This window comes from Azohydromonas lata, from assembly GCF_034427735.1.
GTDB lineage: Bacteria > Pseudomonadota > Gammaproteobacteria > Burkholderiales > Burkholderiaceae_C > Azohydromonas > Azohydromonas lata.
Map to the genome: position 1 here is coordinate 1 of NZ_JAXOJX010000007.1, position 115,343 is coordinate 115,343.

Genomic DNA, 115,343 nt, shown 5'->3' on the forward strand with positions numbered 1-115,343 from the left:
GAGCTGGACCACGCGCACGCCCATGTCGGCGAAGGCTTCGATGTGGCCCAGGTGGTCTTCAAACGCGTGGGCGTTCTGGAAGCCCAGGATGATGCCGGTCTTGCCGTCACGCTTGGCCTGTTCGATGTCGGCCGTGGTGCGCACAAGGCTCAGCAGGTCCGCGTTGTCCCGGATCATGGCCTTCATCTGCGCGATGTTGTGCACCGTGCCCTTGAAATCGTCCCAGACGGAGACCGTGCAGTTGGCGGCAGTGAGGCCACCCTTTTTCATGTCCTCGAAGACGGAGCGGTCCCATTTGGAAATGATCAGTCCGTCGATGACGATGGACCTGGCGTGAAGCTCGTTCATGGAATCCCTGCCGTTCAGTGGTTGCCGTAGATGGGGAAGCGTGAGGTGAAGGCCTGGACCTGCTCGCGCGACGGGCCCTGCTGCCTTCCAAGCTCCTGCTCCAGCGCCTTGGCAATGCGTGGGTAGGTGTCTTGCAGCGGCGCGGCGAAAAACGGTTTTTGCTTCATGTGCTTGCGCGTTGTGATGCGGTCAGGAAGGGCTGTTGGGTCGCTGAACGACTTCGGCGGGATTTTTCGGCTACGCCACTTGCGCGGCTTGTGCGGCATGGACACGCACTTGCACAAATCCGACATCCCAGAATGTCCTTAGTTCGACATGTGTCTTTGCGCCATACCTGTTTGCATCCGCCATGGCAGACACGCGCCGGCCGGCTGTCCGCAGGACTCAATCACGCAAATGCGACAGGGAAATGCAAAAAACTTGCAGTGAATTGACTGGTTTTTGGCTCAACCAGCGAGCAAATGCAGCGACCTCAGTGCACAACCGCGATGACTGGCAAGACCACCTACGAATGTCGGTCCAGGGCGCCCGATGTCGATTCCTGGCAAGTCCGTGTCCGCCGAGCACAAGGCTTCGATTTCCCCGTGTCGAAAAATGGACATCACCAGGACGCCAGAAGACGCGGCAGCGCTTCGGACAACGCAAACCACCCCACTGGCCATCTCAAGGAATACCGATGACGACCAAGGCTCAACCCGTCACCTTGCATACCGGCAAAGCTTGGGCGAACGCCCAGCTGCAGCAACTGCTGGAGCGCCGCCTGCCTGGCCACAGCCTGGAAGCGCCCTTCTACCTGAGCGAAGAGGTGTTCCAGGCGGACATGGAGTACATCTTCGCCCGGCACTGGATCTTCGTGGCCGTGGCGCCGCAAGTGGCCGAGCCGGGCGACTACATCACGGTGGACGTGGGCCAGGATTCCGTGCTCATCGTTCGCGACGATGACATGAACCTCAAGGCTTTCCACAACGTGTGCCGCCACCGCGGCTCGCGGCTGTGCGAGGAGCACCAGGGCAGCCTGGGCAACATCGTTTGCCCTTATCACCAATGGACCTACGATCTGGACGGCAACCTCATTCACGCCGACCACATGGGCGAGACTTTCCTGCGCGACCAGCACAGCCTGCACAAGGTGCACCTGCGCAACCTGGAAGGCCTGCTCTTCATCTGCCTGGCCGATGAGCCGCCGCAGGACTTCGAGGACGTTGCTGCCCGCATGCGCCCCTACCTGGCGCCGCACAAGCTCAACGACTGCAAGGTGGCCGCGCAGGTGGAGCTCATCGAGGAGGGCAACTGGAAGCTCACGCTGGAGAACAACCGCGAGTGCTACCACTGCGTGGGCAACCATCCCGAGCTGACCATTTCCCTGTACGAGCACGGCTTCGGCGCCCAGCCCGGCCCTCAGAACGCTGAAGGCATCGCGCAGTTCGAGCAGACCGTCAAGGACAGCCACTGCCGCTGGGAAGCCATGGGCCTGCCCAGTGCGCGCATCGAGGAACTGGACACGCTCATCACGGGTTTTCGCACGCAGCGGCTGCCGCTGGACCGCGCCGGCGAGTCGCAGACCATGAGCACCGAAGTGGCCTGCAAGAAGCTGTTGGGCGACTTCACGGACAAGTCGCTGGGCGGATTGTCGTTCTGGACGCAGCCCAACTCCTGGCACCACTTCATGAGCGACCACGTGGTGAGCTTCTCCGTGATCCCGCTGAGTGCAGGCCGCACGCTGGTGCGCACCACCTGGTGCGTGCACAAGGACGCGGTGGAAGGCGTGGACTATGACGTGCCCACCCTCACCGCCGTATGGAACGCCACCAACGACCAGGACCGCCGCCTGGTGGAAGCCTCGCATGCCGGCGTGTCCAGCCGCGCCTACCGGCCCGGGCCCTACTCGCCCTTCACCGAGAGCCTGGTGGAAGCCTTTTCCAACTGGTACGTGAGCCGCATGCGTGCAGGCGTGGGCGGCGCGCGCTGAAGCCGCTGCCAGCCCAGCCGCCCCGCACTGCCGTGAACCCGTAACGGACGACGCCATGACCCTGACTTATCTTGACCTGGCCGATGCGCCCGCCCCCGCCTGGGGCGGCGATGACGAATGGCTCGAATGCGTGCGGGTTCGCGATGAGACCCACGACGTGCGCAGCTTCGTGCTGCGCCCGGTGGAGGCGCGCAGCTTCCGCTACCGTCCGGGACAGTTCATCACGCTGCGCCTGGACATCGACGGCGAGCCGGTTTCGCGCTCCTACACGCTTTGCTCCACGCCCACACGGCCAGACACGCTGACCATCACGGTCAAGCGCGTTCCTGGCGGGCAGGTGTCCAACTGGCTGCACGACCACGTGAAGCCGGGCACGCGGTTGTCGGCCACGGGACCGGCGGGCAGCTTCTGTTTTCCGCCCGGCCCTGTGAAGGCGCCTGCGCGCGGGCAGCTCTACCTGTCGGGCGGCAGCGGCATCACGCCGCTCATGTCCATGTCGCGCGCATGGGCCGATCTGGGGCTGGACGCCGACGTGCATTTCATACACGCCGCGCGCACGCCGCAGGACATCGCGTTTGCCGACGAGCTCAAGCTGCTGGCGCGCTCGCTGCCGCGCTGGCACGCCACCATGGTGTGCGAGCAGCGCGGCAGCCACCCGGACTACAGCGGCTTGCTGGGACGGTTGAGCCTGCCACTGCTGCGCTCACAGGTGCCGGACCTGCTGGAGCGCGAGGTCTGGTGCTGCGGGCCAGCGCCCTTCATGGCGGCGGTGCGCGCCATGCTGGCCGAGGCCGGGTTCGACATGGCCCGCTACCACGAGGAAAGTTTCAACTTCGAGAGCCTGCCGGTTGAGATTGCAACGGAGGTGGAAGCCGCCTCGGAGCAAATCGCCGCCGCCGATCCGGCGCAGCGCTTTGCCATCACGCTCAAGAGCCGAGGCGAGCGCTTCGAGTGCGGTGCCGACGAAACGGTGCTCAAGGCAGCACAACGCGCGGGCGTACGCTGGCCATTCAGCTGCTCCAACGGTGTTTGTGGCACCTGCCGCACGCGCAAGCTTGCCGGCGAAGTGGAGATGAAACAAGGCGGCGGCCTGCGTCCGCGCGAGGTGGCGCAGGGCTGGTTCCTGCCCTGTTGCAGCAAGCCGCTCAGCGACATCGAGGTCGAGCGCTGACAGCGCCCCCCCGCGGGCAAGAGGCAGCGGACCCGGCCCGCGGCGCGCTGTCGCCATGACTGTCGGCTCGGCCTGCACCCGTCCCCTCGTCACGCCGCCGCGAGCATGGCTTCGATCTGCTGCGGCGGCAAAGCCGGACTGAACAGGAAGCCTTGCACCTCATGACGGCCGTACCGATTTGCACCGAAGGTCAGCCCTTCCCCGGAAATAATGATCCGCAGAAGAAGCTGCCTACTTCAGCGCGCTGCGGTCAAGCCATTTGAGTAGCGTTGCGTACAGTGCTTGCGGCTGTACGGGCTTGGAAGCGAAGTCATCCATGCCTGCGGCCAGGCAGGCCACTCGGTCCTCGTCGAAAACGTTTGCCGTCATCGCCAGGATGGGCACTGTTTGGAGCTGCGGCATCGCTCGCAGTGCCCGTGTGGCCTGCAATCCATCCATAACAGGCATTTGCATGTCCATGAGCACCAGGTCATAGCCGCCCTGACTGGCCATTTCCACCGCAGCTTGCCCGTTCTCTGCAACGTCCGCCCGTAGCCACACCGCGCGCAGCATGGCCAACGCCACCTCGCGATTGATGGCGTTGTCCTCGGCGACCAGAACGCGTTTGCCGGCATGGCGCTCTTTCAGCTTGGCGTCGGCTGCTTCAGGTATAGCCTCGGACGGCGAAGTTTCGAGGCTCTGTTCCAGCCAGGCCGTGAACCAAAAAACGCTCCCGTTACCTGGGCGGGGACGCACGCCGGCGCTGCCGCCCATGAGTTCAGCCAGGCGCCGGGTGATGGCCAATCCCAGCCCGGTCCCACCGTGTTCTCGCGTCGTGGAGGAGTCCGCCTGCTCGAAAGCCTCGAAGAGACGTGCCACTTGCTGTGGCTCGACGCCCTTGCCCGTGTCCTCGACTTCAAAACGCACCAGCAGCTTTTCTCCATGCCGCTGCTCCACCAAGGCCCGCAGCGAGATGTGGCCGCTGGTCGTGAACTTGATCGCGTTGCCCGCGTAGTTGAGCAGCGCCTGGCGCACGCGCGTGTCGTCGCCGCGCAGCCAAGCCGGCACGTTGGCGGTGTCTAGCGAAATGCCCAGCCCCTTGGCCGCCGCAGGGGCGTCAACGATCGAACGCACTTCCTGCAGCAACGCGGCCAGGGAAAAGTCACGCCGCTCCAGCTGTACCTTGCCGGCCTCGATCTTGGAGATGTCCAGGATGTCGCTGATGACGGACAGCAAGTGCCGCGCGGCGCCCTCGATCTTGGCCAGCTGCTGGGCCTGGCGAGCCGCCAGGGCGTCCTGCGCCAGCAGGTGTGCCAGGCCGAGGATGGCGTTCATGGGCGTGCGCAGCTCGTGGCTCATGTTGGCCAGGAAGGCGCTTTTGGCTCGGCTGGCAGCCTCGGCGGCATCGCGTGCGGCAGCCAGCTCGGCGGTGCGCTCAGCCACCCGCTGCTCCAGGGTGGCATTGAGCGCCGCCAGCGCCTGCTCGGCCGCCTTGCGCGCCGTGATGTCGAGCGATGCACCGATGATGCCGATGACGCGCCCCTGTCCATCGGTGAACGGCGCCTTCGTGCACAACCATACGGTGGAAGTGCCGTCCGGGCAGGTCACCGTTTCCTCGGATTGCTCCACGACACCGCTGTCCATGACGCGGCGGTCGGCCACCATCGTGGCCTCGGCCTGGCACTTGTCATCGCGGAATTCGAGCTCGGTCTTGTTGAGCAGGCTTTGCAGCGGGCATCCGACCAGCTCGGCCATGCCCCGGTTGGCCACCAGCACGCGCCCGTCGCGGTCCTTGGCGTACACCACACCGGGCACGGCGTTCGCAAACGCACGCAGCAGCTCCATGGCGCGGTCCCGTTCAACCTCCAGCGTACGGCGGGGCTCCACGTCAAGCAGCACGCCAGGAAAGCGCAACGGCCGGCCATCCTCGGCCAAGTCCACGCGGCCATTGGCCTCAACCCAGCGGTAGACGCCATCAAGGCCACGCACGCGGTATTCACGCCTGTAGGGGCCGCCCTGCGCGATCGCCTCGTCGATGGCCGAGCGCACGCCAGGCAAGTCCTCGGGATGGATGCTTGCCAGCACCTGCTCCGGCTTCAATCCGGTTCGCCCCAACGCGGCGTCCAGGCCAAAGCTCTGCGCCAAGGCGCTCGTCAACCATCAAGGAGTCGGCCTGCAGGTCCCACAGCCAGGTGCCGACGATGGCCCCGGCCGACAGCGCCAGCTGTACCCGCTCGGCGGCGATGCGCAGCTCTTCATTGCTGCGGGCCAGCGCCGCATCGGCTTCGTGGGCCTGCGTCGTGTCGAAATTGAGCCCAATCATCCGGGCCGCGCGCCCGTCCGGCCCCGGCATGACCTGCGCACGGCCGGCCACCCAGCGCACCCGCCCCGTGGGCTGCGGAACACGGAATTCGAACCGGAACGTGCCCTGGCCAGCATCGACCACGGCGCGGATCGCGGCCTCCAGCGGCGGCCGGTCCTCGGGGTGCACGCGCGCCAAAGCACGTTCACCCGTCATCTCCCCTTCGCGCCTGTCGACGCCAAAGAGCTCGTACTGCCGCTCATCCCACGCCAGGTGGTCCCCATTGAAATCCCAGATGAAGATGCCCATGCCCCCGGCGTCGAGGGCCAGGCGCAGCTGCTCCTTGCTGTCGCGCAGTGCCGCCTCGGCCCGTTCGCGCTCGACGGCGGCCCAGGTGCGTTCGGCCGTTTCCTGCAGCAACTCCAGTTCCAGCGGCGTCCACTGCCGCGGCGTGACCTGGTTCATCGCCAGCAGCGCGATGAAGCGGCCTTCTTTGACGAGCGGCTGCACCGCGTACGCTGCAATCGACATCGCCTCGAACGTCGCCTGGGCCGACGCCTCGATGCCGGCATCCCGGGCCACGTCACTCACCACGACCGCACGCCCCTGCAGCAACGCGTAGGCGTCGCGGCCAAAGCTATCCAGCGGATACAGGCCATCGGCAAACGCATGGCCGGAACGGCAGTACGCGTCTTCAATCAGCCAAAGATCCGTACCGTCGCGAACAACGTGCTCGGCGTAGAGCACCCGATCGGTACCCAGGGCCTCGCCGAGAATGCACGTGGCCACGGCCTTGATGCGCTGCGCGCCGGCCAGTGGCCGCAGCGCGTCGCTGAGCCTGAGCAAATAGGCGTGCCGAGCCTCGGTCTGCTGGTACACCTGCCGCGCCAGGACCTGGTCGGTCGTCTCGGCAGCCATGCAGAAGAACCCGGCCACCTGCCCCACGTCGTCACGCAGCGGTGTCCAGGAAAAGGTGAACCAGCTCATGGGGCGCCCGTCGCGCTCCCGCAGCGCCACGGGACGGTCGATGAAGGAGTGGGACTGGCCCGTCATCGTCGCCTCGGCAATGGGGCGGTACTCGTCCCAAATTTCTGGCCACACCGCGGCGTAGGGCCGCCCCAACGCACTAGGATGCTTGCTGCCCAGGAAGGGGATGTAGCCGTCGTTGTACAGGGACGTGTAATGAGGTCCCCACGCGATGTAGACAGGCTGTCGGCAGGCAAGCATGAGCTCCACGGCCATGCGCAGCCGTGTGGGCCAGCTGTCCACGGCGCCCAGCGGGGTGGACGCCCAGTCATGCCGGGACACGCGCTGCGCCATTTCGCCTCGGGCGAACGGCCAGGCAGCCTCCTTGTCGTGGGGTGATGCCATGTCCATGCTGTTACGCGGTCCAGCCGCAAGCGCTTGGTCAGCCATTGTGAACGAGCGTCAAGTCCAGGCTATTTCAGCCGCAACACATCTGGCTGCAGCTCACAGGCCAGTCGCATCAGTTCACCGCCGCCGGATCACCTGAGCAGGCATGGGCGTGCCCCAACGCGGCACAGGCATCGCTGCCGCAAGCACCGCGGCATGGATTGCAGGTGCGATGGAAGGCCCTCTCTAAGCACCGTGCCTTAACCAGCGGGCCTTGATTGCAGCCTTTTTGGCTTGGGCCTGTTGAATGGCTCGGCAGTACGCGACTAACTGCCCCGCTTGGGCATGACGAGGCCGCTGCGTATCGACACAATGCACGCCCAATGAGCTGGAAACTTCTCAGCCGGTACAAAACAAGGCTTTTCAGGATATTGATCCTATGGCTTGGCCATTTACGTTCGCGGACACTGCAAATCCATGAATGGATTTAGTCTGACGGGGATTGAAGCAGCTCGGTAATCGTCAATGGCAGTTGCCGCCACGCGTTTTCCTTGTTCAGCACGGCCTTTATTCCCAAGGCGTTCGCCTCCGCCTGCAATTGTTCCGTCACATACCCCGATTGCAATACCACGACCAAGTCAGGCTGCAGAGCCAGAATTTCACGCGCCACAGCAATGCCAGACATGCTTGGCATGTCAAAGTCGGTAACCACAACTTGATATTTGGCAGGATATCGAACGAACAGATCGATGGCTTCTTGAGGCGATTGGCAGGTGGTCACCTGAAAACCACCGGCCTTCAAGATGCCTTCCAACATCAGGAGAATGACTTCGTCGTCGTCGATGCAAAGCACGTTCTGGCCATGACCCCGGCCTGTCTCGATTTTGTTTTCACCAGCGTCCTTTTCCTCGTCCTGGCTGATTGACTGATCAAACTCATGCAGGGGCAAGAGAACATGGACTGCGCACCCGGCATCGGCTTTTGACTGGATTTTCAACAATCCACCATGCTCCGAGGCAATGCGCTGCACCAAAGACAGTCCCAGGCCTGTGCCCATGCCTCGCGGCTTGGTGGTGAAGAAAGGCTCTAAAACCTTGTCCTGATACTCGATCGGAATACCAGGGCCGTTGTCGGCCACCCAAAGATGCGCTGCGGGCCCATTGCGCTTCCATTCCGGCGTCAACCGCTTTGCAGCATCGACGCCCAGGACATCAACGCCGACCTCGATCCGCCCTGCGCCCACGGGAACCGCATGCGATGAGTTGGTACACAGGTTAAGCAGGATTTGCTGAATCTGGGTGGCATCACAAACCACCTCCACGGGTTCATCCGGCAGCTTGGTTATTAAATCCGTACGGGATGGAAGCGTGGGCCGCAACATTCTCAAAGATTCTCTGACAATATCCAGCAAGCTTGTTCGCTTCAAATGCTGCGGCACGCCCCTGCTGAAGGCCAGTATCTGCTGCACGATCAATCTTGCCCGCTCACCGCTTTCTTCGACGAGCCGCAAGGAAGCATGTGCCGCGCTGCTGGCAGGAATTTCTTGGCGGGCCAACTGCAGGTGCCCCAGCATGGCCGCAAGCACGTTGTTGAAATCGTGCGCAACGCCGCCGGCCAGGGTTCCAATGGACTCCATCCGTCTTGCTTGCTCGGTGCGGTCTTCCATGCGCCGGCGTTTATCCAACTCTCTCAACCACAGCAGCGTCAAAGTGACGGCAGCGGTGATCGTCAAAAGCCACATCGTGATGGAAAAGGCAGCAACGCGGTACCAGGGCTGGAGCAAGACGCTCATTTCCATCCCGGTGACGACCACAAACTCCGGGAAATTTTCCAGCGCGCGGTATGCAACAAGTCGCTCCTGATGATCCAGAGGACTGGTGGCCACATAGGTTCCGGTAGCGCTGCTTCCCAAGCGGCTCATGAATCCAAGAGAATCGCTGTAGTTTTCCCCCAGCACGTCACCAGGAAAAGGGCTTCGCATCATGAGGATTCCATCTCGCTTGAAAAGCGATATGGAGCCCCCGTCGCCCACCGAGACGGTCTGCCACAGCTGATCGAAATATGGTGGCTCGATCGCCGCGGCAAGCACACCATTCAATCGGCCTTGGCGGTCCCGCCAAGGCCGGGATGCACTCACCAACCATGTACCGACGGAGCGGCTCTTGACCGGCAGACCCACATAAAACTCAAGGTCCGAGCGGAGGTGGACGTTGAAGTAGTCTCGATCCACAAGGCTGACCCCGATGTTTCCCTCATCGGAGTCAAAACGGATAGCGCCTTGGGCGTCCATGAACCAGATGGCCCGCACAAAGGGCAGTTCCTGCAATCGCTGACGCAAGCGCGTGCGGGCCGTTGATTCGTCAAGACGATTGGCCGCTTCAAGTTCCTGCAACTGCGACTGGGCCAGTTCAAGCGCCTGCGACACAGACTGCAAGGAACGCGATGTTTGCTCGGCCACGAGCTGAGACAGGGACAGCACGTAGCGCTCGCTGCTTGCCACCGTTTCGCGTCGAATGAAGGCAAGAGCAACGCTCAACAGCAGCGCTGAACCCAGCGTGAACACAGCAAGGCTTCCAAAGGCACGCCTTCTGAAAAGCAGCAGCAGGTTTCCCGTGCTTTCTGAGGGCCTACCCTGCGGATGAATCTGTGCCATGGAACATCAGCGAAAACCCGACCATGGTAGCGCTGGGCCGGTGGCGGCATCCGTGCCCCGGGCCGTGCGCAGCAAGTCCGGAAAATGTTTCATTGCACCGGAGCCGGGCTATTACGGTCGCAGGCGCAGCACCCGGCCGATGTCTTCCATGGAAGCCGGCTTGGTCAGATGGGCGTCGAAGCCGGCACTGCTGGAAAGCTGCCGGTCCTGCGCCGTGCCCCAGCCGGTGAGTGCCACCAGCGTGACATCGTGGTGCACCGGGTCCCGGCGCAGCCGCGCGGCCACATCAAGTCCGTTCATGTCGGGCAGCCCGATATCGCAGAAGACGACATCGGGCTGCATCGCGTGCGCGGCCTGCAAGCCTGTACCACCGCTGTACCTGGAGCATGCGTCGTGACCCATGGCCTGCAGGCACATGCACAGCGTGTCCGCGGCGTCGGTGTTGTCGTCAATGACGAGCACGCGCAGCGCCCCGGCAGGCTTTGGCGCATCCGCATCCCGCGCGCCCGGCGCCCAGGGCGCAGGCACGGGGAGCAGCGGCAGCGCCATCACGAAGGTGCTGCCTGCATCCAGGCCGGGACTGTGGGCGGTCACCGTGCCCTCGTGCATCTCGACGAGCCGGCGCACCAGCCACAAGCCCAGGCCCAGGCCGCCCTGCGCACGCGAGGCACCGTCCTGGAGCTGCAGGTACATGTCGAACACCCGGGAAAGCATCTCCGGCGCGATGCCCACGCCGGTGTCGCTCACGCTCAGCTCGGCCTTGCCATCGCGCGAGCGCAGTTCCACCGTGATGCGCCCGGCATCGGGCGTGTACTTGGCGGCGTTGCCGATGAGGTTGCCCAGCACCTGCACGAGCCGGGCACGGTCGGCTTCGACCCAGATCGGCTGGGCTGCCAGCTTGATCTCGACCTCATGGCGCGCGGCCCGGATCATCGGCGCACAACCTTCCAAGGCGGCATCCACGACCTCGCGAAGATCCAGGGCCTTGCGCACCAGTTCGATCTTGCCGCGCGAGATGCGCGCCACGTCCAGCAGGTCGTCGATGAGGCGCACCATCAGCCCCATCTGCCGCTCCATCATGCCCAGCACGCCCGGTACTCGGCTGTCCGGCGACGGTATGGCGCCAAGCACCGTCAGGCCCGTGCGCAGCGGCGCCAGCGGGTTGCGCAGCTCGTGCGCCAGCGTGGCCAGAAAGTCGTCCTTGCGCTGGTCGCTTTCGCGCAACGCGGCTTCCACGCGCTCCTGCAGGAGCAGGTGATCGCGGATCTGGTACTGGCGCTCCCGCGCACGCAGCGCGGAGCGGACGGCGCTGAGCATGGAGCGGGCTGACACGGGGCGGTCCAGCAGCGTCACGTTACCCAGCCGCTCCAGCACCTTCGCCACTATGGAGGGAAGCTGTCGATCGCGCGCCAGAACGACGACCGGCACGTCCGACCAGGGCGGCTGCAGCGCCAGCGCGGCCACGAAGGCTTCAATGGCCGAATCGCACAGTGCGGCTTCGGTGAGCATGACCACGCCCACGTCTTGCGCCATCTGCTCGCACAGCAGGGCCGGTGTGGCGCACACCATGCCATTGAGACCATCCTGCGCCAGCAAGGCCAGCGTGACCTCGCCGTCGCGGCGCGTGGGCGGCAGCACCAGAACGCGTTGTCCAGGCAACTTCATGAGGACGGCTCGGCAGGCATCGCGTTCCAGTCACGCCACGACATCGGCCGGGCCGCCAGTACGCAGGCCGTCTTCCACGGGCACCCCGGCCAGGACACCACGCAGCCGCGCCAGCGGTGCGCCCAAGTGCACGCCAGCGCCGTCAAACCATATCTGCCGGATCGTCTCCTCGTGGCTGCCGCTGCGCTTCTTGAGCACGGAAATGGCTTTCTTCACGCGGCCTTCATGCTCGAACATGCGCATCACGATGACGGTGTCGGCCAGGTAGCTGGCATCCACAGGCGCGTGCATGTTCGGCCCAAGCAGGCCGCTCTGCGCCGCCACCAGGAAGGTGGCCACGCCATGGTTGTTGAGATAACTCAGCAGCTCGTGCAGCTGCGCCGTGAGAAAGCGCCCGTCGGGCATGGCATTGAGGTAGCCGTTGAGGCTGTCAATCACGATGACACGGGCTTCAAAGGCTTCCACCGCCTCGCGCACGAGCGCGGCGAACTCGCCCGGCGCGATCTCTGCGGGATCGATCTGGCGCACGTGGACCTGGCCAGCCCCCCTGCCCTCCACCAGCGGCATGCCCAGCCCCGCGCAGCGGGACAAAAGAATGGCGCGCGACTCGTCAAAGGTGAAAACTGCCGCGTGTGCACCGCGTGTGCTTGCAGCTTGCGCGTACTGCAGCGACACGGTGGACTTGCCGCTGCCCGGCGGCCCGATCAGCAGCGTCGTCGTACCCCGATCAATGCCTCCGCCCAGCAACGCGTCGAGCGCCTCCACGCCGCTGGGCACGGTGTCGCGGTTGAAGACGCTGCCATGGTCGGCTGCTGCCAACCGCGCGAACACCTGCAGACCGCCACGGCGGATGGCCATGTCGTGGTGCCCGCTGCGAAAGTCGCTGCCGCGAAACTTCACCACGCGCAGTTGCCGCTGCGCCTGCCCATAAGGCGGTGTGCGCTGGTCCAGTGCGATCACGCCGTGGGCAATGCTCTGAAGCTGCAGGTCCGGCCCTTCCGACGTGCGGTCGTCCAGCAGCAGCACCGTGCAGCGGCGTGCGGCGAAGAACTGCTTGAGCGCCAGGATCTGGCGCCGGTAGCGCAGCGAGCTCTGCGCCAGCAGCCGCAGCTCCGACAGGGAGTCGAACACCATGCGGCTGGGGTTAACGCGTTGCACGGCCCGCAGCACTTGGCGCGTCGTTTCAGTGAGCTCCACCTCCGACGGGTGGTACATCGTGACTTCGTCATCGCCATCGAGTTCGCCCCCACGGCCGACGAGTTCCTCGATCTCGACACCGTCGAGGTCAATTCCGTGGGAGGCGGCGCCTGCCACCAGCTCTTCCCGGGTTTCGGACAGCGTGATGTAGACGCAGCGCTCACCCCGGCGCACGCCTTCACGCAAAAATTGCAGCGCCAGCGTCGTCTTGCCCGCGCCCGGGTTGCCATCAATGAGATAGAGCCGGTGTTCGATCAGGCCGCCATGCAGCACGTCGTCTAGGCCGGGTACGCCGGTAGAAGCGCGTTGGGTATTTTCTTGGTCATTCATGGCAGCCGTTCCACGAGGCAATTTGCATGCGCGGGCAGATGCTACGCCTGCCGGACCACCGGTTCTGGAGCCTCCAGGGCGTGCTGTAGCGTCAAGGACCATGGGCAGCAAAAGACAAAGCTGAAAGTCGGCTTCAATGCGAATTGACCCTTTCAGGCGGTCATCGGGCACTCCAGATAATTGCCCATAATCTTTTCTACAAAAAATCATTGCAAATTGACTTTGCAACTGCGGCGGGTTGGTAATGTGAAACTCGACCGGCACTTAGGGCGGCAAACGATCCTGCCAAGGCGGCCCGTCTGCGGTTCACCGGCCCATGGACTGCCTTCCAGCGCCCACCTGCCCTTCGCGACGTCGGCTTTGAGCCGCATGAGGGTCGCGAATAGCAGGAAATGCATGGCAGCGCGAAAACGTTGCGGGCTCAAGCCAGCTTGGCCAAGCGCAGCTCAATCCTTGAAATTTTGGCGTCTCGGTTGGACTGGTGGCCGTGCAGCCCCGATCCGCCCAAGCTGATTTCATCGCCTTGCCCGAAGCTTCTTACGCGGCCTGACACAGCTCCTTGACCTGCGAGCGCTCGTGCTTGCGAGCAGGCGTGATTTCTTAAAGGGTGCAGACAGACAACCGGCGCACCGATTGCTGCGACCTACAGGTCTTGGTCGTAGGAAGCCAGTATGTGCGCTGCCAAGAAGGAATCCCGGGCAGGAGCTGCGGATATTGGGGAGCCGCCGCCGCTTACTGAACGAAGGACTCGTGCTGGCGCTGCATGAGATCGTGACCGAGCACCCTGGCGCGACGCTTGAAGCGGTGGCGCGGGTGCTTGAAGGGCGCTGCGGCGTGAAGGTTTGCAGCATGGCCGTGCATCGAGCCCTGTACGGGGCCAGCATCGTCAGGATCAAAACGACTCGGAGCGCCGTCTCTTGCGGGTCCTCCAGAAGCTCGCCCAAGCGCTTCGGATACACGCAGCTGCACCCTCGTGAGCACACCGGGCAGGACTACAGCTGCTGCCACACCGACGCGGAGTGGGCGCTCGTGGCTGATTTGTTCGAGCACCCCGCCGGTGGCCGTGCCCTGCAGGCCACTTATGGGCTTGATGTGCAGGCGGTTCGACGCCCGGGCAATGGCATTGCATATGTCTTCCACAACGCACGCAGCGCCCAGCCCGGCGACGTCGTTCCAAAAGCTTCGGACCTTGCCCATGCGCTGGGTTGTCGAGCGCATACATGCTTGGACCGAGCAAAGCCGCCGCCTGGACCGGACAAATCCGACTGGGCAGTCTTCCAGTTCAAACACTCGGAACGACATCGCTTGTGCAGCCTATGGGCAAACGTGGGGGACGGTCCCCCACGGCGAATCACAAGCCCTCAGGAATTGCGCGAATCCTCAGAAGCACACCAGAACTCGTTCAGCCGGGGGACCGTCCCCCACCAGTCGGCACATGGCAGAGGCTCAAGGGGCGGGGTGTCCACACTTCGATTCTTGGCGCCATCGTCTGACGCTTCTCAATGGGGTTGACCTTGCCGACCAAGCCATCCATGCCGGATGACCCCGGCCGTGTCTCTCACCGCAACAGCTTTCGCAGCCCGGCGGCCAGCTCGGCCCACTTGGCTGGTGGAACCAACGCGGCATCAAGTTCCAGAACCATGCGAGTTCCTTCGCTGCGTACAGCAAGCGTGCGCCCCTTGCCGAGATCAAAACTCTGCGTCAGCCCGTCCCCTGAATCCGCGCGGTCTGCCTGCCGCGTGTCTGCAATCAAAGCGGGGGACCGTCCCCCACCCTTGCCTATCAAGGCTTCAAAAATGCGCTTGGAAGGCAGATCCTTCAACAGCGGGTCGGCAGCGACACGCAGCACTGCCTCACGGTCCCGGTCCAACGCTTCAGTCAACAAGGCTGCCCAGCGGAACTGAATGTCATTGGGAGAAGCAAAGGCGCCAACGATTTCCTGCGGCAATGTCGCAATCCGCATGGCCTTGGAAATGTCGCTGTGATCGCGACCGACGTGGGCGGCAAGCTGCCGCAAGGAGGGAAACAGACCCTCATCCAGCGCACGGCGGTACATCACGCCTTGCTCATAAGCGGAGAGGTTCCGGCGTACACGGTTTTCCCGCTCCATGAACCCGAACAGCTCGCGTTCGCTGACATCCTTGACGACGGCCTGAACCGGCAGCTCCAGCTCAAGACAGGCCCGGTGGCGCCGGTGTCCGAAAACCACCTCGTACTTCGCGGTGCCCTTGGAGCCATCGGAAAGCGGCCGGACCATGATGGGCTGGACGTTGCCCCTGGCGTCCTTGATCTCGGACTTGAGCTCTTCAAACGCCTTGCCGGCGTATGACGACTCGTGGCGGTTGGCCCACCGGCTGGGCACGATGCTGTCCGCAGCAAGCAGGATCGATCCGCGCTCGGCGCTTGCGCGCTGCAACTCCGCTTCGAGCTCCGTGATGCGTTCCTGCAGCGCATTGCCCGTGAATATCTGCAGGGCGTTGTAGCCGGGACCGGTCCTGGGCTTGGCAGCCGCGGGCGATATCGCAGGTGCAACCAGCACCGGCACAGACGCCGCTGCGGCGGCAGGCTCGGCCTCCTGCGGCGACACGGGCTCCGCGACGGCGGCGGCCGGTGCGGGCACGCGACGGGGCACGTTGCTCCAATCGACGTCATGGCCTTTCTTTTTCGTTGCCATCACACGCCTCCGGCTTGACCAACTTGCTTGTTCCAGAACATCTGAGCCTGGTCCTCGATCAGCTCCACCAGTCGGTCATAGGCGTCCGTGGCACGCTTGAAGGTGCGGGCCGAACCGCTTTCCACTTGGTCATAAACCGTGCCGAACTCGGCACTCGACGCATTGGCCGCGGCCGTCTTCGGGATCTCGACGCTCACGAGCTTGTCGCCGTAAGCCGACGCCATCCATTTCTTGACCAGCAAGCTGGTCTGATCCGCCGACTCCACCTTGGTCGGCAGCACGTCCACGAAAGCAAACGTCTTGGTGCCGCCGCGCTGCGTGATGAGCTGGTTGGTCAGATCCCCGAAAAGATCCCAGAACTGCGCCGACGACGCGAAGTCCAGCGGGTTGGGCGGCAAGGGCATGATGATGCCGTTGGCCGCCATCAATGCGTTGATGGTCGTGTATGACAGGGCAGGGGGCGTGTCGATGATGATGAAATCGTACTTCTCACGCACGGCGTCCAGGCCGTAGTCCAGCACGCTCCAGAATTCAAAGCCGGGCTCCTGGGTCTGCCGGGCAGGCAGTGCGAACTCGGCACCGAAAAGAACCGGCGCAGCAGCCACCAAGTCGATGCCGTCCCAATAGGTGCTGCGCACGGCGTAAGTGATGTCGAGCTGCTTGCCGGAAAACAACGGCATCACGGTGTCGTCGAGCTCCACCTCTGAATCCGGCAGGATGCCCATGAGCGTCGTGAGACTGCCTTGCGGATCGCAATCAATCAGCAGCACGCTGTGACCCAGCATGCTCAGCCCTTGCGCCAGCGTTGCGGCCGTCGTCGTTTTACTGACGCCGCCCTTGAAGTTGCCGATGGCGATGGTCAAGGCCGTCGCGCCGGCGGGACGCAGCTCGTTGCGCCGCGTCTCCCGAGCCCAGACACGTGCCTCCGCCAAAGAGAACTCGCGGCGGGCGCCGCTGGGCGTGAGCTTGCCGCTGGGCAGTTCGCCGCGCCGCAACCGGTAATCCACCTGCGGCTTTTCCAGCCCGGTCAATTCCATGAGCTTGGCCGTCGAGAACACCGGCGGCTTCTTGCGTTGCGTGGGCGCCAGCATGGTCTCACGCGCATACGCCACGACGTCCTTGACGCGCTCAGCTTGTTCCAGAATGGACGGCAAGGTGATTTCTTCCGCAGCAACACGCTGGGTGGTTTCCAAATTTCTTCTCCTTCAGCGCCGTTGCAGCGCATGCTGCGGAATTCTAGACTCAGATGCAGAAATCGCAGCATCGCTGAATTTCTGCGTCTAGATGGTGCAAAACGACGGACATCCGGGTCTTGAAACCCATGACTCATCACGGCATTGCTTCAAGAAATCTTTAATTTCTTTAATACTTTTACGGCTGTGCATAAGTGGTTTTTATTGAATAAAATCAATGACTTATGTTTGACGCCTGTCCTGCTTTTTCAGGCAGGGCGTCCGTCCTTTTCTCGTCACACGTCCGGTCGATTCAGTCAGCCTGTCCGTCTATTTCCATCCATCAAGGCGGCAGCGTGCAAAGCCTGTGGATAACTCTCTTTAGAGAAATTGGTGCCTGGGCTGAAGCTGCTGTGTCCGGCTTTTTCAGTTTGGAAAGGTCTTCCACGGCAGTTCACTGTCCGCCGTTTTCAGTGCAAAGGCCCGTTGGGCACCGTATGGATGTCCGGGGTTTTCAGTCCAAGCTATGCAGCGGGGGCCGTGATGAAGCGCGTTCGTTGTCCAACGAAGCGTGGACATATACTGATGCGCCATGCCCAGCCGCAACCCGCCAACGCCGTCACGAGAAGCGGGCGCCACTTTCAACAAGCCGGTGTCGGCGCTGGCCATCGTGCCGGTGAACCGGTCGCTCACCGTCACCGCGCGCAAGGTCTACAACGTGATGGGCCGCTTGGCGCAGTCTGCAGGCGACACGCGGGAGGAGGGCTACGCGGCGCCGCTGCATGCCATCCTCCAACAGTCCGGCACGGACAGTTCCGCGACGGCGTCTGCCAAGCGCTATCTCAAGGAGATGATGACCACCATCATCGAGTGGCGCCAGCTCTCGCCCGGCGACGTCATGCCCGGCGAGGCGGAGCGCGAGCAGGTGTTCACGCTGCTGTCCCAGGCGGATTTTTACAAGGTGGGCCGCGAGAACTGGGTGCGCTGGTGGTACCCGCCGGCGATCAAGCGCCAGATGCTCGACCCCGACCGTTGGGCGCAGATCAACCTTGAAACCGTCGCGCGGCTGGGCACTTACTGCACCGTGGCCCTGTACGAGATCTGCGCCCGCTACCAGGCTGTCGGCCGGACCATGCGCCAGGACTGGACCTGGTGGTTGCCCGTGCTGCGCGGTACCGACCAGTCCAAGCTGCGCGAGTGGCGCAAATTCAAGAACGAATTCGTGGCGCCTGCCGTACGCGGCATCAACGAGCTGTCCGAGATCGAGGTCGAGCTCATCGAGCACCGCAAGAACGGCAAGTTCACGGGCGAGGTGCAGTTTCTTGTACGGCGCAAGGACCAGCTCGCCACCGCGTTGCAGTCCACGCAGCCGGTGGACGCGACGGTGCAGGGCAGGGCGCTTGCGCTGGAAATTCGTGAGCATGACTTCGATGCCCTGGCCGAGCGCTATGGCGGCGAGGCCGTGGCGCGTGCCCTGGACACCCTGGCGCAGCACCTCGCGTCGGCCAGGACGCCCATCGTCAACCGGCTGGCGCACCTGAAGTGGATTCTGGGCGGCGTGGCCGAAAAACAGCCGCTTTCATCGGCGCGCGCCCCCATGCCGGCTTTGACGGTGCTGGCTGCCGCCCACGGTGCCGCGCCGGTGGCGCCGCCCGCGGCGACGCTTGAGCAGGAAAAGCTGGCCGAGGCGGAGCAGTCCTTTGCCGCGCTCGCGCGCGAGGAGCAGTTCAGGTGGCTGCAGCGCCTGCGCGAGGATTTGGTGGCCCGTGGCGTGCAGCTCACGCCGCTGCTGCGCTCGCGGCTGGACGCCGGGCAGTGGCAGGCACCCGCGGTGCGCTCCTGGCTGCTGCGCTTCTATGCCGTCGCGCGGGAAACGCCCTAACACGACGGCTGGTACTGCAAGGAACACCGGCCCAACCGTGGCAACGCCGCGGTGAAGGACGCCGCAGGGCGACCGCTTGCGAACAAGGCGTCCCCGCGCTGGAGCGGGCAGGGCGCCGACGCGTTGCTGGATGTCCGCTGCGCGGCGCCCAACGAAACTGACATGCTGAACTGCATGCGTTGGTATCCGCACGAGCGGCCGTAGCGCAATACGCGTTGGAAGGGCCGGGTCAGTCAGCCGTCCAGCGCCCAATGGCGATCCAGCAGCGAGGGCACGTGCGCAGCGGCTACCGGGCGGCTGAAGTAGTAGCCCTGCAGCAGGTCGCAAGCCAGCGCTGCAAGGGTACGGGCCTGATCCAGGGTTTCCACACCTTCGGCCGTCACGCGCAAGCCAAGGCTGTGTGCCATGGCCAGCACCGCGCGCACGATGGCCTCGTTCTCGCCGCCGTCCATCAGTCCGTTGACGAAGCAGCGGTCGATCTTGAGGTTGTGGATAGGCATGCGGGTGAGATAGGCCAGCGAGGAATAGCCCGTACCAAAGTCGTCCAGCGCGATGCCCACACCGTGCTGCTGCAACTCCTGCAGCGTCTGTCGTGCCGCCTCGGTGCTCTCCATGACGGCCCCTTCCGTGATTTCCACCTCCAGCAGCTGCGGCGCCAAGCCTGTCTGGTCGAGCACGGCCAGGATCATCCGCGCCAGTCCGGGCTGGCGGAACTGACGCGGCGACAGGTTGACCGTCACCCGCACGGGCCGGCCGTCGCGGCTCCAAATGGCCGCCTGCACGCAGGCCGTGCGCAGCACCCACTGACCGATGTGGTCGATCAGATCACTTTCCTCGGCCAGCGGGATGAACTCCGTCGGCGGCACAAGGCCACGCGTCGGATGGTGCCAGCGCAGCAGTGCTTCGACCGAGCAGATCCGTCCAGTGGCAGCTTCGACCTGCGGCTGGTAGACGAGGTGGAACTCCTGGCGTGGCAGCGCGGCGCGCAGGCTGACCTCGAGCTCCATGTGCCGCAACAGCTGGTCGGTAAGGCCGGCGCTGTAGACGCTGACGCCGTTGCGGCCCGCACGCTTGGCTTGGTACATGGCCGTGTCGGCATGCTTGAGCAGCGTGGCCGCATCGTGGCCATCGCTGGGATAACAGGCTATACCGATGCTGGTGGTCAGGTTGAGCTCGCGGCCATCCAGCACCAAGGGCGCCCGCAGGGAATGGACAATGCGCTGCGCGATGGCGATGGCTTCCTGGGCATGGCTGATGTCACAAGCCACCGCGGTGAACTCGTCCCCGCCCAGGCGTGCCAGCGTGATGTCCGGCATGGGCTCGGTCTTGGCGGGCTGCAGGCGCGACACAAGGTCGCGAGCGCGCACGCTGTCTCGCAGCCGCTGTGCGGTCGCCACCAGTACCTGGTCGCCGACGTCATGGCCCAGGGTGTCGTTGATGTTCTTGAACCCGTCCAAGTCCATGAACAGCACGGCAAGCTGGCGTCCGTGTGCCCTGGCGCGACGGACCGCGTGTTCCAAGCACTCCAGAAATGAGCTCCGGTTCGGCAACCCCGTGAGGACGTCGAAGTAGGCGAGCCGGGCGATACGGGACTCGGCCACTTTGCGCTCCGTGATGTCGCGCGACAGGACGATGAACCGCGGGCGCTCGCCAGCGGGAACGGTCTTGCGTGCCACGGACAGCTCGAACCACGTGTTCCCGACCGGCAACTCCAGTTCGAACTGTGTGCCGCTCGAAGCGTCCTTTTCGTGGGCCGTGTGCAAGGCCGCCATGCAGGCCGTGGCTGCTGCCGGCGGGAGCACCTCGCTCACCGTGCGGCCCAGCAGCGTCTCGGCGGGCTGGGCCAGCAGTTCCGGGCGCGGCACCCGGTAGTCGAGATAGCGGCCGTCCAGGTCGAGTTCGAACAGCAGGTCGGGAATGGCGTTGAGCAGTGCGGCGTGGCGTGCCTGGGCGGCATGGACGTCCAGCATGGCCTGGTGGCTGCGGAACAGGTAGCGCACGCGATGGCCGATCAGTGCCCAGTTGACCGGCTTGACGATGAAGTCGGTGGCGCCGCATTCGTACGCCGCCTCCACCGAGGCCACGTCGTCCATGCCGGTGACCATGACGATGGGCAACAGCTCTCCTGCGCGGGCCCGCAGCTCAGCACATACCGCGTAGCCGTCGAGGTCCGGCATGTCGACGTCGAGCATGACCATGTCGCAGGGGCTGGTGCCAAAGAGCAGCAGGGCCTCGCGGCCGCCGGTGGCCAGCCTCACCTCGTAGCCTGCTTTGCGCAGCGCTGCCTGCATCACCAGGCGCGCGCCGGCATCGTCATCGGCGACCAGGATGGACTTTCTGGAATTGCTCATGTCGCGCCTTCCTCCGCAACGATGGCATGGAGCGCGGACAGCGCCCGCTGCTGTTCGGTGTGGGCCGATTCCAGCAGCGGGCGCAAGCTCTCGATTCGCTCCTCACGAGCGTGCTGCTCGATCTCGCGGTAGCAGGCCGCCAGCGCATCGGCACCCAAGTTCGCCGCGGCGGATTTCATGGCGTGCGCGAGTTGCCGCAGTGCCTTGGCGTTGCCTACTTGGAGCGCCGCGCCCAGGCGCTGCCGGCTGTCTTGCGTGCCGGCCTCGAATGAGGCCAGCAGTTGCGACAGCAACCCCATGCTGCCGTGCTCGTCCATGTCACGCAGCATGGCGATGGTCTTGGAGTTGATGCTCGACAACGGGCGGGGCGGCGCCGGTGCTGGCTGCGCCGGCCACAGGCCCGCCGGGTTCATAGGGCCCGCTGCGATGGATGGACCGGGCGGCAACCAAGCCGCCAGAGCCGCATGCAGCTGTGCAAGGGTGTAGGGCTTGGCCAGAAAGCCGTTCATGCCGGCGTCCAGGCAGGCCTGTTCGTCGCCGCGCAGCGCATTGGCCGTCACGGCGATGATGGGCAGTGCCGAACTGCGGTCTGCGCGCAACTGCCGGATGGCCGCTGTGGCCTGATACCCGTCCATGACCGGCATCTGGCAGTCCATCAGCACCAGATTGAAGTCCGTGCCGCGTACCAGTTTCACGGCCTCGGCGCCGTCTTGGGCCAGCGTCCAGTGCAGGCCGAGCCGCTCCAGCATGACCTTGGCGACGCCTTGGTTGACCGGGTTGTCCTCCACCAGCAGCACCTTCCCTTGCAGCGTGCCGGGTTGAGCCGGCGGAGTTTCGGCGGCGGTCGGCATCTCGTCGTGCAGGCCTGTCAGGACACCGACGAGGGCTCGATGCAGGTCGGCGCGGCGTATCGGCTTGTTCAGGCTGCGGCACAGTCCGGCGCGCGTGCGCTCGTCGGTGTTGGCATAGGTCGAGCTCAGCATCACCAGCCGGGTGCCTGCCAGTGCCGGTTCAGCCTGGATCGTCCGCGCCAGCTCCCACCCGTCCATGCCGGGCATGTGCCTGTCCAGGATGGCGAGGTCGAAGGGCCGGCCCGTGCGCGCGGCTTCCCGCATCAAGGCCAGGGCCTGTGCGCCGTCCTCGACGCAGCGTACCGCCATGTGCCAGCCCTGCAGCTGGTGCAACAGGATGTCGCGGTTGGTCTGGTTGTCGTCCACCACCAGCGTGCGGGTGCCTTCTAGCAGGGTGGCGTCCAGCGGCAGCGCCGTGACGTTGGCGGCCACCGGCAGCTGCAACTCGACGCTGAAGGTCGATCCCACGCCGGGCACGCTCTGTACCCCGATGCGGCCGCCCATGAGGTGCACCAGCCGCTGGCAGATGGCCAGGCCCAGTCCGGTGCCGCCGTACTGACGCGTCGTCGATCCATCGGCCTGGGAGAAGTGCTCGAAGATCCGCGTGCGCGCCTCGGGTGCGATGCCGATGCCGGTGTCGTGGATGCTGATGCGCAGCGGCGCACGGCCCTCGTGCTGTTCCAGCGCGAATACGCGCACCAGCACTTCACCGGACTCGGTGAACTTGATGGCGTTGCCCACCAGGTTGGCCACCACCTGGCGCAGGCGGAACGGGTCGCCGCGCACGCTGGGCTGGGCGTCGTGCGGCAAAACCTGCATCGCCAGCTCCAGCCCCTTGGCTTGCGCCTGCTGCGCGAACATCGCGATCGCCTCCTCCACAACCTCCACCACGCTGAAGGCCGCATCCTCCAGCTCCAGATGGCCGGCCTCGATCTTGGAGAAGTCCAGGATGTCGTTGAGCACGCCCAGCAGGTGCTGTCCGGACGCTTGCACCGACTCGGCCCATTGGCGCTGCTGCACGTCGAGCGCCGTGTCCAGCAGCAGTTGGTTCATGCCCAGCACGCCGTTCATCGGGGTACGGATCTCGTGGCTCATGGTGGCAAGGAATTCGCTCTTGGCGAGGTTGGCCGCTTCGGCTGCATCCCTGGCCTGCACCAGCTCCGCCGTGCGCCGGTTCACTTCCTCTTCCAGGTGATCGCGGTGCGCCTCGAGGCTGGCGTCGCGCTGCTGGATCTGATCCAGCATGGCGTTGAAACCGTGCGCCAACGAGGCGAGCTCGACGATGTCGCTGCTGTGCGCGCGCAGCGTGTAGTCGGCGTGGACCGACACGTGCTGCGTCAGGGCATCGAGCTCGGCAATGGGGTCGAGCACGGAGGCGTTGAGTCGCGTGAGCAGCAGCCGGCTGATGGCCAGGGCAAGGGCCGTGGCACCCAGGGTCGCCGCCAGCTGCCACAGGAGTTGCTGGTACAGCGGCACCAGCGTCAGCGTCAGCTCCACGCTGCCGCGGTGCTGGCCTTCGAACTGCACCGGCTGCGCGACCCGCAGCCGCGTCAGGCCGAACTCGTGATCCTCGGCTTGGCCCGTCAGCGGCAACGCCGGTGACGCCTGTTCTTCTGCCTCATAGCGCGCGAACGCGGCTGGCCCGACCGAGTACACGGCCGCATCGAGCACCTGGGGCATGTTGCGCAGTGGCTGCAACAGCTCCGCAGCCGCCTTCCGGTCCTGAAACATCAGCGCTGCAGCCGCGCTCTCGGCCAGCATCTTGGCTTGCAGGCGGCTGGTGTCCATCACGGAGAGCAGGCCCAGCACGGCGCTGCTGAGGGTGATGGCCAGGGCCACGATGGCCGTGGCCGCGCCCAGCGTGATGCGGTTGACGCGGCGCAGCCGCTGCGCCAGCGTGCTGCCGCGCACGGCGGTGTCCAGCGAGCTCACTGTTGTACCCCCGTGGCCAAGCGCAGCAGCCGGGAGCTGAGCTCCAGTCGCGCCTCGCGCGCGGCCCGCAGGTTGGCCTCGAAGGTGACGCGCTCCTGCGTGAGGTTCATGTTGAGCGCGACGCCGTGCTGCAGGGCCCGCGGCGTGTCGGCCACCGTCAGCACCGGCAACCCGCGCAACACGTCGAGCACGTGCCGCACCGGCTCGCTGCCGGCGTTGGCGATGAAAACGATCTGACAGCCCTTGAGCGCCTCGGCCTGCGTCTTGCGGTGCACGACCAGGGTACGCGCTGCGGCCTTCTTGCCGTTCAGGCTGTCGGCCTCGGCGCCAAAAGGGTCTGCGCCGTAAATGCACACGTTGAGCGTGGCGCCGGCCTCCGCCGGCCACTCGGTGTAGGCGGCGAAGTTGTAGAGGAAGGCGGCCTTGAGCCGGTACTCGGGCAGCCCCTCGCCATGGGCCGCGAGCGCCAGAGTCACGGCAGCCAGTGCCAGCAGGAGCTGCGGCCACAGGCCAGGCCAACGGACAACGGCCTTCATGGCCGGCCCCTCGGCACGCTTTGCGGCTTTGGCAGGTCTGCAGTGGATTGGCCGGGACTGCATCCGCGTTGCCCGACCTTCAGTTCCAGCAGTTGTTCCAGGGGCAGGCGCAGCAGGGCATCGAGCGTGCACGCGTCGGCCATGCCGGAGGCGGCCAGGCCCGCGGCCAGCAAAGCGCAGTACAGGGCTTGGCGCTGTTCTCGGGCCCTTCGAAGTTTTCTTGCGTTCGGCATGGAAGTCCCCGGCTTCGTCAGAACCTGTAGCGCGCTTCAACACGCAGGCTGCGCCCGTCCTGCGCCAGCGAGTCTTGCCAGTTGATGTCGGCCGCCGGGTGCTCATAGCGCTTGTCGAACAAGTTGCGCATGGCCAGGCCAAGCTCCAGGCCCGGGAACAGGCGTGCCGTGCTCAGGTGCAGATTCGATACCGCGTAGCCGCCGGTCTCATGGCCGGCGAGCGTGCGCCGGGAGCCGTCGAACTGCAGTTCCCAACCCAGGCGCAGGCCGGCCAGGGGCAGGGGCGCCGAAAAGTTGAGCTTGCCCAACAGCGGTGGGGAATTCACGATCCGGGCGCCGCCGGCGTCTCGTACCTCCTGCATCGAGACACTGCCGCGCAGCCGGCCTCCCCAGGACCAGACCTGGTCGGCCGAGAGCTCCAGTCCCTTGGCCTGGAGCCGCTTGCCCGACTGGTATTGCGCCAACCCGCTGGCCGGATCGAGCCCCAGGATGACGAGATCGGCCATCCGCCATTGGTATGCCGAACCGCGCAGCAGCAGATCGTTGCTGACGCGGTGATCGGCCATGATCTCCAGCGTGTCGATGCTTTCGCCTCGGAGGGCAGGATTGCCCACTTGTGCCACGCCATCGCTGTAGTCGCGCTCGAAGGCATTGGGTGCCCTGTGCGCCCGGCCGTACAGCGCCTTGAGCGTGGTCACCGCAGAGGCCTGCCAGATCAGCCCCAGCCGCGGGCTGGCCTGGGTACCGGTGGCATTGTTGCGATCCACGCGCAGGCCCAGTGTGGCGCGCAGCGCATCAGCCAGGCGCCATTCGTCCTGCAAGTAGACACCGGCTCGCCAGCCCGGACTGTGGATCGTGACATCGTCGGCGGGCTTGGCAGGGGCGGTGATGGCCTGATCGATCCGCCAGTTGTCCTGGATCTCCACGCCCAGCATCAACCGGTGCGTCTCCCAGCCGCTGTAGATCAGTTGCCACTCGGCCCCGCGCCAGTCGTTGATGGACGGGGTGTAGAGCGTCGTGTCGTAGTTGAAGTGGCCCACGTAGTTTTGCTGCCCGGCGAAAAGCCGGCCATGCAACTGCAGCGCGTCCTCGGGCCGACCGCCCTGGTACTGCAGCTGGGCCAGCGTGTAGCGGTTGCGCTGGAACTGCCCAGGCACCAGCGGGACGCCCAGGTAGACGGCCGTGGGGTCATCCTTGTGGTCATTGCCGCTGACCACGTCGACGGACCAGGCGCCACGGGACAGGCGCAAGAAAAGCTCGCGGTCACGCTCGCCGTCCATGCCATGGGCGACGCCCGATACCCCTGATGCGCCGAAATCGAGGAAATGGTCCTGGCCGCGTGCGTTCAAGGCCGACACGGACGCCAGCAGGTCCAGCCCATCGTCCAGACGCTTGCCGAAGCTCACGCGCCTTTCGCGCGCTCCCTGCGGGTGCTGTGCGCGCAAGGCGAGCTCCGCGGCGTCCATGTCCATGCCGGTACGCGTGACGACGTTGACGACACCGAACATCGCGTTCTGGCCGTAGACGGCGCCGCCCGGGCCGGAGATGAACTCGATGCGTTCGACCAAGTCCATGTCGAGCGGAAACTGCCGGCCAATCGGCCCGGCGTCAAAGGTTGAATCGTTGACGCGGTTGCCGTTGATGGTGACGAGCACGCGGGTGTTGAAGTCCCCGGGCAGGCCGAAACCCCGCGTGCCCAGGTACTTGTACTGGCGGTCATAGGTCGTGTGCACGCCCGGCAGCGTGGCCAGCGCCTCGTCCAGGGTGCGCCAGCCGAAGCTGCGGATGTCCTCGCGCGTGATCACGCTCACCGCCGCGGCCACATCGGATTGGCGCTGCTCGTACTTGGAAGCGCCGACCACCTTCAAAGCCAGCAGTTCCTCCAGGCCAACTGCCGTCAAGTCGGTACTCGCTGCAGCCCGCGAACCGGCGCAGGACAGGGCCAGCGTGGCCAGCGCCACCGCCAAGACGCGCGTGTGCATCCCGTGGCGACACGACAGGCCGCTCATGACGCGCTGCAGACGCTGCACGCCGAAGGCCTGGCGTTCGTCACAGGACGTCGGCCCACTGCGGGGGGACGTGGTGTCGCATGGGGAGCCTTGTTGCCCGCACGGCTCCCATGACGAAATTTCTTGGACATTCTTTGACCTTCTGGAGCCCGTGCAGCCGGGGATGGCACGCCGCCGCGACGACCGGTTGCGGTATGCCTTGTTCGGGACACGAGCCGCTCAGGCTGCTATCGACAGCCCACGGCGCGGCTTGATGCGGCGCAGCAAGCCAGCGGCCACAAGTTCACAGAGGAGTCACATTCCTGTCCGGCAGGCGTAGGCGGGCAGGGTTCGGTGGCACGACCACAAATCCCCGAGTTCCACAATTTGAGACGCAAGGCTGCTCCGGTATGCACCTGCCCGGATGCACGTCAGCGAGTGCCAGCCGCAGGACAATCGTATTTATGTCAATTTAGATGCGTGCGCATCTGAATTTCGGCTGGCTACTTGTCCAATCCGAGCTTGCGCAGCCGGTACGCGAGCTGCGGCCGGGTCAAGCCCAGCCGGCGCGCAGCTTCGGCCACGTTGTAGCGGGTCTCGCGCAGCACCTGCGCGTACTGCTGGGCGGGCGTGCCGGGTGCCGCAGCCGAAAGCGCCTTCGAATCCGCCGGCGGGGTGTCCTTCGCTCCTTGCACCAGCCGCCCGCCGGCGCCGAGCGCAAGCGTGACGCCGGGCATCTCGCCGCTGCGAAAGAGATGGTGCACGTCGATGGGCTCGTCGGGGTCCACCAGGATGACGGCACGCTCCACCAGGTTCTGCAGCTCACGCACGTTGCCCGGGAAGTCGTACTGCACCAGCGCGCGCACGGCCTGCGGTGTGAAGCCGGGCACGCGCCGCCCATGCTGAGCGCCGTAGCGGCGCAGGAAGGCCTCCATCAACAACGGGATGTCGTCGCGCCGCTCCTTGAGCGGCGGCAGCGTGATCGGGAACACGTTGAGCCGGAACAGCAGGTCCTGCCGGAAGCGACCGGCCGCCACTTCCTGGCGCAGGTCCATGTTGCTGGCGGCCACCACCCGCACGTCCACCGTGATCTCGCGTGTGCCGCCCACGCGCTCGATCACGCGCTCCTGCAGCGCGCGCAGGAGCTTGCCCTGCGCGGCCAGGCTCAGCGAGGCGATCTCGTCGAGAAACAGCGTGCCGCGCTGCGCGCGCTCGAAGCGTCCGGGGCGCGAGGCGGTGGCGCCGGTGTAGGCACCGCGCTCGACACCGAAGATCTCAGCCTCGACCAGCGAGTCCGGTATGGCTGCGCAGTTCAGCGCGATGAAGGGCTGGTCGTGGCGCGGGCTGATGCGGTGCAGCGTGCGCGCAAAGAGCTCCTTGCCCACGCCCGAGGCGCCGGTAAAGAGCACGGTGGCCTGCGTGGGCGCGACGCGCTCGATGAGATGGCGCGCGGCGCTGATGGCCGCCGAGATGCCGATGGGCTCGCCCTCGCGCTCGGCCCGGGTCACTGCCTCGGGCAGAACCGGGCGCGTGGCCACCTGCAGCCGCCGGCGCACGTCCTGCGCCGAGGCCACGGGCTCGAAGTAGCGCAGGTCCTCCTCGGCGTCGTCCCATTGGTCGGCCGGGCGGCCAACGATGCGGCAGGCCTCGTGGCCCAGGGAGCGGCACTCGACCTCCCGGTAGAGCACGCGCTTGCCCATGAAGGCGCTGGCGTAGCCGCTGGCATAGCCGACGAGCATCCAGCATGCGCTCTCGCTGCCGATGCCGAACGCGGCAATGTGTTCGTCGTCCTCCACCGAGTCGAACCACAAGTGCTCGGAGTAGAACTCGCCGCGCGCGATGTCGAACTCGAAGCGCAGCGATTGTGGCCGCACCATGCCTTCGAGCGCGTGCATGCGCGGGCCGGCCTCGAAGGCATTGGCCGGGTTGCTGTCCGGCCAGTTGCGCCGCACCAGCCCGGCGTCGCGAGCGCCGGCGTTGTAGCCCACCCGCGTGAAAAGGGACCGCGCCTGGGCCGGGCCGACGCTGGCAACGAGTTCACGCCGCAGCATCCCGTAGGTCGCGCTGCGCAGCAGCAGCGCGCGCTGGTCCTCGATCCAGATGCGCCCGTCGCCGGGCGAGAAGCGCAGCGTCTCCGAAAGCTCTGTCAGCGTCGGGCTGGCACTCGAATCCAGGTCGGCGATGGTGCGTGCCGAACCGGGTCGGAGCTGGCTCAGACGCAGCCGGGAAGGTTTTGGGTTCATCCCGCCATGCTAAGAATGTGATGATCAAAAATTGATCAAGCAAACCCTTATTGATCAAAATCAATCTCTCAAAACGAATCTAAGCCGTTGATTCATATCGTGTGAGCTTTCCAGGCCTGCTTGGCATTGCGCTTGCGAAACAAGTGTCGAGGCCGGCGATGACGACCGGCCCGCAACGACACGAAGGAGACAAGCCTGGGGCACCGGATCCTGTGGTCGCCTTCGTGCAGCACCTGGAGACTCCCGATGCACCGACCTCCCTTCCGCAGAGCGCGCCTGCTGCTGCCAGGGCTGCTGCTGTGCGGCAGCGCCTTCGCCCAGCCGCCCTCGCCCCCTGCCACGCCTGAAGCCCAGGCGCGCGCCCAGCGCTTCTACGCACAGGTCTGCGCCCGCTGCCACGAGACCGGCATTGGCCCCGTGATCACCGGCCGGGGGCTGCCCGCGGCCTTCTACGTGGCCCTGGCCCGCAGCGGCCGCAACGCCATGCCGGCCTTCCGCTTCTCCGACATCGACGACCCGACGCTGCAGGCACTGGGCGAGTACCTCGCTGCCACGCCGGCTGCCCCGGGAGCGCGCCCATGAGTGCCGACCGCCGATCGCTGCTGAAGGTCCTGGCCGCGGCTGCTCCGCTGGGCTGGACGCTGCAGGCCCGCGCCGCCGATGCGCCCACGGACGTGGTCAATGCGCCGATCACGGACCTGCCGGACCGGCTACTGCCCCTGGTGGGCGGCGGCGCGCTGGACGCTGCCTTTCTCGACGGCGTGGCGCAGGCCGCCCAGGCCTCGGGTGGCCAGCGCGAACGTACCGCGCGGCTCCCCGCGCTCGACGCCGTGACGCTGGCGCACCTGGCCTCGCGTCTGGACGGGAATACGCCGCGGCTGGTCGTCGCACTGCTGGACGACGCCGGCGCGGCCCTCGCGCTGGAGTTGCTGCGCGCGCGGGGTGCCCGGCTGCTGGCCTTCGAGCCCCAGCGCCTGGCCCCCACCCTGGCCGGCGCCGCGCACGCCCGTGCGCTGGGCCTGGCCCTGGCGTCGGGAGCGCCATTGCCGACCTCGCCCGCCACGGCGGCCGGCGCACCGTGCATCGCGCTGGCCTGCTTGATCTGAACCGAACACCGCCCACGAGGAGACAACCCCATGGCTGACAAGTACGTGGCCCTGCCCAAGGGCCGCACCGAGCGCGACCTCGACACCGCCATCGCCAAGTTCACCCGCATCCTGGGCGCCGACAACGTGCTCACCAAGGCCGAGCACCTGGCGCCCTACATGAAGGTCATGATGGCCGTGGACGAGAAGCAGCACGCGCCCTCGGCCGTGCTGCTGGCCTCCAGCGTCGAGGAGGTGCAAGGTGTCGTGCGCGTTTGCAACGAGCACCGCATCCCGGTGTGGACCATCTCCACCGGCCGCAACTTCGGCTACGGCTCGGCCGCTCCGGGCGAGCGCGGCCAGGTGGTGCTGGACCTGCGGCGCATGAACCGGATCCTGCACGTCGACCCGGACCTGTGCACCGCGCTGGTCGAGCCCGGTGTGACCTACCAGCAGCTCTACGACTACATCCAGGAGAAGAAGCTGCCGCTGATGCTCTCGTTCCCGGCGCCCTCGGCCATCGCCGGCCCGGTGGGCAACACCATGGACCGCGGCGTGGGCTACACCCCCTACGGCGAGCACTTCCTCATGCAGTGCGGCATGGAAGTGGTGCTGGCCGATGGCCAGGTGCTGCGCACCGGCATGGGCAGCATCCCCGGCGACAAGGCGTGGCAGGTCTTCAAGTGGGGCTACGGTCCGACGCTGGACGGCATGTTCACGCAGAGCAACTACGGCATCTGCACGAAGATGGGCTTCTGGCTGATGCCCAAGCCGCCGGTGTTCAAGCCCTTCGCCATCAAGTTCGACGACGAGGCGGACATCGGCGACATCGTGGAGTTGCTGCGCCCGTTGCGCATCGCGCAGGTCATCCCCAACGCCGTCGTGATCGCCGGCACGCTGTGGGAGGCCGGCGGCGCCAACGTGCGCCGCGCCGACTACACCCAGGCCTCCGGCGCCACGCCGCAGGCCGTGATTGACCGCATCAAGAAGGACAAGGGCCTGGGCGCCTGGAACGTGTACGCCGCGCTCTACGGCACGCAGGAGCAGGTGGACGTCAACTGGAAAATCATCACCCAGGTGGTCCAGGGCTCCGGCAAGGGCCAGCTCATCACCGAGGAGGAGGCCGGCGGGACGCAGCCCTTCAAGTACCGCGCGGAGCTGATGTCGGGCGTGCCCAACCTGCAGGAGTTCGGCCTCTACAACTGGCGCGGCGGCGGCGGCTCGATGTGGTTCGCCCCGGTGAGCCAAGCCCGCGGCAGCGAGTGCGGCAAGCAGGTGGAGCTGGCCACGCGCATCCTCAACAAGCACGGCCTGGACTACGTGGGCGAATTCATCGTCGGCTGGCGCGACATGCACCACGTCATCGACGTGCTCTACGACCGCTCCAACCCCGAGGAAACGAAGCGCGCCAACGCCTGCTTCCACGAGCTGCTCGACGAGTTCGAGAAACAGGGCTACGGCGTCTACCGCGTCAACACCGCCTTCCAGGAGCGCGTGGCCAGCACCTACGGCCCGGTCAAGCGTGACGTGGAGCGGCGCCTCAAGCGCGCGCTGGACCCCAACGGCATCCTGGCCCCGGGCAAGTCGGGCATCCGCATCTGAAGCACAACGACGAGGAGACATCCCATGAAAACAATCGCCATGCTCATCGGCGGCGAACGCGTGGGCGCCACGGGCGGCGCCACCTTCGAGCGCCGCAATCCGCTGGACGGCCAGGTCGCCACCCGCGCCCCGGCTGCCACGCCGGCCGACGCCGTGCGTGCGGTCGAGGCCGCGCAGCAGGCCTTCCCGGCCTGGGCCGAGATGGGCCCGGGCGAGCGCCGCGCGCTGCTGCTCAAGGCCGCTGCGGCGCTGGAGGCCAAGGCCGACGCCTTTGCGCAGGCCGTGGCCGCTGAAACCGGCGGCTCGGCCCTGTGGTCCGGCTTCAACGTGCACGTCGCGGCCGGCATGCTGCAGGAGGCCGCCTCGCTGACCACGCAGATCACCGGCGAGATCATCCCGTCCAACGTCCCCGGCAGCCTGGCCATGGCGGTGCGCCAGCCCGCGGGCGTGGTGCTGGGCCTGGCGCCGTGGAACGCGCCGGTGATCCTGGGCGTGCGCGCGGTGGCCACGCCGCTGGCCTGCGGCAACACCGTGGTGCTCAAGGGCTCGGAGCTGTCGCCGGCCACGCACGGCCTGATCATCGAGGCGCTGCAGGAGGCGGGGTTGCCGCCGGGCGTGGTGAACTTCGTCACCAACGCCCCGGCCGATGCCGGTGCCGTGGTCGAAGCCATGGTGGCGCACCCGGCCGTGCGGCGCGTGAACTTCACGGGTTCCACCCGCGTGGGCAAGATTATCGCGGCACTGTGCGCCAAGCATTTGAAGCCCGCGGTGCTGGAGCTTGGCGGCAAGGCGCCCTTCCTGGTGCTGGAAGATGCCGACCTGGACGCCGCGGTCAATGGCGCGGCCTTCGGCGCCTTCGCCAACTCGGGCCAGATCTGCATGTCCACCGAGCGCATCATCGTGGACGAATCCATTGCCGACGCCTTCGTCGAAAAGCTGGCCGCCAAGGCCAGGAGCCTGCCGCTGGGCGACCCGCGCCAGGGGCCGGTGGTGCTGGGCTCCGTGGTGGACATGGGCACGGTCCAGCGCTGCAACGCGCTCATCGACGACGCGCTGGCCAAGGGCGCGAAGCTGCTGTGCGGCGGCAAGGCCGACAGCACGCTCATGCCCGCGACGCTGCTGGACCACGTGACGCCCGCGATGGCGATCTACCACGAGGAAAGCTTCGGCCCGGTCAAGGGCATCGTGCGCGTGCGGGGCACCGAGGCGGCCATCGCCTGCGCCAACGACAACCCCTTCGGCCTGTCGGCCGCGGTGTTCAGCCGTGACGTCGCCCAAGCCTGGAACGTGGCCAAGCGCATCCAGTCCGGCATCTGCCACATCAACGCGCCCACCGTGCACGACGAGGCGCAGATGCCCTTCGGCGGCGTCAAGGAGTCGGGCTACGGCCACTTCGGTGGTCGCGCCGGCATCGATTCGTTCACGGACCTGCGCTGGATCACGCTGCAGACCACCGACCGCCACTACCCGTTCTGAGCACACCATGAAGACTTATCGCAAGGTGGCGCTGGCCGCGGCGGTGCTGTGGAGCATGCTGACGCCCTCGCTGGCCGCCGACCAGCGCCCCAACGTGCTGTTGATCGTGGCCGACGACCTCGGCTATTCCGACATCGGCGCCTTTGGCGGCGAGATCGCCACGCCGCACCTGGACGGCCTCGCACGCGCGGGCTTGCGGATGACGCAGTTCTACGCCTCGCCGTTCTGCTCGCCCACGCGCGCCATGCTGCTGTCGGGCGCAGACAACCACCGCGTCGGCTTCGGCAGCATGGCCGAGCTGATGACGCCGCAACAGCGCAGCCGCGCCGGCTACGAGGGCTACCTCTCGGAGCGCACGGTGACGTTCCCGCAACTGCTGCGGGATGCCGGCTACCACACCTACATGGCCGGCAAGTGGCACCTGGGCGTGCGCGAGGAGCATGCGCCTTCGAACCGGGGCTTCGAGCAGTCCTACGCCATGCTCAATGGCGGCGCGGGCCACTTCGACCAGACGGGCATCATCACCGATGATCCCGACAAGGCGCCCGTCGCCTACTACCGCGACAACGGCAAGGACACGAAGGTGCCCGCCGAGGGCTTCTTCTCCAGCGAGTTCTTCGCCTCCAGGCTGATTTCGTACATCGATGCCGACAAGGCCGACGGAAAACCCTTCTTCGGCTACCTGGCCTTCACGGCGCCGCACTGGCCGCTGCAGGCGCCCGATGAGTACATCCGCAAGTACGACAGTGCCTACGACGTGGGCTACGACGTGATCCGCGAGCGCCGGCTCACGCGCATGAAGGCGCTGGGCCTGGTGCCCAAGGACATGCAGCCCTACGTCGGCAACCCGGTGTGGCCGCGCTGGAAGGAGCTGACGCCGCAGCAGCAGCGCATCGAGTCCAAGCGCATGGCGGTGTACGCGGCCATGGTGGAGTCCATGGACGCGCAGATCGGCCGCGTGCTGGAGTACCTGCGGCGCACGGGCAAGCTCGACAACACCGTGGTGATCTTCCTGTCCGACAACGGCGCCGACGGCAACACGGTGCTGGACGAGGGCGCCACGCGCGAATGGGCCCACCGGCACGCCGACAACAGCGTGGCCAATACCGGGCGGCGCGGCTCCTTCGCGGAATACGGACCCGGTTGGGCGCAGGTCGGGTCCACACCCTTCAACATGTACAAGGCCTTCATGTACGAGGGCGGCATCGCGGTGCCGGCCATCTTCACCTTGCCCGCCGCAGTCACGCGTGGGCAGGTCGCGCGCGTGCCGGCCCATGTGACCGATATCGCACCCACCGTGCTGGATCTCGCGGGCGTGCGCGCGCCGGGCACGAGCTACCAGGGCCGCGAGGTGGTCCCACTGGAGGGCCGCTCGATGCTGGGCCTGCTGACGGGACGGCAGCCGCTGGTGCACGAGGAATTTCTGCGCGGCTGGGAATTCAACGGCCGGCGCGCGCTGCGCAAGGGCGACTGGAAGATCGTGCTGGCCAACAAGCCTTGGGGAACCGGGCAGTGGCAGCTCTTCAACCTCGCCCGGGACCGCTCCGAGTTGCACGACCTCGCAAGAAGGCACCCCGCCAAGCTTCGGGAGCTTGTCGCCGAGTACGAGCAGTACGCGCACGGCAGTGGCGTGGTCGAGTTTGAAGGCCTGGCCGAGCGTCCGGGCTACAGCAACGGCCGCAAGTACTACGAGGACCTGAATGAAGGCCGCTGAAACCGCGCTGCGCCTGGTGCTGGCCGCGGCGCTGGCGCTTGGCGCCGGCACCGCCTGCGCCGCCGGACGTGCCGCAGCCGGTTCGGACGGCCCGCTGTGCCGCGGCTACTCCGGCGTGCCGCAGGGCTTCGCAGCTACCGGCGACGCAGAGCCCAACCGCGCCGGCCTGGTGGCCGTCAAGGGCGGCAGCTTCACGATGGGCTCGCGCGACGGCTATCCCGAGGAGCGCGAGCCGCACCGGGTGCAGGTGCAGGACTTCCTCATCGACCGCCACGAGGTCACCAACGCCCAGTTCGCGGCCTTCGTGAAGGCCACCGGCTACGTCACCCGCGCGCAGCGGCCTCTCGATGCCTGGGCTTATCCCGGCGTGCCGCGCGAGCGGCTGGTGCCCTCGTCGGTGGTCTTCGTGCCGCCACAGCGGCCAACGCCGGCCTACGGCTGGTGGCAACTCGTGCCGGGTGCCGACTGGCGCCACCCGCGCGGGCCGGGCAGCGGCATCGAGGGACTGGAGAACCATCCCGTGGTCCACGTGGCCTACGAGGACGCGCAGGCCTATGCGCACTGGCTTGGGCGCGAGCTGCCGTCTGAAGCGCAGTGGGAATACGCCGCGCGCGGCGGGAGGGACGGCGCGGCCTATCCGTGGGGCAACACGCCCGCCGTGCAGGGGCGGGCAATGGCCAACAGTTGGCAGGGACGCTTCCCTTTCGAGGATGACGGCGCCGACGGACATGCCGGCACCGCGCCGGTCGGCTGCTTCGAAGCCAATGGCTTCGGCCTGGTGGACGTGGTGGGCAACGTCTGGGAGTGGACGCGGGATCGCTGGCGTGAGCGCCATGCCCAAGACGGCGCCGACAACCCCATGGAGGTCAGGCTTGCACAGGCCGAGGCGCCGCGGGGAACGCAGCCCCGCGTGATCAAGGGCGGCTCCTTCCTGTGTGCGCCGGACTTCTGCGTGCGCTACCGCCCAGCGTCGCGCCAGCCGCAGGACCCGCTGCTGGCCACTCAGCACCTGGGGTTCCGCACGGTCATCAACCTGCGGTAGGCAGCAGCCGGCCTGTTGCCCAGGCCTCCGCCCTGCATCGGCGCCGGCACTGCGCAGGCGCGGCCCCCCGCGTCACCGGTTGCAGTGCGGTCGCACCGGCTTCAAGGCGCCACGTGCTGCGCGCCCTTGAGCCGCAGCATCGCCCTGGCTTCGGCAGGCGTGGCGATCTCGTGCCCCAACTCTTCCAGCAGGCGGCGGATCTTGCGCACCTGCTCGGCGTTGCTGGTGGCCAGTTGCCCGCGGCCGAGGTAGAGGCTGTCCTCCAGCCCCACGCGCACGTTGGCGCCCATGACGGCCGCATGGGTCAGCAGCGGCATCTGGTGCCGTCCCGCGGCCAGCACGGACCAGTGGTAGTCCGCGCCGAAAAGCCGGTTGGCCGTCTGGCGCATGAAGCCCACGTTTTCCGGGTCGGGCCCGATGCCGCCCAGGACGCCGAAGATGGTCTGGATGAAGAACGGCGGCTTGACCAGACCCGCGTCCACGAAGTGCGCCAGGCTGTAGAGATGGCCGACGTCGTAGCACTCGAACTCGAAGCGCGTGCCGCAGCCTTCGCCCAGCTCCTGCAGGATGCGGCGGATGTCGCGAAAGGTGTTGCGGAAGATCGTGTCCTCGGTGCCCTCCACGTAAGCCCGCTCCCAGCCGTGCTTCCAGTCCTTGACCTTCGCGGCCATGGGATGGATGGAGAAGTTCATCGAGCCCATGTTGAGCGAAGCCATCTCGGGCTTGAAGCGCAGCGGCGCGGCCAGCCGCTGCTCCAGCGTCATGCTGGTGGAGCCGCCGGTGGTGATGTTGATCACCGCATCGCAGGCGCCGTGGATGGTGGGCAGGAACTGCGCGAACACCTCGGGGTCGGCGCTGGGCCGGCCGTCGGCCGGATCGCGCGCGTGCAGGTGCAGGATCGCCGCGCCCGCTTCCGCGGCCTTGATGGCCTGCGCCGCGATGTCCCGCGGCGTGAGCGGCAGGTAGGGCGACATGGTGGGCGTGTGGACCGCGCCGGTGACGGCGCAAGTGATGATGACCTTGTGTGCCATGGCCGGCTCCCTCACTCAATGGAAACTTTCACCCGCTTCACCACCTCGGCGTAGCGGGCGCGATCGCCTTGCATCAGATCCACCACCTGCTGCACCGGCCCGGGGCTGGGCACGAAGCCGAAGCCCGCCAGCCGCTCCTTCACGTCAGGCTGTTCCAGCGCCTCGTTCACGGCCTGGTTGATCTGCTTTGCCACGGCGGCGGGCGTGCCCTGCGGCGCCATCAGCGCCACCCAGGTCTGCGCATATACGTCCCTGGGGCCGCCCGCCTCCTCCAGCGTGGGCACGTCCGGCAGCACCGGCGAGCGCGCGCGGTCGCCCACGGCGAGGAAGCGCAGCTTGCCCGCGCGCACCAGCGGCCCGGCGGTGGCGATGCTGCCGTAGGCCCAGTCGATCTCGTGGCTGGCCACGGCCGCGTAGAGCTGCGACGTTTCCTTGAAGGGCACGTGCAGCATGTCGGCGCCCAGCGCATGCTGCAGTTGCGCCGAGGCCAGGTGCAGGGGGCCGCCCACCGCGCTGGAGCCGTAGCGCACCGCCCCGGGCTTGGCCGTGATCGCGGCCAGCAGGTCCTTGAGCGTGCGGTACGGACCGTCGGCCGCCACCGCGACGAAGAAGCTGGTCTTGTAGAGCACCGCCACGGGCACCAGGTCCTTCTGCGGGTCGTAGGCCAGCTTCTTGAAGATCAGCGGGTTGATGGAGAGGTTGCCCACGTCCACCACGACCAGGTCCGCGCCGGTGGGCGGGGCGGCCTTCACCGCGTTGATGCCCACCACCCCGGCGCCGCCGGGCCGGGAGTCCACCACCACCGGCTGGCTCCACTGGGCCTGCAGCTTCTCGGCCACCAGGCGCGCCACGGTGTCCGGCCCGCTGCCGGTGGGAAAAGTGCTCGTGATGCGCACCGGCCCCTTGGTTGGCCCCTGCGCCATGACGCCCCCGGCCAGCGATGCCAGGGCCAGCGCCAGCAGGCGCCGCCTCGTCTCGTTCATGTCTTGTCTCCTTGCTTGTCGTGAGCGCCGGGATGCGTGCCGCACCCGGCGCGAGCGATCCGGTGCCGGCCGCGCTCAGCCCTCGTCCACGATCGGGTTGCGCAGCAGGCCCACGCGCTCGATCTCGACCTCGCAGACGTCGCCCGGCTGCATCCACAGCTGCGGCTTGCGCGCCATGCCGACGCCCGAAGGCGTGCCGGTGATGAGGAGGTCGCCGGGCTCCAGCGCCATCGCCTGCGAGCACACCGACACCAGCGTCGCGACGTCGAAGATCATGTCCCGCGTGTTGGCCTCCTGCACGGTCTGGCCGTTGAGCCTGCACTGCAACCGCAGGCCCTTGGCCCCGGGCGGCAGCTCGTCGGCGGTGACGAGCTCCGGCCCAAAGGCGCCGCTGTCGTCGAAGTTCTTGCCCAGCAGCCACTGGTTGGTGCGCAACTGGTAGTCGCGGATGGAGCCGTCGTTGAACAGCGAGTAGCCGGCCACGTGCGCCAGCGCCTGCTCCCTGGGGATGTAGCGCCCGGCCTTGCCGATCACGGCCACCAGCTCGGCCTCGTAGTCGAACTGCGTGGACACGTGCGGGCGCACCAGCGGTTGCCCGTGCGCGACCCACGAGGAGCGGTAGCGCTGGAACACGACCGGGTGCTTGGGTGGATCGAAGCTGCTTTCGGCCGCATGGTCCACGTAGTTCAGGCCGATCGCCAGCGCCTTGCCGGGGTTGAGCACCGGCGGGAGGTAGCGCAGCCCGGCCAGCGGCCGGCGCACGATGCCGCGCTCCACGGCGGCGCGCACGGCCTGCATGCCCGCTTCGCCCTGGCGCAGCAGCTCGTCCAGCGAGGCGGGGCCGCCGTCGGCGCCCAGGTCGATGAGCGCGTCGGCGCCCACGCGCACGCCCAGTGCGGGCTGGTCCTGGTCGTTGAGGAAAGCGATGAATCGCATGAGGGGTCTCCTTCAGCGCCCGGTCACGGGCTGTTCATGGTTGACGATGAAATCGTCCGGCAGCGCCGGGCCCCAGACGTAGAACGAGTCTTCGGCCGGGTGGTCCGCCGCCGGCCAATCCAGGTCGTGGGGCACGTACTCGATGCCGAAGGAGTACTCGGCCCAGCTGCCCCAGGGGTCGCGCACGTAGTGAAAATAGTTGGAGCCCAGGACGTGGCGGCCCACGCCCCAGCCCCGCTCGTAGCCCGCGGCGCGCATCTGCTCGGCGCCGCACCCCACCGCGTCGAAGCTGCCCACGTCCCAACTGGAGTGGTGCAGGCCCGGCGCCTGCGACTTGGCGAAGGCCACGAGGTGGTGGTCGCTGCCGTGCGCGCCATGCAGGAAGGCCACGAGGTCGGCCGACCCGTCCGACAGCCGCAGCCCAAGCACCTCGGTGCAGAAGCGCACCATGCGCGGCACGTCGGGGCTGAAGAACAGCACGTGCGAGAGCCGGCGCGGGCGTACCGGCGCCACGCGGCTGCGCGCGGGCGCCACGTCGGCACAGGGCTCGGCCCGGGACTTCTGGTCGGGCGACACCTTGGGCGCCACCACCAGCTGCAGCGGCGTGCCGTCCGGGTTACGCAGCCACAGGCCCGTGCCGTCGGACAGCGGGTGCGGTTCGCAGCCCAGTCCCCGCTCCTCGATGCGCTGGCGCAGCGTGTCCATGTCCTGTGCGTAGATGCCCAAACGCAGGTATTCCAGGCGCTTGGGCGCTCCGCTGGCATGCACCGAGGCCCAGCAGTGCGGATGGCCGAAGGTGTGCAGGTCCAGGCGCTCGCCCACGCGCCGCACGTCCAGCCCGAAAGCGGCGTAGAAGCGCTGTGCCGGCTCCAGAGCGGGCACCGAGAACACGAAGCGATCGACGGAATGCACGCCCACCCTGCCGGCACGGCGCGCAAGCCCTGTATCCATGGATTGATCCTCCGTGCTCATCGCGCCTGCCCGGTGATGTGCTGCAGCAGCGCGGCGCCTGCGCTGGGCCAGGCGTCGCCGCGCCAGGCCACGTGCTGGTCGGGACGCAGCAGCGTCAGCCGCGTCGGGTAGAGGTTCGCCACGCCCGGTTCGCTGGGCTGCAGCACCGTCAAGGGCACGCCGCAGCGCTGGGCCTGCGCGCGGGCGGCGGCGATGGTGGGCTCGTCGGCATCACGGGCCAGCAGCGTGAAGCCGGGGCCGAAGTGGTCGTACAGCGAGCTGCCGTCGTGCAGCCAGGCATGGGGCGCCAGGCAGCCCGGGCGCGACGAAGGCACGTAGTTGATGAAGTCGCGCGCCGGCGCGGCGCTGCCGTCCGGCACGATCACCGGCGAGTCGTCGTAGCGGTAGCCCAGCACCACGCCCAGCGTGGCGAACTCGCGCAGCTTGGTGGCCTGGATGCGCGCGCCGACATCGCGCCGCAGCCGCTCGCCCCGCTCGCCGGCGTCCTCCAGGCCCTCGGCCACCAGTTGGTTGCCCAGCGTGGCGTGGTTGAGCACGGCCTCGTCCAGCACCCACTCGTGCACCGGGCGGCGCTCGGCCTCGTAGCTGTCCAGCAGGGCCGGGCCGCCCCAGCCCTGCAGCACCGCGGCCAGCTTCCAGCCCAGGTCCACGCCGTCGGCCACGCCCATGTTCATGCCGTAGCCGCCGAAGGGCGGATGCAGGTGGCACGCGTCGCCGGCCAGGAAGACGCGGCGCTCGCGGTAGCGCTCGCCCAGCAGGCGGCTGGCGACCCACTCGTCGCCGCTGAGCACCTGGTAGGGCAGGTCGATTCCGGTGGCGCGGCCAATCAGCGAGCGCGCGTCCAGGTCGGCCAGCCGCATGCCCTCGGCCACCTGCGTCGGCATGAAGAACCAGGTGTCGCCGCGGTCCATGGGGCCGATGACGCTGGGCACGTCGCGATTGACCTGCCAGTACATGATGGCCGGGCCATGCCGGTGCGCCTCGGCCAACCCGGGCGCCCGGAAGATGATGTTGTAGTTGCGCGAGAGGCCGTGCTGCCCCTGCATGCGAACGCCCAGCAGCTCGCGCACCGTGCTGCGCGCGCCGTCCGCGCCCACGAGGTAGTCGGCCTGCACGTCGAGGTCGCGGCCCTGCGCCAGGTCGCGCAGTCGCGCCCGCACACCTTTGTCGTCCTGCTCGAAGCCGCGCAGCTCGCAGTTGAAGCGCAGCTCGACGCCGGGCAGCGACTGCGCGTACTCGCGCATCACCTCTTCCACCGTGTACTGCGGCACCCACTGCGCATGCTCGGCGTACAGCGGGTTGCGGCCCGGGGCGCAGTAGAAGGCGTTGTCGAAGCGCGCGAGCGCCGGGCCGGCCAGGCGGGTGACGAACAGGACGTTGGACGGGTAGTCCGTACCCAGCGGCGAGGCCGCGCGCAGCCGGTCGGCCAGCCCCCAGCGGCGCAGGTGCTCCCGCGTGCGCACATTGGTGGTCTTGGCGCGCGGGGCCACGCCCACGCGCTCGTTGCGCTCGACCAGCAGGCACGGCACCCCGCGCCGGCCCAATTCGATGGCCAGCGCCAGGCCCACCGGCCCGGCCCCGACGATCAGTACCCTCGGCGGCGCCTTGCTTGAGGGCCTCTGTGAACTTGTCTCCGCCATCGTTCGACTCCTTGTGCCGCTTGATGCCTGTCAAGCGGATGGAGCGAACTCTAGAAACGGCCCACCGATCGCAAAAGATGGCAATAATTCTTCAGCGATACCTGAATCAGATCACTTACCCCACATGAAACTGCATGCACTGCGTGACTTCCTGGCCGTGGCCGAGCGAGGCGGGCTGCGGGCGGCGGCCCGCCACTTGGGCCTGCCCCAGCCCGCCATCACGCGCAGCATCCAGGAGCTGGAAAAGGAGCTGGGCGTCCCGCTGTTCGAGCGTGGCGCAAAGGGCGTGCGCCTCACCCCCATGGGGGAAGTCTTCCTGCGCCGAGCCAACGCGGTGCGCAGCGAGTTGCAGAAGGCCAAGGAGGAGATTGACCAGTTGCGGGGCCAGGCGCACGGCACGGTGACGCTGTGCCTGTCCAGCGTGCCGCACCTGGCGCTGCTGCCCAGCGCATTGCAGGCCTTCCGCAGCCGTTTTCCGGGGGTAGAGCTGCACGTGATCGACGCCGTGTTTCCCAACGTCGATTCGGCGCTGGTGGAGGGCCGCATCGACTTCTACGTGGGTCCCATGCCGGCCAGGCTGCCGCCGGAGCTGCAAGGCGAGAAGCTCTTCGACAACACGCGCATCATCATGGGCCGCAAGGGCCACCCGCTGGCGCGTTCACGCAGCCTGCGCGACCTCGTCGACGCGGAGTGGATCACCACGTCCATCACGTACAAGGCCGAAGAGGAGCTCGGCCCGCTGTTCGCCGAGCACGGCCTGCCGCCGCCCCGGCTGGTGATGCAGGCGCAGTCCTCACTGACCTTCCTAGTCACGATGGTCTATTCCGACCTGCTGATGATGGTGCCGGTGCAATGGGTGCAGTTTCCGCTGTGGCGTGACGTGCTGCAGCAGATCCACGTCGAGGAGCCGCTGCCTGCGCCGCCCATCGGTATCGTGCAGCGCGCAGGCCTTCCGCTGACGCCGGCTGCCGAGTACTTCTGCGACATGGTGCGGCGCGCCAGCGCGCAGATCCAGCAGACCGCTTGATGGGCGCAAGGCATCTTGTCTGCCACGCAACCAGTTGCCGGCCAGGCCTGCGGGACACAGGCCTTTTCACTTTTCACGTCGCGCCGTGAGATTTCCTTGTCGGCATGCGCTTGCTTGCCGCGGGCTGCTGCGCAGCACGGGCCTGGCGCAGCTTGCGCATGACCGCCGGCGCGCCGTGTAGGAACATGTCAACTTTCTGCTCGATACCAGCCTTGAGGTCCTCCGGCACTGGCAGACCGTACACCCACTTGCGCACACCCAGGTAGAAAATGGCCGCGTGCAGGCTCCAGATCAATTCGACTTCAGCCTCCAGCTCCATCTCACTGCTGGGTTCGTCGATGTCAAACGCTGCCCGCACCTCGGCCAGGACTGGAAGGAAGATCTTGTTGCGCAACTTGTCCAGGTACTTGGTGTTGATGCCTTCGCGCGTGAGGCCCGAGAAAATGAAGATGCGAATCCACTCCTCGCGCAGGATGACTGACGCGTAGTCCAGGTAGAAGGCGTACAGGCGCTCGGTCAGGCGCACGCTTCGGTCGGCAATGAGTTTTTCCCAATCGCGCCGCCACTTGAAAACCTCGCTGTAGACCCGGTCAATCAACGCTTCCTTGCTCTCGAAGTAGCGATACAGCAAGGGTTGGGTCACGCCAAGTTCCTTGGCCAGCTCCCGCGTGCTGCCGGCGAAGCCGTAGCGCGTGAAATGCTCAATGGCCTTGGCGACGATCTGCTGCTCACGTTCTTCAGGCTGCAGGCGCTGCCTAGGTCGCGCGGGCTTGTCGGTCTTTGCATCCATGTCGGCCCCTCTTGGAATCCTGCCGTTGCTGCCTGCACAAGAATGCCTGTGCCGGGTGCTAAAGGTCAGTCGATAAATTGTAGGCTTGAAGCGTGGCAGTCAACGGGGCGGGCTGCACGGCGAGGCCCATGGTGCCGGCACACCGTGACGCCCCCGGAAGCTTTGCATGCGTCCGGGGGCGCCGTTCGCCTGGATCAGGCTGGCTGTGAGGCCGCTGCCGCTTTCACGCCCAGCTCACTGACCACGAGCTGGCCGGCGTAGGCTCGCTGCTCATTGCTGGCGCGCTGCGACTTGTCCGTCACCGAGAACAGGTAGATGCCCGCGAATGCGATCAGCATCGAGAACAGCGCCGGGTATTCATAAGGGTAGATGGGCGCCGCGTGTCCAAGCACCTTGACCCAAACCGTCGGGCTCAGGATCGTCAGCGCCACGGCGCTCACCAGCCCCAGGCTGCCACCGATCACGGCGCCGCGGGTCGTCAGACCGCGCCAGTAGATGGACAGCAGGAGCACGGGGAAATTGGAGCTTGCGGCAATCGAGAACGTCAGGCTCACGATGAAGGCGATGGTCTGGTGCTCGAACAGGATGCCCAGGATGATGGCCAGCACACCTAGCCCAACCGTCGCGGCTCTGGACACCAAAAGCTCCTCGTGCTCGGTGGCCGTACCGCGGCGCAGCACGTTGACATAAAGGTCGTGCGAGACGGCCGATGAACCGGCCAGCGTGAGCCCGGCCACGACCGCGAGGATGGTGGAGAACGCCACCGCGCAGATGAAGCCCAGGAAGAGATTGCCTCCTACCGCATGGGCCAGGTGCACCGCGACCATGTTGACGCCTCCAATGATGGCGCCCTGCCCGCTTTGGTAGCGCGGATCGCTGGCGACCAGCGCGATGGTGCCGAAGCCGATGATGATGATCAGCGCATAACTGAAACCCACGATGCCGGTGGCGTACAGGATGCTCTTTCGCGCGGCCTGGACGTTGCCCACGGTGAAGAAGCGCATGAGGATGTGCGGCAGGCCGGCGGTACCGAAGATCAGCGCCATGCCCAGCGAAACCGCCGAGACCGGGTCGGAGACAAGCCCACCCGGGCGCATGATGGCGTCGTGCAATTGGTGCGTTGCCACCGCTTGGGTGAACAGCGCATTGAGGCTGAAGCCGAAGCGCTGCATCACCATGTACGCCATGAATACCGCACCGGTGAGCAGCAGCCCGGCCTTGATGATCTGTATCCAGGTCGTCGCCAGCATGCCGCCGAAGAAGACGTAGATCATCATCAGCAGGCCCACCAGAACCACGGCCGTCGTGTAGTTCAGGCCGAACAGCAGCTCCACCAGCTTGCCGGCGCCCACCATCTGCGAAACCAGATAGAGCAGCACGATCACGATGGAGCTCGATGCCGAGAAGGTGCGGATAGGCTTGCGCTGCAGCCGGTAGGAGACCACGTCGGCCAGCGTATAGCGGCCCAGGTTGCGCAGCGGCTCGGCAATAAGGAACAGGATGATCGGCCAACTGGCGAGGAAGCCGATTGAGTAGATCAGGCCATCGTAGCCACTGGTGAACACCAGCGCCGAGATGCCCAGCAGCGATGCCGCCGACATGTAATCACCGGCGATGGCCCAGCCGTTCTGCAGGGCCGTGATCTTGCCGCCGGCCGCGTAGTGGTCCTCCACGCTGTTGTTGCGCCGCGCCGCCCAGCGGGTGATGAACAGCGTGGCCAGGACGAACACGGCAAACATGCCGATGGCCGTGAGGTTGAGGCCTTGTCCGACCGCCGAGCCGGCCGCCAGCACGGGCAGCGGCAGCGCAAGCGAACCCAGGAGCGCGAGAACAGCGGGCTTCATTGACCGTCTCCCTGGCGCAGGTCGTGAATCATGGCGTCGTAGACCGCGTTGGCCCGGTGCACGTAGATCGCGACGAGGCCGAAGGTGAAGGCGAACATGCCAAAGCCGATCGGGATGCCCACCGTCATGGGTTGCGATTCCACGAGTCGCACGCCCAGCAGGTCCGGCCGGTAGGCGAGCGTGAGGATGTAGCCGAAGTAGACGCCCAGCATCAGGACGGTCAGTCCCCAGACGAAGCGCCGGCGGCTGCTCAACAGCAGATGAAAGCGCGGGTCCTTGCCGAGCGCCTCGCAAGTGGGGTCGGCGGAGGCCTTGGGCCATGAGGCCACCAGCGCAGCAGTGTGTTCCATGAGGTCTCTCCTGGTAGCGGTCCACGGCGGCAGCTTGCCGCCGCCATGGCGTGCGGATTCAGCTGAAGATGCGAGCGACGGCGGTTTCCCGCATCACGGCTTCCGGCGTGCGATAGCGCTCGGCCATCTGCCGCTCGCTTTCGTTTCGCAGTTGCGCCTGCATGTAAGCGCCGAGATGGCGGGCGTGCCGCACGATGGCCGCGCCCGTGGGCGTGCGGTCGTCGCTGTAGCGCTGCAGGGCCGCCGGCACATCGGTGCAGGCCTCAAGAGCCCTGGTGAGCGCCAGCGCGTCGCTGGCGGCCTTGGTCACGCCCATGCCGCAATGGGGCCGTGCCACGAAGGCGGCATCGCCCAGCAGCGCGACGCGGCCGAATGCCAGCCTGGAGCTTTCCAGATCGAAGATGGGCTGAAAGAAGAGGCTCTCGGTCTTTTGCACCACTTCCGCGAACTGCGGTGCGAGCACCTGCCCTGCCGCGCTGCGCGCGCCTTCAAGGATTTCGGGCCGGATATGTGGCGGCGGTATGCCGTCCAGCCAGACCTTGCCCGACGCGTCGGTCACCATGTCGCGCAGCGTGGTGGCCTGTGCTGCAGGCCGGTACCAGACGAAGTTGAAGCGACGCTTGCCGGGCTCGAAAGCGTTGCCCTTGCCTGCGACCGGGTAGGCAATCATCTGCTCTTGCGGTGGCAGACCAAAGGCAAAGTACGGAAACAGCTCCTTGAGCGTGCGCTCGCTCAACGCCGATTCCTCGACCAGCCCGCGCCAAGCGATGTAGCCCGCGTACGCGGGCCGCGCTTGCGGCAGCAGCATCTGCCGCACCGTGGAGCGGATACCGTCGGCGGCCACCAGCAAATCGGCCCGCGCGTGGTGGCCGTTCTTGAAGCACGCCGTGACGCCGTCGCCGTCCTGCTTCAGCGATTCGAGCTGCGAGCCGTTGTGGTAGCGCTCAGGCGGAAATGCCTCCTTGAGCACGTGGTACAGGCGGCCCCATGCGGTGAGTATCTGGGGCATGGCACGGCGCCCGGCGACACTGCCGTCGCTGTCCAGCGTCACGCGTTCCTTCACCGCCACGCCTATGGTTTCGTCCACGGTGACGCCGGCCATTGCCAGCGCATCCATCAGCTCCTGGTGCGTGACGATGCCTGCGCCGCGTCCTTCGAGCTCCTCGGCCACGCGCTCGTAGACCTCCACGTCCCAGCCCGCGCGGTGCAGCAGGTTGGCGGCAAACAGCCCTCCAAGCGAACCGCCGATGATGACTGCCTTGCGTCGTGTTTCCATGCTTGTCTCCTGTGGTGCCTTGTGGGCTCAGTGCTGAGCTTCCTGCAGGGCCCGCGCTTCGTCGGCGGGAAAGTTCAGTTCGATCGTGATGCCGGAGGGGTCCTCCACAAACACCTGGTGCAAGCCCAGGCCGGGGACGGTTCGCTCCCGGTACGGCAGCGCAGCGCCATTGAGCCGCATGCGCATCGTGCGCAGGTCGGTGGCAAGAAAAGCCAAGTGGTCCACCGCGGCGCTGCCATGCAGTGAGGCGCTGGCCTTGTCGCCCAAGTACTGCGCCAGTCCCTGTGGATCGCTTTCGTCGATGCCGATGATGTGAACCACGCCAAACTCGGCTTCATCTCCGCCGAGGTAAAGCCACAGGCCCGGGAAGTTGAAAGGGGGCCGGTACCCCGCCTTGAAGCCGAGGATCTCGGTGTAGAAGCGGCGTGACGCTTCGATGGAGGCGGTGCGGACCGAGAAGTGGGCCAGCTTGCTGACGGGCATGGATGTCTCCTGACGCGCAATAAGTTATCGATGGATAAATAGTAGGCCGTCAAATCTCAAGCGGCAAGCCGGCATGCCGCGTGAAGGGATATGCCGGCAGGGCCTTGGCCCCTGCCCATGCCCATGCCCCTGCCCGTTACCGGGGAGCGGGTCGTGACGCGCAGGAAGAAGAAGGCATCGCCATCGGCATCACGGCCACGTCAAGCGAAGTGGATGGCAGCCAGCACGAAGCCGGCCATCCAAAGCGTCTCCACCAGCAGCAGCACGAATGGGCGCCAGCCGGCCCTGGCAAGCTCGCCAAACGACGTCTTCATGCCCAGCGCGGCAATGGCCATGACCAGGCAGCCGCGCGAGAGCTGGCCCAAGGCATCCTGCGCTTGCGGCGGCACCGCTCCAAGCGAGTTGATCACCACCATGGCCATGAACAGGTAGAGGAACCAGGGCACCAGGGAAGCCTTGCGCGTGCCGGCGGCATGGGCGTCCGCGCCAGCTTGGGCGGACTTGCGGAACGAAGCCGACACCACGATCACGACCAGCGACAGCATGGCCACGCGAAACAGCTTGACTATGGTTGCGTAGTCGCCTGTCTCCTGGCCCAGCATGTAGCCTGCGCCCACCACCTGGGCCACGTCGTGAATGGTGCCGCCAATGAAAAGCCCCGCCAGCTGCGGGTCGAGATGCAGCGCACGGGCCACCAGCGGGTACAGGATCATCGCAAGCGTGGACAGTGCCGTGACGCAGACCACCACGAGCAGCGTGAAGCGCTCGTGTTCCTTGTCGCGCGGCAGCACGGCCGAGATCGCCAGCGCAGCCGAGGCGCCGCAGATGGCCGTGGCGCCGCCCGCGAGCACGCCCTGGCTTGAGCTCATGCCCATCCTGCGTGCAAGCCAGACGCCCAGCGCCATGGTGGTGACGACCGCGGCAACGACGGTCAGTGCCGTGGTCCAGCCCAGTCCGGCGATCTGTGCAGCCGTGATGCGTGCGCCCAGGAGGCCGACACCCAGGCGAAGCAGCGTGCGCGAGCACAGCTCTATGCCGGGCCGGGTGCGGCTTTCGTGGCTGAGATAGTTGAAGCACACGCCCATCAGCAGCGCGTACAGCAACTGCGGGCCACCGTGCAGCGTGGACACGAAGGTGGCCGCCAGCGCGATGACGGCGCTCAGCAAGGTGCCGGGCAGATGTGCCTGCAACCAGCCGGCAGGGCGGGAGGTGCTCGTGGCCTTGCCCGGCGCGGACAGGGTCGCCACGGACAAGGGTTCACCGGAAGCGGGGGGTGTCGGTGACGTCATGTTGGGCGCGACAGCAGGTTGACGTAGTCGTGATGGGCCGTATTGACCGCCGAGACGCGATACTCCACGGGCTTGTCGCCAAACGTCAGCGCGGTGCGGTGAACCTGCAGCAGCGGCGTGCCCTCCGACACGCCGAGCACACGCGAGTTGCCGCGTTCGGCCAGGACGGCCCGCAGCCGCTCGGCCGCCCGCACCACGGTGATGCCGAACGCCGATTGGTAGAGCTGGTAGATCGTCCCGTCGCGCTCTGCAAAGCGCTTCTCGGTGAGCCCCTTGAAGTTCACGGCCGGCAGCACGATGCGGTCGTGCACCACCGGGCGGCGTTGCAGCAGCAGCCGGTTCTCGATCTCGATCACCGGCTCGCCCGTCCTGATGCCCAGGGCCACGGCAGCATCCTCCTCGGCGCGGCCACGCCTGAAGCCGGCCAGCTCCACCACGGGCACTTCCTTGAGGCCGTCACAGCGCTCAACGTGGAAGAACTGGAACAGGAAACGAGCCTGGTCGTGGGTTGCAACAAAGGTTCCCCGGCCCTGGCGACGCACAAGGATGTGTTCGGCCACCAGTTCGTCCACGGCCTTGCGCAACGTGCCTATGGACACGCCGAACGAGGCGGCCAGTTCGGTCTCGCTGGCCAGTGCCTGGCCGGGCGGGCACTGGCCGGCCTCAATGGCCTGCAGCAGCCCGCGCTTGACGGCGCGGTACAGCGGCATGCCCAGGCCGCCTGGGTCCACGGGTTCGAACATCGGCTGGGCCCGCCCGCGAGCGGAATGAGTGATGAGCTGGTCCATGGGATGGACTGTTGGCGGCTTCTTCATTTCATGCAAGTCATCTATATGACCTGTTTGACCGTCGGAAAACGCAAAGCCTAGAGTGACCTCCATCCCAACACCCGACGAAGGGGACAAACCGATGATTCATTTCGTGTTGCACGACGCCAAGGACACCGTTGCGGTCGTCGTGGTTGAAGGCGTCAAGGCGGGCACCGAGCTGTCCGGCTGGATCATGGATGAGAACAAGTCCACTTCCGTGATGGCGAGGCAGGACATTCCCATCGGCCACAAGGTGGCGCTCGTGGACATGCAGCCCGGCGACACCGTCTGGAAGTACGGCATCGACATGGGCAAGGTCGTGGCGCCCATCAAGGCGGGCGAACACGCCCACGTGCAAAACATCAAGACTAAGCGCTGGTAAACCCAAGAGGAGAACTGAAAATGGCAGTCATCGACCGCAACACGACTTTCCTGGGCTACCGGCGCGAAAACGGCCGCGTGGGTGTGCGCAACCACGTCATCATCCTGCCGCTGGACGACTTGTCCAATGCGGCGGCCGAGGCCGTGGCGCACAACATCAAGGGCACGATGGCCATTCCGCACCCCTACGGGCGGCTGCAGTTCGGGGCCGACCTGGAGCTGCATTTCCGCACGCTCATCGGCGCCGGCTGCAACCCCAACGTGGCCGCGGTGGTTGTCATAGGCATCGAAGATGGCTGGACCAAGAAGGTGGTGGACGGCATCGCCGCCACCGGCAAGCCGGTGGTGGGCTTCGGCATCGAGGGCCACGGCGACCACGACACCATCCTGAAGGCCAGCAAGGCAGCGCGCGAGTTCGCGCAGTGGGCCAGCGAGAAGCAGCGCGAGGCTTGCGCCATCGGCGAGCTGTGGGTGTCCACCAAGTGCGGCGAGTCCGACACCACGTCGGGCTGCGGCGCCAATCCCACCGTGGGCAACGCCTTCGACAAGCTGCACCCGCTGGGCAATTACCTGTGCTTTGGCGAGACCTCGGAGATCACGGGCGGCGAGCACATCGTGGCCGAACGCTGCGCCAGCGACGCGGTGCGCGAGCGCTTCATGTTCATGTTCAACCGCTACCAGGACATGATCAACCGCCACAAGACGACGGATCTCAGCGAGTCCCAGCCTACCAAGGGCAACATCGCCGGCGGCCTCACCACCATCGAGGAAAAGGCGCTGGGCAACATCCAGAAGATCGGCAAGAAGTGCACGGTGGACGGCGTGATCGACAAGGCGGAGATACCCACGCACCCGGGCCTGTGGTTCATGGACTCGTCCTCCGCCGCGGCCGAGATGGTGACGCTGTGCGCGGCGTCAGGCTACGCGGTGCATTTCTTCCCCACGGGCCAGGGCAACGTCATCGGCAACCCCATCGTCCCGGTCATCAAGATCTGCGCCAACCCGCGCACGGTGCGCCTGATGAGCGAGCACATCGACGTCGATACCTCAGGCCTGCTGCAGCGGGAACTGACGCTGGACCAGGCCGGTGACAAGCTGCTGGAGTGCATGCTGCGCACCGCCAACGGGCGGCTGACCGCCGCCGAGGCGCTGGGGCACCGCGAGTTCGTTCTCACGCGCCTCTACGAGAGCGCGTAACGCGCCCGCCGGCCCTGCTCCCGCAGGGACGCCGTCCGCGGGGCCGTGGCGTGTGCCGTGGCCTCGCTCCGATGTGACCTCTCCCGCCGCTGCTTGCGCCGTGGCGAAGCTCATGAACATCCTCATCTGTGAATTCATGGACGAGCGCGCCGTCGCTCGCCTGCAGGCGGCCCACCAGGTCGTTTACGACCCTGCCCTGGTGGACGATCCGGCGCGGTTGTGGCGCGAAGCGGTCCAAGCACACGCCCTGGTGGTTCGCAACCGCACACAGGTTCGTGGCGAGCTGCTTGATGCGCTGCAGCGTTGCAAGGTGGTGGGCCGCCTGGGTGTGGGCCTGGACAACATCGACGTGCCGGGCTGCGAGGCGCGCGGCATCCAGGTCATGCCAGCCACCGGTGCCAATGCGCTGTCGGTGGCCGAGTACGTCATCACCAGCGCACTGGTGCTGCTGCGCGGAGCGTGGCTCAGCACACCAGCGGTGGCGGCCGGCAGTTGGCCGCGCGCTGCGCTGTCCGGCGGACGCGAGCTTGCCGGCAAGACACTGGGCCTGGTGGGCTTCGGCTCCATCGGCCAGCTCACGGCCCGCCTGGCTCAGGCGCTGGGCATGAACGTGGTGGCCCACGACGTCCTGATGGGCGAGCAGCACCCGGCCTTCAACGGCACCGGCGTGCGCAGCGTGGGCCTGGACGAGCTGGTGTGCACGGCGGACGTCGTGAGCCTGCACGTGCCTCTGGTCGAGTCAACGCGCGGCCTGTTCGACGCGCGGCGCATTGCCTCCATGAAGCGCGGAGCCGTGCTGGTCAACACCGCGCGCGGTGGTGTGGTGGACGAAGCCGCCCTGGCCGACGCACTCCGGGCGGGCCACCTCGGGGGCGCGGCGCTGGACGTGTTCGCCACCGAGCCCTTGCCCGCGGCGGTGTACTTCCAGGACTGCCCCAACCTGCTGCTGACGCCGCACATCGCGGGCGTCTCGGCCGAATCCAACGAGCGGGTGTCGTTCCTGATCGCCGACAAGCTGCTGGAGGTGCTGTCCTGATGGCCACGACTTTAAGTTTGGAGGAGGCGCGCCATCTGGCGGCCCAAGCGCTGGAGCGCGCCGGCGCCAACCCGCGCATGGCTGATGCCACCGCGCGCGCCCTGGTGCTGGCCGAGGCTCAGGGCCTGGGATCGCACGGGCTCTCGCGCGTGGCGCAATACGCGACGCACCTTCGCAACGGCCGCGTCGACGGAAGCGCCGAGCCGCGGCTGCTGAAGGGCCGGGGCGCAACGGCCTTGGTGGATGCTCAGGATGGCCTGGCCTTCCCCGCCTGTGAGCTCGCCGTGGCCGAGGCGATGGCCCGCGCCCGCGATTTCGGCGTGGCCTTTGCCGGCGTCACGCGCAGCCACCACGGCGGCGTGATGGTGGACCACCTGCGCCCGGTGGCCGAGGCCGGTTTGGTGGGGCTGGCCTTCGCCAACTCGCCCGCGGCCATGCCCGCCGCGGGCGGACGCCACCCCATCTTCGGCACCAACCCGCTGGCTGCGGCCTTTGCCCGCCGGGGCCAGGATGCGTTGCTGGTGGACTTGAGCCTGTCCGAGGTGGCGCGCGGCAAGTTGATGCTCGCGGCCAAGGAGGGGCGCTCCATTCCACCGGGCTGGGCGCTGGACAAGGACGGCCGCCCCACCACCGACCCGAAGGCGGGGTTGGAAGGTTCGATGCTGGCCATCGGGGCCGTGAGCAGCCCAAAGGGCGCGATGCTGGCGCTGGTGGTGGAGCTGCTCGTGACCGCGCTCATAGGCGCCAACTACGGCTTCGAGGCCTCCAGCTTCTTCGTTGACGAAGGCAACCGCCCTCGCATCGGCCAAGCCTTCCTGGTCATCGACCCCGGCGCCTTGGCTGGGGCCGACAGCTACCTCGACCGTGTCGAAGTGCTCGTCCACGAAATGCTCGCCGACGAGGGCGTGCGGCTGCCGGGAGCGCGGCGCGAGGACTTGCGCCGGTGCGCCCAGGCACAAGGCATCGCCGTCACGGATGCCGTGCTGGAGACGCTCAGGCGCTGAACACCCGCGCAGTGAAAGCAAGACAGACGAAAGGACAAGCGCGGTACCGATCCAGTTCCCAACCCGACCCGCCCGCTGGGCGGGCCCTCGATGGAGGAGACATCCATGGACGAACAGACCTTGAACATGAGGCGTCGTCGAATGCTTGGCATGACCCTGGCGCTCACCGGTGCGGGGATGCCCCTGCCCGGCTGGAGCCAGGGCGGCGAGTTCCCCAAGCCTGGCACGCCCATCCGCTACGTGGTGCCTTTCCCGCCTGGCGGGCTCACCGACGTGATGGCGCGCGCGGTGGGCCAGCAGCTCGGCGAGCGCTGGAAGACCACGGTCGTGGTGGACAACCGCGCCGGCGGCGGCGGGCAGATCGGTGCCGACACGGTGGCCAAGGCCCCTGCCAATGGCCACACGCTGCTGGCCATCACGCTCACGCACGCGGTGAACTACTCGCTGTTTCCGGGCGCCAGCTACAACTTCGTGCAGGACCTGCGCCCGGTGGCCCTGCTGGCAGCTTCGCCCATGCTGGTGGTGGTTGCGGCGTCCAGCCAGATCAAGAGCTTCAAGGACCTGATGGAAGCGTCGAAAGGGCGCCAACTCAACGGCGGCTCCAGCGGCAATGGCACGCCACCCCACCTGACGCTGGCGCTGTTCAACCAGCTCAACAAGTCCGCCATCCAGCACGTGCCCTACAAGGGCGGCACGCCCTGCATCCAGGACCTGATGGGCAACCAGCTTGACGTGGTGTTCTCCAACTTCCCGGAGTCGGTGGCGCACGTGAAGTCCGGCAAGCTGCGCGCGCTGGCCCTCTGCAGCGCGGCGCGCAATGCGCTGGTGCCTGACGTGCCGACCACCGCGGAGCTTGGCCTGGCCGAGCTTCAGGTCGAGAACTGGACCGGCATCATGGCCCCGGCGCGCACGGCCGATGCCGTGGTGGACAAGCTCTCGGCCGAGGTGGTGCGCATCATGCGCACGGCCGACATCGAGGAGCGGGCCCGGACGCAGGGCTTCCGCGTGGACGCGCGCGACGCCCAGGCCTTTGCGCCCTACCTCAAGGCCGAGGTCGAGCGCTGGGGCCGCCTGGTGAAGACGGCCAACATCACGTCGCTGTAGGTACACGCCGGACCCGGAATGTGCGCAAGCGGCGCCTTGAACGCCGCTTTGTCGGCGCGGCAGCCCCTGCAGCCGTCGTCTGCGGCCACGACGTGCTGGCATTGAGCGCGTTGCCGGCACTGGAGCAGTGGCATGGGGCAGCGGGCCAAGCCGTGTGGCGCCACTAGCAACATACGCGATGCGTTTGCACGCTTGTTGAAAACAGGCCCCTCTCCTGAATTCCTTTCACGACCGCCTCACATCACCTTCAAGTGCGGCAACGCAGACGAGGACGGGAAATAGTGGTTAACAAGTAACGCGTATGTTGTGATAACGCGGACGCCATGGAAGACGATGCGCCGGCCGCAGGCGGTCGTTGTGGCTGCGGCGCGGCGAACGGTGCGAGTGCACGCACCGTCCGCCGGCACCAGGCCTCAGCCGTGCTGCATGTACACGACGTGCGTTTCGGTGAACTCGTACAGGCCGTGCTTGCCGTCGGCACCGCCAATACCGGACTTGCGGCGCCCGGCATGGAAGCCCTGCATGGCCTCGAAATGTTCCCGGTTGACGTAGGTCTCGCCGAACTGCAGCTCGCGGCAAGCCTTCATGGCGTGCGACAGGTCACGGGTGAAGATGGACGAGGTCAAGCCGTATTCCGAGTCATTGGCCAGCGCAATGGCCTCGTCCAGGTCTTCAACGACCTGCACCGGCAGCACCGGGCCGAAAATCTCCTTGCGCATGATCTCCATGTCGCCGCGGCAACCCGCAAGCACCGTGGGCTCGTAGTGGAAGCCCGTGTCACGCTGCGCGCGGCGCCCGCCCTGCACCACCACGGCGCCTTCGGCGCGCGCGCGCTCCACCAGGCCCGCTACCTTGTCCAGCCCGGCTTGGCTGACCAGCGGGCCCATGTGCACGCCCGGTTCGGCAATCGGGTCGCCGTAGGTGGTGTCGGCCATCAGGCGCGCGATGCGGCTGGTGAGCTCGTCGGCCACCTGCCGCTGCACGTAGACCCGCTCGGCGCAATTGCAGACCTGCCCGGTGTTGATGACGCGCGACGCGTGGATGGCACGCGCGGCAAGCTCCAGGTCCGCGTCGGCCAGGACGATGGTCGGCGCCTTGCCGCCCAGCTCCAGGTTGACGCGCGTGAGGTTGCGCGCCGCGGTGGCCATGATGCGGCTGCCGGTCTCGACGCTGCCGGTGAAGGAAACGATGCCGACGTCGCGGTGCCCGGCCAGGTGCGCACCGGCCACCGCGCCCGTGCCGCCCACGAGGTTGAAGACGCCCGCGGGCAGATCGGTCTGCGCAGCCAGGCGCGCGAACTCGAAGGCATTGATGGGCGTGAGCTCGCTGGGCTTGATGACGATGGTGTTGCCCGTCACCAGCGCCGGCGCCATCTTGCGGGCGATGAGGAACAGCGGGAAGTTCCACGGCAGTATCCCCGCGGCCACGCCCACCGGCTTGCGCAGCATGAAAATGCTCTCGCCGGGGCGGTCGCTCTCCAGCACTTCGCCCTCGATACGGCGCGCCCACTCGGCCATGTAGTCCAGGTAGTCGGCCGTGAAGTCCACCTCCACGCGAGCCAGCGACAGCACCTTGCCCTGCTCGCAGGTCAGCGTGCGGGCCATCATCTCCTTGTGCTCCCGCAGCTTGGCGGCGATGTCGCGCAGATGCCGCGCACGCTGCACCGCGGGCAGCCGCGCCCACGCGGGCTGCGCCTTGCGCGCCGCCTCCACGGCCTGGTCCACCACCCAGGCCGGGGCATCGGGCGTTTGCGCCAGCAACTCGTGCGTGGCCGGATTGCGCACATCCATGAGTGCGCCGCCCGTGTTGGCGAGGAACTCGCCGTTGATGTAGTTGCGGTACTCGTTGATCATGGTCTTCAACCTTTCACGTGAGAGAAATGAGCGGCCCTGCACTCAGGCCGCCGGGCGTGCGAAGCGCTTGCCCATGAGTTCGGAGGCGAAGCCAAAGGCCACGCCGGCCAGCCAGGTGACGGACACGAGCAGCACCGTCTCGTCCACCTTGGCGCCTGCACCGAAGAAGGAAGCGGCGCCCAGGAACGCCGCGGGCGTGTACGCCAGCATCGGGATGTCAGCCATGGCCACCAGGACGAAGGCCAGCAGCGCCACCAGGCCCATCAGCCAGGGCAGGCCGCCGCCCAGTGCGGCAACGGCGGCCATGGTGGCGGCCGTGAGCAGCACCCCGGCCAGGCCGCCGGCCACGGCCTTGAGCGCGCCGCCGGCCCCGCCTCCAGCCGCGAAGAACGCGGCCCAGGCCACGAAGCCAATCCATGGGTTGAAGCGCAGCCCAGGCTGCCCAATGCTCAGGTAGACCCACAGCGCCACCAGCGTGGCGATGCTCAGTGCCAAGGCATGCAGAAGCTTCATGTCGTGTCTCCTTGTGTCGTATGTACCGTGAGTGGGCGCATCACCTGCCCAGCTTGAACACCATCACCGTGCCGCCCTGCGGCACCGTGGTCTTGTGCTTGAGCACGGCGTTGAAGGCGCCCTGCATGCGCTCCGCGTCCACCCCCCAGCCGGCCTGCACGGCGATGTACTGCTCGCCGTCCACCTCGAAGGACGAGGGCACGCCCGTCACGCCGGAGCTCGCCGGGAACTCCCACAGCATCTGCCCGGTCGTGGCGTTGAAGGCGCGGAACATGCGGTCGTTGGTGCCGCCGCCAAACACCAGGTTGCCTCCCGTGGCCATGAGCGGGCCCCAGTTCATCTCGGGATACTTGTGGGTCCAGACGTTCTTCTTGGCGCCCACGTTCCAGGCCTGCACCTCGCCGATGTGCTGGCGCGAGGCGTCGGTCATGCGCACGTTGGTGAGGATGTTGTCCAGCGACACGCCGATGTAGAGCTCGCCCTTGCGGTAGTTGACGGCCTCGCCCTTGAGCTCGGAGCACAGGTTGTTGTTGGCCGGCACGTAGAGCATGCCGGTCTTGGGGCTGTAGGCCTCGGGAAACCAGTCCTTGCCGCCCCACAGCGACGGGCAGAACGACACCGTCTTGCCCGTGCCCGGACGCTTGTCCTCGCGGTAGGTCGGACGGCCGGTGCGCGGGTCCACGGAGGCGAACACGTCCTGCTTGACGTAGGGCCAGGCGTCGACGAAGTTGATGCGGTCGCTGGTGCGTTCCAGGTGCCACAGGTAGCCGTTGCGCCCGGCATGCACCAGCGACTTCACCTTCTTGCCATTGCGCTCCACGTCGATGAGCAGCGGCGCCGACACCTCGTCCCAGTCCCAGGCGTCGTTCCAGTGGTACTGGTGGTAGCCCTTGAGGGCGCCGGTGTCTATGTCCAGCGCCAGCGTGGAGTTGGCGTAGAGGTTGTCGCCCTGGCGCGTGTCCGGCATCCAGGGTGCGGCGTTGCCGGTGCCCCAGTAGGACAGCCTGGTCTCAGGATCGTAGGTGCCCGTGATCCACACCGATGCACCGCCGTTCTTGTAGGTCTCGCCCGGCCAGGAGTCGCCGCCGGGCTCGCCGGGCGCGGGCACGGTGTAGGTGCGCCACACCTCCTTGCCGGTCTCGCCGTCCAGCGCCACGATGTAGCCGCGCACGCCGTACTCGCCGCCCGAGACGCCCACCACCACCTTGCCATTGGCCGCCAGGGGCGCCAGCGTGGAGTAGTAGCCCGCCTTCCAGTCGCCGATGGGTTGCTTCCACAACTCCTTGCCGCTCACCGGGTCCAGGGCCACCACCATGGCGTCGGTGGTGGCGAAGTAGAGCTTGTCCTTGTAGAGCGCCACGCCGCGGTTGGTCGGGTGCAGTTGCTGCAGCTCCTCCGGGATGGGCTTCTTGTAGCGCCACAGCTCGCGCCCGGATTTCGCCTCGAAGGCGATCACCTGGTTGTTCGGCGTGGAGATGTACATGTAGCCGTTGTTGACGATGGGCGGCGCCTGGTGACCCTCGCTCATGCCGGTGACGTAGGACCACGCCAGCGTCAGCTTGCCGACGTTGCGGTCGTTGATCTTGTCCAGCGGGCTGTAGCCCCAGCCCGCGTAGTTGCCGCGGTACATGAGCCAGTTGGCGGGCTCGGGATTGGCCATCCGCGCGTCCGTGACGGGCTCGTAGGGCTTGAGCTGGGCCTGCGCGGCGGCCGGCAGCAGCGCGGCCACGCAAGCGGCACGAAGAAGAGTGTTCAGTTTCACGGCGTCTCCTGTGGAAAGTTGTTTTGCTTGCATCAAGACCGCGGCAAGGCGCCGCGGTGTCCAGGCGCGGGCGCTCAGCCCGCCGCCTTGGCGCCCGGTGAAGTGCTGAATGGGCTGGCCACGGTGAGCAGCCCGCCATCAAGCTTCAAGGGCAGGTTGGGCAGGCCGCGCGAGGCGGGTCCGGCCACCACCTGGCCCAGCCGTGCGGGGTCGAAGCGAGAGAAGTGGCAGAAGCACAGCAGTGCCTTCTCGGCCTCGTTCCATTCGCTGACGTCGCAACCCTGGTGCGTGCACACGGCCGAGAAGGCCAGCACGCCGTCGGCGGCGCGCGAGCGCGCGGCGTCGTCCAGCCCAGCCGGGTCCAGCTTCACGAGCAGGACCTTGTTGAGGCGCGACCCGTCGCGCACCACGCCGGCGGCCGCATCGAAGGGAAACACCTGCAGCGGCTTGGCGCCGGGCTTGACGTCGGAGGCCACGAGCGGCCGGGGCGGCTCGTCGCCGGCGGCCAGCACCAGCCGGTCACCGGGCGCGGGCCGTTGCGAAGCGGGCTCGTCGGCCCGCGCCGGGCTCACACCGACCGTGGCCAGGCCGGCACCCAAGCAGGCGCAGGCGCCGCGGCGCAAGGCGTCGCGCCGTGCCGGGTCGGGCTCGCCGACGCGCACGGACGCCGGGCTGGTGATGAGTCGTTGCTGCTTCATGGTCATGCTCAGGAACTGCGTTGGAGGCAGCCCCCTTTGCGCAAGGCCCATGCCACGGCCCGGCAGCGTCCGCCAATCAGCCGCTCAAGGCATTTTTTCGTTGAACATCAATGGGTTGCACGGGCATCTCGGGGTTTGCGCCAATGTTGCGCGGGCGGTGTACACCTGATGCGCGGCCGCACTGGGCCGGCTACAGGTGATGCGTGCCCCCTACGCCGCAAGCCCTGTGCAGCCTTGCCGACTGCGGGCCGATACCGACACGCCGGCGCCGCCGTCTCGCATACAGTGCGCGGTTCGCGACGCGGCCCCGGGCCCCGCAGTCCGCGATGCGGGGCAGGCGCCGCCTCGTCACGCGTGGCGCCTGGCAGGCCGTTGCGACACCCCGAACCCGAAGGAGTTGCCGTGTCGAATTCCTCCGACCTGCATGTTGATCGCGTACTGCGTGCCGCCAGCGGCGTGGTGCCCTCCAGCGATACGCCTGACAGCTTGATCCACCGCTCCTGGCACCGCTGCTACCACCAGCACGGCCTGGACCCGGCCGACTGCTTCGACCCTTGCGTGGAAAGCGCCTCCCGCGTGCGCACCTCGCGCGAGCGCATGGAGGAGTACCTGCAGGTCGCCCGCAGCGGCATGGAGCAGTTGTTCAAGCACGTGGTCGACCTGGGCTACGTGCTGCTGCTCACGGACGCCGAGGGCATCACCATCGATTACATAGGCAACGACACCTGGGCCCGCGACGCGCAGCGCTTCGGCCTGTACCTGGGCGCCAACTGGCAGGAGCACATTGCCGGCACCAACGGCATAGGCACCTGCATACAGGAGCAGACGGCCCTGACCTGCCACAGCGCGGACCACTTCTATGCCAACAACACTGGCCTGAGCTGCAGCACCACGCCGCTGTTCCACCCGGACGGCCGGCTCATGGGCGTGCTCGACGTTTCGGCGCAGGCGCAAAGCGATGCCCGTGAAAGCCAGCACCTGGCGCTGCACCTCACGCGGCTGTACGGCCGCATGATCGAGGACGCCACGTTCATGCGCCATTTCCGCGACCGCTGGATCCTGCGCCTGGCCACCAATTGGGCGCTGGTGGACGTGACCGGCGACATGCTGCTGGCCTTCGACGCGGACGGCGTGCTGCTGGGCGCCAGCGCCGCGGCCCGGCAGTGGCTGCGCGCGCTGCCGCCGCGCCGCGGTGCCGATGCGGTGGTTGGGCGCCATCTCATGGATCTGTTCGACTGCACCATGGACGACATCTGGCGCCTGGCCCGCGCGCCGGATGCGATGGAGCGTTCGCTGCTCTCGCTGGTGGATCAGCGCAGCTACTTCAGCAGCGTGATCGTGCCGCGCGTGCGTGCCGTGGGCGACGGCCCCTTGCGGGAAGCGGCCGAACCCGCCGCGTCCGTCCCCGTGGGTGCCGCGCTGCGCCGCCTGGCCGGCGAGGACCGGAAGATGCGCGCCCTGCAGCACCAGGCGCAGCGCCTGGCCAACCGGCGCATCAACATCCTCATCCAGGGCGAGACGGGCAGCGGCAAGGAGGTCTTCGCCAGGGCACTGCACGAGTCGAGCGAGCGCCGCCACAAGCCTTTCGTGGCCGTCAACTGCGCGGCCATTCCCGAGTCGCTGATCGAGAGCGAGCTGTTCGGCTACACCGCCGGCACGTTCACGGGTGCACGCAGCAGGGGCATGAAGGGACTGATCGTGCAGGCGCACGGCGGCACGCTTTTCCTGGACGAGATCGGCGACATGCCGCTGCACCTGCAGACGCGGCTGCTGCGCGTGCTTTCCGAGCACGAGGTGTTGCCCTTGGGCGCCGAACAGCCCGTGCGGGTGGAGTTGACGGTGGTTGCGGCGTCGCACCGTGACCTGCGCCAGGCCATTGCGGCAGGCACTTTCCGCGAGGACCTGTACTACCGGCTTTGCGGCGCCACGCTGCTGCTGCCCAGCCTGCGTGAGCGGCAGGACCTGGACTACCTCATCCACCTGATCCTGGAGGAGGAGGGCCGCGAGGCCGGTGTGCCCGCCGCGATCTCTGACGAGGCGATGGCCCTGCTGCGCCGCTGCCCATGGCCGGGCAACATCAGGCAGTTGCGCAACGCCCTGCGCTACGGCCTGGCGCTGTGTGACGAGGCGGGCATCCTCACCGAGCACCTTCCGCCGGAAATCGGCGCCGGCATGCCGCACGCTGCGCCCACCTTGCAGGCCCCGCCGGCCGCGCCCATGGCCGATCGGCCGGCGCCGCCGCCCGCCATGGCTGCGGCGCGTCCACCGGAAGCGGAGCGCCTGCAGGCGCTGCTGCACGCCCACCGCTGGAACATCACGGCCGTGGCTGCAAAGACGGGGCAGTGCCGCACGACCATCTACAGGCAGATGAAGCGTTTCGGCATCGTCTCCCCCGTGGACGCAGGCAACACGCCGCATTGACGCTTCGCGGCGGTTCCAGGCAACAGGCACGCGCACCGTGCCGCTTTGCGACGAGCGCCACCCTGCCCTGCGCGGTGCTCATGGCAAAGGCAAGGCGATGCCGTGGGCCAGAAAGACTTCCCGGACCACGGCCAGGCCGTTGAGCGCGGCAGGAAAGCCGGCATAGACCGCCATCTGCATCACGGTCTCCACGATCTGGGCCGGGCTGCATCCCACGTGCAGCGCGGCGTGTATGTGCACGCGCAACTGCGGCGCGGCGTTGCCCAGGGCGGTCAGCGCCGCCACCGTGGCGATCTCGCGCTCGCGCAGGCCCAATGAGCGCCGCGCGTAGATGTCTCCAAAGGGAAACTCCACCAGGTAGCGGGCGAAGTCAGGAAACGACTCCGCCAAATCCTGGACCACGGCCACGCCCTGCGGGCCGTCCACGCGCTGCAGGCATTCCAGTCCCTGCCGGTACCGGTCGGCGTGCGGCAAATGTTCAGGCGTCATCTCAGCGTCCTTTCCAGTGGTTGACAGCGAGGTCACGGACTCTGCGCCTGCGGGCCACGTAAGAGAATTGCTGTTTCGCTGATACCGGATGCGTATGAATGGCCCACTCGACTCTCGTGCCCTGCGCCTGTTCGTCGCGGTGGCACGGACATTGAATTTCCGGCAAGCCGCCGAGATGCTGCACCTGTCACAGCCGCCCTTGAGCCGCGCGATTCGCGAACTGGAGCTGCGCTTGGGCGTCGGCCTCTTCGAACGCAACACCCGCTCGGTGGCCTTGACCGCCGCGGGTGCGCTGCTGCTGCCGCGGGCGGAGCACATCCTGCGGCTGCTGGATGAGGCGCACACGGCGGTGACGGCAGCCCACGGTGCAACGACCCTGCGCATCGGCCTGACCACGGCCCTCGAACCGCCCTGGTTCGACGGACTGGGCGAGCGGTTGCAGGCGCAATGGCCCCAGGCTCATGTCGAGTTGTGCTTCGCCAGCTCGCCGCAGTTGGTGCGCCAAGTGCGCAGCGGACGGCTGCAAGCCGCCTTCATCGCGCTGCCGACGGAGTCTCAAGGGCTGCAGGTCGAGGAGCTGGAGCGCTACGCGCTGTACGCCGCCCTGCCCTGCGCCCACCCGCTGGCCCGCCACAAGCGTCTCAGGCTGGCCCAGCTCTCACAGCAGACCTTGTTTTGGTTCGAACGCCGCCGCCAACCTGCGTTCCATGACCACTGCCAAGCGGTGTTCAAACGCAGCGGACTGCAGGCGCGCCAGTGGTTGACGGAGGCGATGGAGCACCATGTGCTGCTGGCCGAGGTGGCGGCGGGCAAGGGCATCGCACTGCTGCCCTCGACCTTCCGCGCACTGCGCCGCCAGGGCGTGGCGTACCGGCCCCTGGCTGAAGGCCTGGAGCTGTCGGTCGGCATCGGCCTGTGCCTGCCGCCCACAGGCAGCGCGCTGCGCGGGCCCCTGCGCAGCGCCAGCGGCTTGCCCCAGTCTCGCCTCGCTCAATCGGAAACGTGATGGCCGACAGCCGGCGTGCCCGAACAGGAACAGCGTGCATGTCGGCTGCTTGCCGGCTACTTGTCAGCGGCTTACCGGCTATGCCGCAGGTTGTGCCGGTGCCATTCGTGCCCGGCGGCGCGTGGCCACCTCGCGCAAGCCCTCCTGCATCAGCCGTGTGACCAGTGCGGGATACGCCCAGGGCACGTCGTGCGCAGAACCCGTCAGGAAAGGCGAGCGGGGATCACGCACCCATTCGCGTGGGAACAGGGCTATTTCCTGTGCCGAAGGCGGCGTCTCAAGCTGCGGCGCCATCCCGGAGTGGCTGAGGGAGTCAACGAAGGCACCAATCAGGTCCACGCCGGCCAGATGCCCCAGGTGCAGCCAGGCAACCGCCCTGGGGTTGCACTCCAGTACAAAAGCACGACCGCTGGCGTCGTCGATCATGAAGTCCAACGAGAAGTAGCCATCGATGCGCCAGTGCGCGGCCAGTTTCTCGCAAGCCAGCTTCATATCCTCATGTGCGACGGCACGCACGCGGGTTGCCGGCCCGGTGGCGGGATGCTGCTCGGTCTTGAGCAACGACAGGCCCGCAACCACGCGCCCGCCCTGCGCCAGGCAGGCGCGCATCGCCATTTGCCCTTGGATCAACGCTTGCGCGATCAAGGGACGTCCGGTGCCTTGCAAACGTTCGAATGCCGCATCGAACTCTGACCGCGACGACACCAACTCCACGCCCGTGCCGGCGAAGGTGGATTCAAGTTTGAGCGCGCAACGCCACTGCTGCTTTTCCGCCCAGTCGCGCAGCGTCTCGTCATGGCCCGGATGCCATGCTTCAGGCTGCAGCACGACGTCGCCCAGCGCCACCAGCGCCTTGCGCCGCCCGCGCAGCGCCAGCGTCTCAAGATCGCCCAGGGACTCTCGCAGCACCGCCTCGAAGGGCTTGAGCACGGGGCGTTGCCGCTGCCAAAGCTGCGCCAGCAGCAGCACGGCCTGATCGTCCAGAGGGACGACGCGCTGCGGCTCGAATTGCTGCAGCGCCGCCAGCAGCCCGGTCCAGTTGTCACCGCGCCGGTGGGTCAGCCGCAAGGCCAAGCTGAGCACCTCCAGCGTGGAGCCTTCGGGATGCCAAGCGGCACAAGCCACGCCGCGCTCCATCACCGACAGCACCAAGCGTTCCGGGCCAACCCAGGACTGCATTTGCACGAAAAGCACCCGAGGGCGCTGCTGCGCCGTGCTGCCGCTTTGCGTGGTGGTCACCATTGGAGGCTTCATTGGGCAAGCTCTTGCAAGTCGATTGCTGGTGGGCCTGATTCAAGGCTGTGGCCTGGCGCCTGGCCCGCTGCCGCTAAGGAAAGGTGCCGCTCGCTCGGAGCAGGCAACGCCCGGCCAATCCTGCGTATCAGAACTCGTGAGCCCCGGTGTGGGAGAGTTTATGGCGCAAGCAGGCGAAGACATGGCCGCCCAGGTCGCGCCAGCGGCGGCAGAAGGCGTAGTCCTCGGACAGGTAGCGCCGCGTTTCGGGCTCGATCATCGTCTCGAACAGGCCCACGCAGTGCTCGGCCTGCACGGTGCGCATGTAACCAGCCACGTCGTTGACGTAGCCCAGCTCGGCGCGGTAGTGGTCGCGCATGCGCTCCAGCACGTGGCGCTGGATCAGCAGGAAGCCTGTGCCCAGCGCGTGCACCTCCTGCCAGCCCGAAGGCAGCCCCGCGGGCTGCTGCTCGGTGCGCAGAACGGTGTAGTTCATGGCCCGCGTGCGCAGCGCCGCGGGCTTGAGCGGCAGGCCGTCCGGGCCCGTCGTGGTGGCCAGGTGCGGCACGCGGTCCCACTGGTAGCCCTTGGTCGGGTAGGGCGTGCCGCACACGTCGTAGCCCGACTCGATGAGGTCCAGCAGCGCGCGCGGCTGCCAGCCGATGTCGGCGTCGATGAACATCAGCGCGTCGCAGTTGGAGGCCAGGAACAGCGCCGTGAGGTTGTTGCGCGCACGGGTGATCAGCGATTCGTTGCTGAAGGTGGAAAGCACCATCGAATGCCCGGCGTCGCGCAGCGCGTCTTGCGAGGACAGCAGCGATTTCAGGTAGGACTCGTTGACGACCCTGCCGTAGCAAGGCGTGCAGATCATGATGCGGCTCAAAGGGATACTCCACTGGCCCGTTGTGGCCGGGCTCGACAGGAAGGGAAGGTGCGCAGCCCCGGCGGCGCCGGGACACGGCTTTGGGGACTCAGCGTTCGCCGAAGGCTTCGGAGAACGTCTTGATGACCGGCTTGAGCAGGAACTCCAGCACGGTGCGGCGCCCGGTGCGGATATCGATGGTGGTGGTCATGCCGGGGATGACGTCCAGGCTGCGCCCGGTGTGCGTGGCCGCCGGCGAGGCCGTGACGACGTGCACGCGGTAGTACGTGCTGCCCGGGGCATCGGGGCGCTGCCCCTCCTCGCGCATGCTGTCGGCGCTGACGTAGCTGACCTGGCCCGGCACGGCGCCGTAGACGGTGTAGTCGTAGGCGTCGAACTTGATCATGCTTTCAAGCCCCGGATGCACCAGCGCGATGTCGCGCGGCGCCACCTTGGCCTCCACGATCATGCGGTCGTCCAGCGGTACGATGCTCAGCAGCTCGTCACCGGGCTTGAGCACGGCCCCCAGCGTCGTGAAGCGCACGTTCTTCACGATGCCGTCCATGGGTGCGACGACGACGATGTTGTCGAGCTGGCGCTTGCGTTGCGTGTTCTGCTCCTGGATCTGCTCCAGCTCGTCGCGGGTCTTGGTCAGCTCGGCGTTGACATCCTGGACGAACTGGTTGCGCCGGCTGTCCATGCGCGCCTGGGCTTCGGCGAGCTGTCGCGTGGCGCGCAGCAGCTCCACGCGGTTGGAGTCGCCGTCGGCCAGCAGCTTTTCCGTGATCTGCAGCTCCTCGCGCGCGGTGCGCACGATGCCGCCTAGCGTGGCCAGGTCGGTGTGCAGGTTGGCGCGCCGGCCGGCCAGCAGGCTGTTCTGGTCGCGCATGATCTCCGGGTAGCGGCGCACTTCGGCCGGGTAGTTCACCGTCGCCGCGTTGTCCAGCTCGGCGCGCAGCCGTGCCGTGGTGGCCAGCAGCGAGGCGCGCTTGGCCTGCGTGGCGTCGAGTTCGGAGCGGGTGCGGGTCTCGTCGAAGCGCGCCAGCACCTGGCCCTTGCGCACGCGGTCGCCCTCGGCCACGCCCAACTGGATGAGCACGCCGCCATCCACCGACTGGATCACCTGCACGCGGCGGCTGGCGATGACGGTGGCCTGTGCGCGCACCACCTGGTCCACCTGCGAGACGCTGGCCCAGGCGACCAGGCCGCCCAGCGTGGCCGCGACCAGCCAGATCAGCACGGAGCCGCCGAGCGGCCCGCCGCGCCGTGCAGGCAGGCCCATGGGAGCGGGAATGGTGTTGTCTTTCATGGTCTCTCAGGAATTGACTGTCGCGACGCCGTCTGCCGCGGCGGGGGCTGCTTGCGCTTGCGCTTGTGCCTGCGCCGGCCGCTGGCCCGCGCGCAGCCGGTACACGAGCGCATCGCGGTCGCCGTCGCCGACGACGCGGCCGCGCTGCATGAGGATGGCGCGGCGGCACAGGCTCGCGGCCGCGGGGCGGTGCGTGGCGATCACCAGCACGTCGCGCTCGCCAAGCTGCCGCTCGATGGCCTGGTACATGCGCTGCTCCGTCGCGGGGTCCAGCGCGCTGCTGGGCTCGTCGAGCAGCCACACGCGCGGGCGCCGCGCCATGGCGCGCGCCACGCCGCAGAGCTGGCGCTGGCCCACGGACAGCCCGCTTCCGCCTTCGGCGATGGGACGGTCCAGGCCGCGCGGGTGGTCGGCCAGCATCGCGTCGAGGCCCAGTGCGTGCACGGCGTCCAGCAGCCGCTGGTCTTCCACCACGCTGCCCAGGCACAGGTTCTCGCGCAGCGAGCCGCGGAACATCTGCACTTCCTGCGGCAGCAACGCCACGGCGCGGCGCAGCGCGTCCGGCTCCAGCAGCGCCAGGTCGTAGCCGCCCAGGAGCACGCGGCCCGCCGAGGGCCGGTACAGCCCGGCGAGCAGGCGCAGCAGCGTGGACTTGCCCGACCCCGGGGGGCCCACCAGGACGACGCGGTCGCCTTCGGCCAGGGTGAGGTTGTCGATGTCGATCTGCGGCACCGGCGCCTCGCCGTAGCCAAAGCGCACCCCTTCCAGGCGCAGCTCCGCACCCAGCTGCTGCGGGCGCAACAACTGCACGCCCGGGTCGCGCTCGGCGGGCAGGCTCAGCACCGCGTTGACGGCCTTGAGCGCCAGCGTTGCCGCGTGGGCCTGCGTCAAGAGGTGAATGCCTGCGGCAATGGGCCCAACCACGCGGCTGCCCAGCATGGTGATGGCGGTGAGGCCCCCCACGGTGAGGCTGCCGTCCTGGATCAGGTACACGCCGCACACCACCACGCCCAGGTAGGACGTGCTGGAGAGGCTGGCCGCGATGGAGCCGGTCAGCGCGTTGGTGGCGCGCTGGCGCCGCGCATGCTCGGAGATGTCGTGCGTGAGCGCGCGCCAGCGCTCGGCAAAGCGCCATCCCGCGCCCAGCGCCTTGAGCGTCTCGCTGCCGGCGATGGCTTCCACCAGCACGCCGTTGCGGTGGTGCATGCTGACTTGCTGCTGCGCGGTCAGGCGCCTCACGCGGGCCTGCGCCAGCAGGCCTACCACCAGCGCCACGGCCGCCGCCGCCACGTAGATCCACGCCACCGGGCCCGCGATGCACGCGATGACCACGATGAAGATCAGCGCAAAGGGAATCTCCGCCAGCGTGAACAGCACGCTGGAGGTGAAGAAGGCGCGCGTGGACTCCAGCCCGCCCACCTGCGCCGCCAGCGTGCCCACCGCGCGCGGGCGCGCATCCAGCCGCACGTCGCCCAGCACGCGGAACACCTCCGACGACACTTCCTCGTCGATTTCGCAGGCAATGCGGTCGAGCATGCGCGCACGCACCACGCGCAGCGCGAAGTCGAAGACCAGCAGCACGCCGACGATGCCCACCAGTGCCCACAGCGTGGACAGCGCGAACGACGGGACGACGCGGTCATAGACCTGCTGCGAGAACAGCCCGGTGGCCACCGCCAGCACGCTGGTGAGCAGCGAGGCCAGCGCGATTTCCGACAGCAGCCGCCGGCGCTGGCGCAGCGCGTTCCACAGCAGCGCACGCGCGGGCTGCGCGTCGTCGTCGGCCGGCGCCGCGGCGACAGTGCGCGGGCGCAGCCACACGGCCAGCGCGTCGGCGATCTCGGCCCGGGGCAGCTCGCGCAGCTCGCCCACGCCGGAGTCCAGCACCACGTGCTCGCCGCGCTGCTCCAGCAGCACCCAGCTCATGCCCTCATGCTCGATGAGCAGCGGCAGGTGGCGCGGCTCCAGCGTGCGCCCGCGCGCCGAGGCCAGCTCGAAGTTGAACAAGCCCAGCTTGCCCAGCGCGCCGTCGAGCTGGCGCAGCGTCTCGCGGCCCTGGCCGAAGCTCGGCGTGCCGGCGGCCTGCAAGGCGTGGTGCACGGCCTCCCGCTCGACGCCGTGGCCCAGCAGGCCCAGCAGCCGCTGCAGCGCCGCCGCTGCCACGGCGGCAGGCGCCGCTGCGGCTGCCGAGGCGGGGGCGGCGTTCAGGGCGTGGTTTCTATCCATGAAGACAATGCTCCGGTGTTGCCCATGAGATGCAGGGCGCTTTGCGCGTGCTGCGTGCGGGCGCGCGACAGCGCCACACGGGTGTCCAGCACCTCGCGGAAGGTGTTGAGAACCTCGATCCAGCTGCGCCGGCCTGCTTCGAACTGGCGCATGTAGGAGTCGGCCGTGAACTGCAGCGACTCGATCTGCGGCTGCAGCTCGGCGATCTGGCGCTCGGCCGACTGCTGGTCGGTGAGATGGGTGCGCGCGCGCTGGCGCACGTCGAGCTCGGCCACACGCACCTGGTCCTGTGCGGCCTCGATGCGGCTTTGCGCCGCCTTGACGGAGGAGAAGGCGGCCAGGCCGGCCTCGGGCGTGAAGCTCAAGGCCAGCATGACGCGGTTGTCGCTCGGCACGGAAACGCCGGCGGACACGTTTTGCTGCCGCTCCAGCCGCAGCGACAGCCGCGGCATGGACTCGCCGCGGCGCACCGCTGCCGCCGCGCGTGCGGCCTCCACTTCGGCGCTGCGCTGGGCCACCACGTTGGAGCGGCTGAGGTACTCGGCTTCCGCCGTGTCGGCGCCGGGCAGTGCCACGCCCGGAACTTCCAGCATCAGCGGCTCACCCGCGACGCTGCCGGCCACCAAGGTTTGCAGGTCCGAGCGCGCACGCTCGGACTCGGCCAGCAATTGCTCGCGCTGCACCGAGGTGGACGCCAGGCGGGCTTGCGCCACCGAGATGTCCGAGCGCGCCGCGGCACCGGCCGCCTCGCGCCGCTTGACGTAGGCCAGCAGCCGTTCGAACACCGTGCGGCCTTCGGCGGCGATGCGCAGCCGCTCCTGGGCGCCGGACCAGGCCAGGTAGGCCACCGCGGTCTGCTCCACGATGCCGCGGCGCGCTTCCGTCTCGCCCAACTGCGCCGAGCGCTCCTGCGCCTGCGCCTGGTTGATGGCGCCGTCGATGCGACCGCCGGCCCACAGGGGCTGGTCCAGCCGCAGCAGCCGCGAGTCCGAACGCGACTGCGAGGAAAACACGCCCGGCGCAATCTCGGCGGAAAGGGTCGGGTAGCGGCCCCATTCGGCCGTCTCGCGCAGGTAGCCGGCAGTGACGCGGTCGGCACCCGCCGCGGCCACCGTCGGGCTGTGGGCCAGGGCATCGGCCACGGCGGCGCGCAGCGTGTAGGTCGGCACGGCGGCCAGGCTGGTGGCGGTGACGGTGACCTGCACGGGCGCTTGGGCCGCAGGCGCGCCGGCGGGCTCCTGGGCCAGCGCGGCGGCGCAGGCGGCCACGGCCGCGGCGGCCATCAGCCGCCCCAGGCCGGTGGCGCGTGACGAAGGCGTGCGCCGCCGGGCGCAGGACATCGTGCGCGTCATGCGGGCATTCCTTCCAGCAGCGATGCAGGCACGCGGCCCAGGGCTGCGTGCGCCACGGCCGCCTCCGCATCCCGCGCGATGAGGTGCAGGCGGTTGCGGGCATTGAGCGCGCGCAGCACCGCCGCTGCGTGCAGCTTCACCGTGCCGGGCGCCAGGTCCATGCGCTGGGCGATTTCCTTGTTGCTCAAGCCGTGGCGCATCAGCGCCATGACCTCGCGCTGGCGCGGGCTCAGCGCCTTGGTCTGGGGCTGGGCTTCTCGCGTTTGCCCACGATGGAGCAAGGCATTCTGAAGAGCCTGCTGCAGCACCATCAGCGGTGCGCGAACGCTGACCTCGTGCTGGCCCACCGGCTCGCCGGGCACCAGTCGCAGCCGCGCCGTGCCCGGGTCCAGCCACGCCGGCGCGGCCGCGAAGACGGCCGCGGTGTCCAGCACCAGCAAGTCCAGACCGTCCCGGAACAGCGCCGCGCAACGCCCGGCCCCGTTCGGGGTGGCCACCACCACGCGCCCGGCCAGTTGCAACTGCGTGCCCAGCATGTGCGCCAAGCCGGCCCCCAGCAGCGCGCTGTCCGTCACCAGCAAGATCTGCACGGACCGCATGGCCGCTCCCGTGGCACGGCCATCGCCCAGGCTGAAGACGCCAACCCGGCCGTCCGCCGTGGGCACGGCGGCGTCGGACACCGAGCCGTCACGCATGCCTTGGGGCCTCGGATCGGAGAATTGAAATTTCATGGGTCTGTTTGTGGTCAATAACAGTCCAAGCTGGCATCGGACCAAATCCAGCTTTTCCTAAGCAAGGGCGCCTGCAATGATTCTTCATCGCGCAACGCCCGTGTTTTCAGCGTTTGCGTATCGCTCCAGGCATTTTCAGGTGCGACACGATGCGATGGTTGGCGTTTGCCCCGAACGCAGTTTTGTTAAGCAGGTATCCGGGAATTGCTTCACGCAGGATACATTTTGTTAAGGCGGCATCATTGCTGCGCCAAGCATGGAGTGTGTATAGATTGTGAACTCGGAACTCGGGGTAAACCAGTATCCCGAGATATTGACCGTTCTGGCGCGCCAGCGAGTGCGTCCTGCAGCCAGCGCCTTACTCCTAGGGAAAACACCGAACGCACTGCAAGCCGGAGTGTTTCTGGACTGTGGCGGTGCCGGCAATTTCGTGAATTAGCCACATTTGTTCTTTTGTTGATTCAAATTCTGGCGGCTTCAGCCGATGTTGCGCTGATCCGATCTCAATCACCAGGTGATTTTGAAGCGGAGAAAAGCGTCATGAATGTGGCCTTGTTTTCGGGTTTGCCGTCGAACTCGCGGGCCATTTGGCTATGCCTCTGGGCATATTGCCAGCGGCAAAGTGCTTGTCGATCATGACGTGAATTTCCATGGGCTCCGCCCCGTAGCCGCCGTCCGAATACTTCTGGCGATTGTTCGCCCAATCTGAAAAGCAGTGACATGAACCAATCCGATGCTTCCCGCAGTGCTGTGAACAAGCCTCGCACCCTTTCCAATGCCAAGGGGCGTCGCGCTGGCGAGGCGCTTGCCGATGAGCTCGACGCTGCCGGTGTAGGACTTCCGGCAGACCCGGTCGAAGCGGAAGTGCCGCTGCAGGGCGACGCCCAAGCGGTAGAGCAGCTGGCGGAAGAAGCCGCGGACGCTGCGGATGCAGAAGGCACCGCAGCGGGCGAATCCGCCGATACGACCGTCGTGGCCCAGGCCGAGGCCGTCGGCGCGGCAAGCGCTGAGGGTGCGGGCGCGGGCGCGGGTGCGGGTGCCGGTGCCAGCGCAGCGGGTTCGGCTGGTGCGGCAGGCGCCGGTGGCGCGGCAGGTGCGGGTGCCGCCGGTGCCGCGGGCGCGGCCGGCGCAGCGGGTGCAGCCGGTGCCGTGGGCGTGGCCAGCGCCACCGCCCTGGGCGTGGGCGCGTTGACCGTGCCGGCCGCCGTCGTGGGAGCAGCCAGCGTTGCAGGCGCAGCCGGCGTGGCCGCGGCAGCCGGCAACAGCAGCAGCACCCCTCCTGCGCCCAGCCAGCCGGTGGCGCCCACGACGACGGTCAGCGGCATCCACATCAGCAACGACAACGGCGCCTCGGCGTCGGATTTCCTCACCAATGCCGCGGCGCAGACCATCACGGCCCAGCTCAGCACGGCGTTGACCGCGGGCCAGGATCTGTGGGGTTCGCTGGACAACGGCGCGACGTGGGTCAAGGTCACCGACAAGGTGTCGGGCACGACCGTGAACTGGACCGGCGCGACGCTGCTTGAAGGCAGCACGGCCATCGTGTTCCAGGTTCGCAGCGAAGGCGGCACGGGCCCGACGGCCCACCAGGCCTACACCCTGGACACGCAGCTGGCCGCCGCGCAGGTGGCGCTGACCACCGACAGCGGCAGCAGCGCCACGGACCACGTCAGCAAGGTCGGCACGCTGGCCGTCACCGGCGTCGAGGAAGGCGCCACGGTGACTTACAGCACCGATGGCGGTACGACCTGGCACAGCGGCTTCACCGCCGCCGAGGGCACGAACAACGTGGTGGTGCGCGTCACCGACGTGGCCGGCAACCATGCCGACACTGCCTACAGCTTCAAGCTGGACACGCAGATCGCCGCCGCGCAGGTGGCGCTGACCACCGACAGCGGCAGCAGCGCCACGGACCACGTCAGCAAGGTCGGCACGCTGGCCGTCACCGGCGTCGAGGAAGGCGCCACGGTGCGCTACAGCACCGACGGCGGCGAAACCTGGAGCAGCGACTTCACCGCCGCCGAGGGCCTGAACAACGTGGTGGTGCGCGTCACCGACGCGGCCGGCAACCATGCCGACACCAGCTACAGCTTCACGCTGGACACGACGCTGGCTGCCGCACAGGTGGCGCTGGCCACCGACAGCGGCAGCAGCGCCACGGACCATCTCAGCAACGTCGGCACGCTGGCCGTCACCGGCGTCGAGGAAGGCGCCACGGTGAGCTACAGCACCGATGGCGGCGAGACCTGGCACAGCGGATTCACCGCCGCCGAGGGCCTGAACAACGTGCTGGTGCGCGTCACGGACGCGGCCGGCAACCACGCCGACACGCCCTTCAGCTTCACGCTGGACACGACGCTGGCCGCCGCACAGGTGGCGCTGGACACCGACAGCGGCAGCGGCGCCACGGACCTCATCAGCAACGTCGGCACGCTGGCCGTGACCGGTATCGAGGACGGCGCCACGGTGACTTACAGCACCGATGGCGGCGAAACCTGGAGCAGCGACTTCACCGCCGCCGAAGGCCTGAACAACGTGCTGGTGCGCGTCACCGACGCGGCCGGCAACCATGCCGACACCAGCTACAGCTTCACGCTGGACACGACGCTGGCCGCCGCACAGGTGGCGCTGGACACCGACAGCGGCAGCGGCGCCACGGACCTCATCAGCAACGTCGGCACGCTGGCCGTGACCGGTGTCGAGGAAGGCGCCACGGTGAGCTACAGCACCGATGGCGGCGAAACCTGGAGCAGCGACTTCACCGCCGCCGAGGGCCTGAACAACGTGCTGGTGCGCGTCACCGACGCGGCCGGCAACCACGCCGACACGCCCTTCAGCTTCAAACTGGACACGCAGATCGCCGCCGCGCAGGTGGCGCTGACCACCGACAGCGGCAGCAGCGCCACGGACCACGTCAGCAACGTCGGCACGCTGGCCGTGACCGGTGTCGAGGAAGGCGCCACGGTGAGCTACAGCACCGATGGCGGCGAGACCTGGCACAGCGACTTCACCGCCGCCGAGGGCCTGAACAACGTGGTGGTGCGCGTCACGGACGCGGCCGGCAACCATGCCGACACCGCCTACAGCTTCAAGCTGGACACGCAGATCGCCGCCGCGCAGGTGGCGCTGGCCACCGACAGCGGCAGCAGCGCCACGGACCACCTCAGCAACGTCGGCACGCTGGCCGTGACCGGTGTCGAGGAAGGCGCCACGGTGCGCTACAGCACCGATGGCGGCGAGACTTGGCACAACGGCTTCACCGCCGCCGAGGGCCTGAACAACGTGCTGGTGCGCGTCACCGACGCGGCCGGCAACCACGCCGACACGCCCTTCAGCTTCACGCTGGACACGACGCTGGCCGCCGCGCAGGTGGCGCTGACCACCGACAGCGGCAGCAGCGCCACGGACCACGTCAGCAAGGTCGGCACGCTGGCCGTCACCGGCGTCGAGGAAGGCGCCACGGTGACCTACAGCACCGATGGCGGCGAGACCTGGCACAGCGGCTTCACCGCCGCCGAGGGCATGAACAACGTGGTGGTGCGCGTCACGGACGCGGCCGGCAACCATGCCGACACCGCCTACAGCTTCAAGCTGGACACGCAGATCGCCGCCGCGCAGGTGGCGCTGGCCACCGACAGCGGCAGCAGCGCCACGGACCACCTCACCAACGTCGGCACACTGGCCGTGACGGGCGTGGAGCCGGGCGCCACGTTGAGCTACAGCACCAACGGCGGCACGACCTGGAGCAACAGCTTCGCCGCCGCCGAGGGCCTGAACAACGTGCTGGTGCGCGTCACCGACGCGGCCGGCAACCATGCCGACACGCCCTTCAGCTTCACGCTGGACACGACGCTGGCCGCCGCGCAGGTGGCCCTGACCACCGACAGCGGCAGCAGTGCCACGGACCACCTCAGCAAGGTCGGCACGCTGGCCGTGACGGGCGTGGAATCGGGCGCCACGGTGAGCTACAGCACCAATGGCGGCACGACCTGGAGCAACAGCTTCACCGCCGCCGAAGGCCTGAACAACCTGGTGGTGCGCGTCACCGACACGGCCGGCAACCACGCCGACACGGCCTACAGCTTCACGCTGGACACGCAGGCCCAGGCCCCGGGCAGCCTGGTGGTGCCTGAGGCGCCGGGCGGCGTGATGGACGAGGAGCTGACCTCCGACGGCGGCGTGCCTGTGGTGGTGCCCTTCGCCGCCGACGTGCGCGCGGGCGACGTCATCACGCTGACGGTGGACGACCCGACGACCAACACGCCGGTACAGATCCAGCACACGGTCACCGCGCAGGACGTGATCGACGGCCATGCGAGCGTCGTCATCCCCACGGCCAACCTGCCCGTGGACGGCGACTACGCGGTCAGCGCCATCGTCACCGACCGGGCCGGCAACACCAGCGGCGCCAGCACGGGCAGCTTCACGGTGCTGCCGGCGCTGGTGCTGGAGGAGAACTGCCAGATCTTCAATCTGGCCCGCCGAGCCTACGAGGGAACCGACCCGCAGGCCAGCGCGCCGGACGCCGACGTGTTCGTGGTGACCCACGGCCTGGAAGGCGACGTGGACGAGCTCTCGCTCTACCGCCACGAGTACGACCTCTACACCGGCACCGAGCTGGGCAACATCGAGGTCACGGGCGTCGTGCGCACGGGCGGCCTGGACATCAACGCCGAGGGTGCCCTGGGCAGCCGCCACCTCGTGGCCGGCATCGTGTCCGCGGCCTCGGTGGAGCCGAATCACGACTTCGTCACCGCCGATACCAACACCATCTGGAACGACCGCGTGGCGCTGACGCTGGACTCCAGCGACAACGGCTCGGCCGCGGTGTACGTGGCCGCCGATGCCGACGGGAGTGAGGCGCTGGCCCGCGCCGGCGCCTTTGACGTAGCGGTCCACGTGAGCGCCGCAGCCTCGGCCGATGCGGCCGGTGCGCTGCTGGCGCACGCGGCGGGCGGCACGGCCCAAGTGCAGGCCTGCGACGTGACGATCACCGCGGAGGGCGCGACCGGCGCCACGGCCCGCTTGGGCACCGCGATCCAGGATGTCTCGCTGGCGATGTCGATGGACCTGCCGGGCGCGGCGGGTGTGGCGGCCGTGGCCGAAGGGGACATGGCCCACGCGTCCGTCGAAGTGCACGAGAACGTGACGGTGCTGGCGGAGGCCGACACCGGGACCGCTTGGGCCACCGCCGACGCCGTGGTCGCCTGGGCCGCGGGCAGCAGCAGCGCGGCCAACGTGAGCATCGGCGCGCTCAGCATCGAGGCCCACGCCGCGCAAGGGACGGCGACGGCCGACATGGGCGGCGAAGGAGATGGCCTGCTCGTGCACGCCGAGGGCGAAGACGCGATGGCCGTGATCATGATGGGCGGCCTGAACGTGGGCGCGCTGTCGGATGCGGACATGGCGCAGGCCCGCTTGAACGCGCTGACGGTCGAGGCCTCGGACGGCGCCCAATTCGCGGCCATGGGCATCATGGGTAACGCGGCCGTGCACGCCGAGGGTGCCAGCGGCGCCCAGGCCGTGCTCGGCACGGTGAACGTTCAGGCCAATGGCGAGGACACCTATGCCGTGGGCTGGGTGGTCGCTCCCCTGTCGGTCGCCGCCCAGGCCGCGGCGGGCACGGCCAGTGCGGAGCTGTCTTCGCTGTATGCGCAGGCAAGCGACGGTGCGCAAGCGCAGCTGGGCATCGGCACCATTGCCGTGACGGCCGAGGGCAGCAGCGGCGCGAGCGCCACGTTCGACGCGCTCTATGCACAAGCTTCCAGCGGCGCGCAGGCGCAGGTCTGGATCGGTTCGGACGTCGTGGTGGACGCGATGGCCACCGAAGGCTCGGCCGGCGCCAGCATGGACGCGCTGTACGCCCAGGCCAACGGCGACGGCGCCATGGCCGACGTGCGCGTCGGCGGCGACGTCGTGGTGCACGCCAACGGCAACACCGGCGCCAGCGCCTCGGTGAGCCAGATCTACGCCGACGCCAGCGGCGCCGACGCGCAGGCGCGGGTGGTGATCGGCTACGAAGGCGGCGGCAACGTCGTCATGCACGCCGAAGCCGCCAGCGGCTCGGCCAGCATCTCGGTGGAATACGTGTACGCCGGTGCGGACGGCGCCAACGCGCTGGCGGTGGTGGACATCACGCGCGACCTGCGGCTCACGGCCGAGGGCAGCCAGGCCTCGGCCGAGGTGAGCTCCGTCTATGCCCAGGCCGGCAATGGTGCCCAGGCCGAGCTGCACATCGGCGGCAACCTGGCGCTGTCGGCCCAAGCCGACAACGGCGCCTCGGCCTCGCTGAGCAGCGTGTACGCCCAAGCAAGCGCCGGTTCGCAGGCGCGGCTGACCATAGGCAACGACCTCAGCGTGATGGCCCAGGGCGGCACCAGCGCCTCGGCCGGCCTCAGCGAGGTGTACGCCAGCGCCAGCGGCGAAGGTGCGCAGGCGCAGGTCTGGATCGGTTCGGACATCGTGGTGGACGCGGTGGCTACCGAGGGCTCGGCCAGCGCCAGCATGGACGCGCTGTACGCCCAGGCCAACGGCGACGGCGCCATGGCCGACGTGCGCGTCGGCGGCGACGTCGTGGTGCACGCCAACGGCAACACCGGCGCCAGCGCCTCGGTGAGCCAGCTCTACGCCGACGCCAGCGGCGCCGGCGCGCAGGCCCGGGTGCTGATCGGCGGCGAAGACGGCGGCAACGTCGTCATGCACGCCGAAGCCGCCAGCGGCTCGGCCAGCATCTCGGTGGAATACGTGTACGCCGGTGCGGACGGCACCAACGCACAGGCGGTGGTGGACATCACGCGCGACCTGCGGCTCATCGCCGAAGGCAGCCAGGCCTCGGCCGAGGTGAGCTCCGTCTATGCCCAGGCCAACAACGGTGCCCAGGCCGAGCTGCACATCGGCGGCAACCTGGGGCTGTCGGCCCAAGCCGACAACGGCGCCTCGGCCTCGCTGAGCAGCGTGTACGCCCAGGCGGGCACCGGCTCACAGGCACGTCTGACCATAGGCAACGACCTCAGCGTGACGGCCCAGGGCGGCACCGGCGCCTCGGCCGGCCTCAGCGACGTGTATGCCAGCGCCAGCGGCGTGGCTGCGCAGGCGCAGGTCTGGATCGGTTCGGACATCGTGGTGGACGCGGTGGCCACCGAAGGCTCGGCCAGCGCCAGCATGGACGCGCTGTACGCGCAGGCCAACGGCGACGGCGCGGTGGCCGACGTGCGCATCGGCGGCGACGTCGTGGTGCACGCCAACGGCAACACCGGCGCCAGCGCCTCGGTGAGCCAGCTCTACGCCGACGCCAACGGCACCGGCGCGCAGGCGCGGGTGGTGATCGGCGGCGAAGACGGCGGCAACGTCGTCATGCACGCCGAGGCCGCCAACGGCTCGGCCAGCATCTCGGTGGAATACGTGTACGCCAGCGCGGACGGCGCCAATGCCCAGGCGGTGGTGGACATCACGAACGACCTGCGGCTCACGGCCGAAGGCAGCCAGGCCTCGGCCGAGGTGAGCTCCGTCTATGCCCAGGCCAACAACGGCGCCCAGGCCGAGCTGCACATCGGCGGCAACCTGGCGCTGTCGGCCCAAGCCGACAACGGCGCCTCGGCCTCGCTGAGCAGCGTGTACGCCCAGGCGGGCACCGGCTCGCAAGCGCGGCTGACCATAGGCGGCGCCCTCAGCGTGACGGCCCAGGGCGGCAGCAGCGCCTCAGCCGGGATCAGCAGCGTGTACGCCAACGCCAGTGGCGACGGCGCGCTGGCGCAGGTCGACATCGGCCTCGGCGTGGCCGTGCAGGCTCTGGCGGGCACGGGCTCGGCCAGCGCCTCGCTGTCCGGCATCATGGCCGAGGCCGGCGGGGCACTGGCCACGGCCCAGGTCAGCATCGACAACGGCGTGGTCGTCGTGGCCCAAGGCCACAACGCGAACGCGGGGCTGAGCACCGTCTCGGCCACGGCCTCGGGCTTGGACTCCTTCGCCCAGGTCGAGATCAACGGCGGCGTGGCGGTCCAGGCCCATGCCATGGGCGGCGATGCCTACGCGTCCATGAGCGGCCTCACCGCCGAGGCCACCGGCGTGGGCTCCACGGCGCGCGTGGACATCAACGGCAACTATGCCGCGCTGGCCACCGTGGACGACGCCCAGGGCGTCCTCAACGACGCCGTGCGGGTGTCGGCCAGCGCCGGCTCCGTGAGCGTGTACGCCAACGCGGCCAACGCCGATGCCCAGGTGAGCATCAGCGGCGACATGTCGGCCCAGGCCCTGGCCTGGGGCAAGTCTTACGTGTCGGCCAGTGCCGCCATCGAGGAGATGGGCGTGTCGGCGCAGGGCGTGTCCTCCAACGCCAGGTTCAGCATAGGCGGCGACCTGCGCGTGGTGGCCACCGTCTACGGCAGCAACAATGGGCTCATCGAGCCCAACCACCTGCGTGCCGAAGCGTCCGTGTACTCGATCAGCGTGGAGGCCAACGCCGACCACGCGAACGCGTCGCTGGACATCGGCGGCAGCATCGAGGTGCGCGCGCAGACCAGCGGCGACGACGCCTACGCCGAGGCCTCGATGTCCTCGGTCAGCGTCTCCGCCGACGGCGTGGGCGCGCAAGCGCAGCTCACCATCGGTGACGGCGCCAACGTGTGGGCCGATGCCGGCATGGGCGCGCGCGGCCACGCCGAAGCCTCGTTCAGCGGCTTCAGTGCCGACGCGCGGCAGGAAGGCGCCAAAGCGACGATCACCATCAACGGCGACCTCGTGGCCGGCGCGCGTGCCAACGGCGCAGATGCCGTTGCCAGCGCCAGCTTCAGCAGCCTGTACGCCTGGGCCAGCGACGGCGCCCTGGCCAACATCACGGTGAGCGGCAGCCTGGAGACCTCGGCCGTTGCCGGCGGCGCCAACGCCTACGCCGACGCCTCGGCCGACGGTCTGTATGCACACGGCAACGTGTCGGCCACGGCGGACGTGACCCTGATGGGCCACCTGGGCGTGTTTGCCATGGGCACCGGCATCGACAGCGACGCCGAGGCGACGCTGCGGCAATTGAGCGCCGATGCTTATGGTGGCAACGTCGCGGCGAGCGTGCACACGGGCGGCGCCATCGACGTGCAGGCCATCGCCGCCGGCAACGCCGAGGCCTCGTTCTGGCAGGTCGACGCCTCGGCCAGCGGCACCCAAGGCCAAGCGCAGGTCGAAGTCGCCGGCGACGTGACGGTGGTGGCCTCGGGGCAGAACGCCACGGCGGAGCTGCAAGGCCATTGGATGTACTGGATAGACAACGCCATCAACCACGCCGAGGCGGGCCTGCAGGCCCACACCAACGGCACGGGCGCGCAGTCGCAAGTGTCCATGGACGGCAATGTCAACGTCGTGGCCACGGGTGCGGACAGCGCCGCGGCGACCTTCGGTGGCATCAGCGCCGAGGCCCTCGACGGCGGCCTGGCGCAGGTGTCGGTGGCGGGCGACCTGACCATCAACGCCCTGGCCGGCCTTGGCGGTACCGCCAACGCCGTGCTGGGCCAGTACAGCCAGTACTGGAGCAATGCCCACGGCTACGTGCAGCGCGATCACAACGGCCTGATGGTCAGCGCGGGCGGCAACGTGCAAGCCTACGCCGACATCGGCGACGACGTGCTGGTGAACGCCAGCGGTCCCGACGGCGCCACGGCTGCGCTGTACGGCGCCACGGTGCAGGCCGACGCCGGCAACGTGCATGGCGCCTTCTCCAGCCCCGCGCACGTGTACGGCGAGGCCGGATTGCACATCGGTGGCGACCTGAGCGTGACGGCCAGCGGCGTCAACGGCGACGCGGCGGCCAGCCTGTACCGTATGCAGTCCGAGGTGGACCCCGGCGACTCGAACGTCTTCGTCCACAGCGACACCACGCTCCAGGTGGACGGCAACGTGACCGTGAGCGCCTCCGGTGCTGGCGACGCCGACGTGTTCGGCGGCATCTACTCGGCCAGCGGCCATGGCGCGGCGCTGAGCTTCGGCACCGTGGACGGCAGCAACGTGCACCTGGGCGGCGATGCGACCTTCTCGGCCCAGGGCGGCGGCAACGTGAGCGTGCAGGCGGGCTTCTTCGCCGACGACGGCGGCAACGTCTCGGTGCACGACGTTTCGGTGGCGGCCAACTCCAGCGGCGACGGCGACCTGATGTTCCTGGCCGGTGCCTATGACGGCGGCAGCCTGCACATGGACAGCCTGGACGTCTCGCTCGCCAGCGGCGGCGCCGGCTCCGGCACGGTGATCCTGGGGGCCGACAGCAGCGCCAACGTCCACGCGGGCAGCGATGCCTGGGGCAATGCCGCCGACGGTACCCTTGACATCGACGCGCTGCGCCTGATGGCGCTGACCGACGACGACAGCCTGAACGTGTGGGTGGACCACATGGACTGGGAAGCCGGCCGCACCGCGACGCTGTACGGCCAGGGCGACATCAGCATGGCCCAAGGCGGCGGCGACGACGGCCTGCATGGCGGCGGCTTCGCGGTGATCGATGCCAGCAACTTCAACGGCCACCTGGCCTTCTCTGAAGTGCTCGACGGCGACGCCGACATCGCAGCCACGGGCCTGTCCAGCCTGAACCACTACACGTTCATCAAGGGCTTCGACGTGGCCAAGGACACGGTGGGCTTCGGCAACCTGCAGGTCGACGCGGGCAGTTGGCACGACGTCGTGGGCAGCCGCGACACCGACGGCCTGGCCGCCGATATCGCGGGCAGCGCGTATGCCATCACCTCGTCGGAGTTCGCCAGCGCGGGCGCGGCCAGCAGCGAAGCGGCGCTGTTCGCGGCGCTGAACCTGGCGCTGGACGGCGACACGGACGTGGCCTACGCCAAGTACACCGGCAACGTTTCGCTCGCGGGCCTGGCCGGCACCGCCGACGACGCGCAGCACGACCTGTACGCGGTGGCCTACGACGTGGACGGCACGGGCATCACCTCGGTGATCCTGGTCCAGGTTGCCGATGGGGCCAACTTCGACGGCAACGTCGTGATTGGGCACAGTGCGGGCGCTTGAGTCTGAACGAGGCAAGCACATGGACGAACGAGCTCCTTCCAACCCTTCCGCCGGCGGCGACGCCGCGGCACTGCAGAAGGCCTACCCCGGCCTGAGCGCGGAGCTGGCGCAGGCGCTGGCGCGCGCGGAAGGCTCGCGCAAGCAGGGGCTGTTCCCGGTGGCGCGCCAGCAGTTGGAGGTGCTGCTCAAGCAGCACCCCAACCTGCCGGTGCTGCGCCGCGAGCAGATCCTGCTGCACCTGGCCGCCGAGGAGTACGAGCGGGCCGAGCCGCTGCTGCTGGCGGAGGCACAGCGCGTGCCCGGCGACCGCTGGGTGTGGATGACGCTGGGGCTGGTGCGCTACCACAGCGGCAACCGCCCCGGCGAAACCGAGGCGCTGATGCGTGCGCTGGCCCTCAAGGCCGAGGAGACGCCGGCACGGCGGCTGTTCGAGCTGCAGCGCGACGAGGGCGACATGCGCGGCGCGCTCGACACGGTGGTGCTGCTGCGGCGCATCCGCGACACCGACGAGCTGGCCGTGGCGCACTGCAAGCTGCTGGTGCGCGTGGACCGGCCCGCGGAGGCGCTGGCGCTGTGCGAGCAGCTCATGCAGCGCACGCCGGTGCTGGCCGGCGCCGTCGAGCAGTGGACGTCGCTGCAGATGGCGCAGTTCAATGGCCCGGAGCAGGTGCTGGCCACCATGGGCGCGTTCCTGGCCCAGGGGCGCGAGGAGCCGCCGTTCCTCATCGCCTACAGCCGCGCCTGCCACCGTATGGAGCGCAACGCCGACGCCATCGAGGCGCTGCAAAAGGCGCTGGCACGCGAGTCCGGCCGCCAGCAGTGGTGGTACGACCTGGCGGTGCTGCAGCGCCAGATGGGGCAGATCGCCGAGTCGCAGGCCAGCTTCGAGCAGGTCATGGCGCTGGACCCGCTGGACCCGACCACGCTGCGCGTGCATGGCGTGGAGCACAAGTACGCCTATGGCGATACGGCGCTGCGCCACATCAACCAGGCGCTGGCCTCGATGGAGGCCTATGCCAAGGAGCGCCAGGTCGAGCTGCACTACGCGGCGGCCAAGGCCTACGAGGACGTGGGCGAGCTCGACGCGGCCTTCGACCACTACCGCATCGGCGGCGCCAAGCAAACGGCCCTCACGCCCTACCGCCACGCCGCGGCCAGCGGGCTGCTGCGCACGCTGCGCATCGGCATGAGGCCCGAGACCTACGCCTCGTTCCAGGAGCCCGGCGACCCCAGCCGCAAGCCGGTGTTCGTCCTGGGCATGCCGCGCTCGGGCACGACGCTGGCCGAGCAGATCATCGCCAGCCACCCGCAGGCGGTGGGCGCGGGCGAGCTCAAGCTGCTGCACCGCGTGCTCGACGGCATCTCCGTCAACGGCAACCGCATCCAGACCAGCGGCGACGCCGGCGTGATACCCACCTACATCCCCGGCGTGGACCTGAACTGCGCCACGCTGCGCTTTCGCGAGCGCGGCGAGCGCTACGTGCGGGCCATCTCGGTGCTGGCCGAGGCCGCAGGCCGCGGCGACGCGCAGCGCGTGGTGGACAAGATGCCGGGCAACTACTTCTGGACCGGCATGATCCCCTTCGTGCTGCCCGGGGCGCGCATCATCCACACGCGGCGCCATCCCATGGATTGTTGCCTCTCCAACTACCGCATCTTCTTCCCGGACGGGATGCCCTGGAGCTACGACCTGCGCAACCTGGGCAAGTGCTACCGCGCCTACCACGAGCACATGCAGCACTGGGAGTCCAACATGCCCCCGGGCATGCTGATGTCGGTGGTGTACGAGGAGGTCGTGGCCGACTTCGAAGCCTCGGCGCGGCGCATCATCGACCACATCGGCCTGCCCTGGGACGACGCCTGCCTGCGCTTCTACGAGACCGAGCGTCCCGTGAAGACGGCCAGCCTCAGCCAGGTGCGCCAGCCCATCTACAACTCGTCGGTGGGCCGCTGGCGCAAGTACGAGAAGTACCTCAAGCCGCTGCTGGCCGAGATCGGCCCCATCGTCGAATCCTACGAAGCCGAGCTGCAGCGGCTGAGCCAGGCCCGCCAGGCCGCGCCAGGCGCGGCCACGTCCTGAAACACCCCCACACAGTCATTCCCAGTGCCGCCCAAACCATAGCGCACGCATCCGAGACGACAACATGACCAAGCTTTTCCGCTTCTCCACCGGCCCGCTGGCCCTGTCCCTTGTGGCGCTGCTCGGCGGCTGCGCCTCCGTGCCGATGATGGCTGAGAAGCCCGACGCCACGCCGCCCAAGCTGGTGCAGACCGACAAGAAGGACCCCGAGACGGGACGCGCGCTGCTGGACTGGGACCGCCCGGGCGCCTTCGGCAAGGTCGCCGGCGACCTCAAGGCCGTGGGCGACGGCGCCTGCATGGCCGCCCGCGTGGATCTGGAGGCCTTGGGCTACCACCCCGAGGCCCGCAACGACAAGGGCGAGGCCATGCCTGGCGGCGGCTTTTACTGCTATCCCAAGCCCAATGGCGACAAGCCCGACGCCGTGGCGCCGCGCCTGACGCCGTCGGCCCGCAAGGGCAGCGACGGCCAGCCGTCGCTGGCCTGGGACCGGCCGGGCGCGTTCGGCAAGGTGCCCGCGGCGCTGCAGGCCAAGGGCGACGTGGCCTGCATGCTGGCGGGCATCGAGTTCGAGGCCATTGCCTACCACCCGCAAGCGGCGGGCCCGGACGGCGCGCCCTTGCCCGGTGGCGGGTTCTACTGCTTCCGCAAGAAGACGGGCGACCAGCCCGCCGAGAAGGCGCCCCAGCTGACCCGGCTCGACGGCGTGCTGGGCTGGGACCGCCCGGCCGCCTTCGGCGCCGTGCCGCAGGCGCTGCGCGCGCGCGGCGACGCGGTGTGCGCCAAAGCCGGCTCCACGCAGCAGGCCATCGGCTACCACCCGGCAGCGCTGGACGAGAAGGGCCAGCCCATTCCGGGCGGCGGCTACTTCTGTGCCGCCAAGCCCAACGCCTCGCGCGTCGCGCGGGCCTGACAAGGCCTGAGAGCGTGGCTGCACGGTAGATCCCGGCGTGCCTGGTGACGCCGGCCGTCGGACTTCAGCAGCCGCATCGGCACAAGCGCCAGGCACGGGGCCCGGCTTCACGCCTGCGCCATACCGCGCAGTTCCTTGATCAAGGCCGCCAGCAGCCTTGACCGCGAGGGGTCCCAGAACGCACAGACCTCGTAACGGGGCAGGCCCTCGCGCAGCGGCAGCCGCACCAGGCCCGCGGGCTGCGGATCGCGCAGCAGCGCCGGGTGCGGCAACGTGCCCAGCAGCTCGCTGTGGGCGACCAGGTTCAGCAACGCGCCGTAGTCGGCGCACTGCGCCAGCACCCGCGGCGGTGGCCAGCCGCGCACGCGGTGCGCCTCTTCGATGGTGTTGCCCGCGGTGCCCATGCGCCCGGCCACGGCCCAACCGGCGTGCGCAATCTGCTCCAGCGATTCGGCGCCCGCCAGCGCATGGCCCTGCCGGGCCACGACAAAAGGCGCGCTGGTATGCAGCGGTTGGCTGCGCAGGCCGTTGGAATGCCAGCCGCGTGGCCTGGGCACGATCGCCAGATCCAGCTCGCCATGCTCCAGCGCCGCGAACTGCTCCTGCGCCGTTCCACCGCTGATGCGCAGCAGCCCCTCGGGTTCCCGCTCACGCCAGTGCCGCTCTATCACCGGCGCGTAAAGCAGCGCCGCCGCCGGCGCCATGCCCACGCGCAGGCCGGGCATGGCGGGGCCGGCCACCTGCAGCGCCCAGTCCCGCGGCAGGCTCTCCACGCCGCGCTGCAGCGCGGCAGCACGCCGGGCAGCCTCCAGCGCCGCGGGCGTGGGCCGCTTCCCCCGTCCGGAAGTTTCGAACAGCACGCAGCCCCAATGCCGCTGCAGCGCCTGCATAGCCTGCGCGATGGCGCTCTGGCTCACGCCGGCCGCGCGGGCCGCGGCGGCCTGGCTGCCATGCTGGATCACGAGCTGCAGGTAGTGCAGGTGCTTCAAATACATAAGAACGACTTATACGACAGGCTGCGGCCAGGGTTGTGACGGGGCGCCGGCGCGCTCAGCATTTGAGCCATCCCAACACGCGAGGCACGCCGACGTGCCCTGGAGACAAGCCATGACACAAGCTTCCCGTCGCCGGCTGCTGGCCGCCGCGGCGCTGGCCCTGGCGGCTGGCGCCGTGCAGGCCCAGCCGCAGGCCTGGCCTTCGAAACCCATCACGCTGATCGCACCCTTCCCCGCCGGCGGGCCGCTGGATGCGGTGGCGCGCGCAGTGGCCGAGCAGCTCGGCGCCGGCCTGAAGCAAACCGTGGTGGTGGACAACCGCGCGGGCGCCACGGGCAACATCGGCGCACAGGCGGTGGCCCGCGCGCCGGGAGACGGCTACACGCTGCTGCTGACGCTGGACACCAGCCTCACCGCCAACCCGGCCCTCTACGGCAAGCGCATGGGGTTCGACGCCGAGCGGGACCTGCGCCCCGTGGCCACGACGGCCAGCTTCAGCCAGATGCTGGTGGTCACGCCGGCCAGCGGCATCCAGGACTTCAAGGGCTTCATCGACCAGGCGCGCAAAGGCCTGAACTACGGTTCCGCCGGCAACGCCAGCCCGGGACACCTGACGATGGAGGCGCTGGGCTCGCTGATCCATGCGCAGCTCAACCATGTGCCTTACCGCGGGAACGCGCCCGCCGTGACGGACCTGCTGGGCGGCCAGATTCCCGCCGGCTTCGTCGCCATTCCTTCAGTCGCCCAGCACGTGAGCGCGGGCCGCCTCAAGGCGCTGGCCGTCTCGGGCAGCAAGCGCTCGCCGCTGGCGCCCCAGGTGCCCACGGTGGAGGAGCTGGGCCTGGCCGGCGCCACCACCGACTTCAGCTTCGTGCTCATGGCGCCCAAGGGCACGCCGGACGCGATCGTGAAGCGGCTGCATGAGGAAACGGCACGCGCACTGGCGCAGGAGGGCGTGGCGCAGCGGCTGCGCGCGCTGGACATGGTGCCCGTGAATGCCGGCCCCGAGCAGACCGCCACGCTGTTGCGCGAGGGGCGCGTGCGCTGGACGCGCGTCATCCAGGAACGCCGCATCACCGCCGACCAGTGAGCCCCGTCATGTCCGACCTGTCCAACACCCGTCCCAACTTCATCTTCATCATGGCCGACGACCTCGGCTATGCCGACCTTGGCTGCACGGGCGCGCGCGCGCCGGTGTCGCCGCACCTGGACCGCATGGCGGCCCAGGGGCTGCTCTTCACGCACGGCTACGCCAACTCGCCCGTGTGCTCGCCCACGCGCTTCGCGCTGATCACGGGCCGCTGGCAGTACCGCCTGCGCGGCGCGGCGGAGGAGCCGCTGACCGGGCGCTACCGCGGCGACAAGATCGTCGGCCTGCCGCCGCAGCACCCGACGCTGCCCTCGCTGCTGCGCGACGCGGGCTACCGCACCGCGCTGGTGGGCAAATGGCACCTGGGCTACCCGCCGCACTTCGGCCCGCTCAAGAGCGGCTACCAGGAGTTCTTCGGCCCGCTGTCCGGCGGCGTGGACTATTTCCAGTACACCGACAGCGTTGGCAAGCGCGACCTGTGGGACGGTGAGACGCCGGCCGAGGACCACGGCTACCTCACCGACGCCCTGAGCGACCGCGCCGTGCGCTTCGTCGAGCAGGCCCGCGCCGGCGAGCCCTTCCTGCTGAGCCTGCATTACACGGCGCCGCACTGGCCCTGGGAAACGCGCGAGGACCATGCCGAGTCGCAGCGCATCGGCGGGCGCATCAACCACGTGGACGGCGGCTCGCTGGCCACCTACCGGCGCATGATCCAGCAGATGGACGAGGGCATAGGCCGCGTGCTGGCCGCCTTGGAGGCCCGCGGCCTGGCCGACAACACGCTGGTGGTCTTCACCAGCGACAACGGCGGCGAGCGCTTCTCCGACAACTGGCCCTTCGTCGGCCAAAAGATGGACTTGCTCGAAGGCGGCATCCGCGTGCCGCTGATCGCGCGCTGGCCCGCACGCATCGCGCCCGGCGGCACCAGCGCCACGCCCGCGCTGACCATGGACTGGTGCGCCACCCTGCTGGATGCCGCCGGCGTGCAGCCGCACGCCGAGTACCCGCTGGACGGCATCAGCCTGCTGCCGCTGTTGCGCGACCCGGCGTGGAACCCGCAGCGGCCCCTGTACTGGCGCATGTTGCACCGTCAACAGGCCGCGCTGCTGGAAGGCTGCTGGAAATACCTGGCCATGGACGGCCACGAGTACCTGTTCGACCTGGGCCAGGACGAGCGCGAGCGCGCCAACCTGGCCCAGCGCGAGCCCGCGCGGCTGGCGGCCATGCGACAACGCTGGCAGGCCTGGGCCGCGCAGATGCCGCCCATCCCGGCCGAGGCGCAGGCCCGGCTGGTGTTCGGCGACGCCGACATCCCGCGGGCCTCGCACTGAGGGACCTCCTTGGCAGCGTGGCATTGCGGCATTTGACCGTGGAGGGGAACAGGATCGGGGTGTCGTTGCCGGCCAGCGCCAGCCCCTGCGCGGCCAGGTTTCCGGCCAGTTTCGCGTCGGCAGCCTTTGCAGGACATCGGATGGCGGCGCTTTCGTGTCCAAGCCTCAAGCGGCCGCCAGCCGCCGCTGGGCCATGGCGCGGAAATCGGTGGGCCGGTGCCCGGTGTGCTTCTTGAAAAAGCGGCCGAAATAGGCTTCGTCCTCGAAGCCCAGCACCGCGGCGATCTGCTTGATGCTCAGCAGCGAATAGGCCAGCTCGCGCTGCGCCTCGTGCACGACGCGGGCATTGACCACGTCCAGCGCCGAAATGCCCAGCACCTCGCGGCAAAGCCGGCTGAGCTGCCCGGCGCTCACACCCAGCGCCTGGCCATAGTCCTCGATGGACACGCGCTCCCGAAAGCGCGCCTCCACCAGCGCCTTGAACCGCTCCACCTGCTGCGCCTTGCGCGAGCGCAGCACCGCGTCCTCGTCGCCGGGCTGCGCCGCGCCTATGCGCGCCACCTGCACCAGCAGCGCCACCAGCAGCGACAGGCCCACCGCCATCTGCCCCGCCTCGTGCACGCGCGTTTCGCGCTCCATGGCCTCGAACAGCGGCGGCAGCGCCTCGGCGGCCCGGCTGGCCGCATCCACCAGCAGCACCGCCGGCCTGCGCAGCATGGGCAGCAGCTCCGGCGCCACCGCCTTGACGGCCGCCTCCAGCGGCCGCTGCGCAGCCGTGATGACGTGGCCGTCGGTGTCGGCCAGAAAGTGAAAGCCGTGCACGGCGTTGGCCGGCACCACGATCAGCCGGCGGCACCGCCTTCGCGCTGGAATGCGACGTCAGCCGCGAAGCCAGCGTGCAGGACGCCGCGCGGCGCGTGCGGCACGAGCTGGGCGACTGCGGCGTGCTGGTCAACAACGCCGGCATGCTGCGCCCGGCGGCGCTGGACAGCGTCACGGTCGAGGAGTGGAACGCGGTGCTGGCCGTCAACCTCACCGGCCAGTTGCTGTGCGCACGGGCGTTTCGCCCGCAACTGCAGGCCGCCGGCCAGGGCAGCATCGTCAACGTCGCCTCCATCGCCGCGCTGCATCCGCAAACGCGCAGCGGCGCCTACAGCGCCAGCAAGGCTGGCGTGCTGCTGATGTCGCGCCAGCTCGCGGCCGAATGGGGTCCGCTGGGCCTGCGCAGCAATGCCATCTGTCCCGGCATGATCCGCACCCCGCTGTCGGCCAAGTTCTACGAGGAGCCGGGCTTCGAGGCCCGCCGCGCCGCCCTCACCGCCAGCCGCCGCGTGGGCGAACCCCTGGACATCGCCAACGCCGCGCTGTTCCTGGCCAGCCCGCGCAGCGGCTACCTCAACGGCGCCGAGCTGGTGGTGGACGGCGGCATGGACACCATGCTCATGGACCTGGTGCCCCGGCCCGGCTTCAACGCCACCCCTGCCTGAGCTCCCGGGCCGCAACCCGCGCCACGCGCGCACCGGCCCATTCCTTTCCCACTTTCTCCTCATACAGGAGGGCTGCCGCATGGGCGCCAATCACCCACCCCGGACACGGCACTGCGACCTGCTCGTCATAGGCGCGGGCGCGGGCGGCCTGTCCACCGCCATCACCGCCAGGAAGCACGGCCTGGACGTCGTTGTCATCGAGAAAGACACCGTCTTCGGCGGCACCACCGCCTTTTCCGGCGGCGTGCTGTGGATTCCCGGCAACCCGCACGCCCAGGCCGCCGGCGTGCGCGACAGCCGCGAGGCCGCGCGCCAGTACCTGAAGAACGAGTGCGGCGCCTTCTTCGACGAAGCCGCCGTCGAGGCCTTCCTGGACAAGGCGCCGGAGATGGTCGAGTTCTTCGAGCGCGAGACCACGGTGAAATTCGTGCCCACGCTCTACCCGGACTACCACCCCACGGTGCCGGGCGGCGTCGACGTGGGCCGCTCCATCCTGGCCGCGCCCTACGACATCCGCGGCCTGGGAGCCGACAGGGCGCGGCTGCGCCCGCCGCTGGAGACCATCACCTTCATCGGCATGATGTTCAACAGCTCCAACGCGGACCTGAAGCACTTCTTCAACGCCACCCGGTCGCTCGCGTCGTTCGGCTACGTCGTCAAGCGGCTTGCGCGCCACTTGCTGGAGCTGGCGCGCTACGGGCGCGGCATCAACGTCACCAGCGGCAACGCGCTGGCGGCGCGCCTGGCCAAGAGTGCGCTGGACCTGGGCATTCCCATCCTGACCGGCACGCCGGCGCAGCAACTGCTGCAGGACGGTGCTGCCGTGGCCGGCGCCCGCGTGCGGGATGCGCAGGGCGAGTTCGAGATCCGCGCCCGCCGTGGCGTGGTGCTGGCCTGCGGCGGCTTCTCGCACGACGTGCGGCGGCTGCAGGCGGCCTACCCGCACGTCAAGCGCGGCGGCGAGCATGTCTCGCCCGTGCCCCAGGGCAACACCGGCGACGGCGCGCGCATGGCCGAGCAGGCCGGCGGCAGCGTGCCCCTGCGCTACCCGCAGCCGGCGGCCTGGATGCCGGTGTCCCGGGTGCCGCTGGGACAGGGCCGCGTGGGCGTGTTCCCGCACCTGCTGGACCGCTACAAGCCCGGGATCATCGGCGTCACGCGCCGGGGCCGGCGCTTTTGCAACGAGTCCGAGAGCTACCACGACGTGGGCGCCGCGATGGTCAAGGCCTGCGAGGGCGAGCGCGAGACGGCGATGTGGCTGGTCTGCGACCACCTCACGATCCGCAAGTACGGCCTGGGCCATGTGAAACCTGCGCCCATGCCGCTGCGGTCCTTCCTCAAGAGCGGCTACCTGGCCAAAGGCCGCACGCTGGCCGAGCTGGCCCGCAACGCCGGCCTGGACCCGGCCGGGCTGGAGCGCACCGTGCGCGAGTACAACGCGGGCGCCGTGCGCGGCGTGGACGAGCAGTTCGGCCGCGGCGGCACCAGCTTCAACCGCTACCTGGCCGACCCCGCCCAACGGCCCAACCCCTGCGTGGCGCCCATTGGGCAGGGGCCCTACTACGCGCTCAAGGTGGTGATGGGCGACCTGGGCACCTTCGACGGCATACGCACCGACGTGGCCGGCTGCGTGCTGGACGGGCGCGACGCGCCCATCGCCGGCCTCTATGCCGTGGGCAACGACCGCGCCAGCATCATGGGCGGTAACTACCCCGGCGCCGGCATCACGCTGGGGCCCATCATGACCTTCGGCTACATCACCGCCCGCCACATCGCCGGCGTGGAAACACTGAACGCGCCGTCGCAACAGGCGCCGGCCGGGGAGCTGCACCATGCCGCCTGACCTGGCCCGCTACCCGCTGGTGGACCACCGCGTCTACACCATCGCGCTGCGCCGGATGAACGAGTTCATCGAGGTGTTCGACCGGCTGGCCATGCCGGTGCTGCTGGAGACCCTGGGCCAGCCCCTGGGCTTTCACGTCAGCCAAGTGGGGCCGCTGAACCAGTTCGTCCACCTCTGGGCCTACGAGAGCCTGGCCGAGTACGAGCGGCGCAGCGCGCTGCGCGACAGCCACCCCGCCTTCCCGGCCTACCTGCAAGCCTCGGCGCAGCTGATCGTGGCGCAGGAGAACCGGCTCATCCGCCGCATCGAGCTGCCCAGCCTGAAGCAGCGGGCCTGAAGCGGCCCAACCCCGGGCCCGCCTGTCCATTCATCCAGACCACAAGGAGACAAGCCATGACGAAGACGCCCACATTCCGCCGCCGCCTCGTGCAGGCCGCCACCGCGCTGTGCGCGCTGGGTGCCGCGCTGCCCGCGCTCGCGCAGCAGCCCTGGCCCAGCAAACCCATACGCATGGTGGTGGGCTTCCCGCCGGGCGGCACCACCGACGTCATGGCGCGCGTGGTGGCCGTGCCGCTGCAAAAGGCGCTTGGGCAGACCGTCATCATCGACAACAAGCCCGGTGCCAGCGGCAACCTGGCGGTCAGCGAGGTCGGCAAGGCGCCGGCCGACGGCTACACGCTGATGGTGGCGCCGATCTCGGTGCAGACGGCCAACCCCTCCCTCTTCAAGCCCGCGCTCAACCCCGAGCGCGACCTGCAGCCCGTGGTCAGCATGGGCCATACGCAGCTGTACCTGGTGGTCCGCAAGGATTTGCCGGTGAAGAGCGCCGCCGAGCTGGTGCAATTGGCCAAGGCCAGCCCCGGCAAGCTCACCTACGGCTCAGGCGGCCCCGGCACGCAGATGCACCTGGTGGGCGAGCTGTTCAAGCAGCAGGCCGGCATGGACGCCGTGCACGTGCCCTACCGGGGCGCGGCACCGGCGCTGCAGGACCTGCTGGCCGGCCAGATCGACTACTACTTCGACCCCGCCAGCGGCTTCAGCCACATCCGCGAAGGCCGCGCCCGGCTGCTGGCGGTGACCGGCACCCGGCGCTCCCCCTTCTTCCCGGACGCGCCCACGCTGGCCGAGGCCGGCATCAAGGGCGTGGAGCTGGGCAACTGGTTCGGCCTGTTCGCGCCCGCGGCCACGCCGGCGGAGGTGGTGGCGCGGCTGAGCCGCGAGGTCGCCAAGGCCGTGGCGCTGCCGGAAGTGAAGCAACGCTTCGCGGAGCTGGGCGTCGAACCCGTGGCCCAGGACAGCGCCACGTTCCACAAGACGGTCGCGGACGAAACGAAGCTGCTCTCCGCCCTGATCAAGGAACGCCGGATCGCCATCGACTGAAGTCGGCATGCAGCCCGCGCCCCGTGGCCTTCAGCACGGCGCGGCGTGGGCTGAGCCGGCTTGCCGCAGCGCCGCACCAATGGCTGCCGCCGTGCGCGTGCCGCGAGGGCCGAGCAGGCCCTGCAAATCGCTCAGCGCCGCGGCAAGCTGCTCCACGCAGGCCTTGCACCACCACAGCGGCAGCGCCGGATCGCGCGCGGTGTGCAGCAGCAGCTTGGCCATGTGCCGCAGCACGCTCACCTCGTCGAACACGCCCAGCCGCGCCAGCTTGGCGCCGCCGAGCACATAGTGGTGAATGCGCTGCGGATCGCCTGCATGCCGGGCCCGGCACACGTCCTGTTGCAGCGCTTGCCAGCGCTGCAGGAGCTGCTGCACGGGCTGCGTCAATCGCGAGGCCACGGTTTGCAATGCAACGGCATCGCGCGTGCATGGCCTTGCACCGTACAGCGGATGGTCACCGCCATCGGGCATGCCACGGACAGGGTTGGGCGAGGTGTGGTTGTTCACTGCGACGTTTGCGTTATGGGCAGAAGTGCAGGCCTTGTGCCACGCCTGCGCGTCCAGCACAGAGCGGCCCCGGTCACGCGCGGCAGCGCCACGACCTGAAGGGTCGCGGTGCCGCCGCGCCGTTGGGCTCGATGCGGACAGGAGAACAAAGCGGGCGGCAGCCGAAGCTGCGCGGGGTGGGAATAAGGAACCTGGAGAAGACAAACAGTCAACCCACCCTGCGAATCACCCGGTAAACCCAGGCTGCATTGCAGTTGCGTCTGCAAGCACCTGAGAGGCATCGTGGCGGCGAAAAATTAGACGAGGCTTAGCCAGGCGGCCTCCTGCGTAACGGTTGGCTAAACCCAGGCACACCCCCGGTCCATGGCGCCTGCCCCTGTCGGGAGCCGCAAGCCGTGGCAAGTCTTGCGGGCGCCGCAGTCACTGCTGTACGGCAGCGGCACCCGTGGCCGACATGGCCTCCAGGCCGGCGGAGGCTTCCGTGCCGACCCCTTGCACGCTGGGCACGGGCGTGCCGGCCGGCGTCGGCATGTCGACGGCACCGGCATCGGCCACCACGGCCGTCAAGGGCAGCTGGAGCGCCCAGCCCGTGCCGGCTGCGCTCGCCACCATCGCCAGCACCAGCCCCAAGGCGCGCAGCTTCGACTTCCCATCCATGGCCATCTCCTTGCAGGTTGCGGTCTCCCAGTCAGGCGGCGGCAGGTCCCGCCGCAGCGACCGGCAAGGCTGAGTAGCCGCCTGTGCCGCAATGGTTCAAAGAGACGGATGCCTTCCAAGCCGTGCGGGCTGCCGTCACGACGACGCCGCAGCCTCCTGCCGGACGAACGTGCCCAGCAGCGCCAGCACGGCCAGCAGCAGCACCACGCCGTCGAAGGCCTGCGCGATGAGCAGGATGTCCCCGCCCTGGGCCAGGCGCCAGCCGGCCACCATGGCCGGCACGCCCATGGCCAGGTAGGACAGGATGAACAGCGCCGACAGCACGCCGGCGCGCTGGTGCGCGGCCAGCGGACCGACCAGCGTGCGCAGCGCGCCCTGGAACGCCGTGCCGAAGCCCACGCCCGCCATCGCCGTGCCGGCCAGGAACACCCCCACCGAGTGCGTTGCCAGCGCCACCATGACCACAGCCAAGCCGGCGGGCAGCAAGCTGGTGCCTATGCGCAACAGCCGCTGCGCGGAGCGTTGCCGCAGCGCCAGCACCGCCAGCGCACCGCTGCCGGCCAGAACGAACAGCGCCAGCCCGCCCAACAGGAAAGAGGCCGACCCGGCCAGGCTGCGCAGCAGCGTCGGCCCAAGCGAGCCGTAGAAGCCCGCCACCGCCCAAGCCGCCACGATGGCCGGCGTGACCAGCAGCAGCGGCTTGACCACGTGCGCCGGCACGCTCAGTTGCGGGCGCAGCGAAGCCAGCGCCCCAGGCCGCCGCTCGGCCGTCTCGCCCACGAAGGCCAGCGCCACGCCCTGCAGGACGAACACCGCGCCCATGACGGCATAGACCAGGTGCGTCGGCTGCGGCAGGTACTGCACCAGCGAGCCGGCCAGGATGCCGCCCACCGCCGTGCCCAGCATGGGCGCCACGGCGTTGGCCACCGCACCGCGGGCACGGTCCAGGTCCAGCAGCCCGGCGCCCACCGCGGCGACCGCGGCACCGGTGGACAGCCCCTGCAGCACCCGCGCCAGCAGCAAGTCGCCCACGTCGCCGGCCAGCGCGAACACCACCATGGTCAGGGCCTGCGCCGCGGCAGCCGCCATCAGCACGGGACGCCGGCCCACATGGTCCGACAAGCGCCCCGCCACCAGCAGCGCCAGCAGCACCGCGATGGCATACACCCCGAACACCAGGGTCAGCATGGTCGATGAGAAGCCCCACTGCGCCTGATAGACCGCGTACAGCGGCGTGGGCGCGCTGGAGCCCGCCAGGAAGCTCAGCGCCATGGATGCCTTGAGCACGAAAGCGCCCTGAGGGGGCAAGCGCCTCGTGCGCGGCATGGGCAGCGCGGGCGGGGACGTGGGGTTGGCACAGGTCACGGCAACTCCTGTCAAAGTGAAGCTTTGCAGACAGACCGATCTGTCTGATTGCTTGAAGTGTACAGACCTGTCTGGTAGATTCAAGTCATGGCCACCAAACGCAATGCCGATCCCGCACCCCGTTCCGCACGCGAGCGGCTGCTGGCCGCGGCGGACGAGCTGTTTTACGAAGGCGGCATCCATACCGTGGGCATCGACCGGGTGATCGAGCGCGCCGGCGTGGCCAAGGCGTCGCTGTACGACTGTTTCGGCAGCAAGGACGAGCTCATACGCGCCTACCTCCAGGCGCGGCACGAGGTGCGCAAGGCACGCATCACGCAGCGCCTGGAGCGTTGCGACACCCCGCGCCAGAAGCTGCTGGGCGTGTTCGACGCGCTGTGCGAAGCCACGGCGGCGCCGGGCTTCCGCGGCTGCGCGTTCACCCGCGTCACGGCCGAGACGCAGCCCAGCGCGGGCGTGAAGGCGGTGTGCGACGAGGCCCGCGGCTGGCTGCGCGAGCTGTTCACGTCGCTGGCGCGGGAAGCCGGCGTGGCCGATGCCGCCGGCTTGGCGCGGCAGCTCGCGCTGCTCTACGACGGCGCCCTGGCCGCCTCGCAAGTCGGCACCGGCGCCGAGGCGGCCGAAACGGCACGCGGCGCGGCGCAAGTGATGCTGGATGCGGCGCTCGCAGCCGGTTCCTCAACCTGAAAACCTGCACCGCCATGGCCGCTCACACCGCTGGACAACCGCTGTACCTGGACAACCTGGCCGTGGGCGACCGCTTCGAAAGCGGCACGCTGCTGGTCGAGGCGGACGAGGTGCGGAGCTTCGCGGCGCGCTTTGATCCGCAGCCTTTTCATCTGGACGAAGCGGCGGCCCGCGCCAGCGTGTTCGGCGGCCTGGCCGCCAGCGGGTGGCACACGGCCGCCCTCACTATGCGCCTGCTGGTGGAAAGCCTGCCCTTTGGCTGCGGCGTCATAGGCGCGGGCACCGAGCTGCAATGGCCGCGGCCCACGCGCCCCGGCGACTTGCTGCGCGTGAGCACGACGGTGCTTGACGTCGCCCCGTCGCGCTCCAAGGCCGATCGCGGCATCGTGACCTGCCGCTCGGAAACGCTGAACCAGCGCGGCGAGTGCGTGCAAAGCATGACCGCGCGGCTGCTGGTGTTGCGGCGGCCCCAGGCCGCAACGGCGTGAAGCGGCCTGCGCCAGCCTGAGACGCCTGGGCCCACGCCTGTGGCGTGGCGCGCAAGGATGGGCTTCGCGCCGGTGCGCGGGCCTCAAGGGCCGGCCGTCACGCCGGCGGGCGCCCAAGGCCCCAGGCCCAGGGGCGGATGACGACGCTGTCGTACACCCCTTCGCGCACGTAGGGGTCGCCCTCGATGAACTGCTGCACCGCCTGCAGCGTTGCGGCCTGCACGATCAACAGCGTCCCGTTCATGTGCTGGTCCTGCGCCTCCAGGGTGGGCCCGCCGTGCAGCACGCGAACGCCGCATTCATGCGCGTCGCGCAGCCGCCGGCGGTGCTCTTCGCGCACGCGCGTGCGCCGCTCCAGCGCATCGGCCCGGTCGGTGGCCCACACGGCGAAGTAGGGGTGCGGCGCTTGGGCCATGCTCACGGCTCCAGCGGTGCCAGCACGAGGCGCAGGTCCAGGCGCCGCCGGCCCTGGGCGTCCCCGTCGAAGCTCGCCACCAGCGAGTTGCGCACGCCGAAGACGACGTCCGAGTCGAGGTACGGGTCGCCCGCCCGGAACACGTGCGTGATCAAGGTCTGGTAGCCCGCGGCCTTGACCATGAAATGCACGTGCGCGGGACGCCAGGGATGGCGGCCCGTGGCCACGAGCATCTCGCCCACCGGCCCATCGGTGGGAATCGGGTAGGCCCTCGGCACGATGCTGCGAAAGCGCAGGCGCCCTTCCACGTCGGCCTTCATCACCGCACGCGCGCGGCGCCGTGAACCGAGGGCGGGAATCTGCACGTCGTACAGGCCCTGCTCGTCGGCCTGCCACACGTCCACCTCGGCATGGGGAATGGGCGTGCCGTCGAGCGCGCACACGCACAGCTCCACGTCCAGCGGCTCCCCCGGTGCACCGGCGGCGATGTCGTCGCCCTGCTCCATGCGCGGCGCGTCGTGGACATGGAAGGGGCCGAACACGGTGGCCTCCGTCGCGCCTGCCGGACGCGCGTTGTTCAGGGCCACCGCGAGCATGGACAGGCCCAGCGTGTCCGACAGCAGGATGAGCTCCTGGCGCTTGTCGTCGCACTTTTGACCGGCGGCGGTGAGGAAGGCGATGCCCCGCATGAGCTCGGCCTCGGTGAGCCTGACCTCGCGCGCGAAGTCGTGCAGGTGGCGCACCAGCGCGCCCATGATCTCCTGGAGCCGCGGGTCGTCGCAGCCTTCCAGGCTCTGCAGCACGGCCCGCGTGATGTTGAACTCGTCGATGTTGCGCATGGCGGCTCCTCGGGTCTTGGCGTGCGCCGGCAAGAGCTAGGGCGTCGGCGCGCTGCCGTCCCACGCGCGCTGCAGCAGCGCGCGCAAGGCGGCGCGCTCCAGCGGGCGGGGGTTGGGGTACGGCGCCGACACGGCCAGGTCGGCCACGCGGTCCAGCCCGTCGGCGGGCATGCCGATGTCCTTGAGCGCCGTGGGCGCCCCAAGGCGGGCCGCGAGCTGCTGCAGCGCCAGCGGCGCGTCCGGGGCATCCAACGCGCGGGAGAGGGCCGCCATGGCCTGGGGCGCGTTGGGCGCGTTGTAGGCCAGGGCATGCGGCAGCACGACGGTGTGCACCTCGGCATGCGGCAAGTTGAAGCTGCCGCCCAGGGTGTGGCAGAGCTTGTGGTGCAGGCCCATGGCGCCGTTGCCCAGCACCACGCCGCACAGCCAGGCGCCGTAGAGGGCATCGCTGCGCGCGGCCAGGTCGGAAGGGTCGCGGTGCAGCGCGGGCAGGGCCTGCGCCAGCGCGCGTATGCCGTCCTCGGCCATGAGGCTCAGGATGGGGTTGCCGTTGTGCGCGTACAGGCCTTCGGCCGCATGCGCGATGGCGTTGAGCCCGCTGCTCACGCTCAGGCCCACGGGCAGCGTGAGCGTGAGGCGGGGGTCGTAGATCACGGTGCGCGGCAGCACGCGGGCGTCGCGCCCGGTCTTCTTGATGCCGCCCTCGGTGAGGCCGTAGATGGGCGTCATCTCGCTGCCGGCGTAGGTGGTGGGCACCGCGATGATGGGCAGCCCGCTGTCCAGCGCGATGGCCTTGCCCAGCCCGGTGGTCGAGCCCCCGCCTATGGCCACGGCGCAGTCCGCACCCAGCCGCCGGGCCTGCTCGCGGGCCTCGCGGGCCGTCTCCACGGGCACGTGCATCACCGCGCGGGCGAACACGCCGGCACTGCGCGCGCCCAGCATGTCGGCCACGCGCTGGGCCTGCGCCTGCTGGTCCGGCGTGGACAGCACCAGCGCCTTGGCCGCACCCAGCCGCTCGACCTCGGCGGGCAGTTGCTCCAGCGTGCCGGGGCCGAAGACGACGCGGGGCAGGCGGGCCTGGAAAGTGAAGGGCGTCATGGCAGCCTCCTCATTCCAGCGGCAGCTTGCGCTCGGCCACCAGGCGGGCCCAGCGCTGGCGCTCGGTGGCCAGCGTCTGGCCGAACTGCTCAGGCGTGCTGCCTATGCCCTTGAGGCCCTGCTCTTCCAGCCGCGCACGGAAGACGGGCGCGGCCAGGATCTTGGCCACCTCCGCCTGCAGCCGTGCAATCACCGGCGCGGGCGTGCCCGCGGGCGCCAGCAGGCCCACCCACGATTCGACCTCGAAGCCCGGGTAACCGGACTCCGCCACGGTGGGCACGCCCGCATACGCGGGCGAGCGCTGCGCCCCGGTCTGCGCCAGCGCGCGCAGCTTGCCGGCCTTCACGTGCGGCTGCGCCAGCACGGCCGACAGGAACATCATGTCCACCTGACCGCCCAACAGGTCCTGCTGCGCCGGGCCGCCGCCGCGGTAGGGCACGTGGTTGATCTGCGTGGCCGACACGCTCTTGAAGTACTCGGCCGTCAGGTGGTTGCTGCTGCCCGCGCCGGTGGTGGCGTAGTTGAACTTGTCGGGCTGGCTGCGCAACTGCGCCACCAGCGCCTTGAGGTCAGGCGCCGTCACGCGCGGGCTGACCACCAGCACCAGCGGGTTGCTGGCGATCTGCGTCACCGGCGCGAGCTTCTTCAGGATGCCCTCGCCCACCCGCGGATACACCAGCGGGTAGGTGACGTAGGAATCGAACACCATCAGCAGCGTGTGCCCGTCGGCCGGGGCGCGCGACACCTCGGCCGAGCCGACCGAGCCGCCCGCGCCGGCCTTGTTGTCGATGATCACGGTCTGCCCAAGCGCCTGCTGCAGCCCGGGCTGCAGTTGCCGCGCCACCATGTCCACGATGCCTCCCGGCGGGAATGGGACGACGATGCGCACCGGCTTGGCCGGCCAGGCCTGCGCGTGCAGCGAGAAGGCGGCCAGCGACATCGCGCCGGCCACGAGGAAGGAGAACAAGGGCTTCATGAGGGTGGGGCTCCGTGGGGGCTGTCGCATCCGGCATCAGCGCCGGTACCAGGGCGGGATCTGGGCATCGACGTTGACCCAGACGCTCTTGACGGTGGTGTATTCGCGCATCGCGTCAAAGCCCATCTCGCGGCCATAGCCGCTGGCGCCGTTGCCGCCAAAGGGCGAGCCGGGGTTCACGCGCTTGTAGCTGTTGATCCACACCATGCCGGCATGGATGTCGCGCGCCAGCTTGTGGGCGCGCTGCACGTTGGACGTCCACAGCCCGCTGCCCAGGCCGTACTCGGTGCCGTTGGCAATGGCCAGCGCTTGGGCGTCGTCCTTGAAGGTCAGCACCGTCACCACCGGGCCGAAGACTTCCTCCTGCGCGATGCGGTCGCGATAGCTGCGCGCCCGCACGATGGTGGGCTCCACGTAGCAGCCCTGCGCCAGCGCCGCGTCCGCGGGCGGGCGGCCGCCGGCCAGCACTTCGCCGCCCTGGTCCTTGGCGATCTCGACGTAGCTGAGCACCCGGTCGCGCTGCTGCGCGCTGGTCAGGGGGCCCATCTCGGTGTCCGGATCGAGCTGGTTGCCCACGCGTATGGAGCGCGCCAGCGGCAGGAACCTGTCCAGGAACTCGTCGGCAATGCGCTCGTGCAGCACCAGCCGCGTGCCCGCGATGCAGGCCTGGCCCTGGTTGTGGAAGATGGCCCAGGCGCTGCCGTTGACGGCGGCCGTGAGGTTGGCGTCGTCGAACACGATGTTGGGGCCCTTGCCGCCCAGCTCCAGCTGCACCTTCTTGAGGTTGGAGGCGGAGGCCTGCACGATGCGCCGCCCCGTGGCCGTGCTGCCGGTGAAGGCCACCTTGCCGATGGCCGGATGCTCGGCGATGTACTGGCCCGCCACCGAGCCCAGCCCGGGCACGACGTTGACCACGCCGGCGGGCATGCCGGCCTCGGCCATGAGCTCGGCCACCTTGAGCGTGCTCAGCGGCGTGAGCTCCGCGGGCTTGAGCACCACGCAGTTGCCCGCGGCCAGCGCCGGGCCCATCTTCCAGGCCGTGAACATCAGCGGAAAGTTCCAGGGGACGACCTGGCCCACCACGCCTATGGGCTCGCGCAGCGTGTAGTTGAGGAAGCCCTCTTCCACGGGAATGGTCTCGCCCTGGAACTTGTCGGCCATGCCGCCGAAGTAGCGGAAGCACGCGGCCGTGCGCGGCACGTCCAGGCTGCGCGAGTCGCGCAGCGGGTGGCCGGTGTCCAGGGACTCCAGCCGCGCCAGCTCCTCGGCGTTGGCTTCTATCAGGTCGGCCAGGCGCAGCAGGATGCGGCCCCGGTCGGCGGCGGCCATGCGGCTCCAGGCCGGAAAGGCGCGCTGCGCCGCGGCCACGGCCAGGTCCACGTCCTCGCGGCCGGCCATGGCGACGTCGGCGATGACGCTGAGGTCGTGCGGGTTGTGCGTGGGCAGCGTCTGGCCCGCGAGGGCATCGACGAACCGGCCGTCGATGAAGAGCTGGTGGCGTATGCGCAGGCCTTGGGCCGCGGCCGGGAGATCGTTGGGCAGCTTCATGGCGTCGGGCTCAGCGTTGGTTGGGCTTGTCGGCCAGCCACGGGTAGCGGCCGGTGTCCTGGCCCGCGTAGTCGGGGTCCAGGTAGATGAAGCAGCGCTGTATCTGCCAGTCGCGGATCTCGAACACGTCGCACCAGTGCCCCGCGCCCCACGCGGGCACGCCGGCGCGCCAGGGGCCGTCGCGGTGCTCGCCGTGGCTGGTGCCTTCGCACACCAGCAGGTCGCCGCCGGAGAAGATCCAGTTGAAGTGCGCGAAGTGGTGGTGGATGGACTTGAGCGTGGCGCCCACGTCGCCGAACAGGCGCCCTATCTCGTCGCGCCCGCTGGCCAGGCCCCACTTCGGGAAATAGACCTGCGCGTCGGTGGCGAACAGCTCCAGGATGGAGCCGCCGCCGGAGGTGACGCCCGCGTTGTCGAAGGCCTTGAGGTACTCGACGGCAACGGACTTGCGCTGCTCGTCGGTCATGGTTTGGCGGGTCAGTGCCATGGCGGTTCCTTTGCTCACTTGAGCGTTTGCAGGTACTCGATGAGCGCGGCGCGCTTGGCGGGGTCGTCCTGGAAATAGACCATCCCGCTGCCCGGCGCGACGCTTTGCGTGTCGGTGAGCCAGCGATCGAGCAGCGCGGCGTCCCAGGTCTTGCCCTTGAGCGCGTCGGCGTGCGGCTTGGAAAATTCGAAGCCCGGCGCCACGCCCGCCGGGCGGCCCAGCAGGCCGAACAGGTTGGGGCCCACGCCATGGCCTTCGGCCTTGGCGAAGTTGTGGCATTGGGCGCAGCTCGCGCGCGCCAGGCGCTCGCCGAGCTGGGCGTCGGCCCAGGCCGGCGCGGCGGCCAGCAGCAGGGTGCCCAGGGCACTCAGCAGCGCGGCCTTCATGCGGCGCTCCCGGGCTCGGCGGCGGCGGCACGGCCGGCGCGGTAGGCGAAGGCGATGATGGGCCCCAGCGTCGCGCCCCCGGCCCAATACGCCCGCCCCGAGGCCGAGGCCACGCAGTTGCCCACGCCGTAGAGGCCGGGCACGGGCTTGTCGGCGGCATCGAGCACGCGGCCCTGGGTGTCGGTCTTTGGGCCGCCCTTGGTGTCCAGCGCGCCGGGCACCACCAGCGCGGCGTAGTAGGGGCCGGTGTCGGCCAGCGGCCACAGCGTGGGGTTGGCGCGGCCGGGCTCGTCCTTCACGTCGCCGTTGAAGAGCTGCTCGACCACGCGCTCGCCGCGGTGCTGGTCCACGTCCTTGCCGGCCTTGGCCAGCTCGTTGTAGCGGGCGATCGAGGCCTGCAGTTGCGCCAGGAAGTCCGGCGCCAGCCGCACGCCGCCGGTGACGCCGGCGTACTTCGCAAGCCGCTCGTCGATGGCGCGGGCCAGCGCGGGCAGGTCCGCCGCCTTGATGACGTGCCTGTCATCCGTGCCCGGCGGCACGATCAGGCGCCCGTACTCGGGGCTGGCCGAGTGCTGCTGCGAGCGCTGGTCCCAGAGGGCGATGCGCACCAGGTCCGGGAACTCGGCCTTGGCGCCGTCCCAGGCGTGGAAGCTGTGGGCCAGCTCGTTGTACTGCAGCTTCTCGTTGACGTTGCGGCGCCCGTACTTGTTGACCCACAGCATGGAGTCGCCGGCCACCGAGAACATGCCGGAGATGGAGCCGTCCCGCGCCACGGCCTTCTCCAGCGGGATGGGGCACATCCACGCATGGTTCATGTTGCGCAACTGCACGCCCAGCGGCGAGGACAGCGCGACGAAGTCGCCCTCGTTGCTGGGCGCGGCGCAGCCGCCGAAGATGGGACCGCTGAGAAAATTGCGCCGCAGCTCCGGGTTGTGCGTGAAACCACCCGTGGCAAACACCACGGCCTTGCGTGCACCAAAGCGCGTGACCTTGCCCAGCTCGTCCTGCGCCTCGACGCCGACGACGCGGCCCTCGGCGTTGCGCAAGATGCGCGTCACCTGCTGCCCGGTGCGTATGGGAATGCCCTCCTGCCGCGCCTTGGCCGACATCATGCGTATGGCCACGCGCCCGCCATCGGACATGCTTGGGCTGGCCTCGGCCGGCACCAGCACCCTCCCCTTGGGCGCCTTGTTTTCCGGCAGTTCCGCGAAATAGTCGGGCACGTCCGCCATATGCCTGTAGGGCAGCGCGCCCTTGGCCGCCAGCAGCTCCGCCGCGGGCGAGGCGCTGTCGTAGATGGCCTCGCACATGTCGTACTCCCACGGCGACAGGCCGTAGCGCGGCGCGCGCGGGTCGTAGCCTTGCGGGTTGCTCAGCCGGGCCACGTACTTCAGGAAGTCCGGCTTGGGGTCGGCCATGCCGGCCTTGCGCATGGCCTCGTTGTTGGGCACCCAGTACCAGAACGCGGCCTTGCTGGTGGTGCCGCCGATGCTGCCGGCCTTCTCCAGGATCACCGAGCTGGCGCCTTGCCACTTGGCGAACAGCGCCGTGGCCAGGCCGCCGCAGCCGCTGCCGCACACGACCAGGTCGTACTCGGCATCGAAGGCGGTTGCGGCCGCAGCGGAGGTGCCGGCCACGCCCAGGGCCGTGGCGGCGACGGCCGCGGTGCCCGCGCCGGCGCTGCGGATGAAGTGGCGGCGCGAGGGCTCGGCCGGGCCGCCGTGGTGGGAAGTGCTCATGCTGTCTCCTGTCAGAAGTAATGCCAGTACTGAAGGAAAACCCCGTTGGTCACGGACGTGTTGCGGCCGTTCACGCCCTTGGCGTAATGGATCTCGAACTGGTCGTAGGTCTTGGCGCGCTGGATCTGGAACAGCACGCCCACGCTGGCCGCGGTCTCGCGGCTGTCGGAGTTGGGCAACACCAACCCGGTCTCCTTGTCGTAGGCGCGGCGGGTCTTCTGGAAGTCCAGGCCGACGAATGGGATGGTGTGCACGCCGCGGTCGTAGCGCACGGGTTCCAGCCCGTAGCCCAGGCGCACGTTGGCGTGCAGGGTGTTGCCGGCATCCACGTCGTTGGCGCCGGTGCGGTGCGTGGTGCCGCGCAGCACGCCGCCCACCAGCACGTCCAGGTTCAGGCGGTCGCCGAACCAGGCGTTGTAGAAGGCCGACGGCCACAGCGCCCAGGTGTCGGAGGTGACCTCCTTGGCGCCTATGGGCACCTGCACCAGGGCCTGCAGCCCCAGCGTGCTGGTGGGCGTGGGCTTGACGAAGGCCAGGCCGCCGACCAGCGGGTCGCCGATGCCGCTGGCGGAAAAGCCGCGGCCCTGGGCGCGCACTTCCGGAATCGTCACCGAGCCCACCCAGCCCACCTGCGGCAGGCCGTCGAGCTTCCAGTAGTGCAGCAGCGAGGTCAGGCCCACGAAGGTGTGGCCGCCGTTGCCGTCCACCTTGTTGCCGCCGGCATCGAACACGCGCTGGTCGCTGGTGTACTGGACGAACTGGCCGACCGAGTTGTAGGGCTGGTCGTAGTCCAGCGGGAACTCGAAGCTCTGCGGCCGGTTGCCGGCGAAGGGAATGCCGCCTGCGCATGCGCTGCCGGCCGCGGCCATGCAGCCCGTGGCCAGCAGCACCGAGCCGGCGCGGGATGGAAACGTCTTCATCGTGCCTCTGCGAAATCGTTGGGCAAGGCTGCGCCCTTCACCGCGCGCCGCTCGGGGCGCGCGGTGGCCGGGGCCAGGCTTGGGGTGCCGCGCTCAGGCGGCGGGCGTCAGCTCAGAACTGGACGGGGATCTCCGGGCTCTCGCCCTTCTGGATCTCGTACACCAGCGAGGGCGAGCCGTTCTCCCACACCAGCAGCATCGAGCGCTTGGGGCTGTAGCCCTGGTGGCGGCAGTAGGCGGGCATGGCCGCCATGTCGCCGGCCTTCATGATCACGCGGGCCAGGGGCTTGCCGGTGTCCTTGTCGGCACAGTCCCAGTGGATCTCGTCGCACATCTGGAAGAACCACTCCACGCGGTCGTTGCCGTGCAGGATGGGCAGGATGTGCTCCTCGGTGGTCGGGCACATGTAGCTGTGCTTGACGACCGAGGTGAAGCTCGGGTTCCACGTCACCTGCGAGCGGCTCAGGAAGCCGAACAGGTTGAAGGCGTGCACCTCGTCCTCGAAGCCCGGCTCGGGGTGCAGCTCCGGCTGCTCCTGCGGCACGTCGGCGAAGGCGCGGTTCACCGGGGCCCCGCGCTCGTCGCTGCGCAGGTCGAGGTCACCCTTGAGGCCCACGCAGCGCTTGGCCAGCTCGCGGGCCCGCGTGATCCTGGCGCGGTTGTTGCCCTGCTTGCGGCCGTAGGGCGAGCCGGTTTCCTGCGGGGCGGAGAAGGGGTCGAAGCGCTCGTTGGTCCAGTCGTCGAGCATGGCCTCGAAGGTGGCGCGTATCTCGTCCGTGGCGAAGTTCTCCAGCCGGTCCACGCCCGCTTCCTTCATGGTCCCGTTGAAGCTGCCGGCGAAGAGGTCAACGGTCTTGTAGTGGTTGTGCGTGCCCACCACGTCGTCGAAGCTGACGGTGCCGTAGAAGAAGCCCCAGGCCACGTCGCGCATGAGCGCACGCAGGAAGTTGCCCGCGTCCATGGTGTGGCTCATGGGCCTGCCGTCGCGGGCGGTCCAGCCGACGTGGGCGAAGTATTCGTCGCGGCGGAAGGTGAAGCCGCCCAGCGCGAAGCGCTGGTAGCCGCAGGTGAGGTCCGACGTCGCGGACGCGGGCTGGGCAAGGGCGGTGGCTGCTGCGTTCATGTCAAGGTCTCCGGCGTGTTGCAAGGCTTCAGGCGGTCTGGCAGATCTCGGCCCAGCGCTCGATGCTGAGATCGCCCTTGCAGGTCTGCAGCACCACCACGCCCGGCGTGGCGCTGCGCAACTGGTAGGCCGTGTTCCTGGGCAGCAGCGCCTGGTGGCCGCGCTGCAGGCGCATCCAGCCCATGCGGGCGCCGCGCGGCGGGCCCTCGACCTGCACGGCGCCGTTCTTGTCCGGGTCCGGTACCGTCTGCGCCGCTTCGAGCTTGACGACGTGCACCTCGACGTCGCCGTCCATCACCAGGGCGAACTCGTCGTGCGCGCAGGTGTACCAGGGGGAGCTCCCTTCGGCGCGCAGGCACTCCAGCACGTAGACCTGGTTCTGGCCGAACACCACCCGCTCGTAGGGCTTGCTGTGGGCCGCGATGTCGAAGCAGTTGGAGAAGGCGTAGTGCCGCACGTCGTCGGCGATGGCCTGCACGCCGCCCTTCTCGTAATTCGACAGCGACCCGAAACGGGTCTGGTATTCGACTGCGCTCATGTCTCGCTCCTGTGGACGCTGGCGGTCCGGTGAATCAGTGGAGCGAAGTCTAGGAAGCGCCCTGCCCTGGCGGTAGACAGCGCGACGCGACTGGATTGTTTGGAGTTTCCAAACAATGGCGAGGGTCTTCCCTAGAGCCTGTCAGGAACTGAGCGGGTTGATCCCGTGTAGGCCCGCACGGCTGGACCGATGGCTCGCGCCAAGCACGCGAGCCACGCACAATCGCCGCTTCCTGGCCTGGAGCAGCTCATGGCACACGCGCACGGTTTCGCCACCTTGTCGTTACCTCCACACCAGCGGGTGGCCGGTTGGACGCAGGCGGTGTCCGACCGCTTCGTGGAGTCGGACTTCAAGATTGCGGAGCCCGCGGGCTTCGACGCCGCCATGCTCAATCGCGACCTGGCCGCGCTGTCGCTCACGCGTTTTTGCTCCAGCGGGCACGGCAGCAAGCGCGTGACGCGCTCGCAGCGCCAGGCCGCGCGCGGTGCCGAGGAGTTTTTCCTGCTCAACCTGCAGCTTGCCGGCCGTGGCGCGGTGCGCCAGGCGGGCCGCGAGACCTGGCTGGCGCCGGGCGAGTTCGCCATCTACGACACGCGCCGCCCCTACGAGCTGGCCTACGACGCCGACTACCGGCAGGTGGTGCTGCGCATTCCCAGGCGCGAGCTGCTGGCGCGACTGGGCGGCTGTGATGGGCTGGTGGCCCGGGCCGCCCCGGCCGACACGCTGCCCGGCCGGCTGCTGCAGCCCATGCTCATGGCGCTCGGCGAGGACCTGTCGGCGACACAGGCCGGCACCGCGGAGGATCTGGCCAGCGCCCTGCTGGACGTCGTCACGGCGGGCCTGCGGGAGTTGCGCGGCGAAGCGGCACCCTCGAGCTGTCCGCGGTTCGAGCGCGTGAAGCTTCAGGCCCTGAAACGGCTGCACGACCCGTCGCTGACTTTGGGTGACCTCGCCCAGGCGGCCGGCGTGTCGCTGCGCAGCCTGCACCAGCTGTTCCGAACGCAGGGCTGCACGGCCTCGCGCTGGATCTGGCAGCAGCGGCTGGCCGCCTGCGAGCGGGTGCTGCGCGATCCGGCTGCCTCGCACCGCATGCTCACGCAAGTCGCTTTCGATCACGGCTTCAGCGACGCGGCGCATTTCAGCCGGACCTTCCAGCAACGCTACGGATGCTCGCCCAGCGAATACCGGCGCAGGTGCGGCGCTGCCGTGCAGCGCGGGGGCTGAACGGCGCGCCGCTACCCCGTTCTTCAGCGGATGGCGATGGGCGCCACCGGCGAGCCCGAGGCGCCCACCAGCGGCAGCGGCGTCATGACGAACAGGAACTCGTGCGCGCCGTCCGCGGCCAGGGCTTCAAGATCGAGGTTCTCGATGTTGTAGATGCCGGCCTGGGTGCCCATGATCTGGTGGCAGGGCCACAGCACCGCGGCGTCGTGCGGGTTGGGGACGACATCGCAGCCGTAGGTGTCGCAGCCGGTGGCCGCGGGCTTCTGGCGCACGATCCACTCGCAGGCCTGCGGCCCCCAGCCGGGCGCGTTGCCGGTGTAGGCGGCCGGGTCGCTCTTCCACAGCTGTGCCCATCCGGTGCGCAGCAGCAACGTGTCGCCTTCGCGCAAGCTGAGCTTCTGGCGTGCCAGCGCGCCCTGCAGGTCGGCCGCCGTGACCTCGTAGCCGGGCGGCAGCCGCTGCACGCCCTTGTAGGCCGCCACGTCGACCAGCACGCCACGCGTGACGAAAGGGCCCGCGTGCTCAATCCCCAGGCGCTGCAGCCCGTTGCGCCGCACGAACTCGCGCCGGTCGTTGCCGTTGTAGTAGAGGTCGCCGATGCCCACGTGACCGAGGCCGTCGAGCTGCGTGCCGACCTGTCCCAGCTCGCCAGCAACGAAGTCGAGGTTGGCCGTCAGCGCGTTCTTGCTCGGCGGCTCGTCAGCGTGCGGGATGGTGAGCTGGAAGGAGCGCCCGCCCCAAATGGGCATGTCGGAGCGAAACGGCTGGGCCAGCGAATGGATGCGCCCGGTCTTGGCCAGGCGCAGCGCCGCAAGCGTGCGCTCCGGGGTGATGCGGTTGGCCGCGCCGCGCTGGTCCTGCACGCCCCACTCGGACGGGAACCAGGCCGGAGCTTCAGCCGCCGAGGCCGGCGCAGCCGCGCAGGCCAGGAGCAACGAGGCTGCCGCATGGCGGCTGTGGGAGGCACGTGTGGCTGGAGCAGGCATGTCTTCCTCGTGGTGTTGGTGCGGGCAGTCCATGCGGACCACGACACGGAAGGTGCCTTGGAAGGCCGGCGCCGTCTTGCCTGCGCGTGCCGGGCGCTTGTCCGTCCATGCGAGATGGCGTCCTTCGTGGGCGCACTTCGGCACAAGCCGCGGCGCTGTGCCGCGGTGGCTCGGCTCACACCTGCGCCATGCCGCCGTCGGCGAACAGCTCGGCGCCGTTGACGAAGCTGGAGTCATCCGATGCCAGGAAGAGCACCACCTTGGAGATTTCCTCCGGCTCCGCCACGCGCCCAAGCGGAATCTGGCTGGCCAGGTGATCGAGCAGGCCTTGCTGGGCGGCAGGATCGTTGCCGGCCAGCTCCACCAGCCCCGGCGTACGCACAGGCCCCGGGCTGATCACGTTGACGCGGATGTGGCGCTCCTTCAGGTCCAGGATCCAGCTGCGCGCCAGCGCACGCACCGCAGCCTTGCTGGCGCTGTAGACGCTGAAGGCCGCCGTACCGGTGATGGTGGTCGTCGAGCCGGGCAGGATGACGGAAGCGCCCTTGGCCAGCAGCGGCAGCGCCTTCTGCACCGTGAACAGCAAGCCCTTGACGTTGCGGTCGAAAGTGTCCGCGTAGTGCTCTTCGGTGATCTGGCCCAGCGGCAGCATGCCGCCGCCGCCCGCATTCACGAACAGGCTATCGATACGGCCGGCGCGTTCGCGGATCGTCTCGACGAGGCGGTCGAGGTCGGCATTGTTCGCCGAATCGGCCTGCACCCCGACCGCGTTCTTGCCAATGGCTGCGACAGCGGCGTCCAGCTCGGCCTGGCGGCGGCCGGTGATGAAGACCTGGGCGCCTTCGGCGTGGAACAGCTTGGCAGTCGCCAAGCCGATGCCGGAGGTTCCACCGGTGATGACAGCGACTTTTCCTTCGAGCTTCTTCATGACGTCCTCATGTGGTTGGTGAGCGAATGAGGAGCACTGTAGACAGTCCACTAATAGAATCAAAGACGCAAAATCTGGAATCATTATCCACATACATGCACAATCAACCGCATGGACCAACTTCTTGCGATTCGGGTTTTCGTCCGCATAGCCGACGCCGGCAGCTTCAGCCGCGCCGCTGACCAGCTCGGGTTGCCCCGCTCGACGGCGAGCAAATTGATCCAGGAGCTGGAAGAAGCGCTGGGCACCAGGCTGATCCAGCGCACCACGCGCCAAGCCACGGTCACGCCGGAAGGTGCGGCTTACTACGAGCGAGCGCTGCACCTGCTCAGCGAGCTGGACGACATGAATGCCATGGCGCGCGGAACGCGTGCACAGCCTCGTGGCCGGCTGCGCGTGGACATCGGCTCCTCATTGGCGAACCTGGCCCTGATTCCGGCGCTGCCGGCCTTCCAGGCCCGCTATCCGGACATCGAGCTGCGCCTGGGCGTCAGCGACCGGCCGGCCGACATGATCAGCGAGGGCATCGATTGCGTGATCCGCGGCGGGGCTCTGACCGAAAGCTCACTCGTTGCCCGCAAGCTGTGCGAGCTCGACATGCTGGTGTGTGCCCACCGCTCCTATGTGGAGCGCCACGGTCTGCCGGCCCATCCCTCGGAGCTGCTGGCCGGACACCGCCTGGTCGGCTACTTTTCTTCGCTGACAGGCAAATCGTTTCCGCTGCGCTTCGAGCGAGCGGGGGAAGTCATCGAGGTGCCGACCGAGGGTGGCGTCGCGGTCAACGAAAGCACGGCACACCTGAACGCGCTGCGGGCCGGCCTGGGCATCGGCCTGAATTTCCGCTTTCAGATCCAGCCTGACCTGGACCGTGGCGAGCTGGTCCAGGTCCTGCCGGATTGGTGCCAGGCGCACATGCCGCTGTACGCGATGTACCCGCAGAACCGTCACCTGAACGCCAGGGCGCGCGTGTTCGTCGACTGGATCGCCGAAGTCTTTGAAGCCCTCGATGCACGGCAAACGGGGCTGTCGGCTCAGCCTCTGCGCGACGTCACGCCCGCAGCAGCGGGCGTCAGGTGAAGCCTGGCGCCGGGTTCGAGGGGCTTCGCGCCGGCACTCCGCGAGGGCTGCGGTGCGGCTGGAAAACCCGATCCACGGTGGCGCGGGCACGACGGCCGGCCTTGCCGCTTCAACTGCCGCGGCGCTTGACCAGGTTCAGCACTGCCTTGAACTGCGGGTGGCGGCAATGGCGCACCCACTCGAAGAGCACCATTTCATCGCTGACGACGGTCGCGCCGGCCTCGCGCAGGCGCTGCATGGCCGCCAGCTTGTCGGCAGCGCGGCGCGAGCCGCACGCCGTCTCGACCACCCAGGTCCGGAAGCCGCGCTCCAGCAGCCCCAGGGCGGTTTGCATCAGGCACACGTGCGCTTCGCAGCCTGCCATCACGACCGCGGGCTGGTCGCCTGGCGCACGGCCCTCGGTCAGCAATTCCGCCAGCCCGTCGCTACAGGCGTCGAAGTGCATCTTGGACAGCGTCACGTCGCAGCGCCGGCGCACGGCTTCGTCGTTGCGGCCGAGCCCGTCCGGGTTCTGTTCCGTGCCCACGACCCGGACGCCCAGCGCGCGCGCGGCATCTGCCAGCACAAGCGCGGCCTCGACCACGGCCGGTGCACCATGAATCGCCGGCATGAGCCGCCCCTGGTAATCGACCAGCACCAGCACGCTGCGAGCGGCATCCATCTTCAGCATGGCCCGTTTCCTTCCCATTGACAGCTTGTGTGGGGGCAAGGATAGGCGGGCGCCGGCTCAGTCCTCCAGCAACTGCGGCGGTGTCAGCCCCTGCTCGATGAGCGCCTTGTCCCAGGGCGGCTCGCCACCGCTGAAGCTCGCGCCCAGGCTCTCGATGAACAGGCGCAGCTTGAACGCGCCCCGCAGCGTGCGGGCGTAGACGGCGGAGAGCCAGAACGCCGAGAGCTGGTAGTCCGGCAGCACGATCCTGAGCCGGCCGCTGCAAAGGCCCTCGGCCGCCACCAGCGTGGGCAGGCACACGATGCCCGCGTGCTCGCAGACGTAGTCGCGCAGCAGGTGCACCGAGTTGCTCATCAGCACGGGCTTGAGGTCCAGCGTCACGCTGTCCTCGCCGGCGCGGTGGAAGGTCCAGCGGTCGCGGGTGGGGTAGCCCGAATAGAGGCCCAGGCGGTGGCCAAACAGGTCGCGGGGCATGCGCGGCGAGCCGTGCTTGAGCAGGTACTCCGACGAGGCACAGAACACGCGGCGCACCGGGAACAGCCGGCGCGACACCAGCTCGTCCGACACGGGCTTGAATATCTGCAGCGCCACGTCGAAGCCCTGCTTCACCGGGTCTATGACCGCGTCGCTCACGAACAGGTCCAGCACGATGTCCGGGTAGCGCTCCTGGAACTCCCGCAGCAGGCTGGCCGCATGTCCCAGCATGAAGCCGGTGAGCGCATGCACCCGCAGCAAGCCTGCTGGCGTGCCGCGCACCTCGCGCATCTGGTCCACCAGGTCGTTGGTGCGCGTCACCAGCTCCAGGCAGTCGCGATAGAAGGCCTGCCCCATCTCCGACAGCCGCACGGTGCGTGTCGTGCGATGGAACAGCGCGTCGCCAAGCACCTCTTCAAGCTGCTGCACCCGGGTCGTGACCACGGCCCTCGACAGGCGCAACTGCCGCGCGGCTTCGGCAAAGCTTTGCGTCTGCGCCACGCGCACGAAGGCCTCGATGCTCAGGAAGCGGTCCATACGTGTTCAACGATGAGCGTGCCGCAGTGCGGCGGCCTCAAAACCAGGCTCGTGAAGCACTCCATGCCGCCAACAGCGTGAGTAGTGGGGCCAGGGATTATCGAAGCAAGCGGCTTCCATCAAAAAATGTTTGTTGTCACCATCAATATATTTGCCGACACAATAAGCAGCACCTTGACCCGGGCCCCGGCTTCTCAAGACAGCGGAGACCGGAGCAAGGAGAAGCTTTTGGGGAACGTTGTCGCCCACCCTGGGGGCAGCGGCGCGATGAATACATTCTCCGTCCGGTAATGCGCAATTTTCCAGACGCCTTGTTCACGGCGAAACAGGCAGCGCAGCCGGCTGGAGCGCAGCAAGGACGAACTGTCTGCGTAAATCCAGGGCTGGAACTGGACCCAAAGGCCCTCGGCGACATCACCCTTGACCTCTATATTTTCCGTGGTCAGATAATGGCAATTGAATATCAGCCGCGGTTCCTGGGCATTGAAAAAATTGCTGAAGTGCCCGGCGATTCGGGCTCGCCCTTCCAGGCGGCCGAACTGGTTTTCATAATATTCGCCCACGCCTTCCCATACGCCGTCCTCGCAAAACAGCGCGGCAATGGCATGCACGCGCTGCGCCTCGGAAAGGTCGGCATCTGGCAAGGGCAGGTCGCACAAGCGCATGTAACGAGAAATCAGGCGCCGGATATCCGACTCCGCGGACAGGCGACGAAACACCTCTGCCGCGTCGGCAGGCCAATCGTTCATGGTGCTGGGCATGGTGAAAATCTCAGATGAGGTTGGAGAGGGGGGTTTCAAACCCGCAGCGTCGGCGCATGGATTTCCGTCTCCATGGCGCCATGCGGGCTGACGCCTTCAAACGCAGGAAAACCTTCATAATCCGCCCGCAACTCCCGCCGCACCGGAGAATCGAGCGCCTCATTCAATGCCTGCAGGGAATCGAACATGACCAGATTGCGCTGGAGTGCCCGCGATTTTGAAATGGCCAGACCATTGTCGCAGTCCACCCGGGAATACACCTCCAGCGCGCGCAAGCCGGGAAGCTTTTTCATCAGCGGCGGGTGATGGCGCAGGTAATGGGCCAGCCAGGCCTCGTCGTCGGCAGCACGCCCCTCATAGGAAACGAAATAGGTACAGGCTTGGCGGACCGCTTTTTCCTGTCGCGGCCAGGCCGTCGCCAAGGCATAACGGCGCACGGCCATGACCTGCTGGCTCCAGCGCAAATCCTGCAGTGCCGCAACGTCGCTCCTGCGCCAGGCGCAATCCAGCGCCGCGCCACGCGCCAGCGCAGCCTCCAGCGCCGGCAAATCGTCGAAGTAAAACTGAAACACCCCTGCCGGCCCTTCGCCATGCGCGATTGCAGGGTCCTGCGCCCGGCCACCGGCGCGATGCACCGTCAGCCGAGCCAAACCGGGAATGGCACGCAAGGAGCGGACAAAAGCCGGGCTTATCGATGGCGCAACGAGGTTGGCCTGTGCTTTGCCGGCCTGCGCCAGCAGGAATAAGCAGTAATTCATGAGCAGCCTGCAAGGAATACCGCCTTGCTGTTGATGGGAAGAGCGCTTCAACGGTTGACAAGCCGTCTGCTGAAAATACATCTTTGGGCAACAGCTTGATGTCCGTCAAATTCATATCACCAATACAGCAGATTCATCTCGCGAATGCGCTGGCAAGCGGCTGATTTTTCTGGATTTGCTTCTCCGCAACGGCACTTGAATTCGCCGCCTGCATGCAATGCATAGGCACCGCGCATTTGACTTCTTGATGGGCGTCAAGCATCTTTCACCCAAGCGCTTGGCCCACCTCAATTTCCAGTGGCATCGGAGCGCACTCAACCCATCGTGAGGACATGCAGCATGAGCGCAGTCATTTCTTGTGAAAATGAAACCCTGCCGGCCAAATCCATCGACAAGGAGGCGGCATTTTCCGACCTGATCCATCTGATCAAGGCCCGGCGAAATGATTTCCAGAAATTGTCCCACGTGCCTCGCGACGTGGTGAATGCCATGAAGCGGGCTGGAATTTTCCGTGCCTCCACGCCCAAACGCTTTGGCGGTGACGCATTACCCGCGACTGATTTCCTGAAAATGGTCGAGCGCATCGCCGAGGCCGACGGCTCGGCGGGCTGGGTCGCGGCTTTCGGTTCGGCCAATACCTATCTGGCGGCCTTGCCGCTGGAAACCCAGGCCATGATTTATGCCGACGGGCCGGACCAGGTTTATGGCGGGGGGCTGTATCCCCTACAGCCCGCGCAGCGTGTCCATGGCGGTTGGAAAGTCAGCGGCCGCTGGCGCTTTGCCAGCGGGTGCAAGTGCGCCGACTGGCTCAGCGTGGGCATAGGCGCCGCCGGACCCAACGGCATGGCCGGCAAGCCGCTGGCGGCCGTGTTGCCGGCGTCCCGCGTGGAAATCATCGACAACTGGGACGTGGTGGGCATGCAGGGCACGGGCAGCCATGACCTGCAACTGCACAACGAATTCGTGGCCGATGAATGGACTTTCGTGCGCGGCGGCGCCGTCACGGTGGACGAGCCGATTTTCCGGTATCCCGCGGTGGCGCTGCAGGCCCAGGTCCACGCCGCCGTCAACCTGGGTTTGGCCAAGGCTGCCCTGGAAATCCTGATTGAAATGGGCGGCGTGGGCAATGCCACCCAGGGCACCAGCAAGCTGGCCGACCGCTCCTATTACCGCATGGCCCTCGGACGCGCGCAGGCCCACTATCTGAGCGCGCGGGCCTTCTATTACGAGGCGACGGAATCCGCCTGGGACGTGCTGGCGCGCGGCGATGAATTGACGCTGCAGCAAACCAACCGCGTGCGTTTGGCCGCCACCAACGCCGCCCATACCTGCGCGGACGTGATCAACAGCGCCTACAAACTGGCAGGCATGTCGGCCATATTCAACAGCAACCGGCTTCAATGGCTGGTGCGCGATGCCATGGTCGTGACGCAGCACGCCACGCTCAGCGAAGCCACTTATGACAGCGCCGGTGCCATATTCGCGGGCGTTTCGCCCAGCGTGCCCTATCCTTGATTTTCCCCCGCCAGGGGCTGCCGTTTCGGTGGCCCGTCACGTGCTTGCTACTGGGCCCAAAAGCTGAACCAGTTTCGAGCGGAGCCAGGCAATGCCTGAATCCGCCTGGAACCGCTTGTGGCTGTAAACCTTGACCAGGATGACGGGCATTTCTATGGGCATGTC

92 protein-coding genes and 1 pseudogene (1 of these 93 running past the window's edge) are annotated in these 115,343 nt (G+C 68.4%); 31 read left to right on the forward strand and 62 right to left on the reverse strand.

The window, feature by feature from the left end:
* On the reverse strand, positions 1–348 hold a 348-nt coding region (locus SM757_RS06450; protein WP_322464828.1), incomplete at its 3' end, for a membrane dipeptidase.
* A 14-nt stretch (positions 349–362) separates the two neighbouring features.
* Positions 363–620, reverse strand: a complete 258-nt coding sequence (locus SM757_RS06455; RefSeq protein ID WP_322464829.1) for a hypothetical protein — start codon at positions 618–620, stop codon at positions 363–365.
* 404 nt (positions 621–1,024) lie between these two features.
* On the opposite strand from SM757_RS06455, the gene SM757_RS06460 reads away from it, so the two are divergent.
* Together SM757_RS06460 and SM757_RS06465 are read left to right on the forward strand one after the other, a co-directional pair.
* Positions 1,025–2,317, forward strand: a complete 1,293-nt coding sequence (locus SM757_RS06460; protein ID WP_066340985.1) for an aromatic ring-hydroxylating oxygenase subunit alpha — start codon at positions 1,025–1,027, stop codon at positions 2,315–2,317.
* Positions 2,318–2,372: 55 nt separating this feature from the next.
* The gene (locus SM757_RS06465; protein ID WP_066340987.1) at positions 2,373–3,488 is read left to right on the forward strand and encodes a hybrid-cluster NAD(P)-dependent oxidoreductase; all 1,116 of its coding nucleotides are present in this window, start codon (positions 2,373–2,375) and stop codon (positions 3,486–3,488) included.
* Positions 3,489–3,719: 231 nt separating this feature from the next.
* Here the strand turns inward: SM757_RS06465 and SM757_RS06470 are convergent, their stop codons facing one another.
* The 7 genes from SM757_RS06470 to SM757_RS06500 form a co-directional block, all read right to left on the reverse strand.
* Positions 3,720–5,552 (reverse strand): ATP-binding protein, encoded by a 1,833-nt coding sequence (locus tag SM757_RS06470; protein WP_322464830.1) that lies wholly within the window; start codon positions 5,550–5,552, stop codon positions 3,720–3,722.
* Positions 5,464–7,140: a PAS domain-containing protein gene (locus SM757_RS06475; protein ID WP_322464831.1), complete on the reverse strand. Its 1,677-nt coding sequence runs from the start codon at positions 7,138–7,140 to the stop codon at positions 5,464–5,466. The genes SM757_RS06470 and SM757_RS06475 overlap by 89 nt, the downstream gene beginning before the upstream one ends.
* 469 nt (positions 7,141–7,609) lie before the next feature.
* Positions 7,610–9,775: an ATP-binding protein gene (locus SM757_RS06480; protein WP_322464832.1), complete on the reverse strand. Its 2,166-nt coding sequence runs from the start codon at positions 9,773–9,775 to the stop codon at positions 7,610–7,612.
* 111 nt (positions 9,776–9,886) lie between these two features.
* Positions 9,887–11,440, reverse strand: a complete 1,554-nt coding sequence (locus SM757_RS06485) for a hybrid sensor histidine kinase/response regulator (protein ID WP_322464833.1) — start codon at positions 11,438–11,440, stop codon at positions 9,887–9,889.
* 30 nt (positions 11,441–11,470) lie between these two features.
* On the reverse strand, positions 11,471–12,967 hold the full coding sequence (locus SM757_RS06490; RefSeq protein WP_322464834.1) for an ATPase domain-containing protein: 1,497 nt from the start codon (positions 12,965–12,967) through the stop codon (positions 11,471–11,473).
* Between the two features lie 1,558 nt (positions 12,968–14,525).
* A complete protein-coding gene (locus tag SM757_RS06495) occupies positions 14,526–15,641 on the reverse strand; it encodes a ParB/RepB/Spo0J family partition protein (RefSeq protein WP_322464835.1) in 1,116 nt (371 codons plus the stop codon).
* Positions 15,641–16,834: a ParA family protein gene (locus tag SM757_RS06500; protein WP_322464836.1), complete on the reverse strand. Its 1,194-nt coding sequence runs from the start codon at positions 16,832–16,834 to the stop codon at positions 15,641–15,643. Before SM757_RS06500 ends, SM757_RS06495 begins: the two co-directional genes overlap by 1 nt.
* 571 nt (positions 16,835–17,405) lie before the next feature.
* Here SM757_RS06500 and SM757_RS06505 point away from each other — a divergent pair.
* Positions 17,406–18,695, forward strand: a complete 1,290-nt coding sequence (locus SM757_RS06505) for a replication initiation protein (RefSeq protein WP_322464837.1) — start codon at positions 17,406–17,408, stop codon at positions 18,693–18,695.
* 233 nt (positions 18,696–18,928) lie between these two features.
* On the opposite strand, the gene SM757_RS06510 is transcribed toward SM757_RS06505, so the two are convergent.
* From SM757_RS06510 to SM757_RS06535, 6 genes are all read right to left on the reverse strand, one after another.
* Positions 18,929–21,046 (reverse strand): putative bifunctional diguanylate cyclase/phosphodiesterase, encoded by a 2,118-nt coding sequence (locus tag SM757_RS06510; RefSeq protein WP_322464838.1) that lies wholly within the window; start codon positions 21,044–21,046, stop codon positions 18,929–18,931.
* Positions 21,043–23,829 carry a response regulator gene (locus SM757_RS06515; protein WP_322464839.1) on the reverse strand — a complete coding sequence of 929 codons (2,787 nt, stop codon included), beginning with the start codon at positions 23,827–23,829 and terminating at the stop codon, positions 21,043–21,045. The genes SM757_RS06510 and SM757_RS06515 overlap by 4 nt, the downstream gene beginning before the upstream one ends.
* Entirely contained in the window at positions 23,826–24,365 is a 540-nt protein-coding gene (locus SM757_RS06520) for a YfiR family protein (protein ID WP_322464840.1), read from the reverse strand. The genes SM757_RS06515 and SM757_RS06520 overlap by 4 nt, the downstream gene beginning before the upstream one ends.
* Entirely contained in the window at positions 24,362–24,598 is a 237-nt protein-coding gene (locus tag SM757_RS06525) for a hypothetical protein (protein WP_322464841.1), read from the reverse strand. Before SM757_RS06525 ends, SM757_RS06520 begins: the two co-directional genes overlap by 4 nt.
* A 17-nt stretch (positions 24,599–24,615) precedes the next feature.
* Positions 24,616–26,607 carry a TonB-dependent receptor plug domain-containing protein gene (locus tag SM757_RS06530; RefSeq protein WP_322464842.1) on the reverse strand — a complete coding sequence of 664 codons (1,992 nt, stop codon included), beginning with the start codon at positions 26,605–26,607 and terminating at the stop codon, positions 24,616–24,618.
* A gap of 482 nt (positions 26,608–27,089) precedes the next feature.
* Entirely contained in the window at positions 27,090–28,829 is a 1,740-nt protein-coding gene (locus tag SM757_RS06535; RefSeq protein WP_322464843.1) for a sigma-54-dependent Fis family transcriptional regulator, read from the reverse strand.
* A 246-nt stretch (positions 28,830–29,075) separates the two neighbouring features.
* Here SM757_RS06535 and SM757_RS06540 point away from each other — a divergent pair, with 246 nt between their 5' ends.
* The 6 genes from SM757_RS06540 to SM757_RS06565 are packed head-to-tail and all read left to right on the forward strand — an operon-like array spanning position 29,076 to position 35,748.
* Positions 29,076–29,411, forward strand: coding sequence for a c-type cytochrome (locus tag SM757_RS06540; RefSeq protein WP_322464844.1), 336 nt, complete (start codon positions 29,076–29,078; stop codon positions 29,409–29,411).
* The gene (locus tag SM757_RS06545; RefSeq protein ID WP_322464845.1) at positions 29,408–29,935 is read left to right on the forward strand and encodes a hypothetical protein; all 528 of its coding nucleotides are present in this window, start codon (positions 29,408–29,410) and stop codon (positions 29,933–29,935) included. Before SM757_RS06540 ends, SM757_RS06545 begins: the two co-directional genes overlap by 4 nt.
* 30 nt (positions 29,936–29,965) lie before the next feature.
* On the forward strand, positions 29,966–31,516 hold the full coding sequence (locus SM757_RS06550; RefSeq protein WP_066341019.1) for an FAD-binding oxidoreductase: 1,551 nt from the start codon (positions 29,966–29,968) through the stop codon (positions 31,514–31,516).
* 24 nt (positions 31,517–31,540) lie between these two features.
* Entirely contained in the window at positions 31,541–32,992 is a 1,452-nt protein-coding gene (locus SM757_RS06555) for an aldehyde dehydrogenase (protein ID WP_322464846.1), read from the forward strand.
* Positions 32,993–32,999: 7 nt separating this feature from the next.
* Positions 33,000–34,706 carry an arylsulfatase gene (locus tag SM757_RS06560; protein WP_322464847.1) on the forward strand — a complete coding sequence of 569 codons (1,707 nt, stop codon included), beginning with the start codon at positions 33,000–33,002 and terminating at the stop codon, positions 34,704–34,706.
* Positions 34,693–35,748: a formylglycine-generating enzyme family protein gene (locus SM757_RS06565; RefSeq protein WP_322464848.1), complete on the forward strand. Its 1,056-nt coding sequence runs from the start codon at positions 34,693–34,695 to the stop codon at positions 35,746–35,748. The genes SM757_RS06560 and SM757_RS06565 overlap by 14 nt, the downstream gene beginning before the upstream one ends.
* A 101-nt stretch (positions 35,749–35,849) precedes the next feature.
* Here the strand turns inward: SM757_RS06565 and SM757_RS06570 are convergent, their stop codons facing one another.
* From SM757_RS06570 to SM757_RS06590, 5 genes are all read right to left on the reverse strand, one after another.
* Complete coding sequence (locus SM757_RS06570) at positions 35,850–36,779, reverse strand: BKACE family enzyme (RefSeq protein WP_322464849.1); 930 nt, start codon at positions 36,777–36,779, stop codon at positions 35,850–35,852.
* An 11-nt stretch (positions 36,780–36,790) separates the two neighbouring features.
* Positions 36,791–37,762: a Bug family tripartite tricarboxylate transporter substrate binding protein gene (locus SM757_RS06575; protein WP_322464850.1), complete on the reverse strand. Its 972-nt coding sequence runs from the start codon at positions 37,760–37,762 to the stop codon at positions 36,791–36,793.
* 75 nt (positions 37,763–37,837) lie between these two features.
* On the reverse strand, positions 37,838–38,698 hold the full coding sequence (locus SM757_RS06580) for a fumarylacetoacetate hydrolase family protein (RefSeq protein WP_322464851.1): 861 nt from the start codon (positions 38,696–38,698) through the stop codon (positions 37,838–37,840).
* A 12-nt stretch (positions 38,699–38,710) separates the two neighbouring features.
* Positions 38,711–39,649: a VOC family protein gene (locus SM757_RS06585; protein WP_322464852.1), complete on the reverse strand. Its 939-nt coding sequence runs from the start codon at positions 39,647–39,649 to the stop codon at positions 38,711–38,713.
* Positions 39,650–39,666: 17 nt separating this feature from the next.
* The gene (locus SM757_RS06590) at positions 39,667–41,310 is read right to left on the reverse strand and encodes an FAD-dependent monooxygenase (protein ID WP_322464853.1); all 1,644 of its coding nucleotides are present in this window, start codon (positions 41,308–41,310) and stop codon (positions 39,667–39,669) included.
* A 124-nt stretch (positions 41,311–41,434) separates the two neighbouring features.
* On the opposite strand from SM757_RS06590, the gene SM757_RS06595 reads away from it, so the two are divergent.
* Positions 41,435–42,337: a LysR family transcriptional regulator gene (locus tag SM757_RS06595; protein ID WP_322464854.1), complete on the forward strand. Its 903-nt coding sequence runs from the start codon at positions 41,435–41,437 to the stop codon at positions 42,335–42,337.
* A gap of 73 nt (positions 42,338–42,410) precedes the next feature.
* Here the strand turns inward: SM757_RS06595 and SM757_RS06600 are convergent, their stop codons facing one another.
* The 7 genes from SM757_RS06600 to SM757_RS06630 form a co-directional block, all read right to left on the reverse strand.
* Positions 42,411–43,127 carry a TetR/AcrR family transcriptional regulator gene (locus SM757_RS06600; RefSeq protein ID WP_322464855.1) on the reverse strand — a complete coding sequence of 239 codons (717 nt, stop codon included), beginning with the start codon at positions 43,125–43,127 and terminating at the stop codon, positions 42,411–42,413.
* A 194-nt stretch (positions 43,128–43,321) separates the two neighbouring features.
* The gene (locus tag SM757_RS06605) at positions 43,322–44,971 is read right to left on the reverse strand and encodes a cation acetate symporter (RefSeq protein ID WP_322464856.1); all 1,650 of its coding nucleotides are present in this window, start codon (positions 44,969–44,971) and stop codon (positions 43,322–43,324) included.
* On the reverse strand, positions 44,968–45,321 hold the full coding sequence (locus SM757_RS06610; protein ID WP_322464857.1) for a DUF485 domain-containing protein: 354 nt from the start codon (positions 45,319–45,321) through the stop codon (positions 44,968–44,970). The genes SM757_RS06605 and SM757_RS06610 overlap by 4 nt, the downstream gene beginning before the upstream one ends.
* A gap of 58 nt (positions 45,322–45,379) precedes the next feature.
* Entirely contained in the window at positions 45,380–46,597 is a 1,218-nt protein-coding gene (locus SM757_RS06615) for an FAD binding domain-containing protein (protein WP_322464858.1), read from the reverse strand.
* A 27-nt stretch (positions 46,598–46,624) separates the two neighbouring features.
* Positions 46,625–47,080, reverse strand: coding sequence for a VOC family protein (locus tag SM757_RS06620; protein WP_322464859.1), 456 nt, complete (start codon positions 47,078–47,080; stop codon positions 46,625–46,627).
* A 200-nt stretch (positions 47,081–47,280) separates the two neighbouring features.
* On the reverse strand, positions 47,281–48,327 hold the full coding sequence (locus tag SM757_RS06625) for a YeiH family protein (protein ID WP_066339853.1): 1,047 nt from the start codon (positions 48,325–48,327) through the stop codon (positions 47,281–47,283).
* A gap of 38 nt (positions 48,328–48,365) precedes the next feature.
* Complete coding sequence (locus SM757_RS06630; RefSeq protein WP_322464860.1) at positions 48,366–49,157, reverse strand: GntR family transcriptional regulator; 792 nt, start codon at positions 49,155–49,157, stop codon at positions 48,366–48,368.
* A gap of 121 nt (positions 49,158–49,278) precedes the next feature.
* On the opposite strand from SM757_RS06630, the gene SM757_RS06635 reads away from it, so the two are divergent.
* From SM757_RS06635 to SM757_RS06655, 5 genes are all read left to right on the forward strand, one after another.
* The gene (locus SM757_RS06635) at positions 49,279–49,560 is read left to right on the forward strand and encodes an SAF domain-containing protein (protein ID WP_066339809.1); all 282 of its coding nucleotides are present in this window, start codon (positions 49,279–49,281) and stop codon (positions 49,558–49,560) included.
* A 20-nt stretch (positions 49,561–49,580) separates the two neighbouring features.
* Positions 49,581–50,756: a UxaA family hydrolase gene (locus SM757_RS06640; protein WP_322464861.1), complete on the forward strand. Its 1,176-nt coding sequence runs from the start codon at positions 49,581–49,583 to the stop codon at positions 50,754–50,756.
* 112 nt (positions 50,757–50,868) lie between these two features.
* Positions 50,869–51,792: a hydroxyacid dehydrogenase gene (locus SM757_RS06645; RefSeq protein ID WP_322464862.1), complete on the forward strand. Its 924-nt coding sequence runs from the start codon at positions 50,869–50,871 to the stop codon at positions 51,790–51,792.
* Positions 51,792–52,796: an Ldh family oxidoreductase gene (locus SM757_RS06650; RefSeq protein WP_322464863.1), complete on the forward strand. Its 1,005-nt coding sequence runs from the start codon at positions 51,792–51,794 to the stop codon at positions 52,794–52,796. Before SM757_RS06645 ends, SM757_RS06650 begins: the two co-directional genes overlap by 1 nt.
* A 105-nt stretch (positions 52,797–52,901) precedes the next feature.
* Positions 52,902–53,900: a Bug family tripartite tricarboxylate transporter substrate binding protein gene (locus SM757_RS06655; RefSeq protein WP_322464864.1), complete on the forward strand. Its 999-nt coding sequence runs from the start codon at positions 52,902–52,904 to the stop codon at positions 53,898–53,900.
* A 413-nt stretch (positions 53,901–54,313) separates the two neighbouring features.
* On the opposite strand, the gene aldA is transcribed toward SM757_RS06655, so the two are convergent.
* From aldA to SM757_RS06675, 4 genes are all read right to left on the reverse strand, one after another.
* A complete protein-coding gene (gene aldA / locus SM757_RS06660) occupies positions 54,314–55,753 on the reverse strand; it encodes an aldehyde dehydrogenase (protein WP_322464865.1) in 1,440 nt (479 codons plus the stop codon).
* 42 nt (positions 55,754–55,795) lie between these two features.
* Positions 55,796–56,266, reverse strand: a complete 471-nt coding sequence (locus SM757_RS06665; protein ID WP_066339822.1) for a DUF1097 domain-containing protein — start codon at positions 56,264–56,266, stop codon at positions 55,796–55,798.
* Between the two features lie 40 nt (positions 56,267–56,306).
* Complete coding sequence (locus SM757_RS06670; RefSeq protein ID WP_066339824.1) at positions 56,307–58,028, reverse strand: methanol/ethanol family PQQ-dependent dehydrogenase; 1,722 nt, start codon at positions 58,026–58,028, stop codon at positions 56,307–56,309.
* Positions 58,029–58,102: 74 nt separating this feature from the next.
* On the reverse strand, positions 58,103–58,726 hold the full coding sequence (locus SM757_RS06675; protein ID WP_322464866.1) for a QcrA and Rieske domain-containing protein: 624 nt from the start codon (positions 58,724–58,726) through the stop codon (positions 58,103–58,105).
* 402 nt (positions 58,727–59,128) lie between these two features.
* Here SM757_RS06675 and SM757_RS06680 point away from each other — a divergent pair, with 402 nt between their 5' ends.
* Positions 59,129–61,147 (forward strand): sigma-54-dependent Fis family transcriptional regulator, encoded by a 2,019-nt coding sequence (locus SM757_RS06680; RefSeq protein WP_322464867.1) that lies wholly within the window; start codon positions 59,129–59,131, stop codon positions 61,145–61,147.
* Between the two features lie 78 nt (positions 61,148–61,225).
* On the opposite strand, the gene SM757_RS06685 is transcribed toward SM757_RS06680, so the two are convergent.
* Positions 61,226–61,636 carry a carboxymuconolactone decarboxylase family protein gene (locus tag SM757_RS06685; protein WP_322464868.1) on the reverse strand — a complete coding sequence of 137 codons (411 nt, stop codon included), beginning with the start codon at positions 61,634–61,636 and terminating at the stop codon, positions 61,226–61,228.
* A 94-nt stretch (positions 61,637–61,730) separates the two neighbouring features.
* On the opposite strand from SM757_RS06685, the gene SM757_RS06690 reads away from it, so the two are divergent.
* Entirely contained in the window at positions 61,731–62,642 is a 912-nt protein-coding gene (locus SM757_RS06690; protein WP_322464869.1) for a LysR family transcriptional regulator, read from the forward strand.
* A gap of 78 nt (positions 62,643–62,720) precedes the next feature.
* Here SM757_RS06690 and SM757_RS06695 read toward each other — a convergent pair whose 3' ends face one another.
* The 7 genes from SM757_RS06695 to SM757_RS06725 form a co-directional block, all read right to left on the reverse strand.
* On the reverse strand, positions 62,721–63,716 hold the full coding sequence (locus SM757_RS06695) for a hypothetical protein (protein WP_322464870.1): 996 nt from the start codon (positions 63,714–63,716) through the stop codon (positions 62,721–62,723).
* Positions 63,717–64,023: 307 nt separating this feature from the next.
* Positions 64,024–64,746: a hypothetical protein gene (locus SM757_RS06700; RefSeq protein ID WP_066339836.1), complete on the reverse strand. Its 723-nt coding sequence runs from the start codon at positions 64,744–64,746 to the stop codon at positions 64,024–64,026.
* A gap of 100 nt (positions 64,747–64,846) precedes the next feature.
* Positions 64,847–66,046: an HlyD family type I secretion periplasmic adaptor subunit gene (locus SM757_RS06705; RefSeq protein ID WP_084267729.1), complete on the reverse strand. Its 1,200-nt coding sequence runs from the start codon at positions 66,044–66,046 to the stop codon at positions 64,847–64,849.
* A 6-nt stretch (positions 66,047–66,052) separates the two neighbouring features.
* The gene (locus SM757_RS06710) at positions 66,053–68,272 is read right to left on the reverse strand and encodes an ATP-binding cassette domain-containing protein (protein WP_322464871.1); all 2,220 of its coding nucleotides are present in this window, start codon (positions 68,270–68,272) and stop codon (positions 66,053–66,055) included.
* Complete coding sequence (locus SM757_RS06715) at positions 68,251–69,624, reverse strand: TolC family protein (RefSeq protein WP_322464872.1); 1,374 nt, start codon at positions 69,622–69,624, stop codon at positions 68,251–68,253. The genes SM757_RS06710 and SM757_RS06715 overlap by 22 nt, the downstream gene beginning before the upstream one ends.
* Positions 69,621–70,355, reverse strand: a complete 735-nt coding sequence (locus tag SM757_RS06720; protein ID WP_322464873.1) for a response regulator transcription factor — start codon at positions 70,353–70,355, stop codon at positions 69,621–69,623. Before SM757_RS06720 ends, SM757_RS06715 begins: the two co-directional genes overlap by 4 nt.
* 503 nt (positions 70,356–70,858) lie before the next feature.
* On the reverse strand, positions 70,859–71,077 hold the full coding sequence (locus SM757_RS06725; RefSeq protein ID WP_157119126.1) for a hypothetical protein: 219 nt from the start codon (positions 71,075–71,077) through the stop codon (positions 70,859–70,861).
* Here SM757_RS06725 and SM757_RS06730 point away from each other — a divergent pair.
* From SM757_RS06730 to SM757_RS06740, 3 genes are all read left to right on the forward strand, one after another.
* The gene (locus tag SM757_RS06730; protein ID WP_322464874.1) at positions 71,076–81,356 is read left to right on the forward strand and encodes a beta strand repeat-containing protein; all 10,281 of its coding nucleotides are present in this window, start codon (positions 71,076–71,078) and stop codon (positions 81,354–81,356) included. The two genes, SM757_RS06725 and SM757_RS06730, sit on opposite strands and share 2 nt — an antisense overlap.
* Positions 81,357–81,375: 19 nt before the next feature.
* Entirely contained in the window at positions 81,376–83,436 is a 2,061-nt protein-coding gene (locus SM757_RS06735; protein WP_322464875.1) for a tetratricopeptide repeat-containing sulfotransferase family protein, read from the forward strand.
* Between the two features lie 64 nt (positions 83,437–83,500).
* The gene (locus SM757_RS06740) at positions 83,501–84,349 is read left to right on the forward strand and encodes a hypothetical protein (RefSeq protein WP_322464876.1); all 849 of its coding nucleotides are present in this window, start codon (positions 83,501–83,503) and stop codon (positions 84,347–84,349) included.
* Between the two features lie 107 nt (positions 84,350–84,456).
* Here the strand turns inward: SM757_RS06740 and SM757_RS06745 are convergent, their stop codons facing one another.
* The gene (locus SM757_RS06745) at positions 84,457–85,344 is read right to left on the reverse strand and encodes a LysR family transcriptional regulator (RefSeq protein ID WP_322464877.1); all 888 of its coding nucleotides are present in this window, start codon (positions 85,342–85,344) and stop codon (positions 84,457–84,459) included.
* Positions 85,345–85,456: 112 nt separating this feature from the next.
* On the opposite strand from SM757_RS06745, the gene SM757_RS06750 reads away from it, so the two are divergent.
* Positions 85,457–86,434, forward strand: coding sequence for a Bug family tripartite tricarboxylate transporter substrate binding protein (locus tag SM757_RS06750; protein WP_322464878.1), 978 nt, complete (start codon positions 85,457–85,459; stop codon positions 86,432–86,434).
* 17 nt (positions 86,435–86,451) lie between these two features.
* A complete protein-coding gene (locus SM757_RS06755) occupies positions 86,452–87,765 on the forward strand; it encodes a sulfatase family protein (RefSeq protein ID WP_322464924.1) in 1,314 nt (437 codons plus the stop codon).
* 165 nt (positions 87,766–87,930) lie between these two features.
* On the opposite strand, the gene SM757_RS06760 is transcribed toward SM757_RS06755, so the two are convergent.
* Positions 87,931–88,602 (reverse strand): helix-turn-helix domain-containing protein, encoded by a 672-nt coding sequence (locus tag SM757_RS06760; RefSeq protein WP_322464879.1) that lies wholly within the window; start codon positions 88,600–88,602, stop codon positions 87,931–87,933.
* 2 nt (positions 88,603–88,604) lie between these two features.
* Here SM757_RS06760 and SM757_RS06765 point away from each other — a divergent pair.
* From SM757_RS06765 to SM757_RS06780, 4 genes and pseudogenes are all read left to right on the forward strand, one after another.
* Positions 88,605–89,252 (forward strand): annotated as a pseudogene (locus SM757_RS06765) (SDR family NAD(P)-dependent oxidoreductase); the annotation flags it as partial.
* A gap of 79 nt (positions 89,253–89,331) precedes the next feature.
* Positions 89,332–91,095 (forward strand): FAD-dependent oxidoreductase, encoded by a 1,764-nt coding sequence (locus SM757_RS06770; RefSeq protein WP_322464880.1) that lies wholly within the window; start codon positions 89,332–89,334, stop codon positions 91,093–91,095.
* Positions 91,085–91,432 (forward strand): NIPSNAP family protein, encoded by a 348-nt coding sequence (locus SM757_RS06775; protein WP_066336211.1) that lies wholly within the window; start codon positions 91,085–91,087, stop codon positions 91,430–91,432. The genes SM757_RS06770 and SM757_RS06775 overlap by 11 nt, the downstream gene beginning before the upstream one ends.
* A 56-nt stretch (positions 91,433–91,488) precedes the next feature.
* On the forward strand, positions 91,489–92,475 hold the full coding sequence (locus tag SM757_RS06780; RefSeq protein WP_322464881.1) for a Bug family tripartite tricarboxylate transporter substrate binding protein: 987 nt from the start codon (positions 91,489–91,491) through the stop codon (positions 92,473–92,475).
* A 30-nt stretch (positions 92,476–92,505) separates the two neighbouring features.
* Here the strand turns inward: SM757_RS06780 and SM757_RS06785 are convergent, their stop codons facing one another.
* The 3 genes from SM757_RS06785 to SM757_RS06795 all read right to left on the reverse strand — a co-directional run bounded on the left by SM757_RS06785 (position 92,506) and on the right by SM757_RS06795 (position 95,004).
* Positions 92,506–92,874, reverse strand: coding sequence for a hypothetical protein (locus tag SM757_RS06785; protein ID WP_157118932.1), 369 nt, complete (start codon positions 92,872–92,874; stop codon positions 92,506–92,508).
* Positions 92,875–93,402: 528 nt separating this feature from the next.
* Positions 93,403–93,639, reverse strand: a complete 237-nt coding sequence (locus SM757_RS06790) for a hypothetical protein (RefSeq protein WP_322464882.1) — start codon at positions 93,637–93,639, stop codon at positions 93,403–93,405.
* 135 nt (positions 93,640–93,774) lie between these two features.
* On the reverse strand, positions 93,775–95,004 hold the full coding sequence (locus SM757_RS06795) for an MFS transporter (RefSeq protein ID WP_322464883.1): 1,230 nt from the start codon (positions 95,002–95,004) through the stop codon (positions 93,775–93,777).
* 87 nt (positions 95,005–95,091) lie between these two features.
* Here SM757_RS06795 and SM757_RS06800 point away from each other — a divergent pair, with 87 nt between their 5' ends.
* Both SM757_RS06800 and SM757_RS06805 read left to right on the forward strand, forming a co-directional pair.
* Positions 95,092–95,691 carry a TetR/AcrR family transcriptional regulator gene (locus tag SM757_RS06800; protein ID WP_066336188.1) on the forward strand — a complete coding sequence of 200 codons (600 nt, stop codon included), beginning with the start codon at positions 95,092–95,094 and terminating at the stop codon, positions 95,689–95,691.
* Between the two features lie 14 nt (positions 95,692–95,705).
* Positions 95,706–96,179 (forward strand): MaoC family dehydratase, encoded by a 474-nt coding sequence (locus tag SM757_RS06805; RefSeq protein WP_322464884.1) that lies wholly within the window; start codon positions 95,706–95,708, stop codon positions 96,177–96,179.
* Positions 96,180–96,276: 97 nt separating this feature from the next.
* Here the strand turns inward: SM757_RS06805 and SM757_RS06810 are convergent, their stop codons facing one another.
* From SM757_RS06810 to SM757_RS06860, 11 genes are all read right to left on the reverse strand, one after another.
* Entirely contained in the window at positions 96,277–96,594 is a 318-nt protein-coding gene (locus SM757_RS06810) for a YciI family protein (RefSeq protein ID WP_322464885.1), read from the reverse strand.
* 2 nt (positions 96,595–96,596) lie between these two features.
* Positions 96,597–97,433 carry a dioxygenase family protein gene (locus SM757_RS06815; protein WP_322464886.1) on the reverse strand — a complete coding sequence of 279 codons (837 nt, stop codon included), beginning with the start codon at positions 97,431–97,433 and terminating at the stop codon, positions 96,597–96,599.
* A 36-nt stretch (positions 97,434–97,469) separates the two neighbouring features.
* Entirely contained in the window at positions 97,470–98,531 is a 1,062-nt protein-coding gene (locus tag SM757_RS06820; protein ID WP_322464887.1) for a maleylacetate reductase, read from the reverse strand.
* Positions 98,532–98,541: 10 nt separating this feature from the next.
* Positions 98,542–99,507: a Bug family tripartite tricarboxylate transporter substrate binding protein gene (locus SM757_RS06825; RefSeq protein WP_322464888.1), complete on the reverse strand. Its 966-nt coding sequence runs from the start codon at positions 99,505–99,507 to the stop codon at positions 98,542–98,544.
* 36 nt (positions 99,508–99,543) lie between these two features.
* Positions 99,544–101,010, reverse strand: coding sequence for an aldehyde dehydrogenase family protein (locus tag SM757_RS06830; protein ID WP_066336253.1), 1,467 nt, complete (start codon positions 101,008–101,010; stop codon positions 99,544–99,546).
* A gap of 55 nt (positions 101,011–101,065) precedes the next feature.
* Positions 101,066–101,542: a nuclear transport factor 2 family protein gene (locus tag SM757_RS06835; RefSeq protein WP_322464889.1), complete on the reverse strand. Its 477-nt coding sequence runs from the start codon at positions 101,540–101,542 to the stop codon at positions 101,066–101,068.
* A 14-nt stretch (positions 101,543–101,556) separates the two neighbouring features.
* Positions 101,557–101,928, reverse strand: coding sequence for a c-type cytochrome (locus SM757_RS06840; protein ID WP_066336172.1), 372 nt, complete (start codon positions 101,926–101,928; stop codon positions 101,557–101,559).
* Positions 101,925–103,667 carry an FAD-dependent oxidoreductase gene (locus tag SM757_RS06845; protein WP_322464890.1) on the reverse strand — a complete coding sequence of 581 codons (1,743 nt, stop codon included), beginning with the start codon at positions 103,665–103,667 and terminating at the stop codon, positions 101,925–101,927. Before SM757_RS06845 ends, SM757_RS06840 begins: the two co-directional genes overlap by 4 nt.
* Positions 103,668–103,678: 11 nt before the next feature.
* Positions 103,679–104,587 carry a transporter gene (locus SM757_RS06850; protein WP_322464891.1) on the reverse strand — a complete coding sequence of 303 codons (909 nt, stop codon included), beginning with the start codon at positions 104,585–104,587 and terminating at the stop codon, positions 103,679–103,681.
* A 112-nt stretch (positions 104,588–104,699) separates the two neighbouring features.
* Positions 104,700–105,710, reverse strand: coding sequence for a hydroxyquinol 1,2-dioxygenase (locus SM757_RS06855; protein WP_322464892.1), 1,011 nt, complete (start codon positions 105,708–105,710; stop codon positions 104,700–104,702).
* Between the two features lie 28 nt (positions 105,711–105,738).
* Positions 105,739–106,248: a cupin domain-containing protein gene (locus tag SM757_RS06860; RefSeq protein ID WP_322464893.1), complete on the reverse strand. Its 510-nt coding sequence runs from the start codon at positions 106,246–106,248 to the stop codon at positions 105,739–105,741.
* A gap of 249 nt (positions 106,249–106,497) precedes the next feature.
* Here SM757_RS06860 and SM757_RS06865 point away from each other — a divergent pair, with 249 nt between their 5' ends.
* Positions 106,498–107,472 carry an AraC-like ligand-binding domain-containing protein gene (locus SM757_RS06865; RefSeq protein ID WP_322464894.1) on the forward strand — a complete coding sequence of 325 codons (975 nt, stop codon included), beginning with the start codon at positions 106,498–106,500 and terminating at the stop codon, positions 107,470–107,472.
* Between the two features lie 23 nt (positions 107,473–107,495).
* On the opposite strand, the gene SM757_RS06870 is transcribed toward SM757_RS06865, so the two are convergent.
* Together SM757_RS06870 and SM757_RS06875 are read right to left on the reverse strand one after the other, a co-directional pair.
* Positions 107,496–108,458, reverse strand: a complete 963-nt coding sequence (locus SM757_RS06870; RefSeq protein WP_322464895.1) for a cyclase family protein — start codon at positions 108,456–108,458, stop codon at positions 107,496–107,498.
* A 175-nt stretch (positions 108,459–108,633) separates the two neighbouring features.
* A complete protein-coding gene (locus SM757_RS06875) occupies positions 108,634–109,386 on the reverse strand; it encodes an SDR family oxidoreductase (protein ID WP_322464896.1) in 753 nt (250 codons plus the stop codon).
* 111 nt (positions 109,387–109,497) lie between these two features.
* On the opposite strand from SM757_RS06875, the gene SM757_RS06880 reads away from it, so the two are divergent.
* Positions 109,498–110,463 carry a LysR family transcriptional regulator gene (locus tag SM757_RS06880; protein ID WP_322464897.1) on the forward strand — a complete coding sequence of 322 codons (966 nt, stop codon included), beginning with the start codon at positions 109,498–109,500 and terminating at the stop codon, positions 110,461–110,463.
* A 109-nt stretch (positions 110,464–110,572) separates the two neighbouring features.
* Here SM757_RS06880 and SM757_RS06885 read toward each other — a convergent pair whose 3' ends face one another.
* The 4 genes from SM757_RS06885 to SM757_RS06900 form a co-directional block, all read right to left on the reverse strand.
* Positions 110,573–111,133 carry an isochorismatase family protein gene (locus SM757_RS06885; protein ID WP_322464898.1) on the reverse strand — a complete coding sequence of 187 codons (561 nt, stop codon included), beginning with the start codon at positions 111,131–111,133 and terminating at the stop codon, positions 110,573–110,575.
* 57 nt (positions 111,134–111,190) lie between these two features.
* Positions 111,191–112,144, reverse strand: coding sequence for a LysR family transcriptional regulator (locus SM757_RS06890; RefSeq protein WP_322464899.1), 954 nt, complete (start codon positions 112,142–112,144; stop codon positions 111,191–111,193).
* Positions 112,145–112,338: 194 nt separating this feature from the next.
* The gene (locus SM757_RS06895; RefSeq protein WP_322464900.1) at positions 112,339–112,905 is read right to left on the reverse strand and encodes a nuclear transport factor 2 family protein; all 567 of its coding nucleotides are present in this window, start codon (positions 112,903–112,905) and stop codon (positions 112,339–112,341) included.
* Positions 112,906–112,940: 35 nt separating this feature from the next.
* The gene (locus SM757_RS06900) at positions 112,941–113,663 is read right to left on the reverse strand and encodes an EthD family reductase (RefSeq protein WP_322464901.1); all 723 of its coding nucleotides are present in this window, start codon (positions 113,661–113,663) and stop codon (positions 112,941–112,943) included.
* Between the two features lie 339 nt (positions 113,664–114,002).
* Between SM757_RS06900 and SM757_RS06905 the strand changes: the two genes are divergently transcribed.
* Positions 114,003–115,178 (forward strand): acyl-CoA dehydrogenase family protein, encoded by a 1,176-nt coding sequence (locus SM757_RS06905; protein WP_322464902.1) that lies wholly within the window; start codon positions 114,003–114,005, stop codon positions 115,176–115,178.
* 36 nt (positions 115,179–115,214) lie between these two features.
* Here SM757_RS06905 and SM757_RS06910 read toward each other — a convergent pair whose 3' ends face one another.
* Positions 115,215–115,343, reverse strand: partial view of a LysR family transcriptional regulator gene (locus SM757_RS06910; RefSeq protein ID WP_322464903.1) — the final stretch only. It continues 771 nt past the right edge of the window; 129 of the gene's 900 nt are visible here — the last part of the coding sequence; its start codon lies beyond the right edge, outside the window; it ends in the stop codon at positions 115,215–115,217.

Excerpts from the sequence above, each read along its gene's own strand:
- SM757_RS06460 (WP_066340985.1), top strand. The coding sequence starts at position 1,025 with ATGACGACCAAGGCTCAACCCGTCACCTTGCATACCGGCAAAGCTTGG.
- SM757_RS06465 (WP_066340987.1), top strand. The coding sequence starts at position 2,373 with ATGACCCTGACTTATCTTGACCTGGCCGATGCGCCCGCCCCCGCCTGG.
- SM757_RS06475 (WP_322464831.1), bottom strand. The coding sequence starts at position 7,140 with ATGGCATCACCCCACGACAAGGAGGCTGCCTGGCCGTTCGCCCGAGGC.
- SM757_RS06480 (WP_322464832.1), bottom strand. The coding sequence starts at position 9,775 with ATGGCACAGATTCATCCGCAGGGTAGGCCCTCAGAAAGCACGGGAAAC.
- SM757_RS06485 (WP_322464833.1), bottom strand. The coding sequence starts at position 11,440 with ATGAAGTTGCCTGGACAACGCGTTCTGGTGCTGCCGCCCACGCGCCGC.
- SM757_RS06490 (WP_322464834.1), bottom strand. The coding sequence starts at position 12,967 with ATGAATGACCAAGAAAATACCCAACGCGCTTCTACCGGCGTACCCGGC.
- SM757_RS06495 (WP_322464835.1), bottom strand. The coding sequence starts at position 15,641 with ATGGCAACGAAAAAGAAAGGCCATGACGTCGATTGGAGCAACGTGCCC.
- SM757_RS06505 (WP_322464837.1), top strand. The coding sequence starts at position 17,406 with ATGCCCAGCCGCAACCCGCCAACGCCGTCACGAGAAGCGGGCGCCACT.
- SM757_RS06510 (WP_322464838.1), bottom strand. The coding sequence starts at position 21,046 with ATGAGCAATTCCAGAAAGTCCATCCTGGTCGCCGATGACGATGCCGGC.
- SM757_RS06520 (WP_322464840.1), bottom strand. The coding sequence starts at position 24,365 with ATGAAGGCCGTTGTCCGTTGGCCTGGCCTGTGGCCGCAGCTCCTGCTG.
- SM757_RS06525 (WP_322464841.1), bottom strand. The coding sequence starts at position 24,598 with ATGCCGAACGCAAGAAAACTTCGAAGGGCCCGAGAACAGCGCCAAGCC.
- SM757_RS06530 (WP_322464842.1), bottom strand. The coding sequence starts at position 26,607 with ATGAGCGGCCTGTCGTGTCGCCACGGGATGCACACGCGCGTCTTGGCG.
- SM757_RS06535 (WP_322464843.1), bottom strand. The coding sequence starts at position 28,829 with ATGAACCCAAAACCTTCCCGGCTGCGTCTGAGCCAGCTCCGACCCGGT.
- SM757_RS06540 (WP_322464844.1), top strand. The coding sequence starts at position 29,076 with ATGCACCGACCTCCCTTCCGCAGAGCGCGCCTGCTGCTGCCAGGGCTG.
- SM757_RS06545 (WP_322464845.1), top strand. The coding sequence starts at position 29,408 with ATGAGTGCCGACCGCCGATCGCTGCTGAAGGTCCTGGCCGCGGCTGCT.
- SM757_RS06550 (WP_066341019.1), top strand. The coding sequence starts at position 29,966 with ATGGCTGACAAGTACGTGGCCCTGCCCAAGGGCCGCACCGAGCGCGAC.
- SM757_RS06555 (WP_322464846.1), top strand. The coding sequence starts at position 31,541 with ATGAAAACAATCGCCATGCTCATCGGCGGCGAACGCGTGGGCGCCACG.
- SM757_RS06560 (WP_322464847.1), top strand. The coding sequence starts at position 33,000 with ATGAAGACTTATCGCAAGGTGGCGCTGGCCGCGGCGGTGCTGTGGAGC.
- SM757_RS06565 (WP_322464848.1), top strand. The coding sequence starts at position 34,693 with ATGAAGGCCGCTGAAACCGCGCTGCGCCTGGTGCTGGCCGCGGCGCTG.
- SM757_RS06570 (WP_322464849.1), bottom strand. The coding sequence starts at position 36,779 with ATGGCACACAAGGTCATCATCACTTGCGCCGTCACCGGCGCGGTCCAC.
- SM757_RS06575 (WP_322464850.1), bottom strand. The coding sequence starts at position 37,762 with ATGAACGAGACGAGGCGGCGCCTGCTGGCGCTGGCCCTGGCATCGCTG.
- SM757_RS06580 (WP_322464851.1), bottom strand. The coding sequence starts at position 38,698 with ATGCGATTCATCGCTTTCCTCAACGACCAGGACCAGCCCGCACTGGGC.
- SM757_RS06585 (WP_322464852.1), bottom strand. The coding sequence starts at position 39,649 with ATGGATACAGGGCTTGCGCGCCGTGCCGGCAGGGTGGGCGTGCATTCC.
- SM757_RS06590 (WP_322464853.1), bottom strand. The coding sequence starts at position 41,310 with ATGGCGGAGACAAGTTCACAGAGGCCCTCAAGCAAGGCGCCGCCGAGG.
- SM757_RS06595 (WP_322464854.1), top strand. The coding sequence starts at position 41,435 with ATGAAACTGCATGCACTGCGTGACTTCCTGGCCGTGGCCGAGCGAGGC.
- SM757_RS06600 (WP_322464855.1), bottom strand. The coding sequence starts at position 43,127 with ATGGATGCAAAGACCGACAAGCCCGCGCGACCTAGGCAGCGCCTGCAG.
- SM757_RS06605 (WP_322464856.1), bottom strand. The coding sequence starts at position 44,971 with ATGAAGCCCGCTGTTCTCGCGCTCCTGGGTTCGCTTGCGCTGCCGCTG.
- SM757_RS06610 (WP_322464857.1), bottom strand. The coding sequence starts at position 45,321 with ATGGAACACACTGCTGCGCTGGTGGCCTCATGGCCCAAGGCCTCCGCC.
- SM757_RS06615 (WP_322464858.1), bottom strand. The coding sequence starts at position 46,597 with ATGGAAACACGACGCAAGGCAGTCATCATCGGCGGTTCGCTTGGAGGG.
- SM757_RS06620 (WP_322464859.1), bottom strand. The coding sequence starts at position 47,080 with ATGCCCGTCAGCAAGCTGGCCCACTTCTCGGTCCGCACCGCCTCCATC.
- SM757_RS06630 (WP_322464860.1), bottom strand. The coding sequence starts at position 49,157 with ATGGACCAGCTCATCACTCATTCCGCTCGCGGGCGGGCCCAGCCGATG.
- SM757_RS06635 (WP_066339809.1), top strand. The coding sequence starts at position 49,279 with ATGATTCATTTCGTGTTGCACGACGCCAAGGACACCGTTGCGGTCGTC.
- SM757_RS06640 (WP_322464861.1), top strand. The coding sequence starts at position 49,581 with ATGGCAGTCATCGACCGCAACACGACTTTCCTGGGCTACCGGCGCGAA.
- SM757_RS06645 (WP_322464862.1), top strand. The coding sequence starts at position 50,869 with ATGAACATCCTCATCTGTGAATTCATGGACGAGCGCGCCGTCGCTCGC.
- SM757_RS06650 (WP_322464863.1), top strand. The coding sequence starts at position 51,792 with ATGGCCACGACTTTAAGTTTGGAGGAGGCGCGCCATCTGGCGGCCCAA.
- SM757_RS06655 (WP_322464864.1), top strand. The coding sequence starts at position 52,902 with ATGGACGAACAGACCTTGAACATGAGGCGTCGTCGAATGCTTGGCATG.
- aldA (WP_322464865.1), bottom strand. The coding sequence starts at position 55,753 with ATGATCAACGAGTACCGCAACTACATCAACGGCGAGTTCCTCGCCAAC.
- SM757_RS06665 (WP_066339822.1), bottom strand. The coding sequence starts at position 56,266 with ATGAAGCTTCTGCATGCCTTGGCACTGAGCATCGCCACGCTGGTGGCG.
- SM757_RS06675 (WP_322464866.1), bottom strand. The coding sequence starts at position 58,726 with ATGAAGCAGCAACGACTCATCACCAGCCCGGCGTCCGTGCGCGTCGGC.
- SM757_RS06685 (WP_322464868.1), bottom strand. The coding sequence starts at position 61,636 with ATGACGCCTGAACATTTGCCGCACGCCGACCGGTACCGGCAGGGACTG.
- SM757_RS06690 (WP_322464869.1), top strand. The coding sequence starts at position 61,731 with ATGAATGGCCCACTCGACTCTCGTGCCCTGCGCCTGTTCGTCGCGGTG.
- SM757_RS06700 (WP_066339836.1), bottom strand. The coding sequence starts at position 64,746 with ATGATCTGCACGCCTTGCTACGGCAGGGTCGTCAACGAGTCCTACCTG.
- SM757_RS06705 (WP_084267729.1), bottom strand. The coding sequence starts at position 66,046 with ATGAAAGACAACACCATTCCCGCTCCCATGGGCCTGCCTGCACGGCGC.
- SM757_RS06710 (WP_322464871.1), bottom strand. The coding sequence starts at position 68,272 with ATGGATAGAAACCACGCCCTGAACGCCGCCCCCGCCTCGGCAGCCGCA.
- SM757_RS06715 (WP_322464872.1), bottom strand. The coding sequence starts at position 69,624 with ATGACGCGCACGATGTCCTGCGCCCGGCGGCGCACGCCTTCGTCACGC.
- SM757_RS06720 (WP_322464873.1), bottom strand. The coding sequence starts at position 70,355 with ATGAAATTTCAATTCTCCGATCCGAGGCCCCAAGGCATGCGTGACGGC.
- SM757_RS06730 (WP_322464874.1), top strand. The coding sequence starts at position 71,076 with ATGAACCAATCCGATGCTTCCCGCAGTGCTGTGAACAAGCCTCGCACC.
- SM757_RS06725 (WP_157119126.1), bottom strand. The coding sequence starts at position 71,077 with ATGTCACTGCTTTTCAGATTGGGCGAACAATCGCCAGAAGTATTCGGA.
- SM757_RS06735 (WP_322464875.1), top strand. The coding sequence starts at position 81,376 with ATGGACGAACGAGCTCCTTCCAACCCTTCCGCCGGCGGCGACGCCGCG.
- SM757_RS06740 (WP_322464876.1), top strand. The coding sequence starts at position 83,501 with ATGACCAAGCTTTTCCGCTTCTCCACCGGCCCGCTGGCCCTGTCCCTT.
- SM757_RS06745 (WP_322464877.1), bottom strand. The coding sequence starts at position 85,344 with ATGTATTTGAAGCACCTGCACTACCTGCAGCTCGTGATCCAGCATGGC.
- SM757_RS06750 (WP_322464878.1), top strand. The coding sequence starts at position 85,457 with ATGACACAAGCTTCCCGTCGCCGGCTGCTGGCCGCCGCGGCGCTGGCC.
- SM757_RS06770 (WP_322464880.1), top strand. The coding sequence starts at position 89,332 with ATGGGCGCCAATCACCCACCCCGGACACGGCACTGCGACCTGCTCGTC.
- SM757_RS06775 (WP_066336211.1), top strand. The coding sequence starts at position 91,085 with ATGCCGCCTGACCTGGCCCGCTACCCGCTGGTGGACCACCGCGTCTAC.
- SM757_RS06780 (WP_322464881.1), top strand. The coding sequence starts at position 91,489 with ATGACGAAGACGCCCACATTCCGCCGCCGCCTCGTGCAGGCCGCCACC.
- SM757_RS06790 (WP_322464882.1), bottom strand. The coding sequence starts at position 93,639 with ATGGATGGGAAGTCGAAGCTGCGCGCCTTGGGGCTGGTGCTGGCGATG.
- SM757_RS06800 (WP_066336188.1), top strand. The coding sequence starts at position 95,092 with ATGGCCACCAAACGCAATGCCGATCCCGCACCCCGTTCCGCACGCGAG.
- SM757_RS06805 (WP_322464884.1), top strand. The coding sequence starts at position 95,706 with ATGGCCGCTCACACCGCTGGACAACCGCTGTACCTGGACAACCTGGCC.
- SM757_RS06810 (WP_322464885.1), bottom strand. The coding sequence starts at position 96,594 with ATGGCCCAAGCGCCGCACCCCTACTTCGCCGTGTGGGCCACCGACCGG.
- SM757_RS06815 (WP_322464886.1), bottom strand. The coding sequence starts at position 97,433 with ATGCGCAACATCGACGAGTTCAACATCACGCGGGCCGTGCTGCAGAGC.
- SM757_RS06820 (WP_322464887.1), bottom strand. The coding sequence starts at position 98,531 with ATGACGCCCTTCACTTTCCAGGCCCGCCTGCCCCGCGTCGTCTTCGGC.
- SM757_RS06825 (WP_322464888.1), bottom strand. The coding sequence starts at position 99,507 with ATGAAGCCCTTGTTCTCCTTCCTCGTGGCCGGCGCGATGTCGCTGGCC.
- SM757_RS06835 (WP_322464889.1), bottom strand. The coding sequence starts at position 101,542 with ATGGCACTGACCCGCCAAACCATGACCGACGAGCAGCGCAAGTCCGTT.
- SM757_RS06840 (WP_066336172.1), bottom strand. The coding sequence starts at position 101,928 with ATGAAGGCCGCGCTGCTGAGTGCCCTGGGCACCCTGCTGCTGGCCGCC.
- SM757_RS06845 (WP_322464890.1), bottom strand. The coding sequence starts at position 103,667 with ATGAGCACTTCCCACCACGGCGGCCCGGCCGAGCCCTCGCGCCGCCAC.
- SM757_RS06850 (WP_322464891.1), bottom strand. The coding sequence starts at position 104,587 with ATGAAGACGTTTCCATCCCGCGCCGGCTCGGTGCTGCTGGCCACGGGC.
- SM757_RS06855 (WP_322464892.1), bottom strand. The coding sequence starts at position 105,710 with ATGAACGCAGCAGCCACCGCCCTTGCCCAGCCCGCGTCCGCGACGTCG.
- SM757_RS06860 (WP_322464893.1), bottom strand. The coding sequence starts at position 106,248 with ATGAGCGCAGTCGAATACCAGACCCGTTTCGGGTCGCTGTCGAATTAC.
- SM757_RS06865 (WP_322464894.1), top strand. The coding sequence starts at position 106,498 with ATGGCACACGCGCACGGTTTCGCCACCTTGTCGTTACCTCCACACCAG.
- SM757_RS06870 (WP_322464895.1), bottom strand. The coding sequence starts at position 108,458 with ATGCCTGCTCCAGCCACACGTGCCTCCCACAGCCGCCATGCGGCAGCC.
- SM757_RS06875 (WP_322464896.1), bottom strand. The coding sequence starts at position 109,386 with ATGAAGAAGCTCGAAGGAAAAGTCGCTGTCATCACCGGTGGAACCTCC.
- SM757_RS06880 (WP_322464897.1), top strand. The coding sequence starts at position 109,498 with ATGGACCAACTTCTTGCGATTCGGGTTTTCGTCCGCATAGCCGACGCC.
- SM757_RS06885 (WP_322464898.1), bottom strand. The coding sequence starts at position 111,133 with ATGCTGAAGATGGATGCCGCTCGCAGCGTGCTGGTGCTGGTCGATTAC.
- SM757_RS06890 (WP_322464899.1), bottom strand. The coding sequence starts at position 112,144 with ATGGACCGCTTCCTGAGCATCGAGGCCTTCGTGCGCGTGGCGCAGACG.
- SM757_RS06895 (WP_322464900.1), bottom strand. The coding sequence starts at position 112,905 with ATGCCCAGCACCATGAACGATTGGCCTGCCGACGCGGCAGAGGTGTTT.
- SM757_RS06900 (WP_322464901.1), bottom strand. The coding sequence starts at position 113,663 with ATGAATTACTGCTTATTCCTGCTGGCGCAGGCCGGCAAAGCACAGGCC.
- SM757_RS06905 (WP_322464902.1), top strand. The coding sequence starts at position 114,003 with ATGAGCGCAGTCATTTCTTGTGAAAATGAAACCCTGCCGGCCAAATCC.